Origin of the sequence: Caballeronia sp. dw_19 (assembly GCF_018449515.1) — a bacterium.
Classification (GTDB): Bacteria; Pseudomonadota; Gammaproteobacteria; order Burkholderiales; family Burkholderiaceae; genus Caballeronia.
Genome location: NZ_JAAVUQ010000006.1, coordinates 1 through 113,296, shown reverse-complemented (window position 1 = coordinate 113,296; position 113,296 = coordinate 1). Strand labels below are relative to the sequence as shown.

The 113,296-nt window shown below is 60.4% G+C and carries 106 protein-coding genes and 5 pseudogenes (1 of these 111 cut by a window edge); 56 read left to right on the top strand and 55 right to left on the bottom strand.

The window, feature by feature from the left end; translation table 11 throughout:
* A protein-coding gene (locus HB376_RS10740) for a DUF2970 domain-containing protein (RefSeq protein WP_213763638.1) crosses the window boundary here: on the top strand, position 1 shows a 1-nt sliver of it. The gene continues 188 nt to the left of window position 1, outside the view; a 1-nt sliver of its 189-nt coding sequence is all that appears in the window; its start codon lies off the left edge, out of view; its stop codon straddles the left edge of the window (only 1 of its three bases is visible, at position 1).
* A 50-nt stretch (positions 2-51) separates the two neighbouring features.
* On the opposite strand, the gene HB376_RS10735 is transcribed toward HB376_RS10740, so the two are convergent.
* The gene (locus HB376_RS10735) at positions 52-1,479 is read right to left on the bottom strand and encodes a PLP-dependent aminotransferase family protein (protein WP_213763637.1); all 1,428 of its coding nucleotides are present in this window, start codon (positions 1,477-1,479) and stop codon (positions 52-54) included.
* 208 nt (positions 1,480-1,687) lie between these two features.
* Here HB376_RS10735 and HB376_RS10730 point away from each other — a divergent pair, with 208 nt between their 5' ends.
* The 10 genes from HB376_RS10730 to HB376_RS10685 all read left to right on the top strand — a co-directional run bounded on the left by HB376_RS10730 (position 1,688) and on the right by HB376_RS10685 (position 10,795).
* Positions 1,688-2,929, top strand: coding sequence for a PLP-dependent aminotransferase family protein (locus HB376_RS10730; protein WP_218627225.1), 1,242 nt, complete (start codon positions 1,688-1,690; stop codon positions 2,927-2,929).
* A complete protein-coding gene (locus HB376_RS10725; protein WP_213763636.1) occupies positions 2,926-3,258 on the top strand; it encodes a dihydrodipicolinate synthase family protein in 333 nt (110 codons plus the stop codon). The genes HB376_RS10730 and HB376_RS10725 overlap by 4 nt, the downstream gene beginning before the upstream one ends.
* Before the next feature lie 92 nt (positions 3,259-3,350).
* A complete protein-coding gene (gene ctaD / locus HB376_RS10720; RefSeq protein WP_213763635.1) occupies positions 3,351-4,946 on the top strand; it encodes a cytochrome c oxidase subunit I in 1,596 nt (531 codons plus the stop codon).
* Positions 4,947-5,209: 263 nt separating this feature from the next.
* On the top strand, positions 5,210-6,085 hold the full coding sequence (gene yghU / locus HB376_RS10715) for a glutathione-dependent disulfide-bond oxidoreductase (RefSeq protein WP_213763634.1): 876 nt from the start codon (positions 5,210-5,212) through the stop codon (positions 6,083-6,085).
* 197 nt (positions 6,086-6,282) lie between these two features.
* Entirely contained in the window at positions 6,283-7,173 is an 891-nt protein-coding gene (locus tag HB376_RS10710) for an NADPH-dependent oxidoreductase (RefSeq protein ID WP_213763633.1), read from the top strand.
* A 389-nt stretch (positions 7,174-7,562) separates the two neighbouring features.
* Positions 7,563-7,850: a DUF1330 domain-containing protein gene (locus tag HB376_RS10705; protein WP_213763632.1), complete on the top strand. Its 288-nt coding sequence runs from the start codon at positions 7,563-7,565 to the stop codon at positions 7,848-7,850.
* A 375-nt stretch (positions 7,851-8,225) separates the two neighbouring features.
* Positions 8,226-8,645: a hypothetical protein gene (locus tag HB376_RS10700; protein WP_218627224.1), complete on the top strand. Its 420-nt coding sequence runs from the start codon at positions 8,226-8,228 to the stop codon at positions 8,643-8,645.
* A gap of 147 nt (positions 8,646-8,792) precedes the next feature.
* Positions 8,793-9,620 (top strand): AraC family transcriptional regulator, encoded by an 828-nt coding sequence (locus HB376_RS10695; protein ID WP_213763630.1) that lies wholly within the window; start codon positions 8,793-8,795, stop codon positions 9,618-9,620.
* A 98-nt stretch (positions 9,621-9,718) separates the two neighbouring features.
* The gene (locus HB376_RS10690) at positions 9,719-10,144 is read left to right on the top strand and encodes a cupin domain-containing protein (RefSeq protein WP_213763629.1); all 426 of its coding nucleotides are present in this window, start codon (positions 9,719-9,721) and stop codon (positions 10,142-10,144) included.
* A gap of 378 nt (positions 10,145-10,522) precedes the next feature.
* Complete coding sequence (locus tag HB376_RS10685; protein WP_213763628.1) at positions 10,523-10,795, top strand: transposase domain-containing protein; 273 nt, start codon at positions 10,523-10,525, stop codon at positions 10,793-10,795.
* Between the two features lie 203 nt (positions 10,796-10,998).
* Here the strand turns inward: HB376_RS10685 and HB376_RS10680 are convergent, their stop codons facing one another.
* Positions 10,999-11,898 carry a cupin domain-containing protein gene (locus HB376_RS10680; RefSeq protein WP_213763627.1) on the bottom strand — a complete coding sequence of 300 codons (900 nt, stop codon included), beginning with the start codon at positions 11,896-11,898 and terminating at the stop codon, positions 10,999-11,001.
* A 122-nt stretch (positions 11,899-12,020) separates the two neighbouring features.
* Positions 12,021-13,310: an MFS transporter gene (locus HB376_RS10675; protein ID WP_255631272.1), complete on the bottom strand. Its 1,290-nt coding sequence runs from the start codon at positions 13,308-13,310 to the stop codon at positions 12,021-12,023.
* Positions 13,311-14,180: 870 nt separating this feature from the next.
* On the opposite strand from HB376_RS10675, the gene HB376_RS10670 reads away from it, so the two are divergent.
* On the top strand, positions 14,181-14,726 hold the full coding sequence (locus tag HB376_RS10670; RefSeq protein ID WP_213763626.1) for an aldehyde dehydrogenase family protein: 546 nt from the start codon (positions 14,181-14,183) through the stop codon (positions 14,724-14,726).
* Between the two features lie 523 nt (positions 14,727-15,249).
* On the opposite strand, the gene HB376_RS10665 is transcribed toward HB376_RS10670, so the two are convergent.
* Positions 15,250-16,452: a porin gene (locus tag HB376_RS10665; protein ID WP_213763625.1), complete on the bottom strand. Its 1,203-nt coding sequence runs from the start codon at positions 16,450-16,452 to the stop codon at positions 15,250-15,252.
* A gap of 211 nt (positions 16,453-16,663) precedes the next feature.
* On the opposite strand from HB376_RS10665, the gene HB376_RS10660 reads away from it, so the two are divergent.
* Positions 16,664-17,617 (top strand): LysR substrate-binding domain-containing protein, encoded by a 954-nt coding sequence (locus HB376_RS10660; RefSeq protein ID WP_213763624.1) that lies wholly within the window; start codon positions 16,664-16,666, stop codon positions 17,615-17,617.
* Between the two features lie 39 nt (positions 17,618-17,656).
* On the opposite strand, the gene HB376_RS10655 is transcribed toward HB376_RS10660, so the two are convergent.
* From HB376_RS10655 to HB376_RS10640, 4 genes are all read right to left on the bottom strand, one after another.
* Positions 17,657-18,562 carry a GntR family transcriptional regulator gene (locus HB376_RS10655; RefSeq protein ID WP_213763623.1) on the bottom strand — a complete coding sequence of 302 codons (906 nt, stop codon included), beginning with the start codon at positions 18,560-18,562 and terminating at the stop codon, positions 17,657-17,659.
* Positions 18,563-18,651: 89 nt separating this feature from the next.
* Positions 18,652-20,121, bottom strand: a complete 1,470-nt coding sequence (locus HB376_RS10650; protein WP_213763622.1) for a serine hydrolase — start codon at positions 20,119-20,121, stop codon at positions 18,652-18,654.
* Between the two features lie 53 nt (positions 20,122-20,174).
* Positions 20,175-21,431 carry an aminotransferase class III-fold pyridoxal phosphate-dependent enzyme gene (locus HB376_RS10645; RefSeq protein ID WP_213763621.1) on the bottom strand — a complete coding sequence of 419 codons (1,257 nt, stop codon included), beginning with the start codon at positions 21,429-21,431 and terminating at the stop codon, positions 20,175-20,177.
* A gap of 28 nt (positions 21,432-21,459) precedes the next feature.
* On the bottom strand, positions 21,460-22,500 hold the full coding sequence (locus HB376_RS10640; protein ID WP_213763620.1) for a phosphotransferase: 1,041 nt from the start codon (positions 22,498-22,500) through the stop codon (positions 21,460-21,462).
* A 399-nt stretch (positions 22,501-22,899) separates the two neighbouring features.
* Between HB376_RS10640 and HB376_RS10635 the strand changes: the two genes are divergently transcribed.
* From HB376_RS10635 to HB376_RS10605, 7 genes are all read left to right on the top strand, one after another.
* Positions 22,900-24,024: a C45 family peptidase gene (locus HB376_RS10635; RefSeq protein WP_213763619.1), complete on the top strand. Its 1,125-nt coding sequence runs from the start codon at positions 22,900-22,902 to the stop codon at positions 24,022-24,024.
* Between the two features lie 120 nt (positions 24,025-24,144).
* The gene (locus tag HB376_RS10630) at positions 24,145-25,086 is read left to right on the top strand and encodes an ABC transporter permease (RefSeq protein WP_213763618.1); all 942 of its coding nucleotides are present in this window, start codon (positions 24,145-24,147) and stop codon (positions 25,084-25,086) included.
* Entirely contained in the window at positions 25,083-25,916 is an 834-nt protein-coding gene (locus HB376_RS10625) for an ABC transporter permease (RefSeq protein WP_213763617.1), read from the top strand. Before HB376_RS10630 ends, HB376_RS10625 begins: the two co-directional genes overlap by 4 nt.
* Positions 25,913-27,544 (top strand): ABC transporter ATP-binding protein, encoded by a 1,632-nt coding sequence (locus HB376_RS10620; RefSeq protein WP_346730471.1) that lies wholly within the window; start codon positions 25,913-25,915, stop codon positions 27,542-27,544. Before HB376_RS10625 ends, HB376_RS10620 begins: the two co-directional genes overlap by 4 nt.
* Before the next feature lie 27 nt (positions 27,545-27,571).
* Positions 27,572-29,167, top strand: coding sequence for an ABC transporter substrate-binding protein (locus tag HB376_RS10615; RefSeq protein WP_213763616.1), 1,596 nt, complete (start codon positions 27,572-27,574; stop codon positions 29,165-29,167).
* A 26-nt stretch (positions 29,168-29,193) separates the two neighbouring features.
* The gene (locus HB376_RS10610; RefSeq protein ID WP_213763615.1) at positions 29,194-30,516 is read left to right on the top strand and encodes an aspartate aminotransferase family protein; all 1,323 of its coding nucleotides are present in this window, start codon (positions 29,194-29,196) and stop codon (positions 30,514-30,516) included.
* Complete coding sequence (locus tag HB376_RS10605; protein ID WP_213763614.1) at positions 30,516-31,958, top strand: NAD-dependent succinate-semialdehyde dehydrogenase; 1,443 nt, start codon at positions 30,516-30,518, stop codon at positions 31,956-31,958. The genes HB376_RS10610 and HB376_RS10605 overlap by 1 nt, the downstream gene beginning before the upstream one ends.
* Before the next feature lie 313 nt (positions 31,959-32,271).
* Here HB376_RS10605 and HB376_RS10600 read toward each other — a convergent pair whose 3' ends face one another.
* The 4 genes from HB376_RS10600 to HB376_RS10585 form a co-directional block, all read right to left on the bottom strand.
* Positions 32,272-32,730 carry a LysR substrate-binding domain-containing protein gene (locus tag HB376_RS10600; RefSeq protein ID WP_255631271.1) on the bottom strand — a complete coding sequence of 153 codons (459 nt, stop codon included), beginning with the start codon at positions 32,728-32,730 and terminating at the stop codon, positions 32,272-32,274.
* A gap of 139 nt (positions 32,731-32,869) precedes the next feature.
* On the bottom strand, positions 32,870-33,631 hold the full coding sequence (locus HB376_RS10595) for a DNA-binding transcriptional regulator (RefSeq protein ID WP_213763613.1): 762 nt from the start codon (positions 33,629-33,631) through the stop codon (positions 32,870-32,872).
* Positions 33,632-33,744: 113 nt separating this feature from the next.
* Positions 33,745-34,476: an aldolase/citrate lyase family protein gene (locus tag HB376_RS10590; protein ID WP_213763612.1), complete on the bottom strand. Its 732-nt coding sequence runs from the start codon at positions 34,474-34,476 to the stop codon at positions 33,745-33,747.
* A 27-nt stretch (positions 34,477-34,503) separates the two neighbouring features.
* Positions 34,504-35,970, bottom strand: coding sequence for an MFS transporter (locus HB376_RS10585; RefSeq protein ID WP_255631270.1), 1,467 nt, complete (start codon positions 35,968-35,970; stop codon positions 34,504-34,506).
* 227 nt (positions 35,971-36,197) lie between these two features.
* Here HB376_RS10585 and HB376_RS10580 point away from each other — a divergent pair, with 227 nt between their 5' ends.
* The 4 genes from HB376_RS10580 (at position 36,198) to HB376_RS10565 (ending at position 39,930) form a co-directional block, all read left to right on the top strand.
* On the top strand, positions 36,198-37,370 hold the full coding sequence (locus tag HB376_RS10580) for a porin (protein ID WP_213763611.1): 1,173 nt from the start codon (positions 36,198-36,200) through the stop codon (positions 37,368-37,370).
* Between the two features lie 90 nt (positions 37,371-37,460).
* Complete coding sequence (locus HB376_RS10575; RefSeq protein ID WP_213763610.1) at positions 37,461-38,423, top strand: amidohydrolase family protein; 963 nt, start codon at positions 37,461-37,463, stop codon at positions 38,421-38,423.
* Positions 38,424-38,452: 29 nt separating this feature from the next.
* Positions 38,453-39,079: a flavin reductase family protein gene (locus HB376_RS10570; protein ID WP_213763609.1), complete on the top strand. Its 627-nt coding sequence runs from the start codon at positions 38,453-38,455 to the stop codon at positions 39,077-39,079.
* 26 nt (positions 39,080-39,105) lie between these two features.
* A complete protein-coding gene (locus HB376_RS10565) occupies positions 39,106-39,930 on the top strand; it encodes a hypothetical protein (protein WP_213763608.1) in 825 nt (274 codons plus the stop codon).
* 21 nt (positions 39,931-39,951) lie between these two features.
* Here HB376_RS10565 and HB376_RS10560 read toward each other — a convergent pair whose 3' ends face one another.
* Positions 39,952-40,986 (bottom strand): 2-dehydropantoate 2-reductase, encoded by a 1,035-nt coding sequence (locus tag HB376_RS10560; RefSeq protein WP_213763607.1) that lies wholly within the window; start codon positions 40,984-40,986, stop codon positions 39,952-39,954.
* Between the two features lie 157 nt (positions 40,987-41,143).
* Here HB376_RS10560 and HB376_RS10555 point away from each other — a divergent pair, with 157 nt between their 5' ends.
* Positions 41,144-42,016 carry a fumarate hydratase gene (locus tag HB376_RS10555; RefSeq protein ID WP_213763606.1) on the top strand — a complete coding sequence of 291 codons (873 nt, stop codon included), beginning with the start codon at positions 41,144-41,146 and terminating at the stop codon, positions 42,014-42,016.
* A gap of 2 nt (positions 42,017-42,018) precedes the next feature.
* The gene (locus HB376_RS10550; RefSeq protein ID WP_213763605.1) at positions 42,019-42,627 is read left to right on the top strand and encodes a fumarate hydratase C-terminal domain-containing protein; all 609 of its coding nucleotides are present in this window, start codon (positions 42,019-42,021) and stop codon (positions 42,625-42,627) included.
* Positions 42,628-42,706: 79 nt separating this feature from the next.
* Here the strand turns inward: HB376_RS10550 and HB376_RS10545 are convergent, their stop codons facing one another.
* The 9 genes from HB376_RS10545 to HB376_RS10505 form a co-directional block, all read right to left on the bottom strand.
* On the bottom strand, positions 42,707-44,056 hold the full coding sequence (locus tag HB376_RS10545) for an MFS transporter (RefSeq protein WP_255631269.1): 1,350 nt from the start codon (positions 44,054-44,056) through the stop codon (positions 42,707-42,709).
* 248 nt (positions 44,057-44,304) lie between these two features.
* Positions 44,305-45,354 (bottom strand): hypothetical protein, encoded by a 1,050-nt coding sequence (locus HB376_RS10540; RefSeq protein WP_213763604.1) that lies wholly within the window; start codon positions 45,352-45,354, stop codon positions 44,305-44,307.
* A complete protein-coding gene (locus tag HB376_RS10535) occupies positions 45,351-46,265 on the bottom strand; it encodes an IclR family transcriptional regulator (protein ID WP_213763603.1) in 915 nt (304 codons plus the stop codon). Before HB376_RS10535 ends, HB376_RS10540 begins: the two co-directional genes overlap by 4 nt.
* Positions 46,266-46,308: 43 nt before the next feature.
* A complete protein-coding gene (locus HB376_RS10530) occupies positions 46,309-47,256 on the bottom strand; it encodes a DUF6282 family protein (RefSeq protein WP_213763602.1) in 948 nt (315 codons plus the stop codon).
* Positions 47,257-47,291: 35 nt separating this feature from the next.
* A complete protein-coding gene (locus HB376_RS10525; protein ID WP_213763601.1) occupies positions 47,292-48,065 on the bottom strand; it encodes an aldolase/citrate lyase family protein in 774 nt (257 codons plus the stop codon).
* On the bottom strand, positions 48,066-48,461 hold the full coding sequence (locus tag HB376_RS10520) for a cupin domain-containing protein (RefSeq protein WP_213763600.1): 396 nt from the start codon (positions 48,459-48,461) through the stop codon (positions 48,066-48,068).
* A gap of 174 nt (positions 48,462-48,635) precedes the next feature.
* Positions 48,636-49,820 (bottom strand): porin, encoded by a 1,185-nt coding sequence (locus tag HB376_RS10515; protein WP_213763599.1) that lies wholly within the window; start codon positions 49,818-49,820, stop codon positions 48,636-48,638.
* A gap of 156 nt (positions 49,821-49,976) precedes the next feature.
* A complete protein-coding gene (locus HB376_RS10510) occupies positions 49,977-51,266 on the bottom strand; it encodes an MFS transporter (protein WP_213763598.1) in 1,290 nt (429 codons plus the stop codon).
* A gap of 272 nt (positions 51,267-51,538) precedes the next feature.
* Entirely contained in the window at positions 51,539-52,444 is a 906-nt protein-coding gene (locus HB376_RS10505) for a LysR substrate-binding domain-containing protein (protein ID WP_213763597.1), read from the bottom strand.
* Positions 52,445-52,571: 127 nt separating this feature from the next.
* Between HB376_RS10505 and HB376_RS10500 the strand changes: the two genes are divergently transcribed.
* The 7 genes and pseudogenes from HB376_RS10500 (at position 52,572) to HB376_RS10475 (ending at position 57,049) form a co-directional block, all read left to right on the top strand.
* Positions 52,572-53,708: an FAD-dependent oxidoreductase gene (locus tag HB376_RS10500; protein ID WP_213763596.1), complete on the top strand. Its 1,137-nt coding sequence runs from the start codon at positions 52,572-52,574 to the stop codon at positions 53,706-53,708.
* The gene (locus tag HB376_RS10495; protein WP_213763595.1) at positions 53,701-53,994 is read left to right on the top strand and encodes a (2Fe-2S)-binding protein; all 294 of its coding nucleotides are present in this window, start codon (positions 53,701-53,703) and stop codon (positions 53,992-53,994) included. The genes HB376_RS10500 and HB376_RS10495 overlap by 8 nt, the downstream gene beginning before the upstream one ends.
* 34 nt (positions 53,995-54,028) lie before the next feature.
* Positions 54,029-54,106: pseudogene (locus HB376_RS40905) on the top strand (hypothetical protein); the annotation flags it as partial.
* A complete protein-coding gene (locus HB376_RS10490) occupies positions 54,078-55,442 on the top strand; it encodes an NAD(P)/FAD-dependent oxidoreductase (protein WP_346730477.1) in 1,365 nt (454 codons plus the stop codon). The pseudogene HB376_RS40905 and the gene HB376_RS10490, both read left to right, overlap by 29 nt.
* Before the next feature lie 88 nt (positions 55,443-55,530).
* Positions 55,531-56,313, top strand: a complete 783-nt coding sequence (locus HB376_RS10485) for an ABC transporter substrate-binding protein (protein ID WP_213763593.1) — start codon at positions 55,531-55,533, stop codon at positions 56,311-56,313.
* A gap of 393 nt (positions 56,314-56,706) precedes the next feature.
* Entirely contained in the window at positions 56,707-56,898 is a 192-nt protein-coding gene (locus HB376_RS10480; RefSeq protein ID WP_276572810.1) for a hypothetical protein, read from the top strand.
* On the top strand, positions 56,882-57,049 hold the full coding sequence (locus tag HB376_RS10475) for a hypothetical protein (RefSeq protein ID WP_255631268.1): 168 nt from the start codon (positions 56,882-56,884) through the stop codon (positions 57,047-57,049). Before HB376_RS10480 ends, HB376_RS10475 begins: the two co-directional genes overlap by 17 nt.
* A gap of 667 nt (positions 57,050-57,716) precedes the next feature.
* Here the strand turns inward: HB376_RS10475 and HB376_RS10470 are convergent.
* The 5 genes from HB376_RS10470 to HB376_RS10450 all read right to left on the bottom strand — a co-directional run bounded on the left by HB376_RS10470 (position 57,717) and on the right by HB376_RS10450 (position 61,231).
* Positions 57,717-58,358: a DUF1109 domain-containing protein gene (locus tag HB376_RS10470; protein WP_213763592.1), complete on the bottom strand. Its 642-nt coding sequence runs from the start codon at positions 58,356-58,358 to the stop codon at positions 57,717-57,719.
* Between the two features lie 328 nt (positions 58,359-58,686).
* On the bottom strand, positions 58,687-59,190 hold the full coding sequence (locus HB376_RS10465) for a DoxX family protein (protein ID WP_213763591.1): 504 nt from the start codon (positions 59,188-59,190) through the stop codon (positions 58,687-58,689).
* Between the two features lie 5 nt (positions 59,191-59,195).
* The gene (locus tag HB376_RS10460) at positions 59,196-59,975 is read right to left on the bottom strand and encodes a DNA-binding domain-containing protein (protein WP_213763590.1); all 780 of its coding nucleotides are present in this window, start codon (positions 59,973-59,975) and stop codon (positions 59,196-59,198) included.
* Positions 59,965-60,873, bottom strand: a complete 909-nt coding sequence (locus HB376_RS10455) for a DUF692 domain-containing protein (RefSeq protein WP_255631267.1) — start codon at positions 60,871-60,873, stop codon at positions 59,965-59,967. Before HB376_RS10455 ends, HB376_RS10460 begins: the two co-directional genes overlap by 11 nt.
* A gap of 46 nt (positions 60,874-60,919) precedes the next feature.
* Positions 60,920-61,231 (bottom strand): DUF2282 domain-containing protein, encoded by a 312-nt coding sequence (locus HB376_RS10450; RefSeq protein WP_213763588.1) that lies wholly within the window; start codon positions 61,229-61,231, stop codon positions 60,920-60,922.
* 248 nt (positions 61,232-61,479) lie between these two features.
* Here HB376_RS10450 and HB376_RS10445 point away from each other — a divergent pair, with 248 nt between their 5' ends.
* The 3 genes from HB376_RS10445 to HB376_RS10435 all read left to right on the top strand — a co-directional run bounded on the left by HB376_RS10445 (position 61,480) and on the right by HB376_RS10435 (position 64,772).
* Entirely contained in the window at positions 61,480-61,866 is a 387-nt protein-coding gene (locus HB376_RS10445; RefSeq protein WP_213763587.1) for a thioredoxin family protein, read from the top strand.
* Positions 61,866-62,594, top strand: a complete 729-nt coding sequence (locus HB376_RS10440) for a cytochrome c biogenesis CcdA family protein (RefSeq protein WP_213763586.1) — start codon at positions 61,866-61,868, stop codon at positions 62,592-62,594. The genes HB376_RS10445 and HB376_RS10440 overlap by 1 nt, the downstream gene beginning before the upstream one ends.
* A 99-nt stretch (positions 62,595-62,693) precedes the next feature.
* On the top strand, positions 62,694-64,772 hold the full coding sequence (locus HB376_RS10435; protein WP_213763585.1) for an FAD-dependent oxidoreductase: 2,079 nt from the start codon (positions 62,694-62,696) through the stop codon (positions 64,770-64,772).
* Between the two features lie 212 nt (positions 64,773-64,984).
* Here the strand turns inward: HB376_RS10435 and HB376_RS10430 are convergent, their stop codons facing one another.
* The 6 genes from HB376_RS10430 to HB376_RS10405 all read right to left on the bottom strand — a co-directional run bounded on the left by HB376_RS10430 (position 64,985) and on the right by HB376_RS10405 (position 70,547).
* Positions 64,985-65,674 carry a haloacid dehalogenase type II gene (locus tag HB376_RS10430; RefSeq protein ID WP_213763842.1) on the bottom strand — a complete coding sequence of 230 codons (690 nt, stop codon included), beginning with the start codon at positions 65,672-65,674 and terminating at the stop codon, positions 64,985-64,987.
* Positions 65,675-65,820: 146 nt separating this feature from the next.
* The gene (locus HB376_RS10425) at positions 65,821-66,915 is read right to left on the bottom strand and encodes an enolase C-terminal domain-like protein (protein ID WP_213763584.1); all 1,095 of its coding nucleotides are present in this window, start codon (positions 66,913-66,915) and stop codon (positions 65,821-65,823) included.
* A gap of 140 nt (positions 66,916-67,055) precedes the next feature.
* Positions 67,056-67,973: a 2-dehydropantoate 2-reductase gene (locus HB376_RS10420; protein WP_213763583.1), complete on the bottom strand. Its 918-nt coding sequence runs from the start codon at positions 67,971-67,973 to the stop codon at positions 67,056-67,058.
* Positions 67,974-68,080: 107 nt separating this feature from the next.
* Positions 68,081-68,917: an alpha/beta fold hydrolase gene (locus tag HB376_RS10415; RefSeq protein WP_213763582.1), complete on the bottom strand. Its 837-nt coding sequence runs from the start codon at positions 68,915-68,917 to the stop codon at positions 68,081-68,083.
* A 61-nt stretch (positions 68,918-68,978) separates the two neighbouring features.
* Positions 68,979-69,542 (bottom strand): TetR/AcrR family transcriptional regulator, encoded by a 564-nt coding sequence (locus HB376_RS10410; protein WP_213763581.1) that lies wholly within the window; start codon positions 69,540-69,542, stop codon positions 68,979-68,981.
* 156 nt (positions 69,543-69,698) lie between these two features.
* Positions 69,699-70,547 (bottom strand): SDR family oxidoreductase, encoded by an 849-nt coding sequence (locus tag HB376_RS10405; protein WP_213763580.1) that lies wholly within the window; start codon positions 70,545-70,547, stop codon positions 69,699-69,701.
* A gap of 83 nt (positions 70,548-70,630) precedes the next feature.
* Between HB376_RS10405 and HB376_RS10400 the strand changes: the two genes are divergently transcribed.
* The gene (locus HB376_RS10400) at positions 70,631-71,269 is read left to right on the top strand and encodes a TetR/AcrR family transcriptional regulator (protein ID WP_213763579.1); all 639 of its coding nucleotides are present in this window, start codon (positions 70,631-70,633) and stop codon (positions 71,267-71,269) included.
* 162 nt (positions 71,270-71,431) lie between these two features.
* On the opposite strand, the gene HB376_RS10395 is transcribed toward HB376_RS10400, so the two are convergent.
* The 3 genes from HB376_RS10395 to HB376_RS10385 form a co-directional block, all read right to left on the bottom strand.
* Positions 71,432-71,665, bottom strand: a complete 234-nt coding sequence (locus HB376_RS10395; RefSeq protein WP_213763578.1) for a hypothetical protein — start codon at positions 71,663-71,665, stop codon at positions 71,432-71,434.
* A gap of 251 nt (positions 71,666-71,916) precedes the next feature.
* A complete protein-coding gene (locus tag HB376_RS10390) occupies positions 71,917-72,114 on the bottom strand; it encodes a hypothetical protein (protein WP_213763577.1) in 198 nt (65 codons plus the stop codon).
* A 353-nt stretch (positions 72,115-72,467) separates the two neighbouring features.
* Positions 72,468-72,788, bottom strand: a complete 321-nt coding sequence (locus tag HB376_RS10385) for a hypothetical protein (RefSeq protein WP_213763576.1) — start codon at positions 72,786-72,788, stop codon at positions 72,468-72,470.
* A gap of 251 nt (positions 72,789-73,039) precedes the next feature.
* On the opposite strand from HB376_RS10385, the gene HB376_RS10380 reads away from it, so the two are divergent.
* From HB376_RS10380 to HB376_RS10370, 3 genes are all read left to right on the top strand, one after another.
* Complete coding sequence (locus tag HB376_RS10380) at positions 73,040-73,462, top strand: MarR family winged helix-turn-helix transcriptional regulator (RefSeq protein WP_213763575.1); 423 nt, start codon at positions 73,040-73,042, stop codon at positions 73,460-73,462.
* A 106-nt stretch (positions 73,463-73,568) separates the two neighbouring features.
* Positions 73,569-74,918: a chloride channel protein gene (locus HB376_RS10375; protein ID WP_213763574.1), complete on the top strand. Its 1,350-nt coding sequence runs from the start codon at positions 73,569-73,571 to the stop codon at positions 74,916-74,918.
* A gap of 73 nt (positions 74,919-74,991) precedes the next feature.
* Positions 74,992-75,924: a LysR family transcriptional regulator gene (locus HB376_RS10370; RefSeq protein WP_213763573.1), complete on the top strand. Its 933-nt coding sequence runs from the start codon at positions 74,992-74,994 to the stop codon at positions 75,922-75,924.
* Between the two features lie 49 nt (positions 75,925-75,973).
* On the opposite strand, the gene HB376_RS10365 is transcribed toward HB376_RS10370, so the two are convergent.
* Entirely contained in the window at positions 75,974-76,645 is a 672-nt protein-coding gene (locus HB376_RS10365) for a peroxiredoxin-like family protein (RefSeq protein ID WP_213763572.1), read from the bottom strand.
* Positions 76,646-77,043: 398 nt separating this feature from the next.
* Between HB376_RS10365 and HB376_RS10360 the strand changes: the two genes are divergently transcribed.
* From HB376_RS10360 to HB376_RS10345, 4 genes and pseudogenes are all read left to right on the top strand, one after another.
* Positions 77,044-77,811: a 3-oxoacyl-ACP reductase family protein gene (locus HB376_RS10360; RefSeq protein WP_213763571.1), complete on the top strand. Its 768-nt coding sequence runs from the start codon at positions 77,044-77,046 to the stop codon at positions 77,809-77,811.
* A gap of 244 nt (positions 77,812-78,055) precedes the next feature.
* Entirely contained in the window at positions 78,056-78,364 is a 309-nt protein-coding gene (locus HB376_RS10355) for a metalloregulator ArsR/SmtB family transcription factor (protein WP_213763570.1), read from the top strand.
* A gap of 79 nt (positions 78,365-78,443) precedes the next feature.
* Positions 78,444-78,863, top strand: a pseudogene (locus HB376_RS41705) (3-hydroxyacyl-CoA dehydrogenase family protein); the annotation flags it as partial.
* Between the two features lie 265 nt (positions 78,864-79,128).
* The gene (locus tag HB376_RS10345; protein ID WP_213763569.1) at positions 79,129-80,268 is read left to right on the top strand and encodes an iron-containing alcohol dehydrogenase; all 1,140 of its coding nucleotides are present in this window, start codon (positions 79,129-79,131) and stop codon (positions 80,266-80,268) included.
* Positions 80,269-80,494: 226 nt separating this feature from the next.
* Here the strand turns inward: HB376_RS10345 and HB376_RS10340 are convergent, their stop codons facing one another.
* Positions 80,495-81,808 (bottom strand): MFS transporter, encoded by a 1,314-nt coding sequence (locus HB376_RS10340; protein WP_213763568.1) that lies wholly within the window; start codon positions 81,806-81,808, stop codon positions 80,495-80,497.
* An 88-nt stretch (positions 81,809-81,896) separates the two neighbouring features.
* Entirely contained in the window at positions 81,897-82,937 is a 1,041-nt protein-coding gene (uxuA, locus tag HB376_RS10335) for a mannonate dehydratase (RefSeq protein ID WP_213763567.1), read from the bottom strand.
* Between the two features lie 289 nt (positions 82,938-83,226).
* On the opposite strand from uxuA, the gene HB376_RS10330 reads away from it, so the two are divergent.
* Complete coding sequence (locus HB376_RS10330; protein WP_213763566.1) at positions 83,227-83,955, top strand: FadR/GntR family transcriptional regulator; 729 nt, start codon at positions 83,227-83,229, stop codon at positions 83,953-83,955.
* A gap of 591 nt (positions 83,956-84,546) precedes the next feature.
* The gene (locus HB376_RS10325) at positions 84,547-85,452 is read left to right on the top strand and encodes a LysR substrate-binding domain-containing protein (RefSeq protein WP_213763565.1); all 906 of its coding nucleotides are present in this window, start codon (positions 84,547-84,549) and stop codon (positions 85,450-85,452) included.
* Positions 85,453-85,476: 24 nt separating this feature from the next.
* On the opposite strand, the pseudogene HB376_RS10320 reads toward HB376_RS10325, so the two are convergent.
* The 4 genes and pseudogenes from HB376_RS10320 to HB376_RS10305 form a co-directional block, all read right to left on the bottom strand.
* Positions 85,477-85,644 (bottom strand): annotated as a pseudogene (locus HB376_RS10320) (rubredoxin).
* Positions 85,645-85,686: 42 nt separating this feature from the next.
* Positions 85,687-86,043, bottom strand: coding sequence for an amidase family protein (locus HB376_RS10315; protein ID WP_213763564.1), 357 nt, complete (start codon positions 86,041-86,043; stop codon positions 85,687-85,689).
* Positions 86,040-87,254 carry a DUF1116 domain-containing protein gene (locus tag HB376_RS10310; RefSeq protein ID WP_213763563.1) on the bottom strand — a complete coding sequence of 405 codons (1,215 nt, stop codon included), beginning with the start codon at positions 87,252-87,254 and terminating at the stop codon, positions 86,040-86,042. The genes HB376_RS10315 and HB376_RS10310 overlap by 4 nt, the downstream gene beginning before the upstream one ends.
* Before the next feature lie 134 nt (positions 87,255-87,388).
* Complete coding sequence (locus HB376_RS10305; protein WP_213763562.1) at positions 87,389-88,426, bottom strand: LysR family transcriptional regulator; 1,038 nt, start codon at positions 88,424-88,426, stop codon at positions 87,389-87,391.
* Positions 88,427-88,679: 253 nt separating this feature from the next.
* Between HB376_RS10305 and HB376_RS10300 the strand changes: the two genes are divergently transcribed.
* The gene (locus HB376_RS10300; protein WP_213763561.1) at positions 88,680-89,201 is read left to right on the top strand and encodes a thiamine pyrophosphate-binding protein; all 522 of its coding nucleotides are present in this window, start codon (positions 88,680-88,682) and stop codon (positions 89,199-89,201) included.
* 3 nt (positions 89,202-89,204) lie between these two features.
* A complete protein-coding gene (locus tag HB376_RS10295; RefSeq protein ID WP_213763560.1) occupies positions 89,205-89,774 on the top strand; it encodes a thiamine pyrophosphate-dependent enzyme in 570 nt (189 codons plus the stop codon).
* Positions 89,775-89,785: 11 nt separating this feature from the next.
* On the opposite strand, the gene HB376_RS10290 is transcribed toward HB376_RS10295, so the two are convergent.
* The 3 genes from HB376_RS10290 to HB376_RS10280 form a co-directional block, all read right to left on the bottom strand.
* Positions 89,786-90,409 carry a hypothetical protein gene (locus HB376_RS10290; protein WP_213763559.1) on the bottom strand — a complete coding sequence of 208 codons (624 nt, stop codon included), beginning with the start codon at positions 90,407-90,409 and terminating at the stop codon, positions 89,786-89,788.
* Between the two features lie 48 nt (positions 90,410-90,457).
* Complete coding sequence (locus HB376_RS10285; RefSeq protein ID WP_218627223.1) at positions 90,458-92,017, bottom strand: aldehyde dehydrogenase; 1,560 nt, start codon at positions 92,015-92,017, stop codon at positions 90,458-90,460.
* A gap of 95 nt (positions 92,018-92,112) precedes the next feature.
* The gene (locus tag HB376_RS10280) at positions 92,113-93,201 is read right to left on the bottom strand and encodes a histidinol-phosphate transaminase (RefSeq protein ID WP_213763558.1); all 1,089 of its coding nucleotides are present in this window, start codon (positions 93,199-93,201) and stop codon (positions 92,113-92,115) included.
* A 403-nt stretch (positions 93,202-93,604) separates the two neighbouring features.
* Between HB376_RS10280 and HB376_RS10275 the strand changes: the two genes are divergently transcribed.
* The 5 genes from HB376_RS10275 (at position 93,605) to HB376_RS10255 (ending at position 98,627) form a co-directional block, all read left to right on the top strand.
* The gene (locus HB376_RS10275; RefSeq protein ID WP_213763557.1) at positions 93,605-95,059 is read left to right on the top strand and encodes an aromatic ring-hydroxylating dioxygenase subunit alpha; all 1,455 of its coding nucleotides are present in this window, start codon (positions 93,605-93,607) and stop codon (positions 95,057-95,059) included.
* An 83-nt stretch (positions 95,060-95,142) separates the two neighbouring features.
* Positions 95,143-95,901, top strand: a complete 759-nt coding sequence (locus HB376_RS10270; protein WP_276572809.1) for an amino acid ABC transporter ATP-binding protein — start codon at positions 95,143-95,145, stop codon at positions 95,899-95,901.
* Positions 95,902-95,961: 60 nt separating this feature from the next.
* Entirely contained in the window at positions 95,962-96,798 is an 837-nt protein-coding gene (locus HB376_RS10265; RefSeq protein WP_213763556.1) for a transporter substrate-binding domain-containing protein, read from the top strand.
* Between the two features lie 58 nt (positions 96,799-96,856).
* On the top strand, positions 96,857-97,672 hold the full coding sequence (locus HB376_RS10260) for an amino acid ABC transporter permease (protein WP_213763555.1): 816 nt from the start codon (positions 96,857-96,859) through the stop codon (positions 97,670-97,672).
* A complete protein-coding gene (locus HB376_RS10255) occupies positions 97,662-98,627 on the top strand; it encodes an amino acid ABC transporter permease (RefSeq protein ID WP_213763554.1) in 966 nt (321 codons plus the stop codon). Before HB376_RS10260 ends, HB376_RS10255 begins: the two co-directional genes overlap by 11 nt.
* Positions 98,628-98,820: 193 nt before the next feature.
* On the opposite strand, the pseudogene HB376_RS10250 reads toward HB376_RS10255, so the two are convergent.
* From HB376_RS10250 to HB376_RS10225, 6 genes and pseudogenes are all read right to left on the bottom strand, one after another.
* Positions 98,821-99,452: pseudogene (locus tag HB376_RS10250) on the bottom strand (transposase).
* Between the two features lie 536 nt (positions 99,453-99,988).
* Positions 99,989-100,934 (bottom strand): annotated as a pseudogene (locus HB376_RS10245) (tyrosine-type recombinase/integrase); the annotation flags it as partial.
* A 101-nt stretch (positions 100,935-101,035) separates the two neighbouring features.
* Complete coding sequence (locus HB376_RS10240) at positions 101,036-102,280, bottom strand: citrate/2-methylcitrate synthase (RefSeq protein WP_213763552.1); 1,245 nt, start codon at positions 102,278-102,280, stop codon at positions 101,036-101,038.
* 107 nt (positions 102,281-102,387) lie between these two features.
* Positions 102,388-102,777, bottom strand: coding sequence for a VOC family protein (locus HB376_RS10235; RefSeq protein WP_213763551.1), 390 nt, complete (start codon positions 102,775-102,777; stop codon positions 102,388-102,390).
* Positions 102,778-102,803: 26 nt separating this feature from the next.
* Positions 102,804-104,120: an MFS transporter gene (locus tag HB376_RS10230; RefSeq protein WP_213763550.1), complete on the bottom strand. Its 1,317-nt coding sequence runs from the start codon at positions 104,118-104,120 to the stop codon at positions 102,804-102,806.
* Between the two features lie 67 nt (positions 104,121-104,187).
* Positions 104,188-104,946: an SDR family oxidoreductase gene (locus HB376_RS10225; RefSeq protein WP_213763549.1), complete on the bottom strand. Its 759-nt coding sequence runs from the start codon at positions 104,944-104,946 to the stop codon at positions 104,188-104,190.
* 311 nt (positions 104,947-105,257) lie between these two features.
* Between HB376_RS10225 and HB376_RS10220 the strand changes: the two genes are divergently transcribed.
* Entirely contained in the window at positions 105,258-106,220 is a 963-nt protein-coding gene (locus HB376_RS10220; RefSeq protein ID WP_213763548.1) for a D-glycerate dehydrogenase, read from the top strand.
* A gap of 155 nt (positions 106,221-106,375) precedes the next feature.
* On the opposite strand, the gene HB376_RS10215 is transcribed toward HB376_RS10220, so the two are convergent.
* Entirely contained in the window at positions 106,376-107,737 is a 1,362-nt protein-coding gene (locus tag HB376_RS10215) for an MFS transporter (RefSeq protein WP_213763547.1), read from the bottom strand.
* 140 nt (positions 107,738-107,877) lie between these two features.
* Positions 107,878-108,795 (bottom strand): 5-dehydro-4-deoxyglucarate dehydratase, encoded by a 918-nt coding sequence (gene kdgD, locus HB376_RS10210; RefSeq protein ID WP_213763546.1) that lies wholly within the window; start codon positions 108,793-108,795, stop codon positions 107,878-107,880.
* 201 nt (positions 108,796-108,996) lie between these two features.
* Here kdgD and garD point away from each other — a divergent pair, with 201 nt between their 5' ends.
* Positions 108,997-110,580 carry a galactarate dehydratase gene (gene garD / locus HB376_RS10205; RefSeq protein WP_213763545.1) on the top strand — a complete coding sequence of 528 codons (1,584 nt, stop codon included), beginning with the start codon at positions 108,997-108,999 and terminating at the stop codon, positions 110,578-110,580.
* A gap of 89 nt (positions 110,581-110,669) precedes the next feature.
* Positions 110,670-111,302 (top strand): transposase, encoded by a 633-nt coding sequence (locus tag HB376_RS10200; protein WP_213763544.1) that lies wholly within the window; start codon positions 110,670-110,672, stop codon positions 111,300-111,302.
* 204 nt (positions 111,303-111,506) lie between these two features.
* Here HB376_RS10200 and HB376_RS10195 read toward each other — a convergent pair whose 3' ends face one another.
* Positions 111,507-112,826, bottom strand: coding sequence for an IS5 family transposase (locus HB376_RS10195; protein WP_213763543.1), 1,320 nt, complete (start codon positions 112,824-112,826; stop codon positions 111,507-111,509).
* Positions 112,827-113,296: the final 470 nt, after the last annotated feature.

Sequence of the window (113,296 nt, the reverse complement as noted above, 5' to 3'; positions counted from 1 at the left end):
AGTTTTTTGACTGCAACAGACCACTTCTGGTTTCCGCCGGCTAGAGCAGCCTCACAATTTGGCACGCACCGACGGCCGCGCAAGTAACTCGCCCAGTACGCGAATAGCGTCGTCGATCCTGGGACTCCACGGATGACCAAAGTTAAGCCGCACATAATGCTCGAATGCGTGCGTGGCAGAAAAGATCGGGCCCGGGGCAAGACTGATGCCTTGTTCGATTGCAAGGCGGTGCAGTTCCATTGCGTCGATCGCTTCGGGAAGTTCGAGCCAGAGAAAATACCCGCCGCTCGGATGCGTGCGACGCACCCCGAGGGGTAGCCAGCGCCGGATAGCGTTATCCATTTCCCCGAGTTGCTGGCTCAATGCGGCGCGCAATTTTCGAAGGTGCTTGTCGTAGCCCCCATGCTGAAGATAGTCGGCCATACCGGCCTGTACCGGAATGCTGGCCGACAGCGTCGTCATCAATTTCAGCCGCTGGACTTTGTCGGTGAACCGTCCTGCCGATGTCCACCCGATTCTGTACCCCGGCGCGAGCGTCTTCGAAAACGAACTGCAGTGCATCACGAGTCCGTGTTTATCGAACGCCAATGCCGGCAACGGATACTCGGGCTGAAAGTGCAACTCGCCGTAGACGTCGTCTTCGATCAACGGTACTTCGTGCTGCGCGAGCAATTCGACGAGGGCCTTTTTCTTCTCAAGCGAGAGCGTCACCCCGGTCGGGTTTTGAAAGTTCGTCATGAACCAGCACGCGCGGATTGGATGCTTCTTCAAGGCGTCGGCGAGTGCGTCGAGATCGAGGCCGGTCACCGGATCGACCGGAATTTCGACGGCCCGCAAGTCCAGCCGTTCAATGGCCTGAAGCGCGGCGTAGAAACCGGGAGACTCGACGGCGACCACGTCGCCAGGCCGGGTGACCGCCATCAGGCACAGGTTCAATGCCTCCAGCGCGCCGTTGGTAATGACGATCTCCTCGATGGGCTGCGATATACCCATGCCCATGTAACGCATGGCGATCTGGCGGCGCAGGTGTTCATTGCCCGGTGGCAAATCGACCACGGTGCTCCACGGGCTGAGCAGCCGCGAGGCTTGTGCGAGCGACTTCGCAAGACGCGGTAGCGGGAAAAGAAGAGGGGAAGGGAAGGCGGAACCCAGCGGCACGATGCCCGGCGTTTTTGCCGCGTCCAGCACGGAAAACACCAGGTCACTGATGTCGACCTTGCGCGATTCGGCAAGGGCCGCCGTACGAGGCGTTCGTGCGGCGGTGACACTCGCGCCGGGCGCCACGTAATAACCGGAGCGTTCCTGCGCGCGCACCAGGCCCCATTCCTCAAGCAGGTAGTACGCACGAAACACCGTGGATTGACTCACGCCGTGTTGCGCGATGATCTGGCGCAGCGAGGGCATGCGCGAGCCGACCGCGATGCTGCCCGAGCGAATTTCAGCCGCCATTGCGTTGGCCAGTATTTCGTATCTGTTCATCGGCTCTCAATGTCCCTGCGTTTGTTCCTGCGCTTGTTCCTACACCACCCAACTGCTTCGTTAAAAAATCGTCATCTGCTGCTATGGCAATGCCTGCCATTTTCTTATGCTTCGTATCAGAAGGAAAGCGTCGTCGCGTGACGCCATTGTGGCTGATTGTCCGCCGTCCCCAATCATTTTGTACGCGGTTATTGGAAGCTAGCTCGAATTGACTATCGAAACTTCATCGTATGCGAGTGCGACCCGTCGCGTTCAACCATCGGCTATTCGCGAGTTGTTTTCGTTGTTGTCCAGACCCGATGTCATTTCGCTCGCCGGCGGTTTCCCAAGCCCCGCCGCACTCGATCTGAACGGGCTGCGCGGCGCCACCGAGCGTGCACTTATCTCGTCGCTTGCGACTGCGTTTCAGTATGGCAATAGCGAAGGGTATGAGCCGCTCAGGGAATTGATTGCCCAGCGTGCGAAGACGAAGGGCATGAAGCTCGACGCATCGGATCTTCTCATTACCACGGGGTCTCAACAGGCGATCGATCTGATCACACGCGTGCTGATAGATCCCGGTGACCGGGTAGTGGTTGAGGCACCGACCTATCTGGGCGCGCTGCAAGCCTTCCAGTTTCAAGGCGCTGACGTGCTGCCCGTGCTGACCGATCACGAAGGGGTGAGGGTGGACGAATTGGAAGCGATGCTCGTGCGGCATCGGCCAAAGTTGCTGTATCTGATTCCGAACTTTGCCAATCCGACGGGCTATGTGATGTCTTTACGGCGCCGCAAGCAGGTGCTGGCGCTGGCGAAGACTCACCGTTTTTTCATTGTCGAAGACGATGCCTACGGGGAGCTTTATTTCCATGAACCCCCTCCGCCGTCGCTATTTGCGCTGGCCAATGACGAAGAGCGTCAATGGGTAGTTCATCTGGCGAGCTTTTCGAAAATACTTGCGCCCGGGCTTCGGCTCGCATGGCTCTCAGCGCCATCGGAACTCTTGCGCCATGTGGTCGTCGCGAAGCAACTGGGCGACACCCACGCCTCGACTCTGTCGCAACTTGTTGCCTTCCACTACCTGAATGCGGGGTCGCTCGAGCCTTCGCTCAGCCGCATGCGGCGCTTCTATGAAAATCAGGCCCGCGCAATGCAGCGCGCGATCAAGGCGGAACTGAGCGGTACGCCATTCAATGCGATGCATCCCGAGGGCGGCATGTTCTATTGGGCCGATCTTCCGTTTGTGGACACAACGGCCATGCTGCGCAACGCGATAGATGAGCACGGCGTGGCTTACGTGCCCGGCGCACCGTTTTACGCCGGGCATCCAGAGCGCACGCGTTTGCGGTTGTCGTTTGCCAGTGCATCGGTCGAGCAGATTGGCGAGGGCATCCGGCGTCTCGCACGCTGTATCCGGTGGGAGCGCGTTGAGGCATCGAATCAGATTACGCGGGCGGAGCAATTGCCATGACAGACGCGTCATTGTTGCAGGGATCAATCGTGGCGTTGCTCACGCCGATGACCGCCGATGAGAAGATCGATTTCCCCGCACTCGAACGGCTCATCGATCGCCATGTGGACGCGGGTACGAGCGCGATCGTGGTTGCGTCGACAACAGGGGAAGGGCCAACGCTCACGTTCAAAGCCGACACGAATCCTCTCCCGGCGAAGTGGCTCGCGCACCGGATCGGATGGGTGAATGCGACGCTGCGCTTGCCGCTTGTCATTCCCCCGGAACTCTCTCGCCGTCTTTCCGGCAGCGATGCGCTCGTCGCTTGTGCAGCGTTGCTTGGTCGCTAGCGCCAACATTCAAATCAACACGAATAGTCGGGTTCAGCGTCTATTTGCAAAGCACTCCCGATTGTTTAGCCAACTCTGGATCATGAATAAAAATGAGTGATATGACCTCCGATACCGTTGTTGAACACCACGATTCTCACGATATTCCCGTCGGTTGGCGTCGATGGTTATTCGCGACCAATCACAAGGACATTGGCACGCTATATCTCCTGCTCTCGATCACCAACCTGATGATCGGTGGTGTGATGGCGCTGATGATTCGCGCGGAATTATTCGAGCCCGGTCTCCAGATCATGCGGCCGGAGTTCTTCAACCAGTTGTCGACCGAGCATGGGCTCATCATGATCTTCGGGGCGGTCATGCCCGCTTTCGTCGGCCTCGCCAACTGGATGATTCCGCTGCAGATCGGGGCATCCGACATGGCGTTCGCCCGGATGAACAATTTGAGCTTCTGGCTCCTGCCTGTGTCCAGCGTGTTGTTGATCGGCTCGTTCTGGGTACCCGGCGGCGCGCCGGCCGCAGGGTGGACCATGTATGCGCCGCTTTCCACGCAGATGGGACCCGGGATGGACCTGTCGATCTTCGCCATTCATCTGGCCGGCGCGTCCTCGATCATGGGCGCAATCAATATCATCGTAACGATCCTCAACATGCGTGCGCCCGGCATGACCTTGATGAAGATGCCGATGTTCGCGTGGACATGGCTCATTACCGCGTTTTTGCTGATCGCAATCATGCCCGTGCTGGCTGGCGCGGTGACCATGCTGCTGTTTGACCGGCACTTCGGCACGTCGTTTTTCAACGCGGCGGGCGGCGGCGATCCGGTCCTGTACCAGCACATTTTCTGGTTCTTCGGTCACCCCGAGGTCTACGTCATGATCCTGCCGGGCTTCGGGATGGTGTCTCAAGTGATTCCGGCGTTCTCCCGCAAGCCGTTGTTCGGCTATGCCTCGATGGTGTATGCCACATCATCCATCGGCATTCTCTCCTTCATGGTCTGGGCGCATCATATGTTCGTGACGGGCATGCCCGTGACCGGCCAACTGTTCTTCATGTACGCAACCATGACGATCGCTGTCCCGACTGGCGTGAAGGTGTTCAACTGGATCGCAACGATGTGGCGCGGTTCGCTCACCTTCGAAACGCCCATGCTCTTTGCGATGGGGTTTATCTTTGTGTTTGTCGTAGGGGGACTGACCGGCGTGACGCTCGCCATGGCGCCGTTGAATGTGGCCTTGCATGGCACCTACTACATCATTGCGCACTTTCACTATGTGATGGTGGCGGGTTCGCTCTTTAGTATCTTTGCCGGCTGGTACTACTGGGTGCCGAAATGGACCGGCTACATGTATAACGAACTGCGCGGGAAGATTCATTTCTGGGGATCGATGATCTTCTTCAACGTCACGTTCTTTCCGATGCATTTCCTGGGACTGGCCGGCATGCCGCGACGCTATGCCGACTACCCCGCGCAGTTCACGGACTTCAACCAGATCGCGACGATCGGTGCATTCGGTTTCGGTCTTTTGCAGGTCTACTTCCTGTTCTGGGTAGCGTTGCCTACCTACCGAGGGACCGGGCAGGTACGGGCCGACGCGAAGCCGTGGGACGGTGCCGAAGGTCTGGAGTGGACATTGCCTAGCCCCGTGCCGTTTCATTCTTTTGAAACACCTCCTCATGTTGAATAACGCTGGTAAAAGGCGCATGGGCGGAAAGGAGGTTTTGTCGCAGTAAGGACCCAAGCGCCAACGAGATCGATATGCCTGGCACTGGTTATGCTGCCGATGAGCAAAATCGGCCAGCGATTGGCCGATGGGTTCCGGGAGCGCAATTCGTCGGTCCTTTGGCGATCGTACGCACCCTGGCGGCAGGGCGTGGCGGGCACATCTCTCGTCAATTTGTTAATCTCGCATCGAGATACCTATCATCCATGACGCTAGGAGCATTGAGCATGAGCAATTCGTCCGATTACGAGCCGCCGAAAGTTTGGACCTGGAACAAGGATAGCGGCGGCCGCTTCGCGAACATCAACCGCCCGATCGCGGGGCCGACGCACGACAAAGACCTGCCCGTTGGCCGCCATCCTCTCCAGCTCTACTCGTTGGCAACACCGAACGGCGTGAAGGTCACGGTGATGCTTGAGGAACTGTTGGCGCTCGGGCACAGCGGCGCGGAGTACGACGCCTGGTTGATCAAGATCGGCGAGGGTGAACAGTTCGGTAGCGGCTTCGTGGCGGTGAATCCGAATTCCAAGATTCCCGCGCTGCTGGATCGCAGCGGCCCGAAGCCGATCCGGGTCTTCGAGTCCGGCGCGATTCTGCTATACCTTGCCGAAAAATTCGGGGCTTTTCTGCCGACCGAGGCCGGCGCGCGCGCCGAGTGCCTGTCATGGCTGTTCTGGCAGATGGGAAGCGCACCCTATCTGGGCGGAGGCTTCGGCCATTTCTATGCCTACGCCCCGACGAAGATCGAATATGCGATCGACCGGTTCGCGATGGAAACGAAGCGTCAGCTCGACGTGCTCGACAAGCAACTCGCGGTCAACGAATACCTGGCGGGCAGTGAGTACACCATCGCCGACATGGCCGTCTGGCCCTGGTATGGTGGCTTGGCAAAGGGCTGGCTTTACGGGGCGGCCGAGTTTCTGGCGGTGCAGGACTACAAGCATGTTCAACGCTGGGCGGATGCGATCGGGGAACGCCCGGCCGCGCGGCGTGGACGCATGGTTAACCGCGTATTTGGGGAGCTTTCAAGTCAATTGCATGAGCGCCATGACGCCGCCGACTTCGAAACCAACACGCAGGACAAGCTGACCGCGCAGAAATAGCCGCCCCTTGTGGTGGCATTGGGTTGTCCCGTCGGGCTGACGAGCGCCGAGGGCTGTTAGCAGCGGTTCCCGCAAGCGCGAGCCTGATTCATAAGAGGGCAGACCTGCGCGCTGCGTCTGCTGCGGTGGCGCGATGGTGATATCGTCGCCTGCTGTGATTGTTCCCACCACCGAACTTTTGACGAGAAAGGCTGAACATGAGTGAGCCGATTACTGAGTCTATTACTGAGCCCATTACGACGAGCGATGACGTACCGGACGCCGGAACTCTGCATGCGCTGCTACGCGACCGCTACGGCGCTTCGTGGTTGCCGACGCCCAATGCGACGGATACGCCCGTTAGCGATGTGATCGAAACCTTGCTGAGCCACCGGTCGGTGCGTGCCTATTCGGACCAGCCGCTGCCGGCCGATGTTCTTCAGACGGTCCTGGCTGCGGCACAGTCCGCGGCCAGTTCGTCGAACCTGCAGGCGTGGAGCGTGGTGGCCGTACGCGATGCCGCCCGCAAGCAGCGCCTTTCCGTTTGCGCGGGCAATCAGAAGCACGTGGCGGCGGCGCCCCTGCTGCTGGTGTTTATCGCGGACCTGTCGCGTCTGCGCCGTATCTCCGATGCTGGCGGGACGAATGCTGGTGGTCTCGACTATCTCGAAGCTTTCCTTGTCGCGGTGGCCGATGCGGCTTTCGCGGCGCAAAATGCGGTCGTGGCGCTCGAATCGCTGGGCCTGGGCTGCTGCTATATCGGGGGCATGCGCAACAAGCCGGAGGACGTTGCAGCGGAATTGGGGTTGCCGCCCGAAGCGTTTGCGGTGTTCGGGCTGACCATCGGCTATCCGGACCCCGCGGTCAAGACGGACATCAAGCCGCGCTTGCCTCAGCGCGTGATCATGCATCTGGAGCGCTATCAGCAGGAATCCGTTGAAGCGCTGGCGGACTATGATGCATCGATGAACGCGTTCCAGCGCCTGCAGCAGTTGCCTGAACTGGACTGGACCGCGCAGGCCTCAAGCCGCATGCGGGGTCCCGAGGCGCTATCCGGGCGTGATCGGCTCGTGAGCGCCTTGCGGACGCTCGGGTTCGGACTGAAATAGATCGGAAAGACCCAGGAGAACGACAGTACGAGTCAGCAGCGTGAGCAGTTCGGAATTCTGTGACCGGTGCCATTGCTGATACCGGTAGAGCGGTTCGATCGCTCCAGCCGCTGACTCATAATCGCGGCGCCTTCGCAGCGGCGAGGTTATGGCTGGCCTTCGCATTTCGCTTCGATACCGGGATGGTTCGGACACTTTCCCGGGCGGTACATCGCCCTGCAAAAACCTGATTTTACGGGTACCATCGCCTCGCGAATGCCCGCGTACGAGGATCGGGTGGTTCTCCGTTCACGTGATGACCCGACACCTGCGCGGACAGCGTACCGGATGCGCCTGCGGTTTCGTGGCATCATCGTGTGCACCTTCTTACCGCTGCAGGAGCGCACGCCATGGCGACTTATATTGTCTTCACACGAGAAAGCACGCAGGATCAGGGCGAACTCGACATCTATCAAAGCAAGGTCGGGGAGACCTTCAAAGGTCATCCGGTCAAGATTCTTGCCGCCTACGGACCTCAGCAGGTGCTCGAGGGTGACGCGCCGGAGGGCGTCGTGATCGTGGAATTTCCGTCCACGGCCGCCGCCCGGGCGTGGTATGACAGTCCGGCCTATCAGGACGTCGCGCAGCACCGCTTCAAGGGGGCGCGCTATCGCGCTGTTCTCGTCGAAGGCGTATGACGAAAGCCGGCGACGATTGAGCCCGTCTTTGCGCCGCATGCTCCAGACGAGTGTGCAGTGAAGATTTGTGATGAACGATCGAAGGGCAAGCACGCAAAAAGACAGCTTTGCGAACGGTCAGGCCGTGCCGTATTTCCCCTACGGCCGACAATGCCTCCTCACGGAACTCGACCGCGACGCACGAGGCGGTCGCGCGTACGCAAAACGCGACGATTGGCGGCATCGGCCAGGTGTGGACATGCCTGCGCCTTGGCCTTGGATTACTTCGGGCGAGCGCGTGGACTCGCGTGAACTTGAAGAAAAGATAGCTCTCGTCAACCTACAGGTAGGGTAGTTGTGGATATTTTTTACTATTGGAAGAACTACGCGTCGGATATGAAAGAAGGGCGCGTAGGAACGCTGGGTTCAGAGGGTGACAAGCTGGAAGAATTGAAGCAGCGGCTCCCTCGAAAAGTTTGGACTTTCGTGACCCCCAAAGGCATGAAGGGCAAGCTTCAGGTGGTGGGTTCATTTCTTATCACCGAGACGAAACCTGATACGTTTGTCCCGAAGTGGAAGCACAACCTGTTCTACGATGCTGCGTCGCCAAAGTCTGTTCTCTACACCAATGCGGCAACATCTGAGCGCATCAAGGAGGTGAGCGACTACTTCAACAACCGGTTCAATTCGGCCGTTCGCTCAAATTTTCAGGGTGACAGGGGAGTGATAGAGATGGAAGCAGATGTCGTGCGCGGCTTCGAAAAGCTCGTGCAGGGCTATGAGACCGTCCAGTTCATGGAAGGTCTGAGCAAGTAGGGCATCGCTCAGACACTTGCCGCGTATGGGCTGTGCGTTTCCGACCTTAAACCAGTTCGGGTAGCGGCTGCGCACCGTACCGCGCCTGAGCGCCCGTGCCGCAGCGCGACACCTCAGGCAGCCTCAGGCCATCCAGGGCCTTACATCATGAACCGACAAGCACACGTCTCATGTCCCGACTGGGTGCGGCGCGCCGAGCCCATAGAAGGTGTCGAGCGCATCGAAGCGTGGTTTCACGGCAAGGCGTATGCCATGCATCGCCACGATACCTATGCGATTGGCCGCACGCTCGCCGGCGTCCAGAGTTTCAGCTATCGGCGCAGCCAGCGAAACAGCCTGCCCGGCAACACGATCGTGCTGCACCCCGATGAGGCTCACGACGGTCAGGCGGGCACCGACGAAGGGTTCCAGTACCGGATGATCTACATTGAACCGGCGCTCTTTCAGGAAGTCCTCGGCGGACGCGCGCTGCCGTTCCTGGAGGGTGGCGTGACGACCGATCCGCGCCTTGCGGCGGCCACTGCGAGATTGCTGCAACACGTGGGTTATACGCTCGAACCGCTCGAACAGGGCGACGCGCTCGCCGAACTGGCGCACGCGCTTGCCGCCGTTGCCGGCACACCCGTACGACGCTCGAAAGGCGACTTCCTCGCGGCGCGGCGCGCACGCGACTATCTGCACGCGAACTGCGCGCGCGTCGTTACGCTTGACGAACTCGAAGCGGCGACGGGCCGCGATCGCTGGAGCCTCTCGCACGACTTTCGCACGTTCTATGGCACGAGCCCATACCGTTATCTGACAATGCGGCGCCTAGATGCAGTGCGCCGCATGCTGCTCGCTGGCACCTCGCTCGCTCAGGCCGCGGCGGCTGCGGGTTTTGCTGACCAGAGCCACATGACGCGACACTTCTCGACCACATTCGGACTGACGCCGGGGCGCTGGCTCCGTGTCGCCGGCGGTGTCCAGCGCGGCTAAAACACCCACGATCGTTCAATACGGCCGCAAGGAGCATGCGTATCCTCGACGCATTGGCCCTTTATTGGCCCTTTATTGCCCCTTCAACGGAGAGAACGATGTCCCAATCCTCGAACCCCACCACTACGCCCGCCGAGCGCGGCCAGTGTCAGACCATCGACCTGGCGGGCAAGATCGCGCAGATCAATAAGCACTGGCAACCGCGCGTCGTCGCTGAAATGAACGACTATCAGTTCAAGGTCGTGAAGGTCGAAGGCGAGTTCCCGTGGCACCGGCATGCCGATACCGACGAAACGTTTGTTGTGCTCGAAGGCGAGTTGCGTATCGACGTTCGCGGGGGGCCTTCGGGCGACGATACGATCGTCCTGCGCGCCGGTCAGATGGCCGTGGTGCCGAAGGGCATCGAGCATAGGCCCCGTGCCAACGCAGAAGTGAAGATGCTGCTGATTGAGCCGAGAGGCGTGGTGAACACGGGCGATGGCGCGAAGGGCGAGCGTACTGTCGAGAACGACCAGTGGATTTAAAGGCGGCCCCTGGCGTATGCCGGTTGAGATGTTGTTAGAGCGGGCGAGTCTGCGGAGGTGCGATTGTCGTCGATTTGAGCGCGTCAGTTCCACGCCTCCTTCAGGCCGGCTTTTGCCTGTCACTCACCTGCGCCGTTCCCGAACATCTGACCGTCTGCCTAGTCCGTGACGGCGGCCTTTCTCTGGATGATAGCCTCCTTAGTAAAATATAAAATACCCGTCATACTCGGCTTAAACGCATCGGAGCCTGCATTCAGTGGAAGCTTCGATGTTGCAATACGGCGGGATGTACCGAACGGCGGCCAATTTCAGTCGTGACCGTTGTTTCGAGAATCAAATATCGTGATTGCGAGTCCGTCCCTACTCCGCCGTTCGGGCATGAGGACCACTGAGCAGTTTGTTACTGAGACCTGGCTAACGAGCGAAAACCGTCCACGCGACTGGGAAGCCTGGCTTGAAGCGGCGGGTCAACCCACGCTTCGGGCGAGTCGAACCTCACGGTTCGTTTCGCCGCAGGATTACGGGTTTCGGAACTTGTCGGAATGCGGCGTTGCGTGGATCGAGCCCTACGCGTGGCTCAAGCGAACGCTTGAGCAATTGCCGTCTTATTCCGTCAATCGCGTGCATGAGCTCTTGCCGCTCGCCCGTTAAAACACCTCTAAGCATGGACATTCTCGACTCGCTTCGGCAGGCACCCAGTGCCGAGCTATATTGCCTCTATCTCGCTGTCGGAAAAATGCTTGATGATCCCCGACGTATTCTCGAAATACGTCAACGCCTGCATGTGGAGATGGTCGTCAACTAGGGAATTGGCCCATACACATTTCCGTTCGGGTTCCAAGGACGCCGACAACTCATGAAGGCGTTGGTGTGTCGACTATGGCGAATCCCATCGTACGGCAATGGTAATAAAACCCCCCGTCCTGCACGATAAGCAGTAAAGCATTCCCGGGAGATTCGTTGTGGTGAGAGTGCGATGCACCGCCTGGCGTGACGAAGGTGGCAAACCTGGACCAATGCACCGTATTACCGTTGACAATCGAATAACAGGACTCTCCTTCCAATACGAGCGAGATCGCAACTGAGTTGTGTCTATGTGGAATCTGGGAGGTCCCGGCAGCGACCGAATTCAACGCCAACGTCAAACTTGGCGTGATAGTTCCATACTTCGACGACTCCGACGCAAGCATGATCGCCATCGATTTCATGCCATTTTTCATTTCAAGCTTTTTTGCGTCGGCCAACGCCCGATGCATGGCCGCTTTGGGGTAATGCGTAGGCTGGATACGGGATTTGTCGATCGGCGGCGGAAGGGCGCCTTCGTAGGCGAGTTGCGGTTCGTTAGTGCATTGCCATAAGACGGCATTCGCTTTGCCCTCCGCCCAATGCGTCTCCTCGCCCCCGCCAGGCAGTAGAAAAACGTCGCCGCTTTGCCAGCGTATCTGCTCATCACCCCAGGTCGTTACGCCTGCGCCCTGGATGACGTAAAAGATCTCGGATGTCGCGCCGCTCTTCAGCACGAGCGGTGTTCCCGGTTTCAACCTGACGTAGGAAGCAAGCAAAAGCGGGGCCGTTGCTTCGACGTCACCGCCGATGACCGACTTCATATCGCAAGGAATACGTACCGAATCGTCATGCTCGAGGAGTGCCTCGTCGCGCTCCCGGCTGAAGATATGAGCAGGCACCTGCGGGCGCCCCAGGTTGAATCCTTCATCAAGGGTAAGGTATCGGCTTCTATCGACGTATGTTGTCATGGGTTCTCACGGCATTTTGGCGAGATGCAATGTTATGGGTCGACTCTCGAAGCCCGTTCACTCTACGGGAGCGTCATTATTGGTGCTCGTCTTGCGTTGAACGAACGGGCTGCTCGCGAAAATCAAGCAACATGTGGCGTACAAACCCGTCCTGCACTCGCCGTCATTGGCTGACGGGTCATGGTCAATGTAACGACCGCGCCAACCAGGAGGAGAAATCCGGCTATCCCGAACGCCCAGTCATAGCTGCCCGTCATTGCAATGACATAGCCTGTGGCAATGGGTGCGACCAGACCGAAGACATTGCCTCCCAGTACTATGAATGCCGTGGCTTTCCCAACATCGCCCGGGTTGGGAAGAAGGTCGTTCAACAACGCGTAGTTCAGGGCGGAAGTAGACGCGTTGCCGGTCAGCGTAACGCAGAAGATCAGCAGCAGTGCGCTGATGCTCGATGTGAATGGCACAGCAAAAATCGCCATGCCGGCGATTAACGCCAGGGCGACAGCATTTCTGCGGCGACCTGAATTTACCCCGCTTTTCTTGAGATAACGATCGCTCAGGGTGCCGATCAGGATGCAGCCAACCACCGCCGTACCGTAGGGCACGGCCGAGAACGCACCTGTCTTCAGGATACTCATGTGACGGGTTGCCTGAAGATAGCTCGGCAGCCAGGTCAAGAGCAGATATTGCGTGTACGCATTGCATCCTTGCGCAATCGCCAGTCCCCAGAGCGTTCGGGTACGCAGTAGCGACCGGAATCCCGCCATTTCAGTTTCGCTGGCTACGACAGTTCTCGGGCCTTGCTCATCCAGTATCTTTGCACGTTCGTCCGCCTTGAGCCATCGTACCTTTTCGGGCAAATCGAAGAACACGAGCCATGCCGCAAGCCATACGAAACCGATGCCGCTGGCGACGATGAACGAGGCCCGCCATCCATACAGAGCGATCAATGAGCCGAGCATGATCGAGCAGAAGGCCGGCCCGGAATACGAGCCGCCGGTGAAGAGCGATGTCATGATGCCGCGCTCCTTCACCGGGATCCACTGACGTATCACCTTCGCCCCGATCGGGTTGCTCGTCGATTCTCCCGCTCCCATGATCAGCCGTGAAGCGAAGAGGGTGACAATGCTGGTGGACAGGCCTGTCAACGCAGTCGCGAGAGACCAGACAAATACCCCCCAAGCCGCCATCCGCTTCGCACCGAAACGGTCGATCATGATTCCCATCGGCAGGAGCAACAGGGCGTAGCTCCAGATGAAGGAAGAAAAGAGGTACCCCATGGCAATTGAAGACAGATGGAATTCCTTGGCCAACGGAGTGGCGGCCATCGACAGAGCAACGCGATCCATGTAGTTGATCATCGCGAGCGTAAACAAGAATACAGCGATCCAACCCCGGCGAAACGACATCATGATTTCCAGTTGGTTGACGGCGAAATTGTTGCCGCCGGAAGGGGCAAGTGACGAAGCGTCCGAGCGTTAACGCTTTGGCGAGGATGGCCTTGTCGAAGCCCGTAGGCGATATGGACATTGTATGGGGACCGTGTAATTCGTGATCCATGCCGCATCGTCATTGTCCGGTCAGGCAAGGTCGTGGCCCGCTGCATGAGCGAGGCATTCGCGTCGGAATGCGTAGGCCAGAGAAAGCATGAATTTTCCAATTAGATATCCTTTGTATTGATGTGGCCGCACTCATCGGCCACATTCATCGGCCACATTCATCGGCCACATTCATCGGCCGCACTCGGTGTGCGCATTTGACCCGCGTCATAACGCTGTGGAAGCTGCGGCGATCGCTTCGCTAGCCGCAGCAATGCACAGCTTTTTTTGCTGGTGGAATTGCAGCCGACTTTACGTGTGGGTTCAAGGCATGTCAATTTGTGAAAACAGCAGGTACGGCACTTTTGCCGGTGCCAATAAGTCCGCCTTTCAGCGGGATTTCCGGCCGCTGCGGTCGCGGCGATTTTTTGCAAAGGCATGCCGGCTAAGGAGATGCCAGCCGTCCGGGCCAAGGGAGCGAACCCGTGGCCTTCGTCATTGCTGACTCGCAGGCATGACTGTTCGGATTTCGGAAGGGTAATACGTGGAGGCATTCCGATCGGACAGGCCTCTTGATGTCGGAATGCAGGTGAAGAGAGGATCTCAAGATATTAATGAACAGGTGTCATCTCTGTTCGGATTTCACCCGGCGCAATCGCTGCGCGACTGCAAGCTATAGTTGGCGCAGTCAGTTATCTCTCGTCTTATTCAACGATCGCACCGCTCACTTCCAGGATGATGAACATGTTCACCTTGCAACTCTTGATCAATGGCAAATGGCGAAACTCGAGCAATGGGGAGACGGCCAGGATCGTCAACCCGGCAACCGAACAGGTTGAAGGCGAGTTCCACGTCGCTCAGGATCAGGACCTCGATGAAGCGGCCGAGGTAGCGGTAGCGGGATTTGAAAAATGGCGCCGGGTTTCGGCACTCGCTCGCGGCGCAGTGTTGCGCAAGTCTGCGCAACTCATGCGTGAGCGCGCCGCGAGCATCGCGGAATCGATCACGCGGGAAAACGGCAAAACCTTGCAGGAGGCCACGATGGAGGTGACTTCCGCGGCGGACTATCTCGACTGGTTCGCGGAGGAGTCCCGCCGTGCGTTCGGCCGGATCATTCCGGCACGCGCCCCCGGTGTGCGGCAGATGGTAACGAAAGAGCCGATTGGGCCCGTGCTCGCGTTGGACTCAGTACGAAAGGCCGGACGATACAAACCGCATCTTGTTGTCCTGGTTCGACGATCAGAATCGTCGGCCACTGAATGGGGATTCGTCGACCGAAGAATTCATTAGGACTTCTCCAAATTCCTCACGAACGTCGGCTTCAGAGACCTAGTTGAAGCTTGGCCTTGGAACAGAGCCGGTACAGCGATGAGCGAGATCACCGAAGGGATCGAGCGAATAAGCGGTTTAGTCGGAAAGATGGCACTCGTGTCTACAGTTCAGGCAGCGAGTTCGAACATGGCAACTAGCCGGACAGGCAACTGGGCGATATACCGCAGCAAGACGCGGTGCTCGTCATGACGTTGGTTATCGAAACGGTTCATTGCAAGGCGGTTGCCGGAATTGGAGTGTCAGCATTCCTAATGCGCGAAGCTGCTTGCAACCGGGGAATGCTTCGAGGGCCTAGCGAAAACGCTGATTTCAATTTGCATTTATTTTAAATAAAGTACAATTTATCCGTGCGCCAGCTCAATCGATCTGCAGGTAACGCTTCAGTGAGGTGCCGAACTCTTATCGAGCAGTCCGTGTTCGGCTCCGGTGGGACGTAGAAGATACCGGAGGAATCTTCTACGCGCGTATCCGTCAAATCGGGTCAGAAACGGTGACGCACGCCGAACACGATGGCGGTTTGGACGTCGCTCGACGAGTTGGACAGGTTCGGAATGGCCGCAACTGCCGCCTTGCCGGTGGAGTCCACGCCGCTCGCGTGCTGGTGGATGCCGACAAGGTACAGGTCGGTTCGCTTCGACAGCAGGTAGTTCGCTGCGAGGTTGAACTGGCTATACGACGCGCCCGAAATCGTCCCGATCGAGCTGCCGCGCGTATAGCTGTACGCGGCGCCAAGTTGCAGGAACGGGGTCACCAGGTAGGCGAGATTGATTTCGCCGATATTGAACGTCGCCGTGCCGGAGAGGTGACCTGGATTCAGGCCGGCCCCGGAGACGGATCCGACGTTCTGGAACTGTACATTGCTATATACGCCGCCGATCGTTGCATTGCCAATCCGGTATGCGCCGCCTGCGGTGATCAGTTGCCACGCGCCGGCTGACAGATAGCCGCTGTATACCGGCGTCGATGCGTTGATTGCACTCGTCGAAGTCGCTGTGTTGGCGCTCGGGTTTGTACCGAAGAGCGAATAGTTCGGATCTTTGGCCTTCTCGAACGCTGCGCCGAGTGCAAGCGGGCCATTCGCGTAGCCGGCGGCGAACCCGTACAACTGGTTGCGCGTGAAATCGCCAGCCTGGCCGCCAAAGCTGTACAGCCCCTCGGCCGACAGGCCACGATAACTGGGGCTCGTGTACTTGACTGTGTTGTTGATGCGGAACGAGTTGTCGAGGTTGTCCATATCACCCGGGTGTGCGCCATAGATGCTCCCCCATTCGGTAGCGGTGACTTCACCATAGGCATTGCCAGATTCAAAGCCGCTCACGTAGTCTCCGGCGGGATCGTATTGGCGACCAGCTGTCAGCGTACCGTAGGCCGCGCTCGACAAGCCAACGTAGGCCTTCCGCCCGAAGAGCGCGCCGCCCTGGCCGAGCGTGCCGTTCGCGGGGCTAAAGCCTCCCTCGAGGCGAAAGATCGCATTGAGTCCGCCACCGAGATCTTCGATGCCCCGCATGCCCCAGCGCGAGCCCTCGAGGTTACCGGCGGTCATTGAATACTGTGAACTGCCCTTCGCATTGGAGCTGTACGTGAGACCGTCGTCGATCAAGCCGTAAAGCGTCACGCTGCTTTGCGCATGCGCCACTCCGACGAGCGAGGCGAGCGCGGCGATCATGGGGAGCGTTTTTTTCATCTTTGATTCCTCTGTGGTAGTAATTGTCGCCAACCGATTCACGTATATATATGAAGGATTGCAAATTATTCTAGTTAGCCGTTTTTTGATCAGGAAGACCGCTTCGTGGCATCGCGATCTAAAACAGGGATCATGAAGACGCATTTGATTAACGCGTGACGGTTCGTCGAACCGTTGATGTGACGGAATAACCTGAAGAGCAGGTATCGAGATGACGTTGAGCCAGTTGAGGGCGTTTTGTGCAGTGGTAGATCAGGGGAGCTTCAGGGCGGCAGCTCGGGCGCTCGATGTCGCGCAGAGTGCGCTGACCCGTGCTATTCAGACTCTGGAAGCAGAGTTTGCGGTGCCGCTGGTGAACCGCACGCCTCGCGGCATTAGCTTGACGCCGTTCGGCGAACAGTTGCGGGGGCGCGCGCGATCGATCCTTGCCGATTGCGACCGTGTCGGCCACGACATGCGCCTGTTGCAGGGCGAGCCGAGCGGCAACATCGCGGTGGGCCTGACAACCGAACCTCTTTCGGAGCTCCTGTCCCCCGTATTGACCCGGTTCGCTGCCCGGTTTCCTCGGGTGTCGGTCCACGTGTCGAGCGGCTCGACACAAACGCTGATACACAAGGTGCGCGACGGTCAGCTCGACTTCGCATTGTGCCCAATCGCACCCCATGTCACGGACATCGACCTGTCTATCGAGCGGCTGTATCAGTCGGTGCCGGCGATCATCGCGCGCCGTGCCCATCCGAAAGCGCGTGCAACGTCGATTCGCGAACTTGCCGATTGCAAATGGGTCGGTTTCAGGACCGACGGCATCACCGGCGGCTCGGCGAACCGTTTGTTCAGCGTGTTCGCGACGCTCGACCTGACGCCGCCGAAGATCACCATCACGGCTGACTCGCTGCTGGAGTCGCTGCATCTGGTATTGTCAACCGACTACCTGATGCTCGGGCCGAAGGTGCTGACCGAACAGGATCTGTTCGCAGGCTCGGTGACCGCGGTGCCGGTGCGCGAACGTTTCAGCCAGCGCGACGTGTGCTTCGTCCGCCGCCACGCGTCATCGCCCACGCTTGTCGCGCAGGAACTGGCCGGCATGCTGGTCTCATATTCGCGCATGCAGAGGCGACCGGTCGCTGCCGGTCTTACGGACGGCGAGGTCACCGCCCGGCGTTAGAAGACGGGCCCTGCCGTCGCGAGAACCAGCCCATGCGTCTCACATCTGGCTGGACGTTGACAGGTGGTGCTTCATCAGCGCGATTGCCCATTCGCGGTCGCTTCGCTCTAGCGCATCGAGGATTTCCAGATGCTGTTGGCACGAGTCAACGAGATTGATGTTGCGCGTCACGAAGTTCGAATATTCCTCGAAGCGCCGCAACTGGTTCTGCTGACGTACCGCCTGCTCGACGAATCGGTTACCGGAAAAGCGCGCGAGCATCTCGTGGAAGCTCGCATTCATCGCGAAGAAGTCTGCCGGCGATTTCGCCCGGCGCCGCGTATTGATGTAATGCAGATGTGCGCTTCGCGATTCCTGCAATTCTTTCTCGTCAACGTGGAATCCCGGCTCGGCGAGCCCGCCGCACTCGATCATCATGCGAAACCGGTAACTCTCATTGATTGCCTCGGTTGATTCGAGCATGGGCGAAAAGGTCCAGCCATGACCGCGGCGCCGCTCGATCAGGCCCTCGCGCGTGAGTCGCAGCAGCGCGCGCGTGACGAGCCGCTTTGGCGCGTCGTAACGCCCAAGAATCTCCGATTCCGAGAACGGCGACGACAGCTGGTTGGTCGCGCGATCCGCGATGATCGCGCGGTAGATCTCTTCTTCGCTCGCCTGCTCGGAGGTAAGCGGATCGAGGGCAAGTTCGGGCGCGACTTCGGCGACGAACACGCCGCTGTTCGCGCGCGATTCGACGAAGCCTTGTTCCTCGAGCAGTCTGAGCGCCTGTCGCACGGGCGTGCGCGAGACGTCGTATTGCTGCGCGAGCGCAGTCTCGGTCAGATGCTCGCCACGCGCGAATTTACCGTCCTTGATCTGCTGCGCGATGCGTTGGGCCAGATCAGTCTGGAGCGAGCTCGGCTGCTGGCTCGGATCGTGGCGTACGGATTTCAGTCGTTTGTTCATCCCTCATTGTCTTTCTTTTAAAGAATATGCACAACCTGCCGCGCGTACAGTATCACGCGAATGCCAGTTGCTCGCCCATGGGGATGCGACTAGGTATCAGAGGTGACGACACGGCCGCGGATCGGCGGCCGTTCGAGCGCACCGGAGTTCACGTTGACGCTACGTTCGAGCGTGAGGTTGTCGCCGTCGAAACGGCAGACGACCGTGTCGCGGAATGCTGATTCGACAAAAATCCAGGTCATCACGAACGTACGGTCGTCTTGCCACACGCCGCTTGCGACGACACGCATCATGTCGGGCTGATATTCGTGATGCAGCTTGTGCCCGGTCATCGACGTATTGCCCTCGACCGGTTCGGCCAGCCCAACGTCGATTTCGTGCGTACCACGCGCGTCTTCGACAATGAACCGGCATTGATCGTCGCGGAATGCAAAGCGGAGTGCGCGAACGCCGTCCTCGTTATCGTCGGCGACGTAGGTTTTGCCGGAAACGCGGACTGCGCATTCCGCCCAGGCGGGACCGGTTGGTAACGTCAGACACAGCGCGTTCGTGCGTGCCTGAAGAGCGGCGAACGCGTCGTCGTTGTCCGGCAGGGGCTGCGTTTCGAACAGCGCCGGGAAGTACCGGAACGCGAACCTGCCAGTGAAGTTGCTGCCGGCCGGCATCGCGGCGGTTACCGCGAGCACCGCATCATGGTTCGGAAACACGAACACGAACTGGCCGAACAGCCCGCGTGCCGAATAATTGTCGGGTCCGAGCCACCACTGGTAACCGTATTTGCCGGGCACATGCGCGGCCTGCACTGCGGCGACCCAGTCCGCCGGCAGGATCTGCCGCCCGTTCCACAGGCCGTTGCGCGCATGCAGCACGCCGAGCTTCAGCGCGTCGGCGGTGCGGCAGCTCAACCCGTTCGCCCCCGGGCTGATGCCATGGGGGCCGGTCGGCCACTCGTAACCGGTGATGCCGAGCGGCTCGAACAAGCGCGGCCGCAGATATTCGCTCAACGGCTCGCCAGTGGTTCGCGTGATGATCGCCGACAGCATGTAGCTCGCCGCGCTTGTGTAGAGGTGTGCCGTGCCAGGGACATCGGGGACCGGGATCTTGAAGAACTCGGCGATCCAGCTCGTGCGTATCGGGCGCCATGCGGAACCCGATACGTTGATGCGGTGTCCGGTGCGCATCGTCAGCAGGTCTTCGATTGTCATCGCGGCGAGGTTCGCATCGGGCACGCCAGGCAGCAGGTCGTCGAAGAACGAAGCCACTTTGTCGTGCAACCCGAAGCGGCCTTCGGCAAGCGCGAGGCCGACGCCACATGCGGTAACGCTCTTGGTCAGCGAATGCATCATGTGCAGCCGGCCCGCATGATAGGGCGACCACCAGCCTTCGGCGATCACCGCGCCGCCGCGATACAGCATGAAACTGTGTAACTCGAGATTGGCGGCGGCGACTTCGTCCAGAAATGCAACGATGCCTCGTGATGACACGCCGTGGGTCTCCGGGCGGCCGCGGGCCAGACCATCGAAAAAAAGATCCGCAGGCGCGGCGTGATTGGAATTCATCGGGAAGTTTCCTCGTAGCCGGAGACTACGCGTAGGTTGACGATGCCGCGCTGTTACGCAGCGACGATCCTTTCGAGCGCGAGCAGCAAGAAATCGGCGTTCTCACGGTTGAATGGCAGCGGCGGGCGGATTTTCAGCGTGTTGCCATTCTTTCCTGTCGTGCCCGTCAGCACGCCTGCGCGACGCAGTTCGTTGACGATCCGTGTCGCTGCCTGCCGGGGTGTTTCGTTCGCGTCGCGGCCCTGTGCAATGTCGACACCGACAAAAAGGCCGCTGCCACGGACCTCGCCAATTGTCGGGTATTTCTGCGCGAGCCACGCAAAGCCGCCCTTCAGATATTCGCCGGTGAGGCGAGCGTTGTCGATCAGCCGTTCGTCTTTGATCACGTCGAGTACCGCGAGTGCGACAGCGCACGATACCGTGTTGCCGCCGAAGGTATTGAAGTACCGCGTGTGCTTCGAGAACGCCGCCATCAGTTCGGGACGCGCCGCCATCGCAGCGATGGGATGACCGTTGCCCATCGGCTTGCCCATTGTGACGATGTCGGGCACGACGCCATGCCGCATGAAACCCCACATGTATTCGCCGGTGCGTCCGAAACCGGGCTGCACTTCATCGGCGATGAACAGGCCGCCCGCATCGTGGATCGCGCGCGCGGCTTCGGCGAGAAAACCGGGCGGATCGCAGACCACGCCGTCGCTCGAAAAAATTGTGTCGACGAGCAGGGCCGCTGGCTTGACGCCGTCAGCCCGCATGCGTCCGATGCACTCGCGCACGCGCTCGGCGAACTGCGCGGGACCGTCTTCGCCCAGCGGCGCGGCGATCGCGTAAACGTCGCGGCCGAGTGGAACGCGCGATGATGGCGACATGCCGGAAGTCGTTTCGCTGGTGCCGTGGTACGCGCGCTCGGTGATGATGAAGCCGGTCCCCCCGGTGACGAACTTGCTGACGCGGATCGCGAGATCGTTCGCTTCGCTGCCCGTGCAGACGAACACCATGTTGCCGATCTCGGCCGGCATGGTCGACAGCAGCCGGTCCGCAAGTTCCACCGGTGCGTCGGCGAGATATCGCGTATGCGTGTTGAGCCTGGCTGCCTGCGTCGCGAGTGTCGCGACGACATGCGGATGGCAATGGCCGACGACCGGCACGTTGTTGTACGCGTCGAGATACGCGCGACCGTCGGCGTCGTACATCCAGACCCCCTGTGCACGGACCATGTGCAGCGGTTCGTCATAGAACAGGCCGTAGGTTGGGCCGAGCAGATCCCGCCGGCGCGACAGCAGGTTCGGATTGGTCGAATGGTTCGTCATGTCTTTCCTTGTCATGGGGGCCGGCGCGCTAGGTGAAGCGGATCGACATGACCTTGCGGACCATGTCAATGCGCCGCGCGAGGTCGGCTTCGGTTTTCGGTATGAAATGTCCGCTAGACGGGTTGCGCAAGTGATGCCACGCCGGAATCAGCATGCCCATCACCAGACGCGCCGCGATATACCAGTTCAGCACCGCGAGCTCCGCGGGCAGCAGCGGCTCGACAGAGCGATAGGCGTCCACTGTCTCGGCAAGATCACGCTCCAGCGACTCAAGCGCAGTGATCTGCGAACTCGCGACGATCGCGACATCGGCGACGAGTGCCGTCTCGACGATGTCGCCGAAATCGATGAGTCCAACGATACGCGTGTTGTCGTGCGGGTCGACGAGCAGGTTGCGCACGTTCATGTCGTTGTGCACGACCTGACGCCGCAGCAGCGCCGAGACCGGGCGCGTTGCCGCCTCGAACTGCGTCACGAAGCCGCCGATGAACGTGGATGCGCTAAAACCGGGCACCTGGTCGAGGATGTCAAGTAGCGCCGACACGCGGGACACATCCCACAGCAGGGGCCGGCGCGCCGCCGGATGGTCGAAGGTGCGCAGAATACTGCCGAGCCGTGCCGCGAGCCGGCCGCAGGCCACGCGCTGCGCGGCTGAGCGTTCTGATGTCAATAGCGGCTGGCCCGGCAGCCACGTCAGCATTCTGGCGATTCGCGGATGCCCCGCGGCGTCGACGATTGGGGTAGCCGTGCGTGCGCGCCGATCGATGCAGACGCGTGGGCAAGGGAACTCATTGTCGGAAGCTGCGACGTGCAACAGCGCGGCCGTCGCCAGGTCGATCACGCTTGGTGCTTCGGCAGGACTGGCGACCTTGAGTACGTAGCGCGTTGCACCGGCAGTCTCCAGGCGGAAATTCTCATCCTGTTCGCCGGTCAACCGGCTGGCGAGCGCGTCGATGCCGTAGTGCTCCAAAGCGATTGCACGCGCTTCATCGCAGGAAATCGTAGCGGTATCGCAACCCGCTGCCGCCTCTGACATGTCAGGTCGATCGTCGTATTCGTCGGTATTCATGCGCTTTTCAGGCGGGTTCCCGCAGTTAAGGCCGCCGGCGGACCGCTTTGGCGGCGGCGCACGGAGCTGGATGGCATGGCATGGCAGTGCCGCAATCATAGTGCATTTTAATAAATAAAAAAACAATTCGCCTCACCGTGGTCCATGATGATACCAGTGCGCTTTACGCCTCGGGTAATGGTGCAGTACAGGTGGCCGTGGCGCTTGATTCAGCGGAGATGTCCGTAATTTTGCGATCTCGATCTGCTGACGAAACGGACCGACCGGGCGGTGAGCCAGGTCGGCCAAGAGAGTCAGTGCCGCACCAGGTCAATCATTGGCCTCGATTTATTTTGACAATATTGTATTTTTTATCGAAATAGACCATTATCGGCGCATTGCTTCCCAACCTGAAATCTCATGTCCCTGCCAGCGCCTTTCCCGTTCGTAGAAACTTCCGGTTCGCCTTATCAGCGCGGTTTGCAGCATGGCCAGGCCGTGCCGCAGCGCGTCGCCGCGAGCATTGCCCTGTATCGCGAGCAACTGCTTCGCCGCGACGTCGGCGAGCCGCAGATCCGCGTGCTCGCCCAGACGATGGCGTCATGCATCGAGCGTTTCGATGCCGACTATCTTGCCGAAATGCGCGGTATCGCCGACGGAGCGGGCGTGTCGCTTGAGGACGTGATCGTGATCAACTGCCGGACCGAGATGATGTTCGGCCACGACGCGCTTGTCAGCAACGCGAGGCTCGCGGACGAACCGGGTGATGGCTGTACCGGACTCATCGTGTTGCCAGACGCATCGGAAACGGGGCGGCTGATCCATGCGCACAATTGGGACTGGCGTGAGGAGTGCACCGAGACCGGTATCGTGCTGCGGATGCAGCGTGGCGACGGCCCGGACCTGCTGATGTTCACCGAAGCGGGTTCGCTTGCGCGCCACGGTTTCAACAGCGCCGGCGTATCGCTGACCGGCAACTTCTTGTGGTCGGACCGTGACTACACCAAGCGCGCGGATGTCCCTCTCGTGCTGATCCGCCGCAAGATGCTGGAAGCTGAGAACCTTTGTCAGGCGATGAAGCTGTTGTGGAGCGTCGATCGATTTTGTTCGAACAACCTGATGCTGGCGCAGGCGGGGGGTGAAGCGGTTGACCTCGAATGCGCGCCGGACGAGATCTTCTGGCTCACCCCGGAAAATGGCTTCATCGTGCACGCGAACCACTGGATCTGCCCGGTCGCGCGGACCAAGCTGCGCGATCTCGGCCCGCGCGCCAACCCCGATTCGATCTACCGGCAACGGCGGGTGAGCGCTCGACTATCGGCTGCGCGCCTTGAGGCGCCGCATCGGATCGGCTGGGACACTGTCAAGGCTGCGCTAGCTGACGATTTTCCGGCGCCCGACGGCGTGTTGCGCCGTCCGAAACCCGCAAGCCACGCGAGTATCTCTGCGACGGTTGCGACCACGCTGATGGATCCTGCGGACCGCCGGATGTGGGTTGCGCGTAAGCCATATGAGGGCATCCAGTTTGCCGAGTACCGGCTGTAGCGCATGTAAATGGCAGGCCCGGCGCGAATGCGGCAAGCCGCCGGAGGTCTGCATCGGACCGATGCCATTCCCGGCGTCCGGCGCATGCCGGAACGTTTTATTCAGTTCGAGGAGTGCACTATGTTTCGCTTTGCGGTAAGCCGGCTTGGCTCGATCGTGCCGACGTTGCTGGTGGTGACGCTCATTGTCTTCGCGATGCTGCGGCTGTTGCCGGGCGACCCCGCGCAGCAGATGCTCGGCGACGCGGCGACGCCTCAAGCGCTGGCGGCGCTGCGGGCGAGCTACGGTCTGACCGATCCGCTACCGATGCAGTACGTACACTGGCTCGGCCACGCGTTGCGTGGCGATCTCGGCCGTTCGCTAATCAATCAGGAAAGCGTAACAGTGCTGATCTGGTCGCGCTTCAAGTTGTCGCTGTCCATCGTTCTCGCTGCGGTACTGCTTGCAACGGCAATCGCGGTACCGGCTGGGATTGTCGCCGCCCGCTTCAGGAAACAGTGGCCGGATGTGGCGATTGTCGCCGCCTCCGCGCTCTTGCTGTCGATTCCGTCGTTCTGGCTCGGCATTTTGCTGCTGATGCTGTTCGGCCTGCGGCTCGGCTGGGTGCCGGTGGTCGGCTACGTGCCTGTCAGCGAACATCCTCTGCAAAGCCTCAGTTATCTCGCGTTGCCGGTCCTGGCGCTGACGATGATCCAGGTCGGCGCGCTAACGCGGATGATGCGTGCAAGCGCAATGGACGTGCTGCAACTCGAGTACATCTCCCACGCGCGCGCAACCGGTCTGTCCGAAGCCCGGGTGATGCTGCGCCATTGCCTGCCCAACGCGTTCGCCCCGACATGGACCTTGATCGGTTTGTCTCTCGGGCATCTGCTGGGCGGCATCGCAGTGATCGAAACAGTGTTCACGTTGCCGGGCCTCGGCCGGCTGCTCGTCGATTCAATCTTCGCTCGCGATTATCCGGTGGTACAGGGTTGTCTGCTCTTTACCGCAGTTTTTTACGTCCTCGTCAACCTCGTGGTGGATCTGTGCTACTTCTTGTTCGACCCGCGAGTCGCCGCATGATGCGCCGGCTCAAACTGCGCAGGCCGTTTGCGGCCGCACTCGGCGGCATACTACTGGCGGTTCCGCTTGGCTTCGCAGTACTTGCCATCTGGTGGACGCCCTACGGCATCACCCAGATGGACTTCGTGAACCTGCTCGCACCGCCGTCTGCGCAGCACTGGCTAGGCACTGACGAATTCGGCCGGGACGTGTTGTCCCGCTTGATGGCAGGCGCCTCGCTCAGCATGATGATCGCCTTCGAGACGATGCTCGCGACCGCCGCGGTCGGCGCGCTGCTAGGCGGCATTGCCGGCTATTTCCGCGGTATGTTAGAGCGCGCGCTGAACCTTGTCGCGAACGCGCTGCTGTCGTTTCCGGGGATCATGCTGGCGCTCGGGGTGACGATGATAGCCGGCCAGTCGCCCGGTGGCATCGTGCTGGCACTGTCGTTCGCGTACGCGCCATCGGTATATCGGATCGTGCGCGCGTCGGCGCTCTCGGTGCGCAGCCGTGAGTATGTCGAAGCATCCTGTCTGATGGGCAACTCGTCGCTGTACACGCTGTTCCGGCATGTGCTGCCGAACTGCCTTTCGCCGCTGATCGTGATCGCGACCAGTATTTTCGGCTGGTCGATCCTCGCCGAGTCGGCGCTGTCGTTCCTCGGCATGGGCGTGCCGCCTCCGGCACCGAGCTGGGGCAACATGCTGGCCGATGCAAGGCAATACATGGACAGCGACGCATTGCTATCCATTGTGCCGGGCCTGTGCATCGCCGGTGTGCTACTTGGCGTGAATCTGCTCGGCGATGCGCTGCGCGACCGCTTCGACCCGCGCATGGAGGGGCATTCGTGAACCCGCCTTTCTCCACGCTGCTGAGCGTCGATCACCTCGTCCTCGGCGTGCCAGGCCGGGAACGGATCGTCGACGATGTGTCGTTGAGCGTCGGGATGGGCGAATTCGTAGCGGTGGTCGGTGAATCCGGCAGCGGCAAAACGATGATCGCGCGCTCGATTCTCGGCTTGCTGCCGGCACCGGTGTGTCATCTGTCTGGCACGATCACCCTGCAAGGCACCGAGCTGACGAACCTGAATCCGCATGCGCTGCGCAAGTTGCGCGGCGCGCGTATCGGCATGGTGTTCCAGGAGCCCATGGCCTCGCTCAATCCGGCAATGCGCATCGGTGCATCAATGGCGCAAGGCCTGAAGCAGCATACGCGCATGAGCGCCGCCGAGATCCGCGATGCGTCCCTGGCTATGCTGCGGCGCATCGGTATCGACGATCCTGCCCGCTGCCTCGCCGCGTATCCGCACGAGTTCTCCGGCGGCATGCGCCAGCGCATCATGCTGGCCTCCGTCATGCTGCTCAAGCCCGCGCTGCTGATCGCGGACGAGCCTACTACCGCGCTCGACACGGTTACGCAACGCGAAGTGATGGAGGTCATGGTCGAACTGACCCGCGAAGCCGGCACGGCGGTGCTGCTCATTACGCACAACCTCGGTCTCGTGGCCCGCTATTCGAATCGCGCGATCGTGCTGTGCCGCGGCCGCGAGATCGAAAAGGGCGCGGCGCGTACGTTGCTGCAGGCGCCGCGCGATCCCTACACGCGCCAGCTGATCGCCGCGCTGCCGCGTCGCGAGGTTCGAGTGCCGGTCGCACGCGAAGGCATGCCGCTGTTGTCGGTGATCGACCTCGAAGTCGTGCATCCGGGCCGGCGCGGCCTGTTCGGCGCCCGCAGTGCACCGCTGAAGGCCGTCGACCGCGTCAGCTTTGACATCTTTGCTGGCGAGACCGTGGCGATTGTCGGCGGCAGCGGGTCGGGCAAGACGACGCTCGGTCGCGCCATCGTGCAACTCGTGCGCATGAGCGGCGGCCAACTGCTGTTTCGTGGCCGCGACGTGCTGCGCGCCGACGGCGCACAATTGAAGGCGTTCCGCAGACAGTGCCAGATGGTGTTTCAGGATCCGTATTCGTCGCTCGATCCGCGCATGCGGATCAGCGCAATCGTCGCCGAACCGTTGCGGCATTTGCCCGAATTCGCCACCCGGACGCAGCGCGAGCGGCGCGTGGAAGACGTGCTGACCGAGGTCGGCCTCGCGGGCTTCGGGCGGCGCTTTGCGCATCAGCTGTCGGGCGGCCAGCGGCAGCGGGCAGCGATCGCGCGGGCGATCGTCACGCGTCCGGCGCTGATCGTTGCAGACGAACCGATCTCGGCGCTCGACATGACGCTGCAGAAACAGGTTCTGGCGCTATTTCAGCAACTGCAGTCAGAGCATGGCTTCGCGTGCATCTTCATCTCGCACGATCTCGCCGCGGTCGAGCAGATCAGCGATCGGGTGCTCGTGATGCACAAGGGGCGAGCAGTCGAGACCGGCGAACGCGATGCCGTATTCGACGCGCCGCAGCACCCCTATACGCGCACCCTGCTCGACGCATCGCCGCACGTTGACTTGCCGGCCCAGCCATTCGCCACCAGCGCCTGAAGTGTCTATTTACGTCCCGGTCATTCCATGATCCATTTATTCAGACCGGCGGCGCGTGTTGCTGCCGCCTTCGCCCACCTGGCCGCCTGCGTCCTGATCGCGGTCGCGGTCGCGCCACTCGCAGCCCATGCCGCCGATCCGCACACGCTGACGCTCGCGCTGAACGCCGATATCCGTACGACTGAGCCCGGCAAGACGTCCGACGATCCGACCGGAATTGTCCTGTCGCAGATCGTCGAGGGGCTGGTCGCGCCGACGCTCGACGGCACGCCGATGCCGATGCTTGCCGAGCGCATCGACGTCTCCGCGGACCATCGCGTCTATACGTTCGCATTGCGGCAGGGCGTCCGGTTCCACAACGGGCAGCCGCTCGATGCGGACGCGGTAGTGTGGACGTGGCATCGCTATCTCGATCCGAAGACCAACTGGTCGTGCCGTGCCTATTTCGACGGCACGCGCGGGCTCAAGATCCAGTCGGTCAGTGCGCTCGACGCTCTGCACGTGCAATTTGTTCTCGCCCAGCCGAGCCCGGTGCTGCTCAACATGATGGCGCGGCTCGACTGTGACCAGACGGCGATTCTGAGTCCTGCGTCGGTAGACGCCGCGGGCCACTGGCGTGCGCCGGTCGGCACAGGCCCATACGTGTTCGGGCAGTGGCTCAAGGGCCAGTCGATCGCGCTGACGCGCTATCGGGACTATCGGCCGGCGACGGGCATTGAGGATGGCTACGCGGGCGACAAGACGCCGTTCATCGACAACGTGCGCTTCGTGGTGATCCCGGATGAGGCGTCGATCAAGGCGGCGCTCGAAGTGAGCGACATCGATATCTGGTACGGCATCAATCCGCAGTTCCAGCGCGAGTTCGAGCGAATGGCGTCGCTGCGGGTAACGCACGCGCCGAGCGTCGGCCCGTCGATCCTCGTGCTGCAGACCGCCGATCCCCTGCTCGCCGACGTCCGTGTGCGGCGCGCGATTGCGATGTCGATCGACGCCGCGGCAATCAGCAAGGTCACCGCGCTCGGACTCGCGCCGGTGGATGGTTCGCTGGTGTCGCCAGCGAACCGCTTTTACGACGCCGTGATGCAAAAGCGCATTGGCTACGACGTCGCCGGCGCGCGGCACCTGCTCGCCTCGGCCGGATACCACGGACAGCCGATTGCGATCTCGACCACGCCGCGCTTCAAATCGATGTATGACACCGCATTGATGGTGCAGGCAATGGGGCAGCAGGCGGGCCTCAACATGGTCGTCAAGCCGCTCGAATTCGCAAGCATGGTGAGCGATTTCTTCGCCGGCCACTATCAGGTCATGGTGTTCCACCTCGCGCCGTCGCTCGACCCGGCGTTTCACTACGACCGTTTCATTGGCAGCAAGGCGACGGATGTCAGCAAGGTGTGGGACGACCCCGACGCACAGGCCGCGCGCGATCGCCTGATGCAGGCGTCAGACGATCCGCAGAAACAAGCCGCGTTCGACCAGTTGCATGAGTTGATGCTGCGGGACGTGCCGATGATCGGCCTCGATGCGGGTGCAGTAACCGCGGCGGCAAACCGGCGCGTGATCGGCTTCGCCGCGTGGCCAGGGCGCCGGCCGCGGCTGTGGGGTATCAAGCTCGCGCAATGAGCGATCAATAAACAGGAAACCTATCGATGAGCTTCACAACGACAGCGTCCAAACTGGACGCATTCTGGATGCCGTTCACGTCGAACCGGAGATTCAAGGCGGATCCGACCTTGTTCAGCGGCGCGCAGGGCATGTACTACCATCGCGCGGACGGCTCGCGCGTGCTCGACGGCGTCGCGGGGCTATGGTGCGTCAACGCGGGCCACGGCAGGCCGGAAATTGTCGACGCGATTCAACGCAGCGCAGCGCAGCTCGACTACGCTCCGTCGTTCCAGTTAGGCCATGCAACGGCGTTCGAATTCGCCGATGAGCTCGTTGCCGAAGCGCCCGCTGGCTTCGGGCACGCATTCTTCTCGAATTCGGGCTCGGAGGCGGTCGACACCGCGCTGAAGATCGCACTCGCCTATCACCGGGCGCGCGGCGACGCGCAACGTGTCCGGTTAATCGGCCGGGAGCGCGCCTATCATGGCGTCGGCTTCGGCGGCTTGTCGGTTTCCGGTATTGCGAGTCAGCGAAAAGCGTTCGGCAACCTGCTGCCGAGCATCGATCATTTGCCGCATACGTACGACCGCGCGCAGATGGCCTTTTCGCGCGGCCAGCCGAACTGGGGCGAACATCTCGCGGACGACCTGACGCGTCTCGTGGCGCTGCATGATGCATCGACGATCGCTGCGGTGATCGTCGAGCCAGTGTCGGGTTCGACTGGCGTGCTGGTGCCCCCGCCCGGCTATTTGAAGAGGCTGCGCGAGATCTGCGACGCGCACGGCATTCTACTGATCTTCGACGAGGTGATCACCGGGTTCGGTCGTATCGGCGCGCCGTTCGCGGCAAGCCGGTTCGACGTCACCCCGGACCTCATCACGTGCGCCAAGGGACTCACGAATGGCGCGGTGCCGATGGGCGCAACGCTGACAACACGAGCGGTCTACGACGCGCTGATGGCCGGACCGGAAGACGCGATCGAATTGCCACACGGCTATACGTATTCCGCGCATCCGCTCGCCTGCGCAGCAGGTCTTGCCGCATTGCGGGTGTACCGCCGCGAAGGACTGCTGGTCCGCGCAAGGGAGCTCGAGCAAACCTGGGAGGATGCCGCGCATGCGTTGCGCAGTCTGCCCGGCATACTGGACATTCGCAATATCGGGTTGCTCGCGGCGATCGACCTTGCTGCGTCCGGGGAGGGACCAGGCCGGCGCGGCTATGCGGTGCATCGCGATTGCCTCGCGCACGATGTACTGGTGCGCGCATCCGGCGACACAATCCTGCTGTCGCCGCCGCTTGTGATCAGCCGCGACGAAATCGAACGGCTGTTTTCGACGCTCGCCGATTCGATCCGGAGGATCGGTTGATGGGCCAGGAGAGCGGGGAACTGACGGCCGCGAATGTCATGATCGGCGGCGCCTGCGTGCGCGGTGCCGGGCCGGAGATCCGGATCGTCGATCCGTCGACGGGCCGCACGCTGGTCAACGCGATCGGCGCCGATCATGCGCAGGTTGAGGCGGCACTCGCGGCCGCGCACAGCGCCTTTCGCGGCTGGAGCGGCACGAGCGCACACGAACGGGCGCAGGTGCTGCTCGGCGCGGCCGAGCGTTTGCGCGCGGATCGCGAACGGCTCGCCGCGCAGCTTACCCGCGAGCAGGGCAAGCCGATAGCCGAGGCAGCCGCCGAATGGAACGCGGCGCTCGAAACGCTCGAATGGTACGCGCACGAGGGCATGCGGGCTTACGGGCGCGTAGTGCCGGCGCGACGCGCGGCGCTGAGACAACTGGTTGAACGTGTGCCGGTCGGACCGGTTGCGGCGTTCGCGCCATGGAATTTTCCGGCATTGACGCCGATGCGCAAGATAGCGGGTAGTCTCGCTGCGGGTTGTACTTGCGTCTTGAAGGCGCCTGAGGAAACGCCGCTGTCCGCGCTCGCAATTGCGCATGCGTTCGTCGAAGCGGGGCTGCCCGAGGGCGTGTTGAGCGTCATATTCGGCGATGCGCCCGCGATCGCCGGGCAACTGATCGATTCTCCGGTGATCCGCAAGGTCAGCTTCACTGGCTCTACGGCGATCGGCGAACAGCTCGCGGCACGCGCGGCGAAACGGGCCGTGCGCTGTACGCTGGAGCTCGGTGGTCACGCCCCGGTGATTGTGTTTGCCGACGCGGACCTCGAGCGCGTGATCGCGCAAGCGGGGGCTGCGAAGTTCCGTAACGCGGGGCAGATCTGCATCGCGCCGACGCGCTTCATCGTCGATGCGTCGATCCACGATGAGTTTGTCGAGCGTCTTACGGACTACGCAATATCATTGCGCGTTGGTGCGGGGCTAGACCCGGCGACGCAGCTTGGGCCAGTCGCGACAGAACGGCGACAGAACGCGCTCGACGCGATGCTGGCATCGGCTTGCGCGGACGGGGCCGAAGCCGCGCGGGGAGCGGTGCCGGCGCAGGGGTTCTTCTGGCCGGCAACGGTCGTGAGCGGTCTGCGCCGCGAGTCGCCTCTGCTGCACGAGGAGCCGTTTGGTCCAATTGCGCCATGTATCGCATTCGACAGCTTCGATGAAGCGATCGACATCGCGAACAGCACGCGCTTCGGTCTCGCAGCGTATTTGTACAGTCGTTCGCTCATGACGACACACCGGGCCGCCGAACTGATCGATGCGGGGATGGTCGGTGTGAATACGACGCGGGTGTCGCTGCCGGAGCTGCCGTTCGGCGGCGTGAAGGAAAGTGGCTATGGCTCGGAAGGGGGCATTGAGGGGCTCGACGCGTATCTGATAACGAAGTCGATCAGCGTCGATTACAGCTGAGGGACATCTGCAACCAGTGGGCGACAGCTCAGGATGACCACGTCGCGTATTCGACCGCGCCAGTCGATCCTGCTCTACCGAGTTGTTCAGGTACTCGACCTGACTAGCGACCGGACAGCCCTCGGGTCAGTAGTGCGGCCAAACGGTCAAACCAGGTTTGGTTGGCGCATGCGCTTTCTATTGAAAAACCGGATGATATCCGCGATGAGACCTTGTGGAGAGTCTTGTTCAGGCTTCCTTCATACTGGGAATCAGCTGTATGGAGATCGGAACCTCCGTGGACGGCGATGAAGAACCGGGCAGGCAGTCGCGTTTATCCGGCAACCGTTCGAACCATATCGATGAACGCTCGCAAACTCGTCGGCATATGACGAGTGCGAGGAAAGTAAAGGAAGAGGCCAGGAATCGGCGGGCACCAATCCTCCAACACGGCAACGAGTCGCCCATCGTTCAATGCCGCGCGAGCATAGGGTTCGGGAACATAAGCGATGCCCAGGCCGTCTATCGCTGCCTCTACGATCAACTGGTTGTTGTCGAGCGTCAGGGCTCCGGGTACGTCGATCGCCACTTCCTGCCTTCGCTTGAGAAACTCCCATCGATAGCGTTTGCCGCTGGGGAGACGTTGCCGGATGCATTGGTGCTGCAGCAGCGCATCGGGCGTTTTCGGCGCTGGATGAATCGCCAGATATTCCGGAGCGGTAACCGCCAGAAAGCGCATGTCAAGGCCAAGACGAACCGCCACCATGTCCGGACTCTGCCACCGACTCTGCATTAATCAACGGCGGCCGTTCCGAAATCAAGACGCCACGTAACACGCGCCGCGACCGACAGATTGCAGCAGAACCCCTTGCCGTCGCGGACTTTTTCACCTCGCCGGACTTATCGCTACAAGACGGTTACAACTGGACAGGTCACAGCTGTTCAGAAATCTGCCGCGCCACATCAAGCATCCGATCGAGATATCTATCGACCGCTTTCTCGCTCGTTAGCGCCGAAGAAAACCACGTCAGCCCAATCGATGCGGCGACGAATTCCTTCGCCATCACCGGCACGGCGATCGTGCCGGACACCGGCCGAACGGTGGAATCCCGCAACGCGTACCCCCGTCCACGAGTTTGATCGAGCATCGCTTGCATCGCTTCGCGATCCTGGGCGAGCCGGTCTTCGGGATGATGGCTTTGCCGCACGACTTCGAGCAGCATCTCCTGTTCTTCGGACGAGCAGAACGCGAGATACGCGCGTCCCAACGCACGCGAGACGAGGCTCAGGCGCATGTTGATCGACGAATGCAGCAGAGACAGCGGCGAATAGGGAATCGTGCTGTAGCGCACGACCAGCGCGTCGACGTCGAGCATGCCGACAGCGATCGGCCACTTGATTTCTTCAGTGAGTTTTCGCACGAGCGGCGCGGCGATTTCGACCACATGCGGCACATGGTGATAGCCCGAATTCAGTGCATTGACGCCGTCGAGCAGACGGTATTCGCCAGGGCGCGCGCCGCGTGCGGCGAGGCCCAGTTCTTCGAACGTCCGCAACAGCCGGATCAAGGTGGGTTTCGGCAGCGACGTCGACTGATGCAGGCTGTCGAGCGTCGAAACGGGCATCCGGTTCAGCGCGCGCAGCAACGTGATGGCTCGCTCCACTGCCCGGATCGAGGATTCGCGTTCCGCCATCTTTTCGCCTTGCATGGTCTCAGTGGTCGGCCGCGCCGGGTGAGTCAGGCGCAGGCTCCTCGAAAAACGCGAATTATCGCAGTTTTTCGGCGGCCCCGAGGCAAGGCGAATACCTAGGCCATCAACGTCAGCGCGCCCTTGCGAAGCAGCGATTGATCCGATCCGATCACGAACCACGAGGCGCCCATCTGCTCGAATTCGGCGCATTCGCTGACTTCGCCGAGCGCGACGCCGGGCGTTTTGCCGGCCCGCCGCGCGATGTCGAGTACTTCAACGGTGGCTCGCATCACGTCGGGCGCGCGGGCGCTGGTAAGCCCGAACGACAAAGCCAGATCGGCGCGGCCGACGAACAGACCGGACACGCCGTCCACCTCCGCGATTTCACGCGCGGCTTCACAACCCGCACGGCTCTCGATCTGACACATGACGACCGTGCCGTTGCCGGCCGCGATGGCCGCCTGCATCCCGAGCGCGCCGTAGCCGGCAAAGCGCGGCGAACTCGAAAAGCCGCGTTCGCCGTCGATGAACCGGGTGCGCGCGACCAGCGTGCGCGCCTGGTCGGCGGAGTCGACGTGCGGCACCAGCAGCCCCGACGCGCCGAGATCGAGCGCGGACTGGATCGTCGCGGCGTTCATGTCGGGAATCCGCACGAACAGCGGCAGCTGCACGGAGCGCGCGGCGATCACCATGACGTCGAGCGTCGCTCGATCGAACGGTGCGTGTTCTGCGTCGATCACCGCGAAATGAAGACCCGCGGCGCCGAGGATCTCGATGATCTGCGGCGCGCCCGTTTTAACGAAAGTGCCGATCTGGCGTGCGGTGTGGTGTTGCGTAGAAGTGGACATGGACGAAAGCAGAAGGGAAGCGCCGTATCAGAACGCGGCAGGATTGAGCGGCTCGCGAGCGCTGTTGAACTGCATCGCGAGTGCGGTGCAGCCGAGCAGCAGCAGGCACAGCGCCGGCAGCAGCATCGCGTAACCGGGGTGGCCGAGCGTCTTGCCGATCCACGGCATCGCGTTCTGGGCGAGAAAGCCGCCGAAGTTGCCGATGCTGCTGATGATGGCGAGGCTCGCGGCGGAGCGCTTGCCGCTGAAATACTTCGATGGCAGCGACCAGAAGCACGGCAGCAGCAACGACGTGCAAGGCGTGCCAACCACGAGCGCGAGATAGCGCAAGGTTGGATCGCTCACCAGCAGGCTGACCACGAACGCCACGCAGCCGATCATGCCGATGGCCGCGGCGGCCACCCGCACGTGACGCTCTTTCGTCAGCAGTCGCGGCACGATCAGCAGCAACGCGGCGGTCAGCGCCCACGGAATCAACGTGAGCAGGCCGTTCATCGAACTCGAGACGCCGAACCCCTTGATCACCGTCGGCAGCCAGTAGATCAGCCCGTAGAGCGACGTGAGCAGCAACGTATAGCCGAGCGAGAACGCCAGCACCCTGCGGTCCCACAGCACGGTCCACAGGCTGCCTTCGTGATGTGCGGCCGGCGCTTCGTCGGCGACCATCCGCGCAAGGCGGCTGCGCTCCTGCGGAGTCAGGAACGACGCGGTTTCCACGCTGCGCGGCAGATAGAACAGCACGATCGGTGCGAGCACCAGCGCCAGCACGCCGGTGACGATGAACACCCACTGCCAGCCCGCGTGATGCCAGACGCCGTCGAGCGACAGCAGCAAGCCGCCGAACCCCGAGCCCAGCATGTTGCCGAGCGCGCTGCCCAGGGTCAGCAGTGCGAGCGCGCGCACCTGATAGCGGCGCGGAAACCACACGGTCAGGTAATAGACGATACCCGGATAGAGCCCGGCCTCAGCCGCGCCGACCAGGAAGCGCAGCGCCGCGAACATCGAACCCGACGAGGTGTACGCGATCAGCAAGGTCGCGATACCCCAGCTAAATACGATGCGGAAGATCCATTTCGGCGCCCCGAAGCGGTGGACGCCGAGCGCGCTCGGCAGCTCGAAGATCAGGTAGCCGATGAAAAACAGCGACGACGCCAGGCCATAAGCCGTTTCAGTCAGGCCGATCTGATGCACCATTTGCAGCTTGGCGAAGCTGACGTTCATCTTGTCGATGACCGACACAAGGTAGATCACCAGGATCAGCGGCATGATGCGCCACCAGACGCGCCGGATCAGGCTTTCATCCTGCGCCACTTCAGGGTGGGCCGCCTGGGCAACTGAAATCTGCATGTCTCCTCCAACGTAGCGGACCGGCTGAACGGCGCGCAAGACACGCGGCGCGGCACCGGTTTTATAGGGTGACCCCGGTCGGAACGGCGCGAGGTCAATGGCGAGCAATACTACGTCGCGGCCAGCGGTCGTCCAAGTGCGAATCATGAAGATTTCGCGTGGCGGAATCGATCTCGGGAGGATGGAATTGAGGGCCACACGGCGACGCGTGCTTTTCGCGGTGCGGAAAGTTGCGGAAGCGCGCTTGGCGCAGCCGGGTTCGCATGAAACCATATGAGGCATCGAAGGTTGCGCTGCCAACGTAATGGCGGCCGGCTTTCGGAAGATCCGTCATGCAAGCGCGAACGGGCCAACATATTGTGAGGAGACCCCACATGAAAAAATCGCTACTTCTGATTGCCGCCTGCGGCACCGCTGTCACCGCACATGCGCAAAGCAGCGTGACGCTATACGGCATCGTCGATGCCGGATTTCGCTACAACACCAATGCGGGCGGCAAATCACAATTCGCTATTGCCGGCGGCAACGAGAGCGCGTCGCGCTTCGGCCTGAGCGGTGTTGAAGATCTGGGCGGCGGCTATAAAGCGGTCTTCACGCTGGAAAACGGTTTCACCACGACCACCGGCGCACTGCAAGGCGGACTGATGTTCGGCCGCCAGGCTTTCGTCGGACTTGGCACGCCTTACGGCACGGTGACGCTCGGCCGCCAGTACCTGACACTGTCGAGCTATCTGGGCCCGTTCGCGTCCGGCACCGACTGGGCAGCGCGTGGCGCGGGCTGGGGCTATCACCCGGCCGGCCTCGACGACGTCGACGGTACAGAGCGTGCGAACAATGCGGTCAAGTATGTCAGTCCGCGTTATCACGGAGTGCAGGTCGGCGCGACGTACAGCCTCGGCGGCGTAGCGGGCAACGCCACGCAGAACGAGATGATTTCCGCCGGCGTGGATTACGACGGCGGACCGTTCAAGTTCGCTGCGGCCTACCTGTACCTGAAGAATCCCAACTACTCGCTGTTCGGCAACAACGCTACCAGCAGCGCGACCGGCAACAACTTTGCAAGCCCGATCTTCAGCGGCTATGCGACCGCCGCTTCGCAACAGGTGGCGGGCGCCGGTGCGTCGTATGCGTTCGGATCGTTCACGGTCGGCGGCATCTACACGAACACGAAATTCTTTAATATCGGCAGCGTTGCTGTCGCGGGCGCGAAGCCGCCGGCAGGCGAAGTCGGCCAGACCGCGACGTTCAATACGGCCGAAGCGAATTTGAAATATCGTCTGACACCGTCGTTGCTGCTCGGCGTTGCTTACGCGTACACGCGCGCGAGTTCGTACAACGGCGAGAGCGGCGCGAGCTATCAGCAATGGAATCTCGGCGCGGACTACGCGCTGTCGAAGCGGACCGATCTGTATTTCGTCGTGCTGCGTGAGACCGCCGGCGGTTTCGACTCGACCGGCCATCGCGCGGTCGCCGCGCTGACGTTCGCGACGCCGTCGACGAGTGACGCGCAAACTGGCGTCACCGTGGGCATCCGCCATATGTTCTAGACGCGACGCGCGCAAGGCCGGTGATCCAGCGCGACCGCCGGCCTTGGTGCCTGATCCGCTTTTGCCCCCCCGTACTTCATTGGAGACATCATGCCTTCCCCGCAAGACAACACGAATGCCGCTGCTGGCCAGACCGTCAAACTGTTCGACTCGCACGCGCATCTCGTGGCCGACGACCAGGTGCGCTATCCGCGCAATCCGATGAAGCGCTCGCCGAATGCGCCGCCGCGCCTGCCCGGCGTGATCGGGCTGCCCGGCGGCAAACACGGCGAGCATCCGGTCAACGAAGTGCCGGACGTGGCGCGCATGCTGCCCTGGATGGCGGATGAGCGTGTCGAGGGCGCGGTGGCGGTGCAAAAGCGCATGGTCTATCGCTTCGACAACAGCTACATCCTCGATTCGTCGGATGAGCATCCGGAGATCTTTTCCGCCGTCGTCATTCTCGATGCGGAAGACGAAGGCACGCCGTCGCTGGTGCGCTCGTACATCGAGAAACACGGCCTCGCGGGCGTGCGCCTGTTCGGCGGCCGCGAAGCCGACGGCACGATGCCGTGGCTGAATTCGCCACGCGCGCTGCAGACGTGGGCCGTGGCCGACGAATACGGCATCGTGATGGATCTGGAAGTGCTGGCGATTGGGGGCGGCGGACCGTCGGTGCCGGCCATTATCGAATTGGCGCGACGCTTCCCGAACCTGCGGGTGGTGCTCGATCACATGCTCGAACCGGAGGTCGAAGACGACAACTATGGTTTCGACGAGCGCTTCGTGCCGCTTGCGGCCGAGCCGAACATCTTCTTCAAGTTCACGTCGATCAACCTCGACATCTATCGCGAGACCGATACGCCAGCGGATCAGGTGCTGCGCCGTGCAGTCGATATGTTCGGCGCTGACCGGATCATGTGGGGTTCCGATATCGGCACGTCGTCGGGCACGTACCAGGACATGGTGCAACGCATCCTTGACGCGACTGTTCTGCTGACCGATGCGGAGCGCCACGCCGTGCTGTACGAAACGGGCAAGAAGGTGTTCGTGAAAGGCGGCGTGCGCGCCTGAGGGCGCCAGGTCCCCACAAGGAGATAACAATGTTTCTAGACCCGGCGGCTACGCCCGGCTTCAAGCGCACGCTGTTCAACGCGATCGTCGCACCGCGCCCGATTGGCTGGATCAGCACGATCAACGGCAAAGGCCAGGTGAATCTCGCGCCGTTCTCGCATTTCAATCTCGTCTCGACGTCACCGCCGGTGGTGATCTTTTCGTGCAACGCGCCGGCTGACCGGCACGAGAAGGACACCATCGCCAACGTGCGCGAAACCGGTGAATTCGTCACGAACCTCGCCACCTGGGATTTGCGCGAGCCCATGAATCTCAGTTCGATGAACGCGCCGTACGGCACCGACGAGTTCGAACTGGCCGGCCTCGAAAAAGCGCCGAGCGTGATGGTCAAACCGCCGCGGGTCGCAGCGTCGCCGGCGAGCATGGAGTGCCGGTTGCTGAGGATCGTCGATATCGAGCCGACAGGGCCCGGCGAAACGTTCAGCAACGTGGTGTTCGGGCGCATCGTCGGCGTGCATCTGGACGAGCGTTTCGTCGATGCGAACGGGAATTTCGACACCGCTCGCGCCGAGCCACTGACACGCATGGACGGCAACCGCTATTCGACCGTCGGCCGCATGGACATCCTGGGCCGGCCGAGCCCGCGGCGCGACTAACTCCACATAATATCGAAGGAACCAACATGACGACTACAACCGAAACCGGCGTGCGGGAAACCGCTGTCTACGATCTCGCACCCGGCGCCGTGGCGCGCGGCCAGAACTTCTTCGTGCAATGGCTGGAAGGCGACGGCAAGGTGTTCGAAGCGCACAGCGCGCATGAAATGCTGCTGCTGCTTCCCGGAGACGGCGCTGAAGTGCGCATCGGACGCAGCGGACAGAACGCCGCGCAAACCGTGGCGGGCCGCAGCGTGTGCGTGCTGCCGGCCGGCGAGATCGCCGTGCAGCCGCACCACGGCGCCCGCGCGGTGCTGATCGCGTCGTCGCGTGAGGATCTCGCGCCCGGCACCGCGCGCAACGACCACGACTATGCGTCGCCCGACGCCCGGATTATCGGCAGCGACGCCGGTTACCGGCGCACGCGCGGCAACGGTGAACTACAGGTGATCGCGATCGACGGCATTCAGCCGCCGGCTGACAAGCCGCGTCTGAAAATGCTGCAAACGGACACGCTCAGCATCAACTGGGTCGAGTATCAGGACGCGCGCGACCGCTCGAAATTGAGCCCGCACAGCCACGGCGAGTTCGAACAGGGCTCGCTCGCCATCGACGGGCATTTCGTTCATCACCTGCGCGTGCAATGGGGCGCCGATGCGAACCAGTGGCGCGACGACCAGCATCTCGAAGCCGGCCCGGCTTCGATGATCACGGTGCCGGTTCAACTGATCCATACGACCGAAGGCGTCGGCGCGGGCCGTCATCTGCTGATCGACGTGTTCTCGCCGCCGCGCAAGGACTTTATCGACAAAGGCTGGGTCGCCAATTCAGCCGACTACACGCGCGGCTGAGGGCTCGTGTCCGAATCAGCATCAGAGAGAGCGTGCGCCATACAGGCCGGCTTGCGCCGCGCGCAGGCGGCTCAGCGCAAATACGGTCTGCATCAATGGCGCCTCGAAATCGAGCCTTGCAGCACATTCCAGCGGCGCGCCGAGAATCGCGTCGAGCTCGACGCGGCGTCCGGCCTCGAGGTCCTGCAGCATCGAGGACCTGACCGCGCCGAGCTGGCGCGTCTGGGCAATGCGTTGCTCGATGTCGATGTCGAGCGTGAGACCGGCGCGCCGGCCGAGCGCGAGGCATTCCGCCATCAGGCTTGCGAACAGCGCGTGCGTGCCGGGATCGTCGAGCAGGCGGTCGGTGCTTGCCTGCGTGATCAGGCTGAGCGGATTCGAGCACACGTTACCGAGCAATTTGATCCACAGATCGCGGCGAATGTCGTCGCTGGCGTGGGCGGGCAGGCCCGCGGCCGTCAGCACTTGCGCCCAGTCGCTTGCGCGCGTGCTAATGCCGCCGCACGGCTCACCGATCACGATCTTGCCGCCGCTGTGGTGATGTACCACGCCGGGCGCCGGCGAACTGCACGACGCCATCACGCTGCCGCCGAGCACCTGTTCGAATGCCAGTGCCCGCTCGATACCGCCATCCGGGTCGACGCTGGCGAGGCGCAAGCCTTCGAGCGGGGCGCTGGATTGGGTGGATTGGCCTGGCGTGAGGAAGTACCACCACGGCAAGCCGTTTCCGACCGGCAGTATGACGGTTTCAGGCCCAAGCAGCGGCGCGAGCGATGCGGCGATGCCGGGCAACGCATGCGACTTCAGCGCGATGATCACCAAGTCCTGCGGCCCCATGTCCGCGCAGTGCGCGTGGGCGTCGACCGGCACGGCGCGTTCGGCTTCGCCGGGGCACGTATAACGCAGTCCGGAAGTTGCCAGCGCCTCCAGCGTCGCGCCGCGTGCGAGTATCGACACGCGATGGCCGGCGAGTGCGAGACGCGCGGCGAAATGGCCGCCGATCGCGCCCGCGCCGACGATGCCAATGTGTTTCGCAGTATTAAGGAGTGGATTCATGGGGGCCTCATTTTTATCGATGGAATTCACTTATTGTCGCTGCGCCGCCCGTTCGGTCTCCGCGTTTTTACGGGCTTTTCTCCTGGCGAAATCCGGCGCGCTCGCATGACATGCGCCAGCCGTGGCCGGCCCGGTTATATCTGAAGGAAGCACGACAATGTCTATTGACAGCTCGATTCTCAAGCGCGTCACTGCGCAACTTTACGAACGCTCACTCAAGGCGATACCCAACGATACGCGCGCGTTTCTGCAGCGTGCATCGGGCACCGAGACCCATCCGACCGGGAGGGCCACGCTGACCATCATGCTGGAAAGTGCCGACGGCGCGAAGCGCGACGGCACGCTGGTGTGCAGCGACGTCGGCATCCCGACCTACAGCATCAAGATCGGCACCCGGGTTCAATTCGACGGGCCGGTGCGGGCCGCGATTCGCGAAGGCTTTGCCGAGCTCGCGGCGAACATCTCGCCGCCGATCCTCAAGATGGTCACGAACCCGCTGACGCACGAACGCAGCTATGCAGGCAAGGACATGCCGATCGTCGCCTTCGACGTGATCGACGACGCCGACTACGTGGATATCGTCTGCGCGCCGAAGGCGATGGGCACGGGTCGCTGGGAAGCGATCGAAGCGTTCGTGTATCCGACGCTCGACCAGATCGAGCGCTTCGTGCTCGACACAATGCTGCGCGCCGGCTCGCAGCCCTGCTTGCCGCTCGTGATCGGTGTCGGCATAGGCGGCACCTTCGACTACGCGGCGCGGCTCGCGAAAGAGCAGATGCTGCGGCCGTTCGGCCAGACCAATCCCGAGCCCATTCTTGCACGCATGGAGCAGCGCCTGCTCGACGCCGTCAACGCGATGGGTTTCGGACCGATGGGAACCGGCGGGGATACCACGGCGATGGCCGTGCACATCGACTATGCCGCGAGCCATGGCTTCGTGCCGATCGCGGTGTGTTTCAACTGCTGGATCAACCGGCGCACGGCGGCCCGTATTCACGGTGATGGCCGCGTCGAATTCATGGAAAGCTGACGATGAGCAAATTACACGATCTACGTTTGCCGCTCACGCGTGACAGCGTGCTCGATCTCAAGCTCGGCGACATGGTGCGGCTGTCCGGTGAGATCACCGTCAGCATCGGCTTGCCGACTCACCGCCGGCTCGCGGAGGCCGTGACGCAAGGCGCGCCGTTGCCGATCGACCTGCGCGGCGGCGCGTTCTTTCATCTGAGCACTTATGTTGACGAGACGGCGGACGGACCGGTGCCGCTTTATCTGAACCCGAGCACCAGCACGCGCTATAACCCGTGGATGCCGACACTGATCCGCGGGCTCGGCGTGCGGCTGGTGGGTGGCAAGGGCGGCCTCGACGAAGCCAGCACGACGGCGTTGCGCGAAAGCGGCTGCGTCTATCTGTCGTTTCTCGGCGGCGGCGCGAATCTGCTGTCGCGTGCGCTGCGCCGGGTCGTGGCGATGAACTGGACCGAGTACATCTCGCAGTTCCGGCTGCTCACGCTCGAAGTCGAGCAGCTCGGACCGGCGACAGTCGCGATCGATGCGCATGGCAACAGTCTCTATACGCAGCTTCACGAGCAAGCCACGGCGCGGATGCCGGGCATTGTCGATACGCTCGGGCATCGCTGATCGTTGCTCGCTGACCGGTCAAATGGTCAGCGAGAGTGAATTTACAACGGACTCCGAAAGAGCGAAGAGCGGACTCAGTTCAGGGGCGGGACGAGAGCAACGCCGGCTGGCTGTCGGGGCTGGCGACGACCATGACGCGAGCCAGGCCCCACGCGCATACCGACAACGCGCAGGTGATAGCGGCCAACGCCAGCAGGCCGTCTTCGACATGTCCGGTACGCTGACTGATCCATCCGATCAGCACGGGACTTGCGTAGCCGCTGAGGTTGCCTACGGTCGCCATCAGCGCGATCGCCGCGCCGGCGGCGGTACCGCTCAGCAACGTGCCGGGGATCGCCCAGAGCACGGCGAGACCGCCCAGCGCGCCGGACAGCGCAAGCGCGAGACCGGTCAGTGAAAGCACCGGCATGCCCGCCGAGACGGCAGCGAGTGCAAGGCCGGCCGCCGATGCGAAAGAACTCGCAATCAAATGAAAGCGCCGTTCACCGTGACGGTCCGAGCTGCGGCTGATGACGAGCATGGCGATCGAAGCGACGACAAACGGCAGCATGGTCACGAGTCCGTTGGCCATCGGGTTGCGCACGCCGAGACCGCGAGCGATCTGCGGCAGCCAGAACGACACGCCATAAGTATTACCCAGCAGCGCAAAGTTCACGGCGGTCATCAGCCACACGTTGCGATTGCGAAAGGCATCGGCGAAACGGTGTTGGGATTCGCCGGCGCGGCTCGCATTCTCCTGTTCCAGCGTGGCGGCAATCCGCTCCCGGTCCGCGGCCGGCAGCCACTTCGCCTTGGCGGGGCCGTCGTCGAGCCAGAACAGCGTGACGACGCCGAGGAGTACGGCGGGCAGGCCTTCGAGGAGAAATAACCAACGCCAGCCGTGCAGTCCGTGCACGCCTTCGAAGATCGTCAGAATCCCGCCCGACAAGGGTCCGCCCACGACACCCGAGAGCGATATGCCGAGGAAGAATAATGCGCAAACCTGCGAACGCAGCCGAGCCGGAAACCAGAAGGTCAGATAGAAGACGACCCCCGGATAGAAGCCCGCTTCAGCGACGCCGAGCACGAAACGCGCAATGAAAAACTCGCGCTCGGTCGTGACGAACATCATGGCGACCGAAATGGCGCCCCACACGATCATGATGCGGGCGATCCACACGCGCGCGCCGAAGCGTTGCAACGCCAGGTTGCTCGGGATTTCGCAGATGCAGTAGCCAATAAAGAATATGCCGGCGCCTATGCCAAACGCGGTGTTGCTGAGCCCCAGTTCCGCCGACATGCCCGCCTTCGCAAACCCGACATTGATCTTGTCGAGAAACGAAACGATATAGAGCAGCATCAGGAACGGCAGCAAACGCGTGGCGACGCGATTGTAGATTCGATCGTCGACTGGATCGTCGAACGAAGCGGCGGTGAGAAATCTCATCATGTCTCCTTGCGCACGCAGGATCTGCGGTGCGAGTGGCCGGTCGAGCCGGCTCGTATCGTGAGTTCGGTCTGTCCACGCCATGAATGACGGGCAGGGGTGTCCCGCCGCGTTCGACAGATCGGACGCGGGCTTGGGCGTATTCAATAGATGCAGCGGGGTTGCAACGACTTAAGGCCAGGTAAAGCAACCTGATGCGTTTGAATCAGCTACGGCCGCAAACGACAGCAGGCTTCCTGCGCCCGGGCAGGCTATCCAGCGGGTGGCGCGAATTCCTGCCAATACTGCGGCCGGTCATTCTGCTCCTGATAGGTTTCGACGCGGTCGGCGGCCGAACCCAGCAGTTCTTCCACCGATTTTCCGCGTTGTTTTACGTATCCATCCAGTTCTTCGATCGCCTCCGTGAGCACGCGATAACCACGCGTGAAAACGGCCGAGGTCATTTCAGTCGCAGCCGCGCCCGACAGCAGAAAGCGCGCGACATCGAGGCCATTGCGGGCGCCGTTCGTGGCGAGCAAGGGAAACGACGTGCCCAGCTTCTTGCGTGTGAGCATCAGCCAACGCGCTGTCAGCGGCAATGCCCAGCCGCCGCCGAAAGCCGCCGATGTGCCCAGCACAGGCGCGCCGGTATCGAGGTCGGGCAGGAAGCCCATGAAGCGCCCCATCATCACGACCGCGTCCGCGCCGCCCCGTCTCGCGGCATCCGCGAGTGCAACGACGTTCTCGCTTTGACCCGTCAGTTTGATCCACAGCGGCAGGCGGATCGCGGCACGCACGCGGGCCACGATTATTTCGATACGTTCGACGTCGCGTTCGAGAACGATGGCGCCCTTTGCGGCCTCTTCGCCATGCGGCGCGCCGATGTTCAGCTCGAGGACACGCAGCCCACGCGCTTCGATCCGCTGCGCCTGTTCAAAGCAACGATCCAGGTCGGCGAGAATCAGGCTGGGGATCACGTAGGCGTTGCGCTCGGCAGCTTCTTTATCCAATGCCGCGAGCTGGTCGAGCCACGGCTCGAATTCGCTCTGCACGAGACCCGAGCGGCAGAAGAGCGAGGCGTCCGCGGGCGGCTGGAAATTCCAGGGCAAGCGCGTCCAGTTGCTGTCGAAGAGCGCGTAATCGGTCTTGTCGAGCTGAGCTTTGGCGGCGTTCGATTCATTGGTCGATTTCGCCACCACGGCGGCCGCGCCGGCCTCGAGTGCGGCGCGGATGCCGGCGGCCGTCATGGTGTGCTCGCCCGATCCGCAGATCACCGGGTTTTTCAGCGCGATCGACCCGATCCGGGTGGTCAGGGAGGTCATCGGTGATTTCCTGCTAATGCTTTTGTCTGGCCACCCTCGGTCGACGGCAGACCGGCGCGGCGATATTTGTCGCAGTTAAGCCGCTCACTCAATTCGGCGGCGGCCTGCTGTACGTGTTCAAGCAAGGCCGGCGGCGGCGGCGACGGCACGTCGTGCGTGGGACCGATAATGCCAATTGCGCCGACCATCACGTCGTTGTCGCGAAAGATCGGCGCGCTCAGCACGTTGATGCCGTCGATCACTTCGCCGTTCGCATCTTCGTACAGTTGCGCACGCACGGCTTCGAGGCGCCTCGCCAGCACCACCGGGTCCGTGATCGAGCGGGCCGTGAACCTTTGCAGCTTGCGGCGCAAGATACGCTGCTGGTCCTCTGGCGGCAGGAATGCCAGCACGAGCCGTCCCTGGGCCGAGCAGTGCGCCGGCACCCGGTTGCCCGGCTTGACCGTGATGCACACGCCGTTGTTCGAGTCGACCGCCGCGACAACCAGTGCCGAATCGTGCGTGACGACCGACAGCACCGCGCTTTGACCGAGTGTGTCGCGCAGCTTCGTCAGATACGGATCGGCGATGGCGCGCAAGTCGAACTGCTCGCTGGCGGCCGTGCCGTAAATAACGAGCTTCGCCCCCAGACGGTATTTTTCGGTCGAAGGGTCCTGTTCGACGGCGCCCATTTGCCGCATCGACGCCAGATGCCGGTACACACGCGGCTTCGGCTCATCGACGATATCCGCAAGCTCGGTGACGCCGAGTGGCCGGCGTGCCGCCGACAGCTCGTCGAGCAGCCGGAACACGATGGCCACCGATTCGAGCAGCGCGGGGCCGCTCTTGTCGATCGGCGTGGTATTGCTGGCCTCGATAACCGGATCTGAAGGCAATACGGCGTTCTTGGGCCGGGGCAGACTCTTGGGCAACTCGATCTCCTGTGCCGTTTTCGTGATGGTTGGCGGGGGATGCTCAGCGGGACGCGGGCAATTCAATGTTCATCAATCGCGCCGCATTCGTGGAGGTCATCTTCCGGATGTCCGCTTCACTATACCCAATGTCGAGCGCGGTTTCGATCACGCTGCGAAAGCCCTCGACGATTGTCGGGTTGCCCTTCTGACCGAGGTCGGAGCCGAGAATGGTGAGATCGACTGTGCCCGCTTCGATGACGTCTCGCAGGAACTCCGGATCATAGAAGCGGAACTTCGAGCCCGGCACCCACATGCACATGGAATGCTCCATGTACACGCCTTCTTTTGCGAGCTGGCGCATGTCGTCGAGTGTCGCGTCCACCACATAGGTCGGATGATTCACGAGCAGCCGCTTGACGCCGCGTTTGCGCGCTTCTTCGAAGAGCGGCCAGATTTCAGTTATGTTCAGGTGCCCGGCTGAGAGAACAATGTCCGCATCCGCGATGAGATCGAGGATCGCCTTGACTTCCTCCTTGAGCTTGCCGTCGCTGTCGAGCACCGAGAGCGGAATGGGAGCAAGCATCTTCTGCGTGGTCTGCGGGAATTTCTGGTCGAAATGCGCATCTTGCTTGTGATGGTTGATGTGGTTCGCCGACGAAAACGTGGGCATCCACACAAGCCGCGCGCCCAGCTTGATGCCGTGCTCGACCGCGTGAACATTGATGCCGCCGACCGTGTTGTTCAGAGGAACGCCCGAGAGCATCAGCACGCCGAGATCCGCGAAGTGCTTGTTCAGCAGCGCCGTAACGGGCGTTGCCGAGTAGTAGTGATCCTTGAGCAGCACCGCGCGCAGGCCCGCCGATGACGCTTCGCGCATTGCTTCGATGTGGTCCAGGTAACGCGGCATCACTGAGGGGCCGCTATGACAATGCAGGTCGATCGTGCCGCGCAGCAGGCTGCCGATATAGGCCGGATCGCGCGAGGTGCGGGTGTCGTCTAGTGTGGACATGAGATTTTCCGTCTGGTTGAGCGCGTCGTAACGCGCTATTGAATTTGACTACGCAGTTCGGCAACGCTCTGGCTGAGTTTGCTGAAGCCGCTGCGCAAGAGGCTCTGGTCTGATCCGATCACGAACAGCGTGACGCCGAGGGCGGCATAACGGGCCATCGCCGCGGTATCTCCGACGAACATGCCAACCGGCACGCATGCCGAGCGCCCAGCCGACGCCACGCGCTGAATTGCACGTTCGACCTCGGGATGATCGACGTCGAACAATCGATAGGACACCGATAGATCCGCGCGGCCGATGAAGAGGCAGTCGATGCCCGCTACACCCGCGATCTCGTCGATTGCCTCGACGGCTTCGCGGTCTTCGATCTGGCAGAGCACAGCGGTTTCACTATCGCTGCGCTCGATGTGTTCGAGCATCGAATGGCCGCCGTAGGCACCGGCGCGCGGCGAGTTGCTGAAGCCGCGCAACCCGTCCCGGTAACGCGCGCTCGCGACAATCTCACGCGCCTGCCGAGCGGAAGTGACGTGCGGCACCAGTACGCCGGTAGCGCCCATGTCGAGTGCCTGCAACACGTCAGAAGGGCTTGATTGACGGAGGCGCACCAGCGATGCAATGCCCGCGGCGCGTGCGCCGAGCAGGCAATGATCGAGTTGGGCGGCGGAAAAGGGCGCGTGTTCGCTGTCGAACACCACGAAATCAAGCCCCGCGAGACCGGCGATCTCCGCGTGATGCGACTGCGGCGTCTTGATGAACGTGCCGCCTAACAATTGCCGGTCCCGCAGGCGGGCCGCGAAATGCTGGCTCATTCAGACACCTGTGCTTGCGGGTTGTGGTTCGAATTCCGCGGCTTGATATTCCACCAGATGCCGGTAGTCCTCACGCAGCGGTGCAAATACGTCCAGGTTGAGCACGACCTCGTCGCCAACCGGTTCTGCGTAGTGCATGACATGCGGCGGGATGCGAATCATGGTGCCGGGGCCGCCTTCCACCACCTCGTCGCCGAGGTGAAACCGCACCCGGCCCTGCACGATGATGACGAGCTGTTCGAAAGTATGGCTATGCGGAAAAACCGTCATGCCGGGCGTCAGCCAGTTCATCACGCACATGGCGTTGTCGCCGCGGAAGCCAACCCGCTCGACTCCCTTCCGAACGACTTCACGGGGCAGGTCATTCCAGTTATGCAGCAAGTCTTGAGTTGTCATTCTGGCTGTCTCTCCATTCTGGTGGGGGCGGTCGGAAGCGACCCGTCTCGTCGCTTTCCGATGATCTTTTGGGTTCTTTTCAAAAGAATCGTATTTCGTTTGTAGAAACAATACTAGACATCGACCGATGCGGTGTCAAGGCGCTTTAGTGCTTCGGCAACCTTCTTTTTCCCGTTAGAACGTATGGCGCATGCCGAACGTCAGCACGGTTTGCTCGTTGCTCGTAGAGGGGGTCGCGAACGTCATGGCGGCGACGGCGGGTTTGCCGGTCGAATCAATGCCTGCGGCCTTTTCGTGGAGCCCGACGAGATACAGGTCGGTCCGCTTCGACAAGAAGTAATCAGCGCCGAGACTGAGCTGCTGGTAGCTCGCGCCGCTCTCCCCGGCATACGAGCTCGCCCGGGTGTACGCGTACATCACGCCAAGCAGAAAGGACGGGGTGAGCTGGTACTTAAGGTTGATTTCGGCGGTATTGAAGGTGGGCGATGAACCGGCGATGGCCGTAGCCGGCTTCGCACCGTTGATGACCGTGCCGCCGATGTCCTTGAATTGCGTGCTGGTAAATATTCCGCCGACCGTTGCCCGGCCGATGGTGTACGACGCACCCGCGCCAAATTCCTGCTGGGAGGCCGCCGATGCATAGCCTCTGAACACGGGACTGGTGATGTTGATGGCACTTGCGCTCGTAGGTGCATTGCTGGTGCCGTTATTGCCGAACAACGAAAAGTTCGGGGCCTTGACGAACAGGTAGGCCGCGGCAAAAGCGAACGGGCCATTGTTGTACGCCAAACCTGCGGAGAGCAACTCGTTCTGCGTCACCGCGCCGGCTACGCCGCCGAAGCTGTAGGTGGCGCCCACGCGCAAGCCGCGATAGGAATTGCTGGTGAATTTGATTGCGTTGTTGGCGCGCTCGGAGCCGTCCACATCGTCCAGGCCGCCAGGGTGATAGCCGTAGCCCGATCCGCGCGCCGCCCAGTCCGCGCCCGCTTCGAACGGCGTGAGGAACGCGGTCAGCGTCAGATACTGGCGTCCCAGACTGATCGTGCCGAATGGCCCGCTCAGTCCGACAAAGGCCTGACGGGCAAATTCGAGCCCGCTCGACATTGTGCCGTTGGCGAGATTAAACCCGTTCTCCAGTGTGAAGATGGCCTTCAGCCCGCCGCCAAGGTCTTCCGTGCCCGAAAAACCAAAGCGATTCGCGCTCTGGTTACCGCCTGTAAGCGCCGTTAGCGGCTTGCCTCCCGCGTTCGTGTTGATGAGAATGCCCGCATCGACAATCCCGTACAACGTGACGCTGCTTTGAGCGAATGCGCCACTTGCAAAGGCAGAGGCGAGCGTAGCAACAAGTATTTTCTTCATCAAGGGTCTCCTGTTTTTCTATATTTATTAGAATGACTAAATAAATTAAAAAAGATGCATTGAAGTAAAGCCGATGTCACTATCCACGCGCCGCGAAATTCGCGGCGCCTTGATCGAAAAACGAATGGTCAGGCCGGACGGGTGAACCGGGCGGCGTCAGGCTTTAGCGGGGAGCGCCGTCCGCCGAGTGCGAAAACGGATCGCGCCGATCGCCAGCACAACGAGGCATGCGGCCGGGACGTACATCGCGGCGCCGGGAGTGCCGGCCTGTTTAGCGACCCAGGGCATGATGTTTTGGGCGAGAAAACCGCCAATGTTGCCGAAGCTGCTGATTGCCGCAACGCTTGCCGCCGCTTGCGCACCATTGAAATATCGCGGCGGAATCGACCAGAAACAGGGCAGGACAAGCGAGATGCAGGGTGTGCCGATGGCCAGCGCAATGAAGCGCACCATGACGGAATCCGCGCTGATGCTGACAAGGAAACACACCACGCCGAGCGCGGCGATTGCTGCCATGGTCAGCAGTACCTCCTGTTCGTCGCGCAAGCGCCGCGGCAGGATCAACAGCATGACGGTGGCGATGCCCCAGGGAATCGGATTGAGCAAACCATTGAGCGAACCCGTCGCGCCGAAACCTTTGATGACCGTCGGCAGCCAATAGATCACGCCGTACAGGGAGGTCAGGATGAGCACGTAGGCGAAGGAAAACAGCAACGTGCGCGGGTCGACAAGGGCGGACCAGATACTTGCATGCCCGGTAACAGGGATGCGTTCACGTTCGATCGCGGCGAGGAGGCGGGTTTTCTCCGGGCTCGTCAAGAAGCCGGCGCGCTCTGGTGTGTCCGGCAGATAAATCCATATCAACGCGGTGACGATCAGGGCGGGAATGCCGGTGGCGATAAACACCCACTGCCAGCCTGCGAAACCAAGCCAGCCATTGATGTCGAGAAACAGGCCGCCCATGATGGAGCCGGCCATGTTGCCGATCGCGCTTCCGAGCGTCAGCACGCCTAGCGCGCGGACCTGATAGCTCCGCGGAAACCACAGCGTCAGGTAATAGATGAGACCCGGATACAGTCCGGCCTCGGCGGACCCCAGGAGAAAGCGCATGGCGGTAAACATCGAGCCCGATACGCAGAAGCCGAGCAGGATCGTGAGTAATCCCCACGTGAGCACGATGCGCGCAAACCATACTCTCGCGCCAAAGCGGTGGACCGCAAGCGCGCTCGGCACCTCGAAGACGAGATAGCCGATAAAGAATAGCGACGAGGCGAGGCCATACGCCATTTCACTCATGCCGAGCACATGCACCATTTGCAGCTTGGCGAAGCCGACGTTCTGCCGGTCGATGACCGCGACCATGTACATCAGCATGACGATGGGCATTACCCGCCAGAACACGCGGTTTAGCAACGCGTGGTCTGCCGGCGAATCGGAACTTTGCATTTTGAGGCGTCTCCTGCGAGCCGTTTTGTGTGACACGGAGCGGTATTACTCGCGCACTTCATTTTTTTGTAGAGAATTACGTTCTCTTGGGCGAAACAATATGTTGATCATTTGTTTTTGTCAAGGACGAGCTTTGCGACGAGCGGCGGGAGCCGGCAGGGCGGCCCCGAACAGCGCGGGTAGATTGGGTATTGCTGAGGGAATACGAGCATGCGCCTCGCGGGCATGATCGGATATGCACATCAAACCAGTCCGTTCCGTTTAATTTCGCCTTACGTCGTCTTGATTTTCTCAAGCGCCAACTTCATATCCGCCGCGAACGCAGTCACGAGACTCGACGCAGGCGATCCCACTGCACTAACAAGATAAAGCTCATCAGCGATAGCCGGTTCGAACCGGCGAACTGCTACGCGCTCACCTGCAAAGCTCGCCGTGACCGGATCGATAAGAGCGACTCCGGCGCCCTGTGCCACGAATGCAACAATGGTCTGCGAGAGTTGCGCTTCGACTGTCATCTGCCGCGCCACACCATGCTCAACGAACACCCGGTCGATCGTGCGGCGGGCGTCGAAGGAAAGCGGAAATGACACGAAAGGTTCGTCGCGTAGATCTTCCGGTTTCAATACGCGCTTGCGCGCCAACCGATGGCCTGCCGGCAGAATGCAGCGCATGGGTTCGTGCGTGAGCCGGTCGAGCCGGACGGCAGGATGAGGCATGGCTTCGGCAATGAAGCCGATGTCAATTCGTTGCGACGCCACGAGCTGGACAACCGTCGAGGAACTGTGGGTCAGGAGCGTGATATCCACACCCGGATGCTCGCGCGCGAACGACGTCAACAAGCGCGGCAGCCATTCCAGCGCCACCGCGGGAGAACCTGCTATGCGCAAGGAACCGCGTCGCATCGCGCGTATCTGCTGCGCTGCCTGGGTGATCGAATCGAGTCCGACAAAAGCCCGCTCGACCTCCGTATAAAGCACATTCGCCTCGACAGTCGGCAACAGCCGTCCTTGCTGCCGCGTGAACAATGCAAAGCCGACGCGCTCCTCGAAATCGGCGATAAGACGGCTCATCGCCGGCTGTGAAATATGCAGCATCTGTGCGGCGCGGGTGACGGTGTGCCGCTGCATCAGCGCCCGGAACGCTTCTACCTGGCGAATCTTGAGGTCGGGAGAGGCCATAACATTAGTGAATGGTTGACGAAAAAAACGGTATTTGACCACGCATTTTGTATCACCGAAGCTCCGGATAAGCTTGTTTTAGCGCATAAAAGGCTTCCATGGTTGTTCATAATAGAAATCTTAGGCGATGCACTCGTTGAGCGCCGCCGGCAACTTCGACGTCGTGGTCGTCGGCGGCGGGCTCGTGGGCATGGCTATCGCATATGGCTTGGTGCGCGAGAAGCTGCGCGTAGCGGTCTGCGACGGCGAGGACACGTCGTATCGCGCGGCACGCGGCAATTTCGGACTGGTATGGGTTCAGGGCAAAGGCGGGCGCTGCCTGCCATACGCGCAGTGGTCGCTCGAATCGTCACAACGCTGGTCGGCGTTTTCCGCGCAATTGATTCGCGAAACGGGTGTCGATCCCGCGTTCGAACGTCCGGGTGGTTTCGAACTGTGCGAGACGCAAAACCAATTTGCCGATGCCCAGGCTTTGCTCGCGTCGCTGCATGGTCGCGATGCCGGGCTCACCTACGAGGTTTTCAGCACCCCCGAGTTGCGTCGCAGGATTCCGGCGGCATCGCCCGAGTTGACGGGGGCGCTCTATTCCCCGAACGATGGCCACGCCAACCCCCTCACTACGTTGCGCGCCATGCACGCGGCGTTTCAACTGCGCGGCGGCGCCTATTTGCCGGGGCGCAAGGTATCGGAGGTTCGGGCGCGGGTGGGTCACTTCGAGATTGTCTCGGCAGAGGGTGTTTTAGAAGCGGGGCGGGTGGTTCTCGCCGCCGGCCTGGGCAACGCCGAGCTCGGCCAGATGCTCGGTTTCGATGCGCCGATCAAGCCGCTGCGCGGCCAGATCATGGTGACCGAGAAGCTCGCGCCATTCCTCGCGTATCCGACGCTCGTCGTGCGTCAGACACGCGAAGGCTCGGTGATGATCGGCGATTCAGCCGAGGACGTCGGTCTGCACGACGGAGTGAGTACCACCGTCATGGCCGATATTGCCCGTCGCGCGCAGAACGCGTTTCCCATGCTCGCCCACGCGCGCATTGTCCGCAGTTGGGGCGCGCTGCGCATCATGACGCCGGACGGATTGCCGGTCTATGAAGAATCACCGACGCATCCCGGCGCATTCATCGCGATCTGCCATAGCGGCGTGACGCTCGCCGCGACCCATGCGGATCGCATCGCGCCGTGGATTGCGGGCGGCGCGCGACCCGCCGCGCTGGACACGTTCAGTAGCCGTCGTTTTCACATTCAACCCGGACCGATCCATGTTTGAACTGCTGCCGCTTTCAGAAGGGGCGAAGGTTTGCGTCGATATAAACGGAGAGGCGCATGTCGTTTCCGGGCATTTGAACGTTGCGGCCGCGATGCTCGAGGCGGGACTGCAGGCGTGCCGTGCGACCCCCATCAGCGGCTTGCCACGTGGCCCGTTTTGCATGATGGGGGTGTGCTTCGATTGCCTTGTGGAAATCGATGGCGTGCCCAATCAACAGGGCTGCATGGTGCAAGTCCGCAATGGCATGCGAATCCATCCGATGCACGGCAAAGCGAGGATCGCATGACCGGTGACGCTAGCACAGGGACCGGCGCGGCCCGCTGCGACCTCCTGATCGTGGGCGCCGGCCCGGCCGGGATGGCAGCGGCCATTGCCGCACGCCGGTACGGCTTGTCGGTCGTCGTCGCCGAGGAGGGCATGGCACCGGGGGGGCAAGTCTATCGGCAGGCCAGTGACTCGCCCCTGGCCGATGCCAGCCTGCTCGGGCGCGACTACGCGCATGGCAGACCGCTGATCGAGCGTTTCAGGCAGAGCGGCGCGTCGTTTCTTCCGCAGACGCTGGTCTGGCAGATCGGTAAGGATGGCGAAGCGATGCTGACACGCCGTGGCGATTCTCCTGGCACGCTGCGAGTTCAGGCAACCGCAATCCTCCTCGCCACCGGCGCGCAGGAGCGGCCATGGCCTGTGCCCGGCTGGACGCTTCCCGGCGTCATGAACGTGGGCGCGGCGCAAACCCTACTCAAGTCGGCCGCCCTGGTTCCCGGCGCGGATACGGTGATTGCCGGAAGCGGGCCGTTGCTGTGGCTCTACGCATCTCAACTGATCCGCGCGGGCCGTTCGTTTCGCGCAATCGTCGATACAACGCCGGAAGGCGCGTACTGGCGTGCGATGCCGCAATTACCGCGTGCGCTGCGTGCAACGAGTTATCTGGCGAAAGGTTTGCGCATGATGCGGGACGTCCGCCGCGCCGGCGTAAGTATCTATCGCTCGGCGCAGGCAGTGGAAGTGCTCGGAGAGCAGCGCGCCGAAGGCTTGCGCTTTCGCGTGGGCGCCAAGACGCATGAAGTCGCGGCTGGCCTGGTACTGCTGCATCAGGGCGTGATCCCCGGGACGAACGTGAGTCGATCCGTCGGCTGCCGGCATCGATGGAGCGAGGCGCAAGCGTGCTGGCATGCCGAAGTCGACGCTTTCGGCCGTACGAGCGTACCGCTTATATGGATTGCCGGTGACGGCGCTGCGATTGGCGGCGCGCAGCTTGCCGAATGCGATGGCGAAATGGCCGCGCTTGATATAGCGCGGGTGCAGGAACGGATCGATATGGCCGCGTTCGAGCACGCCATCAAGCCAATCCGCGCCCGGCGTGCGCAGCACGCTGCAATCCGGCCACTGCTCGACGTTTTGTACACGCCGCCGCGCGCGCAGCGCCTCCCCGCCGACGATGTCATCGTCTGCCGATGTGAGGAAGTGACAGCGGGGGACATCCGCAAGATCGCTGGACTGGGCTGCACCGGCCCGAACCAGATGAAAGCGTTTTCTCGCTGCGGCATGGGGCCGTGCCAAGGCCGCTGGTGCGGCAACACAGTCACAGAACTGATCGCCGATGCACAAGGGCGCACTCCTGGCGACGTCGGTTATTTCCGAATCCGTCCGCCGGTGAAGCCCGTGACGATCGCCGAAATCGCGGCAGCCGTTCCCGCTGATGCTGTCCTGCATCGAGGCGAGTTCCCAAGTTGACGACATCGGATCATTAACTGAATGGCCAGAGACAGAGTTATCAACAGCGACTGCAGTTTCTTTATCCTTTCCCTGCCGGAGTAATGCAATGAAAACAAGCCTCAAATTGAGTGTTTCCGCCGCGCTGCTTGCGTTGTCTTGCGTTGCATCGGCGAAGGACTGGACGACGATCCGCATTGGTGTGGACCCGACCTATGCGCCATTCGAATCGGTGGCGCCGGATGGTCGTGTCGTGGGATTCGACGTGGATCTGGGCAATGCACTTTGCGCCAGGCTCAAGGCGAAATGCGTCTGGGTACAAAGTAGTTTCGATGGTCTCATTCCTGGCTTGCAGGCGCGCAAGTTCGACGTGATCCTCTCGTCGATGGCCGCCACGGCAAAGCGACGCGAGCAGATCGATTTCACGAACCGGCTGTATCGCAATCAGACGAAACTGGTGGCGCGCAGGGATTCCGGCGTGAAGCCGGAGGCGTCGTCATTGCAGGGCAAGCATATCGGCGTCGAGCAAGGTACTGTGCAGGAAACCTACGGACGCGAGAAATGGGCGCCATCGGGCGCGCAGATCGTTTCCTATCAGAACTACGATCAGGCATACGACGATCTGACCACGGGCCGGCTTGACGGGGTGCTGATGGACGCGGTCCAGGGCAAGCTCGGCTTTCTGGATACGCCGCGTGGTAAGGACTACGCTTTTGCTGGCGATACGGTCTACGACGCGACGATCATGGGCGACGGCGATGCTGCAGGTATTCGCAAAGGTGATTCCGATCTCCGCGACGCGCTGAACACAGCCTTTGCCGGTTTGCTCGCCGACGGCAGCTACAAGAAGATCGAAGCGCGTTACTTCGACTTCGACATGTATGGCAAATAAAATGCGCAGACGGGCGGTGCCTTCGACCGCGGAGGCGCTCGACTTTCGTGGAAAGCATTGTCTCTTTCATTATTGAGAGTTTGCTCTGGCTCGACACGAGCTACGTCTTGGCATGCCAAGAGTTCCGTCCCGCTGATTCCGATGCAAAGCCGATGTATCTTGGCCAGGATGGAGTCGGTGGGAGCGGTCCAGACAAACGTGTTGCAGTTGTCGCCTACGGAGAGACGAATTGGCCGATTCGCTTGATCGGTCGCCTCGTCGTTTGGCGTGCATGTCCCGAAAGCAACCAAGCTCTATCGAGCGCTTGCTGACCAATTTCTCGCACCCGGTTGTAGTGCCCGGAAATCTTCAAAACTCGGATACGAGAGGAAGAACTAACTCGAAAGCGCGCAGGTGGCGAAGCTGAAGGCTGCATTAACCGATAAGCTCGGCCGGCCGATCGACGTGAACGTGAATGTCGGCCCGGCGCGTCGCACGGCCGCCGCGGTCGATGCCGCCACTCGCGCGCAGCGCCAGCAGGAGGCGGAGCAGGAGTGCAAAGGTCGTGCGAGCCTTCGCCGCAAAAATTTTGCGAAAGCGATTTGACGAATCGACTGCTGCATTGCGGGCAGCGACATTCGTTCAGTTGGTGCTAGGCGACGCATATCTGGAACTGTCAATTGGCTACACGGTGCCCGATGTTGACGCGCGTTTTGCGCTGCTGATCGACGAGGCGATGGCGGCTGCACTTCGCTAAGGAGCGCCGCATAAGAGTCGGGCCACTGCAGGCGGAGGGCATCGTGTTCATTGGACCGCTGGGGTGAATGAGGAAAGTGAGGAATTGTTTGATCAAGGCAAACCCACTGTTGTTGCAAAGATGCCCAGGGCACAGACCAGCGACATATCAATTGCAGTCATACCCCCGACGACTATCACCGGTCGCCCCGAATCGCCAGCGCAGTGACCGCGGAGAGTTTCGGCGCTGGAGCCATGCGTCAGCATAGCAAGCACACGAACCGTCTCCGGAGTGAATCATGGATTCCCGATGCGAGCGAGGACCCAGGCAATGGCATCTGGCCAGCCAATTCTGGCGATCAAGAGGGCCGTTAATCTTTCAAGGTTCCCAAAGATGGGGTTAGCCCGACTCATCGGCACGCGAACATTGCGAAGAGGGTGCCCCTGTGGTTGCTCTATCGGGTGTTTTGGCTCGGGTGGTCGTGGTCGGCCTGATCGCGGTGGGCCAGGTATCCACACTCGTCTTCGTTGCGGCCAAATGCTCGATCAGCATGTACAACCCATATGCGTAGGTCAGGAAGGCTGATTTTCTACGGCATGATGCGGCCTCCTGTCTCCTGTCTCCTGTCTCCTGTCTCCTGTCTCCTGTCTCCTGTCTCCTGTCTCCTGTCTCCTGTCTCTAGGCTGGGTTACCACCGCAGATAGACCGGAGCAACCGCAGCACCTATACCGGTGGTTATGACAATCGCCAGTACATACCAGATACCCCAGAACGGCACAGACATCTCTGAACAATAAAGGGAATACACAAGCAGGCCCTGCGCACCAGCGAGCAGTCCAGCGCCCGCGCCAGCCAGCATAAGGCGAGTAGGGGCGAGGCCCTTCATGGCCTGCATCACAGCGGCAAGTGATGGCAGAGACAGCAGAACGACATTCGCTGTGGTGACACGCCATGTTGTCCCCAGCATCAGTTGCAGACGATAGCCTGGTGGTGTCGCGAGCAGAATAAGAGTGGCCACGAGCAACATGGTCATGAAGGGCAGTGCGACCGCGAACCATGCAAGCTTGAGCGGCGCGCCGGGACGGCCAAGACGTGCAGCGAGTTTCATTGCAGTTGCAAGGGTCGCCATTGGGAACGCAAGTCGTATCCAGAACGTCGTCGTCAGTATCAGTTCCGGCATGTCGCTGCGAATACCGTAGAGCACGACCAGCAACGCCATGCTGGCGGTCAGGCCGACTATCAGCGCCCGGTTGAGCCTCTTCGAAACAGCATTGGACTCGATGGGAATCAGTTCATTAGCTAGCCGAAATATCAGCTCTCCGGTTTTCATTTCGCCTCTTCGTGTCGAATCTGGGCCCGTGTTCGTTTGACAGGACGGTGGCTACCGGGGGCTTACCACACGTGCCCGTTTCTTTCTCAAACATCAATTTTTTGGCGTTCCGCCAGGTACTCCGGCAGAGGAGAAGTCCAGACATCATCGTCGGTAATTGCACGAAGGACGGGTTGGAAGCTCGCGGTTGGCTCAGCCAGCAACACTCGGGTCGCGTTCTGCGACGGCGGCTGTTCCCCAGCAGTTTGCCGTTCCAAGTTGACAACGTTTCGAACCTGACATCCCCGGATAACCACATCGCTTGCCCGGGTCAGATGTATTCGCCGGGTCACGACCTGAACGACTTGTCACCAAGCAGATAGTCAATCGATATCAGGCCCGGGCCCCAGGCTGCAATTCCGAGCGCCATCGCCACCCAGGTCAAGTGGATCGGCCAGCCGTCGGGTACAGTCAGTTCGATGATGCACGTCATCAGTATCAAGCCGACTGCGGCGAACCGGGTTCCGAAGCCAAGTACGAGCAATACGGGGAATGTCACCTCACCGCAGCCCGACAGAAATGCAAAAACCGCTGGGTGGGGAAAGGGATAGGGACCACCAGGGAGATGTAACTTGAACTCTTCCGTGAACAGGTAGACAGCCGTATCGTTCAGTTGAAGGAATCCGCGCCATTTGAGAATGCCCGATTTCCAGAACGGCACGGCCAAAGCAAGCCGCAGCATCAGTTGAACGAGCCACGGTTGCGCGAGCCGCTGGATCAACCGCTTCGCAGTGCCAACCGCGGATATGACAACGCCTGGAAAGGGAAGTCTTACTTCTTGTTGGTTCGACATCTTGATCAATCTCCATGTTGAACGGCGGTAAACACGCCGGCTGAGATCATCCCTGCCAGGTTGGCCTGGAGATCGAAGGAAGGGGTTTCCTGAAATGCGGCTGCGATCGCTTCACCCAGTGACGCGCCCTCGAGAAGACTGATGAGGAATGCCGCGCCACCGGCCGGCAGGCGCGATACCACCACGTCCTGCTCCGGTCGCGTCACGAGTGCATCCTCCGCTTCGCTTGAGCGGAGTGGAGCAACAGGGCCATCAGTCCGGTTCATCGCAAAGATTGCGACGGCCGGATAGGGTGATCTCACAATCCGCGCGGCGGGGTGCGGCTTGAAACGCACCGCCGCCAGCGACGTTGGCTCAATATTTCCCAACGCCTCGGCATCAAGCACGGGCAGGTCAGCAGCGTGATAGGCATCCAGCCACGCCCGCTCGATGCGCGCCGCATCCGCCAACCACGGCATGTCGCGGGCATATTCGTAGGACTCGATGAACGCGGGAAAATCCCGCCCGTACTCAAACAGCAACGGAGAAGCAGGAGGCGTCGCGCGAACGTGGAAACGGGCCATCGCCCTGAAGAAGTCGACGCCGGTGATGCGCTGGATAGCAGGATAGATAGCCGCGAGTGCGTCGATCAGGCTGACCGTGACGTTATTGCGGTAGACGTTATAGCGATTGATTACGCCTTTTCCCGACGTGGCGACCACACCTTCTGATGCCACGACTGCTGGGTCCGTCAAACCGGGTGCAAACGCTGCGGCGTACTCGCACGGGCAACTTTCAGACGTCATGGCTGACCTCCTCGACGAGTGACAATCCGTGTTCTGCCATGATCCGCCGGGCCGTCAGCGCCTGAGCCCGCAACACGGGCCAGTCCGGAAGGTTGCTATCCCATTCGATCAGCGTTGGCCTCGGTCCGATACGCGATACGACATCCCTGTAAAGCTCCCAGACGGAATCGGAGATGGCACGATCGTGGCTGTCTATGAGCAGCAGCTCGTTCTCGTCGTCGTGTTGCTCGCTATGTCCGGCCAGATGGATCTCCCCCACCTGTTCAAGTGGGAATTCGGCAAGGTACGCTGAGGCCGAAAAGCCGTGATTGTTTGCCGAAACGAAAACGTTATTGACGTCCAGCAACAGACTGCAGCCGGTACGTTGCGAGACCGCCCGGATGAAGTCGGTTTCGCTCATTGTCGAGGAAGCGAAAGCGACATACGTCGACGGATTCTCCAGGAGGATGGGGCGTTTGATCGCCTCCTGGACCTGGTTGATATGTTCGCATACCTTATCGAATGTGTTTTTCGTGTACGGCAAAGGCAGCAGGTCGTTGAAGAATTTCCCGCCGTGTGAGGACCACGCGAGGTGCTCGGATACCAGCGTCGGCTCGTATCGCGCCACCAGATCGCGAAAGCGCGCGAGATGAGCCACATCCAGTGCTTCCGGCCCGCCAATCGACATGCACACGCCGTGAATGGAGAGCGGATAGTCCTCGCGGATGGTTGCAAGCGCCCGATGTGGTGGGCCGCCGGCGCCCATATAATTTTCCGCATGAACCTCGAAGAATCCGTCGTTCAGTCCGTCCGCAAGAATCGCAGACAGGTGCTCATGCTTGAGACTGGTACCGGCGAGCCCGTGGGCGCCAGGCGGCGCGTGAAGGGGGCGGTCTGGTTCGCCAACTGCCGTTGTCATCGTGGAATTGTCCATGGCCGCCCCATCTCTCTTGTCGTTCGCCGGATCAGGACTTCATCGGGGTGAGCGAGCCGTGGCCGCCACCCGGCACTTCGATACTCGCGCACGTGCCGCCCTGAACGAACTTCCACGAGTTACCCTGGAAATCCATCGCGGACGTACCCTGACACGTCGTGCCGGGACCGGCGGCGCAGTCGTTTTGCCCCTTCAGCGCGACTCCATAGCACTTCTCCTTGTGAGCGGCAACGGCAGCGCTTGCTTCGGCTTGTGTGAGCGGTGCTGCGTGGGCAACTGATGCAAGCAAGCTCGCGACAACGCCGGCGAGCAGGGTGGCACTAACAGTGGTTTTTGCAGACATTGAATCTCTCCGATAGTTGGGATGGAAGGTACCCGTGCTGGGTACATCATCTATTTCGCGGGCCACAAATGTTTGGTTACAGGGGAATCGTTTTTTTTTGCTTTCGACCGATCGAGCCGAGGCCGGATTGCGCTCGCCTTCAAATTGCGCACAGTTTATTTTTTCGATGCGCTGTAACCCGCCTCGTCTCATCGACGAATTTCCGTTTGGAGGCTTTACTTACGGACTGAACACAGACGGACGACATAATGAAACCGATCATTGGACGAGCAGCGCTGGCATACCTGTTCTTGGCGCTCGCGAACATCGCGTACGCCGGCGAGGTGCCCTACAACAAGACCCAATTCGACGAGCAGATTGCAGCCGGCAAGCCGACAGTCGTATATCTGCATGCGGCGTGGTGCCCGACCTGCAAGATCCAGCAGCCGATAGTCGACCGGTTGTCATCCGATGCTGAATTTAAATCGCTGACTGTCTACGAGGCGGATTACGACACGGAAACCGCATTGAAGAAGAGCCTGCGGATCACCCAGCAGTCGACCTTCGTCGTCTTCAAGGGGGGGCACGAGGTCGCGCGGTCTACCGGCGAGACCACTGAACGAGCTATCCGCAAGACGTTCGAAGCGGCCCTGTGATGGACTTCGGGCCAGGCACCTACGCGTTGGGTTTCGTAGCTGGGGTCGTATCGGTGCTGTCACCGTGCGTGCTACCGCTCGTCCCGATTCTCATCGCGTCCGCGTTGTCGAAACATCGCTTCGGCACGCTTGCGTTAGCAGGCGGCCTTGGCTTGTCGTTCGCAGCCGTCGGCACGGTGTTCGCCAACCTTGGCGTGAATGTGGGACTCGACCCGGAGTTCCTTCGCCGTGTCGCGGCCGCGGTGATGACCGTGTTCGGGATTGTCATGTCGTCCACGCGTCTTTCCGCCGGGTTTGCGGTGCTGGGGTCACGGGTGGGCAACATCGGGCAGGGCGCGCTGAGTTCCTTGAGCGGGGACAGTCTTGCATCGCAGTTTGGCATCGGGCTTGTGCTCGGTTTGGTCTGGAGCCCGTGCGTCGAACCGACGCTAGGTGCCGCCACGACGCTCGCCGCGCAAGGCCGCCACCTGGGACAAATAGCGTTGCTGATGATGGTGTTCGGCTTGGGCGCGGGTGCGCCACTGGTGCTGCTCGGTGGTGCCTCTCGCGTGTCGCTGCTTCGGTCCCGCAGGCCGCTCGCATCACTGGGTAGTGTATCGAAGACCGCGCTCGGTTTGGTCTTTGTCGTGCTGGGAGTCTTTGTTCTTCTGGGGTATGACCGCCATGTAGAGTCCGCGCTGCTGTCCGTTTCGCCGATGTGGCTGACCCGGATGACTACATCGATATAACCCCGCTGCGAGATGTATTCGGTTTAAGCGAGTGCGTCCGATTTATTCATAATAATTCGATATCCTTATCATTAAATTACTACCCGGAGTCATATCATCATGATCCGAGAGACTTTCAATCGCGTGTCGGGACTTACCGCGTCGACACGCGCGATCTGCATGCCATGGTTGCTTTTGATTGCGAGGGTCTGGTTCGGACAGGTCGTGTTCGTCCATCGGATCATGACGATGGCAGAAGGGGCTCACTCAGGCGGCGTTTCGAGTGTTCTCCATGCGCCATCTGGTATCGCGGCCTTGCTGCACGTTATTGCGCCCTTATTGCTCAGCGTGGGCTTCCTGACGCGACCAATAGCACTGGTGTTTTTCGCTCAGACAGTGTTGGGCGGCTCCGCCATGAGTTCGGGTGCGATCGGTGTCAAGGTCGCCTTGCTAGGGTGGTTGGTCGTCAGCGGGCCGGGCGTGCTTTCGGTCGACCATCTTTTAAAGCGTGGCATGGCATCCTTCCCCTCCCGGCTATTGCAGCTTGGCGACCGGCTTTACGACGCGATCGAACGAAGCGGAACGCCGGTTGCCTTGCTCGCCGTTCGCATCGCTCTCGCGGTGTCGATTGCCGACTATGTTTCGCCGGTCTTTTCACACGCCGGTCTCTTGATGTTCGGTGTACCTGCTTTAGTGTTGATTCGGCCAGCTTGGTTAGCGATCACGATAGCAGCTGCGCTCGCGCTGGGAGTGGGTACACGCTTCGCCGCGCTGATCTTCGCGCTGACGATTTCCGTTGCGGCAATCGGGATGTCGACGGACGACAGGCTCGCGATCCTCTTGCTGGTGCTCGTGGTCGCGATAGCCGGAGGGGGTCTTCTCTCACTCGACCGTTTGCTGAGTCGTTGGTTACGGGCCCTCACCAGGCCAGCACGGAAGCTCGCCGGCGCATTGCCGCATGTCGTCGTCGTGGGCGGTGGCTTTGGCGGGGTCGAGACGGTGCGGGGCCTCAGTCGTCTGCCATGCCGCGTCACACTGATCGATCAGCGCAACCATCATCTTTTCCAGCCCTTGCTCTATCAGGTGGCCACCGCTGCATTGTCGCCCGCCGACATTGCGACACCGATCCGGGAACTCTTCCGGAACCAGCGCAACGTGCGCGTCCAACTCGCCGAAGTAATTGGTGTCGATACCGCCGCGCGGGAGGTGTCGACCGGAAGCGCACGAGTGCCGTTCGACTATCTCGTGTTGGCCACCGGTGCGCGGCACGGTTATTTCGGCAAGGATGCGTGGGCGCAGTTCGCGCCGGGTCTCAAGAACATCGAAGACGCAACGTCGATTCGCAGCCGCCTGTTACGGGCTTTTGAAGAGGCAGAAAACGCCGCCGATGAAGACCAGCGTAACGCCTGGATGACGTTCGTCATTGTTGGCGGAGGGCCAACCGGCATCGAACTCGCCGGTGCGATCTGCGAGTTGGCGCGTCATGGCATGAGCGATGAATATCGTGTCATCGATCCGGCCAACGCCCACGTCATCCTGTTGCAGTCGGCGGACCGCGTATTGCCCACGTTCTCTGCCGCCTCGTCGGCTGCGGCAGAACGCTCGATGAAATCGCTCGGCGTCGACGTCAGGCTGCGCTCCAGAGTGCTGTCGGTCGACCGTGCCGGTGTGGACATACACGGACAGCGCATCCCCGCGCGCACTGTGCTCTGGGCGGCCGGTGTGGCGGCGTCGGCGGCGGCTCAATGGCTTGGGCAGGATACCGACTCATCGGGGCGGCTGGCTGTATCGGCGGATCTGTCGGTACCAGGTCTGGACGGAATATTCGCGCTTGGAGATACCGCGTTGTCGATGGGATGGAACGGGGCGGCCGTGCCTGGACTGGCGCCCGCGGCCAGGCAGCAGGGCCGCTATGTGGCGCAAGTGATCAGCGCGCGATTGTGCAGCGCGCCTACGCCGGCCCCGTTCCAATATCGACACGTGGGCAGTCTCGCGACCATAGGGCGCCAGGAAGCGGTCGCCGAATTCGGCCGCTTACGTCTATGGGGTGCACCCGCCTGGTGGTTCTGGGGCGTGGCACATATTTCGTTTCTGGCCGGCGGCCGCAATCGCTCTACCGTGCTGCTTAACTGGATCTGGGCTTATCTAACCTATCGACGTAGCACGCGCCTGATCATGGATGAGCGTATCGGCCGTTAGCCTCCGCAAAAATGCAAAAATTGCTTCGAATAGCTCTGGTTAGAGATATGTGTTCGCTGCTGTAACCCGCTGGTCCAGAAGTCGAAATACTCGGTGACGCCCAACTCCGTCAAGGTTTGACTGCCCAGGAGGAATTGGGAATCGACTACGCGTCGCACCTTTCGATCCGAGCCATGGATGTTGTCTGAACTGGCTTCGGGCGTCAGGCACCACTATGTGGCTGCGGGCGTCAATGCCGCAAGATCAGGCAGCGCATCGAGGCTCTGTACGATGTATTGTGGGACCTGGCCAAGGCGGTCAAACGTGTTGCCGGCGCGATTTACCCAGCAAACGGAATAGCCAAAGTGACGAGCTCCGGATGCATCCCATGCATTCGACGACACGAACAGGAGTTCGGAGCGATGTAGTTTCAGCTTCTTTTCACCTAGCTCATAAGCGTGCGCATGCGGCTTGAAAACCTTGACTTCCTCAACACTGATCAGATGATCGAATAGAGGCATCAAGCCGGAATTATCAACGACACTTTGAATCGAGTTCACCGATCCGTTGGAGAGAATGGCAAGTTGCAACCCCTGCGCTCGTAGAGTTTGCAACGTTGACCGTACCTCGGGATAGGGTTTGATTCTCAGGTACTCATCGCACAGGGCTTCGTGCTGATCCGCCGGCAAGCCCAGCTTCATGTTCTCGCCTACAAAAAGCAGCGCGTCGGAGGTGGCCTGTTCGAATGGAATGTACTGCCCCATCAAGCTGCGCAACCATGTGTACTCCAACTGCTTTTGACGCCAGAGCACGCTGATCTCCCGTCCACGTCCGGGAAAGTACTGGTCACAAAGCCCGGCGACCGAGTGAACATCGTACAACGTCCCATATAGGTCGAAAACTACACCTCTAATCTGTTTCATGGATGCACCTGTCATCGTCGAGAGAAGTACGTTCAGGAAGATGCGACTTTTTGCCGGCAGTGCCGGCGCGAAACATTCATCGCGGGATGCCCCAGGCGTGAGGGCGTGAAGCACGGTCATAACCTGAGAGGTTCGTGTCGCAATGCCTAGTCAAGGCGGTATCGCGCAACAGCATCGTCGTTCCAACTCAGTCCGTTGCCGGGGCGGTCGGGAATGACGGCGCTTCCGTCAACGAGCTGTAAAGGTTCCTGGAGGATGGGATTTGCCCAATCAACGTATTCCAGCCAGTGTCGCGTGGGGGTCGCAGATAGAAGATGGGCGCTAACCTCAGGGAACAGGTGCGAGGAAACTTCCTTGCCGCTGGCAGATGCCAGACCACTGGCCAGTTGCCATCCGCTGACTCCGCCAATGCGATCGAGGTCGAACATCAGGAAATCAGTCGCCTCCGATTTCAGCGCATCGAAAAGTGGGGGCAGTCCGACAAGGTTTTCACCCAGCTGAATCGGTGTCTTCGTAGCGTCGGCGATCATCGCGGCGTGAGAGAAATCATCGTGCCGGATGGGCTCCTCGATCCAGTACACCCCTTCACCATCGAGCGCAGGGCAGTACTGCATAGCCCGCGCGGGCGTGAGTGCCTGATTGAAGTCGGTCATCAGGCTGATTTCATCAGGGATGCGTTTTCGTACCTCACGGATGGCCGCCAGGTCGTCCGAGAAACTGGCACGACCGAGGCGCATCTTGATTGCGCGGAAGCCGCCAGACAAAAGTGCCTCGGCCTCGTCGGCAACTTCACCTGGCGCCATCAATCCGAGTCCGTTGCTGTTGTATGCAGGGACCGGGTCGCATTTCCCGCCAAGCAGTGCTCCGAGTGGCATTCCCGCCGAAATTGAAAGCGCGTCCCACGCGGCGACATCAACGGCGGACGCGATCATGCACAGGGGTCCGTACAGACCCGTCAGCTTGAAATATTTCGACATCAGGCGCGCCAGTTCGAGCGGCACCACCTTTTGGCCCGCGAGAGAATCGCTGAGCGATTTGACAATCACCGGCAACGACTGCGCTACCGACTCGAGATAGCAGAACGCATAAGCGTGTCCGGTAATGCCTTGCTCAGTTTCCAGCGATACCAGAAGCAGGGGCGCATTCCGGATAGTTTGCGCGCTCGTACCAAGAGGTCTTGCCATCGGCACGGAAACCGCCGTCGACGTAATCGCACGTAGCGTCAACTGTTCAACATTCATCTTTTCGTCTCCTGAAGGTCGTCACCGCATCGAACTGCCCATCGCTGGCTCGATGCCTTTCGCCAAGGTTCTTGTATCTCGTCGCCGTGTGCAAGGCAGGCCGCCAACGCGAAGGCAAGCAACTCGCCTCGAGTGGGTGTCTACTTTCCGGCTGCGTGGAGTGTCAGGATATCGGTGATCGCATCGTTCTTGGGCGTCGGAATGTTGAGTTGCGCGCCCAGTTCGGATACGCCACCGCTGAGCCATGGCAGTTCCATGCGATTGCCGCGCTCAAGATCCCCGTGCATCGATGAAGTCATGGTAGGCGGTAAGGTGTCACAAAACGCCAGGCGGTCTTCAGCGAAGTCGGGTGGAAGATCGATGTTTCGGGCGTGCGCGACGGCGACGGCTTCCCGCATGACTTCCAGCAGGAATGCCCGCGTTCGGGGGTTGTCGCGGATGGGACCGATGGGCTTTCGGACTGAAGATGTCGTGCCTGATAGTCCAACGAGGAAAACGTATTTTTCCCAGATTAGCTGACGGATGTTGTCGCTGATCTCTGCCGTGATTCCCGCCTTCACGCACGCTGCAAGAAACTCTTCAACGCGTTGCAAACGGCGTCCGTCGTATTCACCAAATACAAGCTTCTGTAGCGTGCCACTATGAGTAACGACTCCTGGCTCCGAAATGACAGACGCGATGTAGCTGACGCCACCCAGCAGTGCATCCGCCGGCAGATGCGCTGCAAGAGCCTCGTCCTTGTGCACGCCGTTCTGAAATGAAACGACCGCTGCACCGCGGTCCGTCAGGGTCTTCAGCGATTTCGCGGCTGCCTCGGTATCCCAGAGTTTCACGGCAACCACGACGAGGTCGGCTTCTTCGACCTGGTCCACGCTGTCGACAACCTTCGGATCCCGTATTGTGACGTCGCCCAGAGGGCTGATGACACGCAGGCCGTCCTTGCGCATCGCTTCGAGATGCTTGCCGCGCGCGATAAACGTGATGTCACTGCCGGAAGCGGCAAGGCGCGCGCCAAAATAACCGCCGACGCCGCCAGCGCCTAACACTGCAATTTTCATATCTCGTACCTCCAGGAATAATCACCGGGAATGGTGATGGGAAAAGACTGGTTACGAAGAGTAGATGCGTCGTGACAGGGTAAGTGCCATGTCGCGTTCCTTCTCTCTCACAACCGCGTTTTCACGAAACGGATGATCAACTGTGCAAGGCGATCCGGCGTGTCTTCAGGTAGAAAGTGACCTGCCTCCTCGATCACTTCCAGTTCCGCATTCGGCATTGCTTTGGCGAGTCTCTGGCCATACGGCAACGGCTGGAACGTGTCGTGGGCGCCCCAAACCAGAAGCGTTGGCATTTGCAGCCGTTCGATTTCCCAGGCGCGGGTCGATAGTTCCTCCGTGCGGAGCGCCCTGGCAGCTCTCAGGTACGCTTGCCGACCAGTCACACCTTGGAACGGGCGTTCATACTCAGCGACCAGCTCGGGAGTCACTTTCTCCTGCTGAGCCATGCCGCTTCGAAGGCCTTTTGCGAGCCCCTTTCGCAGATCGAACCCTTCTGCACCGAGTATTTCGTCCCATACGGGATCTTTCAGGCGCGCAATACCGGGTTCAGGGAAGGAGTCGTACGCGATGCTGTCCACCAGCACGAGACCACGCACATACTGCGGACAATTCAGCGCAAGTAATTGCGCCACACCTCCACCGATATCGTGCCCGACGACTACGCCACCGTTCCAGCTCAACTGTTGAAGTAGCCCCTCGATGATTCGTGCCTGCGACGCAATTCCCAGATCGGCGCTTTCAGGCTTCGATGAATCGCCGTAGCCAAGCAGATCAGGCGCAACGCAATTCAGACCGGCCTCACTCAGGGGCCCGAGGACATCGCGCCACAGATGCCTGCTTGTGGGGATCCCGTGGAGCAACACGATTGATGGATCAGGGCCAGTGGCGACGTAAGCGATCTGGCGGCCGTCCAAGTCGAGGAACTTCTCCTGAAGCTGCGTCATGATCTGGCGTCTCCAATCTGTTTATGATCGTACCTATGAGTATGTACAATTTGGCCGAAAATTATTTCTCAACCATCGCGATACGCAAAAATGCCTGGAGTGCACTCCGCATCTTGCCAGCGCGTGCATGCTTCATGGCACGGCTCACCGCAAAGTTCCCCTGCACAATGGAGACGATTAGAAGAGCGATCTGGTCGGCGGGCATGCTGAGTTTCGCGTTGCCCGTCTTTTGTTCATCTTCGAGTATTCCGGTGATGCGCGTTTCTAGATGTCGAAAGTATTGCGCCAACGGCAACCTCAACTCCTCTTCCTGTACCGCCGAGTCCCAGACCAGCCGGCCGACACGGCACCCCAGAAGCGGTTGCTGATTCTGGGCGACATACTTCAGGAATCGGTCGATGAAGCTACCAGGTAAGGCCATCGCGTCTTCGAAATCCTGGATTCGCTCGTCGACCACTTCCTGAATAGCGACGGCCGCCAGTGCCTGTTTGCTGGCGAAGTGATGGTAAAAGCTCCCTTGTCCGGCGTTGCTGCGCTCCTGGATATCGCGCGGACTGGTTGCCTCATACCCTTTCTCCCAAAGCAGCGCTTTGGTCGCCTCAACGATGTCGTCTCTCTTTCCCACAATGCTGGCTCGCTACGGTGAACTGTTATCGACAGAGTAGTAGGTACAGTAATGAGAGTCAAGGACTGCTGTTTCTGGGTGGCCGGATCGGCTCCGAGTTGCGAGAACAAATGGTGCCATGACCCCAGACTGACTCTCGCGTGAGGAGCGGGCGCCTCATGAGATACGGTCGCTATCCATTCCAGCCGTCCCGTCCGTGATCTGACGTATACGACCGGCGAGCATCTGACGGAAGCCGGTCTCCGGCATTGTATGGCGCGCACCAATGACTTCCTTTGCCATGTCGCCGATTACGACGCGTAACGGCGGCGTATCGCTTTCGATCACGCTTGCGACTTCTTGAGCCAGAGCGCTGGGTTCGATTCCATGTTCGCGGGTATTGATCTCAAGTTGCCGCAGAAGCCGCAGGCGCTTCGCGGTGAGGATCGCGTGTTCGGCACGAGGATGATGAAATCCGATGGAGGTCTGCATGCCGTCCGGTTCCATCAGCGTGACGCGGATGCGGGTATCGCCTAGTTCATACTCAAGCGATTCGGAAATCGCCTCCAGCGCGTGCTTGCTCGCGCCATAGACTCCAAGAAACGGAAAGGGAACGACGCCCGCAAGCGAGCTGATGTTGACTATATGACCCGCGCCTTGCGCACGCATGAACGGTAAGACCCCGAGCATCATGCGCAGCGCTCCAAAGAAGTTCGTCTCGAACTGGGCCTTCGCCTCGTCGATATCCGTTTCTTCGATCGCGCCTACGAAGGCGTGACCAGCATTGTTGACGAGAACGTCGATTCGGCCCTCGCGCTCAAGGATTTCAGCGAGACAGGCCCGTACTGATAAGTCGGAACAGACGTCCAGTGCAAGCATCGGCCACGCTGCATCGGTTACTGCATCAGATTTGCGGCTCGTGCCATACACCCGATGTCCCAGCGTTGTCAGCAACTGCGCTGTCGCGTGGCCCAATCCTGAGGATGCCCCAGTGACCAGAACAACCTTGCCTTTCATTTCTTCCATTTTGCTCTCCGGAACCGTCTATTTAGGTACAATGTACGTCAATAGAATTTGAATACGTACGATGTACTTTGTCAAGAGGAAACATGCCTGCAAAACCGAAATTCACCCGCGAGCAGCTTCAGACCGCCGCATTGAAGATTGTCGATGAGGAGGGGCTGTCTGCCCTGTCCATGCGCGCGCTTGCTGCGGTACTTGGAACGGGTCCGATGACGATTTATAACTACTTTCACGATCGCGACGAACTGGACACGCTGCTAGTGGAAGCCGTTTTTTCTGAGGTGTGTCTTCCAGAGGAGCAAGACGACTGGCGGGAGGATGTAAGGGCAATACTGCTGGAAATGTGGCAGGCGATCCGCTCTCATCCCAATGTCATCCCGCTTGTGCTGACGCGCCGTACTAGTCACGAAGCGACGCTGGAAGTCGCGGAGGCACTGCTGGGAGCACTCGCGCGAAGCGGCTGCTCCGCAGAAGTTCTGCTCGCGGCATTCCGGACGTTCAACGGGTTTATTATCGGCCTCGCGCAGGCCCAGCTCGGCAGTGCCACCGAGGGATTTGATGGCGATTCAGATGCCCATGTTGCCGAAGCCGAATCCCTGCCGAATGACAGGTTCCCGAAGCTGCGCGAAATAGCCAGGGTCGCGGCGGGAACAAACTCGGACAATGAATTTCGCGTAGGAGTCGAGTTCATTCTCGCGGGCATGGCGAAGCAGTTCGCGACATAGCCCGAAGAAAAATCATCCGGGGGCAGGGCGGCAGGGAACTGACGAGTGCTGTTTGAGTGGTGAGCGTGCTGCCTGAACTGCTTTGCTGGGGCAAGCAAGAAGGTGAGGGACTGCGTTACTGCAACTGCTCACGTTGGCTCATGTCGGGCTGAAGGCCGGGACCTACTTTCCTGCTCTGGCGAGCGTTGCGCGGATACGTTCGCGCAGCAGTTTCCAGCGCCCGAGTTGGTTTTCCATGACGACCAGACGTTGATACTGCGTCGAAGCGGCATTTCCCAGCCGGGTATGGCGTCTGATATCTGCCCATAGCGCGCGGACCTTCGTCTCACATCTCGCGATTTCCATGTCTACCGCTGTAGCCTGTTTCACCAGATCGTCGAAGTCCTGTTCAGTCATTTATTGCTCTGGCCCAATCGCTAGACTCCAGATGCGGTGCCCCCGCTGCCTCGTACAACTTCGGCTAAATAGCTGGACATCTGGCTGGATATCAAGGCAGTGACGATCGCTGAGATAACGCGCGTCACTGGGTCAGGTTCCGATCCTCGAACGTGATCAACGGGGCGGTTCTCGTTGCGACCGGACGGGCGATCAGCAGTACAAGGATAGGTGTTTCGCCGGTGTCTGGATGACATGAAGGGGCGCAGAACCTAACCGACTTCGATTCTCCTCATCTGTTCACGAGCCAGAGTCGCTATTTCACGAAGCGTCAGATTGTCAACGTTGGTGCCTGGATCGAAGCGAATCTGAACGCTGACCGATTCTCCGGCTTCATTCTGCAGCACAGCAAACACGATATTCGGATGAGCATTGCGATTGACGTTCACACTAACTAGCAACAGGTGCATGGTCTTCATCCTTGAGTATCGGTTACGCGAGAATTGATTTTGTTCGGTCTTGCGCTGCAGTCCTGACCATCAGTTGCGGATGGATCAACGAGAAAGTCGAAAATTCGGCTCTCAGTGATACTTTTGGCAAGACAGCATATTCATCCGGCCACCGGCCGAGAGAGTTCCACCCCGGAGCGTGCGCCGTCCTTATGCTCATGCACGCTGTTGATGAAGTGATCGGGTTGAATTCCGACCGTGCCACCATCGTTGAAGACCCCTCGTCGCGCACCGCCGGGGCCAGCAATTACCAAAAATTCAACAGCGCATCCTTTAAACGTCGCCTTGCGCCGTGGCGTGCAGGTCGCTGCGGGCTACCGCGACCGGCTGCCCCAATGAATGCCGAAACCACTACCCTGTAGCCGGTGGTGCTCCCGCAAGTTCTGATGGTCGTAGCGCAGTAGCGCGGAGAAATATGAAGGACCGTGAATTATCGGGACCAGGCGATACTCACCGGAATTCGGACCCTCATCTTCGACGTGACGCACGTTGAGCGTTGAATACTCAAGGTTGAGTTCATGGGCACCGATCTCCAACATCGCAATATGTAGGACCCGTGGAGTGCTCGCGACGGCTGGAATCGACACCAGCGCCGCCGACACGACGAGTAGGAAGCCGGCGCAGCAGAAATTCATTTACCGCTCCCTAACGCGGATACGTCATAGCAACCGGCACCTGAAAACAAAGCGATACGTCGACATTGGTCTCCTCCGCGTCGAACGTCTTAGAATCCTCTGCAAAGGCGGCGAACACGGCTACATCACGTGGCCGGAGAATTCGCTGCCTGTTCCACGCACGAACCGAAACCCGGACGCGCAACTTAGGAGCAGTTTAGGCACAAGATGACATATTTTCAATCCGCATTTCCCCAATCTCTGGAGACTGAATGAGCTCCCGCAAAGGCACATCCGCCACGGCGCCAGGCAAGCAGGATCTAGAGGCGATGTCCGAGTTCCGCTATCAGCTGCGACAGTTTCTGCGGTTCTCGGAGGAGATCACCCACGCAGAAGGTGTAACTCCGTTGCAATATCAGTTGCTCCTGCATGTCAGAGGGTTTCCCGGCCGGCAATGGGCCAGTGTCGGTGAACTCGCGGAACGGCTGCAGGCTGCGCCGAATGGTACAGCCGCACTCGTCTCACGTTGTGAAGCCGCAGGTCTGGTGGTGCGCGTACCGGACGGCCTGGACCGCCGGCAGGTCCAGGTGCATCTCACGACGAAGGGCGAGCGCTGTCTGTTGAAACTGGCGGCGCTACACAAGTCGGAGATCGAGTCTTTCGGCTGGGTATTTGGACCCGCGCGCAGGAAGTGATGGTCCTCCCGCTTTTATTACACTTCGCCATGAAGACTGAGCCGTCTATCGCGAGATATGGCACAGTGTGCCTTATCGTTTATACTCGTGCCTTTGCGGCGGCGTCATGCGCATACCGGGATTTATCGATAAACGTGCGGTGCAGCGTGGCAGACGGTTGTGGCTGCATTACGGCGTGTTCTGGCTGGGCGCCATCGCGACCGGGCTCGTCGCCGTTCTGTACGCTAAGCTGATCGACGTCGGATACGACACTTTTCTGCGATATGCAACGCGGTACTGGTGGTTGCCGCTTCCCGTCAGCCCGGCGATCGGCGCACTCGGCGTCTGGTTGACCCGACGCTTTTTCCCTGGATCAGAAGGCAGCGGAATCCCTCAGGTCATCGCGACGCTTCATGACAGCGGCGCTCTTGCGCCACGCCTTCTGAGCATAAGAATCCTGGTCGGCAAGATCGTGGTGTCGTTCCTTTCGATATTGGGGGGATTTACGATCGGCCGGGAGGGTCCGACGATCCACGTGGGTGCGGCACTCATGTTCAACCTGCGGCGCTTCTATCCTCAGCGGTTCCGGGCCCTCCGGGGTACGGCGCTTGAGCACCGGCTGGCGCTCGCTGGTGCCGCAGCGGGCCTGTCGGCAGCGTTTAACGCACCGCTCGCCGGTGTCGTCTTTGCGATCGAGGAGTTGACCCGAAGCTTCGAGCAGCGCACAAGTGGCGTGCTGATTACCGCCATCATCTTCGCCGGTATTGTTTCACTGGGATTGCAGGGCAACTACACGTATTTCGGAACGATCGATATAGGGAACCACTTCCCAGACCTGCTCGCAGTAGCCGTCGTACTGATCGGTGCTGTGTCCGGCGTCGCGGGCGGCGTATTCTGCTGGCTACTACTGAATACCGGGCGCTGGATCCCGTCGCGGGTCAACACCTGGCGCGACCGTCATCCGGTGGCGTTTGGTGCCGTGTGCGGCCTGATCATCGCCGTGATCGGCGTGGCCTCCGGCGGACATACGTTCGGCAGTGGCTATGCCGAAGCGCGGGCAATGCTGGAAGGACGAGCTCAACTAAGCGCTGCCTACCCGGTGCTCAAGATGGCCTCGATGGTCGGGTCGTATCTGCCGGGCGCACCTGGTGGACTCTTTGCGCCCTCGTTGGCGATCGGTGCCGGTATTGGAAATGCGCTGCACCTGGTGTTCGGCCAGATGCAACTGCCGATGCTGATCGCGCTCGGAATGGTCGGTTATCTGGCTGCAGTGACGCAAAGCCCGATCACCGCGTTCGTGATCGTGATCGAGATGATCAACGGCCATGCACTCGTCATATCACTCATGGCTACAGCGCTGATATCCAGTCAGGTATCGAAACTCTTTGCCCCAGCACTTTACGAGACGTTGGCGAAGCGATATGTCAGCGTGAATCCCGCCGTGCTCGTCGAAGGGTCGGCAGGAGATAAGACATAGAGTGATCGGGCGCATGGGAGACGGTTCGTATACTGTGCTATTCGATTATGAACAGTTTGCAGGAGAGCAACGTATGGACCGCATGACCGCAATGGAGACGTTCGTAACCGTGGTGGACGCAGGTTCATTTTCTGCGGCCGCTCGCCGGTTAAAGTTGGGCCAGCCGGCGGTCTCGAAGTCGATTGCGCAACTGGAAGAGCATCTCGGCGCGCGGCTTTTGCTTCGCTCAACGAGAGGCCTGGCGCCGACGGATGCGGGCCAGCGATTCTACGAGCACGCCCGCCGTGCAATCGATGAGGCGGATCAGGCCGAACAGGCAGCACGCGAATCGTCGGACGGGCTCTCGGGCCGCTTGCGCATCGGTGCTGCGGTCACCTTCGCGCGGCTGCACATTTTGCCAGCCCTTAAGTCCTTTCTCGACCAGCATCCGAAACTGAGTATCGACATCGTTCTGGACGACCGTTCCATCGATCTGCTTGAACAGGGCGTCGACGTGGCGCTCCGCATGGGTACGCTCGACGACTCGACGATGACCGCACGACGCATCCTGCGGGGACGGCGACTGGTGGTCGGGACCCCGCGCTATTTCGCGGACGCCGGCGTTCCGAAGACACCGGCAGACCTGAGCCGGCACCAGGCGATCGTGTACTCCCTGCGAGGTGGTGGCGAGTCGTGGTCGTTTAGCTGCAACGATGGCACCGAGGTCGCCGTGGCCGTGTCGGGCCGGGTAAGCGTGAGCGCCGCCGAGGGCATGCGCACGGCGGTGCTGGGGCACATGGGCCTCGCTGTCGCGTCAGAATGGATGTTCTCCCCCGAACTCGCCGACGGCACTGTGCAAGCCGTTCTCACCGAATGGACGCTGCCAGCCATCGATGTCTGGGCAGTCTTTCCGTCCGGTCGCATGGCTACGACGAAAGCGCGCGCCTTCGTCGCTTTCGTCGAGCACCTGTTTGATGGGCACGGTGGCAGTACTGAAGCCGACCCGAAATCCACTCTTATCGATTGACGCGCCGGCTTCAGAAAACAGCAAAATCGGGGTCGGTAAGTTTCTCCGTTTACACCTTCGCAGTCGCCTTCTCGAGCACGGCGAACATGTCGCTTGGATCGGCGCGGCGCGTGTAGTCTGGATGAACCTCCGAGTACAGCACGATACCGTCGCGGCCAATGACGTAGCGCGCTGGCATAGGCAAAGTCCAGCTGGGATCGTCGTTGAACACCGGGAGGTCGTTTCTCAGGCGCCTGTACAAATCGACGAGGTAGCCAGGCAGCGAGAAGCGCACGCCGAACGCTGCGCTCGTCTCGCCGTTGACATCGCTCAGCACCGGGAAGCTCAACCCGTTCTCGCGCACTGACTTGCGGCTATTGACCGGCGTCTGCGGCGAGATGGCGACCACGTTCGCACCATGGGCGCGAATTTGCGACAGCACTTCGTTGATCGCCTGAAGTTCGATGTTGCAGTACGGACACCATACGCCACGATAGAAGGTCACGACGAGCGGCCCCTGCGCAAGCAGATCGGTCGACGAGACGTCGTTGTCGTTCTGGTCTTTCAATTTGAACAGCGGGGCGCGGTCGCCAGCTTTGATGGCGCGTGCCGCCTGACCGCTCGCGATCAGTTCAGCGGTCGCACGCTCCATGATCGGGTGGATTTCCGCCGGTGCGTAATAGGGCGGTTTGCCGGCCTTGAAGTCGGCTTTGAAAGCGTCGAGTTTGTCTTGCAGTGTCATCGCGAATCTCCTTGAGTGATTGAGGCCGATAGGGCGTTTAATCCGCATTGAGCGTGAGCGTAGCTGCTCACGATCCCCGCAGGTTGAAACTCCCAGAGCATCAGCAGAAGGCATCCCCCGTCGATAACAGTTATTCCGTGCAGGCATGTTCCGCATAAGCGCATTTGTGCCCTCGTGCCCTTGCGAAGCGATGACTCGCGTCTGGGCATCCCGGTTCAGTAAAGTGGACTCCACCAGGAATAGGACCTATTCCTGGCCGACTACTACCGTGCATTCCGACACGAGCGGACGATACGCATCAACCAATGCATGAACACATTGGCGCACATGCAACAGTCGGCTTGTCCCCGCACTTGGGCATGTGAGCAGACCCTTCAAATTTCACTATCGAGGTAATCATGACTCAAGCTCTGAAAGGCAAACTTGCACTTGTGACCGGCTCTTCTCGTGGAATCGGCGCGGCCATCGCAACCCGTCTCGCGCGGGAGGGCGCATCCGTTATCGTCCATTACGCGTCGAGTCCGGAGCGTGCAGAGAACGTAGTTAATGCGATCCGCGATGCAGGCGGCGAGGCCGAAGCGGTCGGCGCCAATCTGGCAAAGCCCGAGGGTGTCGCGGCGCTGACCGATTCGTTGAACGGCGTCTTTGGCGGAAAATTTGAAGGCCGGCTCGACATCCTCGTCAACAACGCGGGCACCGTCGAATACGGACCGTTCCTTGAGTCGTCTGAGACATCGTATGACACGCACTTCAATCTGAACGTGCGGGCGCCGATTGAACTGGCGAAGGACGCGGCAAAGCGCATGATCAAGACGGGTTGGGGACGCATCATCAATGTGGGCTCTGCTTTCGGCGAAGCAGCGCCGCTGCCTGGCGTAACGCTTTACATCGCGTCGAAGTTTGCCATTCGGGGCTTCACACGTGGACTTTCGCGCGAGCTTGGCCAGTATGGCGTGACCGTCAATGCAGTTCAGCCCGGCCCGATCGACACTGAACTCGCTCCCCAGCCTGGGACGGAGGCTCACGCAACGATGACGAAACTCGCCAGTGTGGGTCGCTTCGGTAAGCCCGAAGAAATCGCGGCGGCGGTAGCGTACCTGGCGAGCCCCGAAGCAAGCTACACCACCGGTGAAAGTCTGACGGTCGACGGTGGGTGGATTGCCTGAGGAAGCCGAAGAGGGTTTCGCTCGCACGCTGCCAGGCGCTGATTCAGGACCGTACTGGTCGAGGGAGTGTAGGACCGCCGACGTGCGAAATGCTCGGGCGATCGAGGTCCACTGATGTACATCTCCGGGGCATTTCGCGTGTTATCCCACAGCCGATTCCCCGTCAGTCTGTAGCGGGGATGACTTTGCCGCCGTGCGTGTCAAACCAGAGCAAACGACTTTCGACGATTGATGAACCATGGAAATGGATGAAGACACCAGAATGCTTGCTTTGAGCGCTATAGCGCACCGGTCGCGATTGGCTGTCTTCCGGATACTCGTTACGGCGGGGCCGCGCGGGTTGCCCGCTGGCGAGATTTCTGCGCGGTTAGGAATCGTTTCATCCAGCCTGTCTTTCCACCTCAAGGACATGTTGCGAGCGAACCTTGTATCCGGGCGCCGGGAGGGGACCTTCATCTATTATTCGGCGGCCCTCGATACCATTCATGGGGTCATCGACTTTTTGACCGAAACTTGCCTCGCGGGCCCCGCAAGGGTTCCTCCCGCTCAGTAAAGAAGATGCCTATAGCGCTCAGCTGCTCCGGCGCCGTCAGGAACCTGACTCGCTCGGCGCGCTCGCCACGTCGCGTAGCATGGGACAGCTAAAGACCCCGGATATGGACGTTCTGTTTATGAACCTCTCGCATCATGTTAAGGATTGGGACTGCCCGTTACGAAAGCGCGCGACGGATGATGTGTGGTGTGTCGAGGCTAGAGCTAGAGCGGGACTCGGTAGCTGTGGCGGTGTATGCGAAACGGCACGGCCTGGCGCTGCTGTGACCGACGCCCACACCGTCGATAAGTTCGTGCGCGAACAGATGGACTTTCGCATGGGACCGTTCGAACTGCTCGACCTCACGGGGCTTGACGTGTCGCACCCGGTCATGGAATCTATCTATCGGCAGTTCTATGACGAACCTCGTTTCCGCCCGTCACCGATCACTGCTGTACGGCTTGCCGGGGGGATGTTAGGACGCAAAAGCGGATCTGGTTTCTACGAGTACGGAGACGGGACAAAGCTTGCAACAAAAGACGTGTCCGAGCCGCCAGTCGGATTGACCGAGGAGCCGGCCGTTTGGGTCAGCAGGCAATATCCCGACGAAGCGCAGCGCGTGCTTGCGCTGTTTGATCAGTTAAACGTTTGGGTTGAGGATGGTCCATTCCCCACCAACGATGCATTGATCATTGTCACTACTGCGGAAATCCCATTGTTTATCGGGTCCGGCAAGCGAATGCCGAGCAACAGCATAGCTCCCCTATAACTCTTCCTCAACTGTCATGTCCCTTATCAACTATATAACCCAGATTCAGTTTGAATATGGCGCGGTTCGGCTGCTGGCCGGTGAGTGCGAGCGCATCGGCATACGCCGGCCCTTGATCGTGACGGATGCAGGCATCCGGGAAGCGGGCATTGTGGACACCGTGCTGGCGGCGCTCGCCAGTACAATAGATTTGCCGGTGTTCGATCGCACTCCGCCGAACCCTAACGAGGGCGTCGTGCGGGACGCCGTTGCGATGTACCGGGCGCATGGATGCGACGGTGTGATCGCGGTGGGCGGCGGCTCGTCGATCGATCTGGCGAAGGGTGTGGCCGTTTGCGCCACGCATGACGGTCCGCTGCAAAGCTTCGCGGTGATAGAAGGAGGCGCTGCGCGCATCACGGAGGCGACGGCGCCTGTTATTGCTATCCCGACCACTGCGGGAACCGGCAGCGAAGTAGGTCGCGGGGCGATCCTGATTCTCGACGACGGCCGCAAGGTCGGGGTGATTTCGCCTTACGTCGTGCCAAGGGTCGCGATCTGCGATCCAGAGCTCACGCTCGGCCTGCCGCCGATGCTCACGGCCGCCACCGGCATGGACGCCATCGCGCATTGTCTCGAAACATTCATGGCGCCCGCGTTTAATCCGCCCGCCGACGGCATCGCGCTGGACGGTCTGTGGCGTGCGTGGCGCCACATCGAACGCGCGACTCGCCATCCCACCGACCGCGCCGCGCGTCTGAACATGATGAGCGCGTCGATGCAGGGCGCGCTCGCCTTCCAGAAAGGTCTCGGCTGCGTACACAGCCTGAGCCATTCTCTCGGAGGCATCAATCCGCGCCTTCACCACGGCACGCTCAACGCGATCTTCTTGCCAGCCGTCATTGCCTTTAATCGCGCGGCGCCTTCGATGCAGGACGAAACCAAGCTCGAACGCATTGCACAGGCGATGGGCCTTGCATCGGCTGACGAGGTCGGTCCGGCGATCCGTGCGATGACGGCAACGCTCGGACTTCCGCTCGGTCTCGCGGAACTCGGCGTGACGCGCGAGATGTTCGCACGCATTGTCGCGGGTGCCCTGAAGGACCATAGCCATAAGACCAATCCACGCGAAGCGTCAAGTGACGACTACCCCACGATGCTCGAAGCATCGATGTAACACCGCTATTGCAGGCTTCGTTCGCGCGCACTCTTATCTTGCGAAATAAGCATTCCTCTCTGTTCCGTCCCACTCTTACCGATTCCCTTACTGCGGCAAAACCCCGTACAACGCCTCCACTCGATCAATTTCGCCCACCAGGCTGCGCGCGGTATCACTGCCGTCGGGTCCGCTCGCGACCATGGCCATATACATAGTTCGAAAAACCGTTGGTCGAACTGCTCAGTCAAACCGCCTCTCGTTCGGCCATTTTCTTCGCATGACCACGCGGCAGCAACGGCAGCGGTTCGACTTTCCCCACAACGAATAGATACGACAACGCGCCGACCACGCATAGCGAACCCGCGACCACGAGCGGGATCGCGAACGAACCTTTGGTGATCGTCAGCATGACGCCTGTGAACGTCGTGATAAAGATCCCTGCGAGGTTACCGGCAAAGTTCTGGATACCGCCAAGCGAGGCGACATGAGCCGGCGTAGGTGCAACTTCGCCAACCAGGGTCCAGACGTTCGCGCCGGCGAACGACAAACTCGCGTAGGCCAACGAAAACAGCGCCAGGCACGCCCAGATGCTCTCGACGTACGCGGACAGCGCGATCGACGATGACAGCAACATGCCAAGCACAAGGCATGTCTTGCGCGCGGCCGTCGCACTCCATCCGCGTTTGAACAAACCGTCCGACACCAGGCCGCCAAGCCAGCCGCCGGGAATCGCCAGCAGCGCCGGCATCATGCCCCAAGTCCCTAACGACGCCAGCGAGAAACCACGCGACTGCAGCAGATAGCTCGGAAACCACGTGATAAAAAAGTAGATCGCGAAATTCAGGCAGAACAAGCCGATCATCATGCCCCACACCGTCCGGTAGCGAAACAGGTCGAGCCATGAGATTGATTCGGCGGAATTGGCCTCGGCGATTGTGGCAGGCGAACCGCGCTGCGAGAGCAAGGCATCGACCGCTTCAGGCGCAATAGCGCGGTAGCGCTCCGGGTCGCGATAAATGAACCACCAGGCGGCGGCCCACACAATCCCGAGGCCGCCCGTCATCACGAACGATCCACGCCATCCGACCACGGAGATCAACCATGCAACCAGCGGCAGGGACAGGGCGGATCCGACGCGCGAACCGCTGTCGAAAATACTGCTCGCCAGGCCCCGTTCGCCTCGTGGAAACCAGTTGAAGGCAACCTTCGCAAACGACGGAATCGCCGCTGCTTCCCCGACGCCGAGCATCAGCCGAACGCCCACGAGCTGGGCAAGACCACGCGCCGCTCCCGTCGCGATCGTGAAGATCGACCACCAGCCCACCGCCAAAGCGAGACTCACGCGCACGCCGACCTTGTCGATGAACCATCCGGCGGGCAGTTGCAGAAAAGCATATGTCCAGAAGAACGCGCTCAGCACGAGGCCCATGCCGACCGCGTCCAGACCTAACTCCGCCCGAATGCTGGGCGCCGCGATCGCCAGGTTGGCCCGATCAACGAAGTTGATGACGTTGGCGAGGAAGCACATGAAAATCATGGCCCATCGGATGCGTGGCATGGAAGTCTCCGTCCTGGATATTGTTTTGCTACGCCAGCCGAACCTTCCGCCGGCGTCCTCGTTGAATGTTTTTATTCCGGCTTGCGCTTCAGGACAGCTTGTCGATTGCTTCCCACAAGCCATTGATATAAACGGCGCCCAAAGCCCGGTCGTACAAACCGTAGCCAGGCTTGCCGGTCTCGCCCCAGATCATGCGGCCATGATCTGGCCGGAAATAACCGGTGAATCCCGTGTCGTGGTAAGCCTTCACGATCGCGGCGATATCCAGCGAACCGCAACTGGACAAATGGGCAGACTCTTCGAAATCGCCCTCGGGCGTGATCTTCACGTTGCGGATGTGTGCGAAGTGGATGCGCCCCATGCCGCCGAACTCGCGCACCAGCGCTTCTACGTTGTTCTGCGGTCCGGCGCCAAGCGAGCCGGAACACAGAGTCAAGCCATTCGCCGGCGAATCCACGATCCCGACGATCCGCGCGAGGTCATCGCGATTCTTGACGATGCGTGGCAAACCGAAGATGGGACGTGGCGGATCGTCGGGATGAATCGCCATCTTCACGCCGCTCTCCTCGGCGACAGGAATGATCGCCTTCAGGAAATATTCCAGATGCTCCCAGAGCCTGGCTTCATCGACTTCGCGATAGTCGGCGAGCAAGGCCTTCAATTGTTCGGGCCTGTAGCTCGAATCCCAACCAGGCAGTGCAATGCCGTTGCTCGGGTCGATCTCTTCGATTTCCTTCGTGCTGAACGCGAGGCAAGTCGAGCCGTCTTCCAGCGTTTTTGACAGGTCCGTGCGAGTCCAGTCGAATACCGGCATGAAGTTGTAGCAGATGACCTTGATGCCGGCTGCCCCGAGGTTCCGGATGGTCTGCTGATAGTTCGCGATGAGCCGGTCACGGCTCGGTTTGCCGAGCTTGATGTCCTCGTGCACGGGTACGGACTCGATCACTTCGAAGCGCAGACCGGCCTGCTCGATCATCGATTTCAGGGCCGCTATCTTCTGCGCGGGCCACACTTCGCCAACCGGTTCGTCGTAAATGGCGGACACGATATCCGTCATGCCGGGAATCTGGCGAATGTATTGCAGCGTGACGGGATCGGACTCGCCGTACCACCGGAAAGACATCTTCACGACTTCACTCCTTTCATTGATTGCACAGCCCTGATGCATCGAGGCGCGCATGCGGCGAGCCCCTGAAGCTGCCGAATTATGATTGGTTGACCAATTCGACGCGATAGTGGTTTACCAGTGAATCACAACGTCAGCCCAGCCGCGTCCTGATTTTCACTGACATATCGTGCCGCTCGCAGCAGTCGCTCACAGCAGTCGAAATGAGAGGTCTCGCCGAATTGGTGTACCATTTCTGGCATGAGCCGGAAGCTGTTTTTCGCTCCTCGATACGCCAATATACGAGCACTCAATGACTGACCTCTCCCTCCAACCGTTCACCCAGAGACAGGATGCAGAAGGCGCGGATCGTTCTTACATCGGCCTCGCGAAGCAGATTCACGCGTTGATCGCGGCGGGCGACTTCGAAACGGGATCGAGACTGCCTTCGGAGCGCACCTTGGCGGACAAATTCAACGTCAGCCGCACGCAGGTGCGCGAAGCGATCATCGCGCTGGAAGTCCAGGGTGTCGTGGAAGTACGCGGTGGCTCAGGGATCTATGTGGCGGCTGACCTGGGCGCGCGACCGGTGAGCTTCGAGTTGCCACGCGGCCCGGGGCCGATCGAAACGCTGCGAGCGCGTGCCCTGATCGAATCCGAAGTAGCGGCGCTCGCGGCCGTGGAGCGCAAAGACAGCGATCTCGATCGTATCTTTTTCGCGCTCACCACGATGCGCGAGAACATGCACGACAAGCAGGCCAACGACGCCGCAGACCGGCAATTTCACCTGTGCATCGCACAAGCCACGGGCAATACCGTGTTGTTGCACATGGTCACCGCAATGTGGGACTGCGCGCGCAGCGATCCTCTGTGGGACAAGATCGAGGAACACTTTCATACGACGGCATTACGGGTGGCGTCGCAGGAAGATCATCAGCGGATCTTCGCTGCCATCATGGCCCGTGATCCAGCCGAGGCCCGCCAGGCGATGCAAGCCCATCTGGCGCGCGTGGTCAGCGATTTCACGCAAGCCTGGCGCTGAAAATCATTCTCTGGACTGGCCACGATGGTCTTGTCGGATAGCTGGGTGCAGACTAACGAGGCGACTTGGGGCAACTTTCTCCCCAGAAATTTTCTGCCGGCTCCAGCCGGATTGCGGGTTCGCCCACCGAGCGGTGCAGAGCGAGACGGCTGAAATTTTTCCTACCCAAAGGGGGATGAGTCGTGCCTGCGGGCGACATCTAGCACGCAGACCCGCTCGATCGATAAAGCTCAAGCTCATGGTCCTGCGGCTTCAGACCGCGTGTCCATCTAGTCGCTATTGCGCTGTCTGATCGTTACTTCCAATCGCCTGGACTTCCATCGGTTGGATTCATATAGCCGGGCAACCGATCCGAACCGCCGTGTACGGACCCGTATGCACGGTGGTGTGGGAGGGGGCGGGCAGCGAGGCCTGCCCCTATCCCAATGACGAAGACTGAAACGGCGGCCGCAAACTGCACGGGCATTGCCGCGCGGTTGATGACGGTTCTTTTGATCAAGTAAAATGCGGCCGCATCGCGCGAAAGCTCATCCGCTCTCGCGCCGTTGCGGTATTTCATCCCGAAAATACATCATCAGGTGACGGCATACGATGGCCATGACGTTCCGTCAGATCGAAGCATTTCGCGCCATCATGGCGACCGGCACGGTTACCCAGGCCGCCGAGATGCTGCATGTATCGCAACCGGTCGTGAGCCGGATGCTCTCCGATCTGGAGTCGGAGATCGGTTTCATGCTGTTCGATCGGACTGGCCGGCAGCTCGTTCCGACCGACGAAGCGCGCGCGTTGCTGCACGAGGTGCACCGCGCGTTCGTCGGGCTGCGCGACGTCAGTGAGGCGGCCAAGGCGATCCACGAATTTCGTGCCGGCCATTTGCGCTTGATCACACTGCCGAGCATCGCGTCGAGCATCATGCCGGCGCTGTTGTTACGCTTTACCGCTGCGTATCCGGATGTGGCGGTGTCGCTCGAGGTTCAGTCATCGCAGCGCGTATTTGAATGGCTCGTTTCGCTGCAATGCGATCTGGGCATTGCGTCGCTGCCGGTCGAAAGCGCGCATATCGAAACAACGCCGTTGCTCAGGGCCGACTCGGTTTGCCTGCTGCCGATCGGCCATCGGTTGGCCGCCAACGCATGCATTGCGCCGCGTGATCTGGCCGGCGAGGACTTTATTTCATTCAAGTCCGATTCCACTTACCGCTTTAGAGTTGACCAGATATTCGACGCCGCGTTGATTCGCCGCAAGCTGAAGATCGATGCGCGGACCGCGGAGACGATCTTCAGCTTGGTCGGGGCGGGTCTCGGCGTGTCGATCGTTCCGCCATTTTTCTCAAAAGCGATGGCGGACGGTGTGATGGTTCGGCGCTTCGAGCCGGCGTTGCCGGAGGAGGTCGGCATTCTACGGCCGACCCATAAGCCGCTTTCGCGGATCGCTCAGCAATTTATCGCGTTGACAGCCGAGTTCATGCCGTCGTATCAACGCGCCGGGAACAGCTGACAACCAAGTCTACGGCTACGCTTACTAGTCGAGCAGTACCATCTCAAAATCAGTCTTGGGCTACGCCGCATTCCGGACAGACCCAATCCGCTGGAACGTCGCCCCACGATGTGCCGGCCGGAATGCCGTCATCGGGTGCCCAAGCGCTTCGTCGTAGATGAATCCGCATACCAGACACTGCCAGGATCTCATGTCGTCGCGCTATTTGCGAATAATGGTACGTGTCGTAAAACGCTAGCGCGATTCCAGGCATGCCTCTGCCCAACCGGCGAGGTTCACGCACGAGGCGTCCCACGACGGCTGGGCGGCATGGTAGATCGTCGAGCCATAACCGGTCGGCAGCTCGGCCGTATCGATAATGTCTTTGACCGCTATCGGCAGACCGTGCAACAACCCTTTGCCCGGTGCCGCATCACGCGCACGTGCTTCCTGCAACGCTTTTTCGCGATCCAGATGCTGCCATGCGCCCACGACGTTTTCGCGCGCATCGACGCGATTGAGACAGGCCTGAACCAATTGTTCCGATGTCAGTTGACCCGCACGGATCGCGGCCGCGGCCTGTACCGCATCAAGTTCATTGGGAGACGTCATTGGCTGTTCCGTAATGCTTCGCAGGCCGTCATGAATACGGCGACGGGCGGCTGATACAAACCGGGCCCCAGCCGCCCGTCGATGCCACGGTTGTCGAGCACGCCGAGGCTGATGATCGGCGCGGCCTGTTGTTCGCAGACCGTCGCGGCGGCCAGACCGACACGCGCGCCGCTAAGCGGAAAACCGGGATGGGCGGCCAGGAATGCCTGCGGTGACAACGTCGCGCCGCCGGCAATCGACGACAGTGCCTGCGCGCTGCGCTGCGCATGGCCCGGCGCCATCGCCCCAAACCCGAACGCGTCGACGATCGCGCTGTCACCGATCGCGCCCAGCGCTCGCGTCGCATCGAACGGTGCGCCCACCGCGAGGGGCGGCGACGCCGGCACGGTGATCCAGTGGCGCGGCCGGCCAGCGAGTTGAATGCCGAATTCGAAGCCGTTGCCGCCCATGCCGGTGATCACGCTTGAATCCGCAATGCCCTGTGCGGCGCGCATGATGCATTTGGTGGCGGCCATCCAGAGATTCAAAAAAAAGCCCGGCGAGCGCTGCAGGAAGGTTCGACAACGCACGTCGGCCGCAGCACTGCCGAGCCGTTGTGACAATAGCTGCGTCAGCGCGTCGGTTGCGTGCGCCGTCTGACCATGACAGTCGTCGCCGAGCGACAGGCCGGTGTCAGCTAATTCGATCAGTGCGAGCGGATCGCCGAACACCTCGCGCAACGTCGCCGCCAACTCGCCGTTGACCCAGCGCAACTGCTCCAGCACTGCGGGATTGCACAAACCCACCCGTATGACCTCCGTGCCGCCGCCGTTCAACGGGCTGTACGCACGGCAATCCTGATTGTCGCGCGCAGCCACCACCTGAACGAACATCGAGGGCGACAGCACGTCGGCCAGCGGGACGGCCACGTGGCGATCCTGGGCCGGCTCGAGCCTGATTTTTCCGGATCGCAGCAATGCTTGCGCGCTTGCCTGATCTTGCGCCCAGCCCTCGAACAGGACTGCCATCACGGCTGAGTTCAGCAACGGCGTTGTCAGCTCGCGCGGATCGCGCACCGGCGGCCCTGCGTGCAGCAGCATCTGGCCGTCGAGTTCGAGAACCGCCTGCGCTTGAACCACGCCTTGCCACTGCGGCTGCGCCGCGAGCATTCGCTCGATGGCGCTCTGATCAGCGCGGGAGCGGTCGGGATCGATCTGATTTTTGAAAGACATGGATGCCGTGCAAGCCTTAAGGGTATTCAGGATAGGCTCACGCAACGCCGGCACCCTAGTGGAAAGTGCGGGCCATAAGGCAAAGCGTCAACGCACGATAAAGAATTTTAATTCGCGGCGACGATCGCGTCGCCCTACGATCGTTCGAGCGGTGCCGTCACGGTAGCGGCAGACGCGCTGTCTGGCCGGGTGATACATGCGTCTCGCACGGGGGCCGATTCCGCATATTTGATCGAGACCTTGTCCGCGACCCAGGGAATCAACAGTTTCATTTGATCGAACACGCGGGTAGCCAGAAGCGTCCCGGCGAGCGCTGCGAGCCGTTCGGTCAGGTCGCCGTATTCGCCGCTGCGCGAAGCGAGCACCAGGCGCCGGAAAAACAGCGGCTCGCCAAGCGGCAGAATATCGACATTCGCCAGATGCGTGCGCGCCTGCAATAAGCACAATGGTGTCGTGATCGACCAGCCGATGCCGCCGGCGACCATAGCGACCAGCGTATCGGTCTGATCGACCGAGAGCTGTCGCGTTGCATGCACATTTTGCGAGCGCAGAAGGCGTTCGATTTGCATGCCGAGAATCGAATGCGGGTTATAGCGGATCATCGGATAGTTGCGCGCGAGCTCGGGCAGGCTCAGCGCACCGCCCGCGCTGGCGATTTTCTTCGGCGCCAGCATGACAAAGGGTTCCCGCAGCAATTCGAATCGATCCAGGCCTTCGACGTCGTCGAGCGAATCGTTGGTGATGATCATGTCGACTTTGTGCTGCATCAGCGCGTCGCCGAGCCGCGCCGTCATGCCGGTCCAGACCGAAAGATTGGTCGCGTAGCCAAGCAGGAATTCGATGAGTTCGACGCTGGCTGCCGCCGCAAACGAATCGACCACCCCAACGCGTATTTCCTGAATTTTGTTGTTACCCTGCTCCCGAATCGCGCCGACCAGCGCGTCCGCATCCTCGAGCAGCTGATAGGCTCGATCGCGCAAGGTCAAGCCCGAAGCCGTCAGCGCCATCGGCCGGCTGTCGCGGTCGATCAGCACGACGCCGAGTTCTTCTTCGAGCTGGCGAACCGCCTGCGACACCGCCGACTGGGTCTTCTCCAGATGCTTGGCCGCGAGCGTAAAGCTGCGGCTCTCGGCCACGGCGAGAAAAATCCTCAGGACTCTCAGCTCGATCATGGTTGGCTACCCTTTTGGATCGCATCTTACCAGCGGCAATAATCCGGCGGCTGGATGCATAACATACGCACAATCGAGCAGTAAAAAATAGAATTTGATATGTAACGGACTGCGGACGATCATGATGGCGGATCAGCATTTGCAGAAGCCGTGGGCTTTTTTTGCGATCAGGCCGCATGCTGCTGTGACGTTGTCCGCCGGGCAAACCGGCGCTTGGGGCATTCGGCTTGACACACAAGCGGGGGGAACTCGAATGACGGAAGAGTCAAACGGTGGCGGGGTTCGCGGCAGCGACATCATCGCGGCCATCAAGCAGTGCGGCATCGAGACAGTCGTATCGGTGCCGGACATCGTTACCAGCGACAACCTATTGTGGCCAATCTCGCGCGATGCGTCGTTGCGTCTGGTGCGCGTCTGCAAGGAAGACGAGGGCGTATCGATTTGTGCGGGGCTCGCATTTGCCGGAAAACGCGCGGTGTTGCTGATGCAGCATACCGGTCTGCTCGATTCGATCAACGCGATCCGGGCGATCGCCGTCGAGTACGAACTGCCGATCTGCATGATCGTCGGGTTGCAGGGGATGGAGCCGAACCGCGCGCCGCCGGACTCCGGCAAGGTCGGCATCCGGATCGTCGAACCGATTCTCGACGTAATGAAAGTCCGCCATGCGCGTCTCGGCGCGAGACAGGATGCCGGGCAGATCAAGGCGGCGTTCGAGCACGCCTACGAGAGCTCGCAGCCGTTCGTGTTCGTGGTTACCCAAAGTCCGGAGTAAGTGATGATGAAACGCGATGAGTGTCTGAAGGTGCTGGCGCAACACCATACCGATGAAATCGTCGTCCCGGTGTTTCAGGCTGCATTCGAATGGATTGCGATCAAACCCGGTGCGCTGACCTATCTCGGTGTCGGGGCGATGGGGCAAGCGTCGTCACACGCGCTCGGCCTGGCGCTCGGGCGACCCGACAAACGCATTCTGGTACTGGATGGCGACGGCAGTTTGCTGATGAATCTCGGCACGCTGGTCACGATCGCCGACGTCGCGCCATCGAACCTGATTCATTTTGTTTGCAATAACGGGACGTATGAGGCCAACGGCAGCCATCCGATACCCGGCGCACGCTGCGTGGATTTCGCCGCGCTCGCGCAGGCAGCGGGCTACAAACACACCTATACGTTTGCCGGCCTTGCTCAGTTTTCCGCCGAAATCGGCGATGTGCTCAAGCAGCAAGGCCCGATCTTCGTGGTGCTGCAGGTCGTGCCGGGCGAGCATTACCCGCAAGATTTCGACATATTGCATAGCGCCGCGCGCCGGCGTGAATTCGGCGAGGCATTCCGGGCACTCGCCTAAGAGGCGTTCGCCTAACCGGCTTCGCGGGTCCAGGTTTCCGAGAACGCGAGGAACGCGGAACTGCTGGGCCGCCCCATGAAGTCCCGGATGATCGGCTTGCCTGCCAGGCGCCGGCCATTCACGGTGATCGACGCCTGCCGGGCTTCGATAAAGCAGCTATACATTTCGTGATGGCCGGTCGCCGATTGCGCGGGCGACACCGCGGCGGCAAACGGCTCGGCGAGATCGTCCCAGTGCAGAGCGAACACGTCGCTGCCGCTGCGCAACGTTACCGTGAATGCCGAGCGTGCGTCGCCGCTCTCGCTCACGCTGTCAAGCGGCATGAGCGTCGGCGTGGCCATCGCGGGCAGGTTGCGGAACACGCCGAAATGCCGGCAAAACTCATCGAACAAATAATGCGTCAACGCGGGATTGTCGCCGAGCAGCACATTTTTGATACCTGCCGCCGGTGCACTCTCGTGCGGTGCTTCGAGCAGCAACATCGCGGTGCCTGGCCCATGCGGTGACAGGACGATGCGGAAATACACCATCAATGTGACGTAGGGGCCGTCTTCCCGTTCTTTCAGGTAGATGCCCGGATTGTCGCCCGACCAGGAAACCTTGCCTGGGTGAAACGGTGATTTTGCAGTCGTCATGGTTTCAATGCCCGATGCTTGATGAGATAGAGGTGGCTACGCCTCGCGTCAAACAGCGGGGGCGGGAAATGCGTTCGGCACGGGTTGAAGCCCTATCCAGACGCTTTTGACCTGCTGGAATTCCTTGATTGCCTCGATGCCGTTCTCGCGTCCATAGCCACTGTGCTTGAAGCCGCCCACCGGCGACATCATGCTGACGTGGCGATAACTGTTGATATAGATCGTACCCGCCTGGATCTGTTCGGACAGCCTGAACGCGCGTGACATGTCCTGTGTCCAGATGCCGGCCGCCAAGCCGTACCTGGTGTCGTTTGCGAGCAGCGTCGCTTGCGCGTCGTCGTCAAAGCGCGAGACGGCCAGCACCGGGCCGAAGACTTCTTCGCGAAATAGCGTCATCTGCGGCTTCACGTCGGTGAAAATTGTCGGTTCGACGAACCAGCCGCCCTGGCAGCGCGGCTCGGTCGCCGGGCCGCCGCCCAGCACGCATCGCGCGCCCTCGCTTTTCGCATCATCGATAAATTGCAGGACTTTTTGATACTGCGCTTGCGTGGCGACCGGGCCGATCTGCGTTGCCGGGTCGCAGGGGTCACCGATCCGCACATTACGCATCAGCGCGACGAGGCGCTCGACAAATTCGTCGTGAATGCTCGCGTGGACCAGCAAGCGCGACCCGGCGATACACGATTGACCGAGCGCGGAGAACATGCCGCTTGCGACACCGTTCACCGCATCATCGAGGTTCGCATCGGCAAACACCAGTTGCGGTGATTTTCCGCCGAGTTCGAGCGTCACCCGTTTAACGTCCACCGCAGCTGCGGCGGCGATCGTTTGTCCGCCGATCTCCGAGCCGGTGAAACTGATTGCCGCAACATCCGGATGGCGCACCAGCGCGTCACCCACGTCAAACCCCCAGCCGGTGACGACATTGACGACGCCAGGCGGCATGCCGGCATCCTCGAATACGCGTGCCAATTCCAGCGATGAGATCGACGCGTGTTCGGACGGCTTGAGCACCACGGTGTTGCCCGCGGCAAGCGCGGGCGCAAGCTTCCAGATCGCCAGCATCAGCGGCGAATTCCACGGCGTTATCGCCACCACCACGCCGAGCGGCTCGTGCCGCGTGAAATTGAAGACGCCGGCCACATCGACCGGGATGACCGCCCCTTCTATCTTGTCGGCCAAGCCGGCAAAGTAGCGAAGATAGGTGGGCAGATAGCGCAGTTGCGGAATGACTTCCGCGAGACGCTTGCCGTTGTCGCGTGTTTCGATGTGCGCCAGTTCCTCGATGCGGCTCTCGAACACCGCGGCGACACGGTACAACAGTTCACCCCGCGCGGTTGCCGTCAGTGCGCGCCAGGCCGGCGACGCGAACGCGCTGCGTGCCGCTTGCACCGCGCGCGCCGCATCTTTTGCGCCGCCCTTGGGTACGTGTGCCCATACCTTGCCGTCTGCAGGATTGACCGAGCCAAACCAGTCGTCCGATAAGGGATCGCACCATTGACCCGCAATGTAATTGCGATATTTTCGAATCGATGGCGCGCTGGCGGACCCCGGCGTACGCAGATCAGCGGCATCCACGTCGATATAGTGCGCATTATTCTGAGACATGAAGCGGTTCCCTACTGAGGGCCAAGCATTGCCGGCGTCGCGCATTGCGCGACACGGGTGGATTCGTCCGATCGACGGCGGACGAGGCCGCACCTTTACGCGCGCACAAAATCGGTCAGCGCGGCGATCACCGCGTCGATCTCCGCTTTAAGCCCGATCGTGACGCGCACGGTGTTCTCATAAGCCGGTGAATTGAACCGGCGCGCGACAATGCCGCGCGCAAACAGATAGTCGTAGGCCGCCTGCGCGGTCTTTAGCGGATTATCGAAGCGAATCAGCGCGAAGTTCGTGTTGCTAGGGTACACGTAGAGCCCCAGCGCGGTTAATTGCTCGGTCAGCGACTGCAGCACCTCACGGTTGGCCGCAAACGTCCTGGCAACATGCTGTTTATCGGCCAACGCAGCGATGCCGGCGGCCACCGCAGGGGCGCTAACCGGAAACGTCATGCTCAGACGCTTGAGCACGTCGATCACGGCACCCGGGCCATACGCCCAGCCCAGGCGCATCCCGGCGAGACCGAAGATTTTCGAGAAGGTGCGCGTCATCACCACGTTTTGCGATTCGTTGATCAGCTTCGTCGGGATCTCATAATCGGCCGCGGTAACGTATTCGGCATAGGCCGAATCCAGTACCAGCAGAGTGTCTTCAGGCAAACCCGCGTGAAGCCGGCGAATTTCGCTGCCCGACAGACACGTACCGGTCGGGTTGTCCGGATTTGCCAGCAGCACCATCCGCGTGCGCGCGGTGACGCACGACAGAATCGCATCGACGGATGCGCAAAAGTCGTTGTCGGGCGCAGCCACTGGGCGCGCGCCCATCGCATGCGCATAATTCGGGAATTTGAGGTAGCCGTGAACGCTGTGGATCAGTTCGTCGCCCGGATTCAAATAGGCGCGCGAAAGGCGCTGCAACAGTTCGTCCGAGCCATGACCACAGACGATTTTTTGCGGGTCCAGATCAAATGCCTCGCCGATCGCTTTGACGAGCCGCATGGCGCCGTCTTCGGGATAGCGCTCGATGGTATCCAATGCGGCATGGGCAGCGGCGCTTGCATGTTCGCTGGGTCCCAGGGCGTTTTCGTTGGACGAGACGTTGATGCTTTGCGTGAGCGCGTGGCCTTCCGGCGTGGCGATCATATGGGGCTTTATGTTGAGGATCCCTGATCTGGGTGTCAGCGTGGGCATACTGTTTCCTCTATTGTTTTGATTGCGCGCAACAGCCGTGCGCCGCGAGTTCAGTGCGGACCGATTTTCGGTGAATCATCATCGTCCTGGCTGCCCGCAGAATCAAATTCTATTTTTTTCTACTCGTTTGCGTATTTGGTATGCTTCACCGGTCGGTCGCCGGCCTGCCACTTCACACGCCATAAATGATCAGGCAAAGCACGCAGACCTATAACGAAAACAAAAATCTGCTTGTCGACGATTAGCGCGCCTTATGAGGTGAGCCGCATTTGCCTAATGGGCAGCCGATGGCGTTGTGTAAGTGGAAATTGAAAGGCTAAGCTGTACGGGTTCTGAATTGGCGGCCGCCAGCTGTGCTTGGTCGATGCGGCCACAATTTGTATCCGCCAGGAGAAAAGCCCGCATGCACGACGAACTCAGTAACGCCGGCCCCGCGGCCGTGTCCGGCACACCCAGCGCCGGCGGAGCGGGGCCAACGGTCTCGCCGCTGCGCTTTGCCGGATATCATCAGCCGATCGATCGTCCGGCCGAGACGGAAATTTCCGAAGTCGGCCGCGGTACGCCGGGCGGCGAGTATCTGCGTCGCTTTTGGCATCCGATCATCATGAGTTCGCAAATCGGCGAGCGCCCGCAGGCGATCCGCATATTGGGCGAAGACCTGGTCATCTATCGCGATCTATCGGGTGACATCGGCTTGCTGCACAAGCACTGCGCGCATCGCGGCGCGTCGCTCGAGTTCGGCATTATTGCCGAGCATGGCATCCGCTGCTGTTACCACGGCTGGATGTTCGGCAATGACGGCACGATCCTCGAGACCCCCGGCGAGCCGGCCAGCAGCCCGCACAAAGACAAGTTTTGCCAGGGCGCGTATCCGACCGTCGAATACAAGGGTTTGGTTTTCGCCTATTTTGGTCCGCAAGCGCTCACACCGGCATTCCCGATACTCGACACGATGGACATGTCCGATAACGACATGGTGCCGTACCTGATTCACTCGCCGTGTAATTGGGTGCAGGTGAGCGAAAATTCGATGGACCCGTTCCATGTGTCGTTCCTGCACACCCGCGTTGCGGGCGCGCAATTCAGCGAGGTCTTCGCCGAACTACCATTGATCGCCTACCACCCGAGCAAGCACGGTTTCTTTTACACCAACGCCCGGCGCGTCGGCGAATTCATCTGGGTGCGCGTGCACGATCATTTCCCGCCGAATTTCTCGCAAAACGGCGCGATCTTCGAGAGTGTCGAAAAGGTGCGTTATTTCGGCCGTCCAGGCCTCACGCGCTGGATCGTCCCGGTCGACGACACGAATACGCTGGTGATCGCGTGGCGGCATTTTAATGATCGGGACGACCCGCATCATCAAGGCAAGCCGGAAAATGTCGGCCTGGAAAAGACCGATTTTTACGGACAAAGCCGGCACCGCTCGCTAGAGGAACGTCAGCGCAGCCCGGGCGATTACGATGCGTGGACCAGCCAGGGGCCGATCACGAGTCACGCGCGCGAACATCTGGCGACCACGGACAAAGGCGTCGCGATGCTGCGCACGCGCTTGCGCGAAGAGATCCGGAATCTGGCGAACGGCATCGAGCCGCCGCAGTGGCAGCCGAGTGCGGCTGGCCATGTGCCGACCTATGCGGGAGATACGATTCTGCGCATTCCGCACACGAGCGGAGACGACACCCAGCTGATTCGAGATGTATCGCAAAAAATTGCCGACGCGTATATCCAGACCGAGCATTTACCCGATGAAGCGCGCCGCGCGGAGATCGCGCAGCGTCTGGCATCGTTGAACGTCGGCGATGTCGGTGTGCTGAATCCGGCGCACGGCAAGGTCTTCGAGTTCCGCCCAATCGAATGAGCGGAAAATGAGCGGCCCTGGAGTTCAGCAACCGATAACCGACGCGCGCGGGAGAAATCCCGAAGGCCCGAGAAGGAAACCGCATGGAAGTTAGCGCCATCCGCGACGAGTCGATGATTTCGATACGCTCGGTGCATAAATGGTATGGCCGATATCACGCGTTGCGCGATATCAATCTTGATATTCGCGCGGGTGAGCGGATTGTCGTCTGCGGGCCGTCCGGCTCCGGAAAATCGACGATGATTCGTTGCATCAATCAGCTTGAGCACTATGACGATGGCGGAATCTATGTCAAAGGGGTGCTGCTGACGGAGAACAGCAAGCGCAACGTCGCGATCAAGCGAGAAATCGGCATGGTCTTCCAACAATTCAATCTATTCCCACATTTGACGGTGCTGCAGAATCTGACACTGGCGCCGCTGAAGGTGCGCGGGATGGCCGTGAACGAAGCCGAAAGTCTGGCGCGCTCGCTGCTCGAGCGCGTGCGGATTCCGGATCAGGCGAACAAATATCCGAGTCAGCTTTCGGGAGGACAGCAGCAACGCGTGGCGATTGCCCGAAGCCTGTGCATGCAGCCGAAGATTTTGCTGTTCGACGAGCCGACTTCCGCACTCGATCCCGAAATGATCTCGGAGGTGCTCGATGTCATGACCGAGCTGGCTCGCGAAGGCATGACAATGATCTGCGTAACCCACGAAATGGGCTTTGCGAAGACCGTCGCCGATCGTGTCGTGTTTATGGATCAGGGCGAGATTATCGAGATAGGGGCGCCGGCTGAGTTATTCAGCGCACCGAAAAGCGAGCGAACCAAAGCATTTTTGGGAAAGATTCTTTCTCACTGAGCGGCTGACGACCGGCATATTCCACCGGCCAAGATGTTTCCGTAGTACGGGAGGAGCGCGATGAAAAGATGTGCATACATGTGTTTGGCGCTATTGAGCGTGGTCCTCAGCTGGGGCGTGGCGAGCACCGCTCATGCGCAGGCCGCGAACGGCCCCGCGACAATCGATGCGATCAAGGCGCGCGGCGTCATGCGCGTCGGGCTGGCGACCTTCGTCCCATGGGTCATGCGCAACAAGCAGGGTGAATTGGTCGGCTACGAAATCGACGTCGCGAACCAGCTTGCCAAAGATCTGCATGTGAAGACGGAGTTCGTTCCGACGAGTTGGGATGGGATCATCCCCGCGCTGGTCACCGGCAAATTCGACATTATTATCGGCGGCCTGACACCGACCCCCGAGCGTGAGCGGGTGATCGATTTCACGCAACCCGATTCCAACACCGGGATCGATGCGGTCGCGAACAAGAAATTATCGGCCGGGCGCCATACCCTTGCCGATTTCAACAAGGCAAACGTCGTCATCACCATGCGGCGCGGTTCGGCGTGGATTCCGACGATCAAGAGCCAGGTGCCGCTTGCGACGGTGCTGCTGTTCGATGACAACGCCCAGGCTGGGCTCGAGATGCTCAACGGGAAGGCCGATCTGTTCATTGGCTCCGACCCCACCCCGACGTTCCTGCATCTCGATAATCCCGACATCACCTTCAAGCCCTTCGACAAATTTCTGTTCGAATCGACCGAGGCGATTGGTATCCGCAAGAATGACCCGAAGACGCTGAAATATCTGAACGACTGGGTCGCCGCCGAGCATGCCAACGGCTTTTTGCAGCAGCGCAGGCAATATTGGTTTGCGACTCGTGCGTGGCTCGATCAAGTCCCGCCGGCGCCCAAGTCCTGAGGATAGACGTATGCGTGACCATGGCCGGCATGCGGTCGCTGTTTACATGGATTGCCCGATGAGAATGCTTGTGAATAGCCAGCTCAAGCGGCGGATGTTGCACAATTTTGCGACGTTGGCCGTCTACGCGATTCTGGTGGTTGCGGCGGTGGCGCTGGTGATTCACGGCGCTCACCAGATGCAATACGATTGGCAATGGAAGCAGATCGTACCGCTGTTGTTCACGTCGGATGAGCAGGGTGGCTTGCATGCGGGCGTCTTTTTGGCCGGCCTTGGGATAACGCTGGAAATCGTGATCTGGGCGTTCTTCGGCGCGATCTTTCTCGGCTTGTGCTTCGCGCTGTTGCAACGTTCAGAATCGATTGTCGGCCGGGCGCTGGCACGCGGGTATATCGAAGTGGTGCGAAACACGCCAATGCTGGTGCAGATCTTCCTGATCTATTTTGTCTTCGCGCCGATCCTCGGGATGGATCGTTTTTTCTCCGGCGTGGTGGCGCTGGCGGTCTTCGAAGGTGCGTTCGCCTGCGAGATTTTCCGCGCGGGCATTGAAGGGGTGGCGCGCGGTCAATGGGACGCGGCGCGTTCGCTGTCGCTTGGCAAGCGCGATACCTATCTGCATATCGTTCTGCCGCAGGCGGTGCGTCTGGTGTTGCCGCCGCTCACCAATCTGACGATCTCGTTGATCAAGGATTCGACGCTGGTCAGCGTGATCGCCGTCGCGGAGCTGACAACCGCTGCGCGCGACGCGATTTCCAGCACCTTCATGGTTTTCGAGATATGGTTCACGGTAGCGGCGATCTACCTGTTGCTGACCACCGCCATATCGTTCTGTGCGCGCCGGATCGAGATGCGGATGGCTGCATATGAAATCTGATTCGGGCGCCGCGGCCATCGAACCCATGCCAATTCAAACCAGTGGTCAAGCGGCTGCGCCGCGGCGAGCGCGGGCGCCTCTCATCCGCCGGCTGACGTGGCTCGATGGCGCGTTGCTGATACTCGTCGTGCTGGCTTGCGGCTTCCTGTTCTATCGGGTGAGCATCACGCTTCGGTACCACTGGAATTGGCGTGGCTTGCTGCCGTACATATTTTTCTACGACCAGAAAGCGCATCACTGGGTGGCCAATCTGCTGCTCAACGGCTTCATCACGACGATTCGCATGTCGATATGGAGTTCGATACTGGCGGCCGTAGTGGGTGTCGTGATCGCGTATCTGCAAATCTCGCGAATATTGTTATTGCGACTGCTTGGCCGGTCGTACGTCGAGCTGATCCGCAACATTCCCGCGCTGGTGTTTATCTTTATTTTCTACTTTTTCATCAGCAATCAAATCGTCTCCGCACTCGGTGCCGATGGCGCAGCCGCGCCCATTACGGGGTGGGTGGCGATGCCGTTCGCGGTGCTGTTCGGACCACAGCAACTGCTGCCGAATTTCATCTCGGGTGTGTTGTGTCTGGGGTTGCTGGAAGCGGCCTACGTCGCGGAAATTGTTCGAGCGGGAATCGAATCGGTGCCCAAAGGGCAGTGGCAGGCGGGCAAGGCATTGGGGTTGCGGCCGTCTTTGATCATGCGCCACCTGGTGTTGCCCCAGGCGATCCGCAAGGTGCTGCCGCCGTTGGCGAGTCAGTTCATCACGCTGATCAAGAGCTCGTCGATTGTCTCGCTGATCTCGATTCAAGAGCTCACATTCAACGGGTCCGAGCTTGCGTCATCGAGCGGGCTGGTATTCGAGAGCTGGATTACGGTCGCCTGCCTGTACTTTATTCTTTGCTTCAGTCTGTCGTTACTGTTCCGCCATTTCGAGGCTCGGCACCGCGCAGCCAATTCGTAACTGGCGCCGCGGTGCCGCTATTCGAACTCTCTGAGCGGATGCCTCTTAGCAGGCTGCGGAAATACAGGCCGACTTTACTGAGCCATGAGCGTGATCAGAGTTTTCAGCGGGGGATGTCTCGTAGTTTGGAATATGGACCGGTTAATTTCGGTTTTCGGACCTGTTTATGACGTTCTCTTGCCGCATTTTTGGTTCACTGCGGCTGCAACGGACAGAGTTGTCCCAAGGTGCGCATGCGCACGAGGTTGTACGCGGCCATCGTCAGCACGAACATCTGATCGACCTTCTTCAAGCCGCGCACCATCAGCTGGCGCATACCGCCGATGCTCTTGGCCCAGCCAAAACCCTGTTCGATCAGCTTGCGCTTTTGCTGCGACACCGCATAGCCCGCACTCCCGGCGATTGACTCGGGCACTGCCGACTGGCGGCCTGACTTGTTTTGCGCCACGTGAGGCGTGATGTTCATTTCCTGGCAAGCCTTGATGAACTCTGTGAAGACGGTGGGCACCCACACGGCATCGTCCATCGACAGCCCGATGAACCAACGAAACAGCAGGTTATATTGAACCTGCTCCATCAACTGGCGCTCCGAGCGAACGCTATAGAGCACTTGCAACAGCATCGCACGCAGCAGCTTCTCCGGAGCAATGCTGGGCCGCCACCTTTGATATCAGCCTCGTACATGCCGGCAAACAAGCGATCCATCTTGGCCAACGCGGCGTTGGCCATCTTGCGAATCGAGCGCAGCGGATGATCTGCTGGAACAAAGTCCTCCAGCTTGCGTAACGTGAATAGGTTCTCGGTGAAGGTCTCGGCGCCGCGCATCGCTTCTCTCAGTTGTGGCGTCTTTACTAACAACGTTTGAACTGACCTTTTGGGTGACTTCGGAGTGAGGTATTTCCGCAGTCTGTTAGGTGCTTATCCGTGAAACCGACTGTGTCGCCGATGAAGAACTCATCACGCTGCGTTCTCGGTGGTGATGCCGGTTCGACACGATCCGGGCCACTCGCGGTGTCCGGAATGATTGCCGCGTAAAGCACGCTCCAACGGCGTCGAGTTACGCTGTCTTGAATTACTGCCTGTGTCTGGCGGAGTTCAACGATGGTGCCTTGTGCCGGCGGCCCAAGCGGGTTGTCGCCAATGTAGTTGACGGACATCCCCAGATGCAGGCGTTGACGTATTTCGAGAATACGTCGCGGGTCATCAAGCATTTTGCCGATTGTAAGATAGAGACGATATAGCTCGGTGCTAGGCGCCTGCCGAAGCGAATCTAGAATGTCCATGGCGTAGAGGTGTTTTAACGGGCCAGCGGCAGGAGTTCGTGCACGCGATTGACGGGATACGACAGGATAGTCATCTTGCTACCAATTGAGCGTCAGTCCGGCCTCGGTTGCACGATGCCGATCATCATCGTCCGCATGTAAATATTGGCTGGTGGTCGAGATCGATTCGTGCCCCAGGTTGTCCCGGACGTATCGCAGATCGACTTGTCCGTTCATCATGCGAGAGCCTGTCGTATGCCGCAGCCAATGGGCAGAAGCCTGGCGCAGCCGTTCTGCGGCGCGCTCGTGCGCTTCGCCGGTCGACTGCAAGTGCCCGATCGCATTGTCGAACACCTGTTTGATGATCAGGTGTACGGCGCCGCGTGTCATCGTCCGGTATGTGCCGCCGATCGGCAACAGCAGCGGTGTCGTTTCGCCGCCATAGGGGAGGGCAGCCAGACCGTAGTGTCGGCGATAGCGTGTCAGCTCAGCCATCAGTTCGGTCGTCGCCGGCAGTAAACGTTCTTTGTCGCCTTTGCCGGTAATGGCCAGCCACCAGCGGTCCTGGCCGTCGCGATCGCGTCGCCTAAAAAAGCCGCCCATCGGATTGCTCAAGACTTCCGAAATGCGCAGACCCATCAAATACAAGAACAAGAGCGAGATCAGCCAGCGCACCCGCGCGTAGTGTTCCTGCTCGCGTGCGGTGTTACGGGGCATCGCGTCGATCGAGGTTTTGACGGCCTGCCAGAGATCGTCCTCGAGGAAGCGCGTCACGCGGGGCTTGGCCTTGCGTGCCCGTTGACGAGACAGAGACAGCGGATTGCCGGCCAGGTAGCCCGCGTTGACGAGCCACGCGAAGAGCGTATTCAGAATCACGAACGCCTGACGCTCGCTAGCTGGCGAGAGCGGGCCCGCGAACGGCCGCCAGTGGGCGTCTGCACGGGCCACTTTACGACCGGTCATGACCCCAGCGATGTGCGGGGTGCGGGTCGGCCAGAAAGCGCCCATTGAGGAGCAGTAAGCCTTCGAACCGGCGACTCGCAACGCCTCAGGGAACTCGATTCGTAGCGATGTTGCGTATGACAGGCCGATATTTTCGCCTGCTTCTCTTTGTTTAAGCGGAGATCCGGCTTTACGTTTTTTTTCTCAACGCTCCACCGCCTTGAACAACCGATTCTTATCGAGCGTGGCCGGATCAAGCGTCTTCTCGTCGCCTTCCGCAGGAAGCGTCGGGCCGGCGTCCTCCAATGCGCGGCCGGTATAGCGGCCTCTTGGCCGTATGACCTTGCCCACCCGGAGCTGCTCGATGCAATGCGCGAGCAGACCCACGCTTCGGGCCGTTGCGAACAAGGCGAACGAGGCATCGCGTGGCAACTCCAGCTGCGCCGCCAAAGCAGCAAGTGCAACGTCGATATTAGGCTTGAGCCCAGTCAGCTCAACCGCCTTGTCCATAAACGACATAAGCTCCTGAGGGGGATTCAGCACCTCGAGCAACGCGGCTGCCCGTGGATCGCCATCCGGATACAGATGATGTCCAAACCCCGGGATCGGAATGGCCGACTGCAAGTGATGGGCAACGACGTACTCCGCACCGAGTCTCAAGACGTCGTCGAACACGGCCCGCAAGTGGCCCGACGCGTCTCCATGCAGCGGGCCGGAGAGTGTCGCGAGGCCCGTCAGCAGGCATCCCGGCAACGACGCGCCGGTGGAGGCGGTAATCCTGGCGGCGAACGCCGAACTCGTGATCTCGTGATCGGCCACGAGGACCATGGCGCGCCGGACGAGTTCGGCGCCATCGCCATCCAGACCCCAACCAAGCGCGAACCGTTCATGGGTCGTTTGTGCATTCGCGTCACTTCGCGCGCCGAATGCTTGCGCGATGAGTGCCACGAGACGCCCGGCTTCGACATGGAGTGCGCTGTCGGTGCGTCCAAGAGTCGAATGCCCGCAGGCCGCAAGCGCCGCCAGCGATGTGAACGCGCATTGCCTGCCTCGCTCGTCACCCAGTACCGGCACGTCGCCGACCTCGAAGGAAACAGGTGCGCTCGCATTCCAGAGAAGGGTTGCCACGTCCTCGAGGGTCGCTGTGTCCGAAAGCCGGATGCTGTCGAGTCCCCGGTAGTACGCCCGGCCTTTTGAGAAGGTGGTGATGCTGCTGTAGATGCAGGGCTCCGCACCGAATATCGTTCCGGCGGCAAGGGCTTCGCGCTTGCGTCCCACCTGTTTTTTGCGGCACAGACCGACCACGTCCTCCGCACGATAAAGGCTCTTGCGGGGGGCGTGCGGATCCGGCATGACCGCGATGGTGCCTCGACTGACATACGCATAGACAGTCTGCGCCTGCACTCCGAGTTGCCGAGCCGCTTCAGTCAGAGTGATCCAGTTTCGCATAGGGTGGCCAAGCAAGGTGATGCGGCGGAACAGGGCAGTGAGCCAGTACGATGCGGCTCCGTCCAGCAAGGGAGCGCGACCGATCCAGTGCCAATACTGACGTTTTTTCAGGTAAAAGTCATCTCGGCGGGCCGTCGCTCCAGGATCTCGACCAGAATGTCTCCCGGCGATCGCACGAAGCAGGCTCTGACGCCCGGGCGAACCTGCTTGACCGGCTCGACGATTTCCGCCTCGCAGAGCAGCAGGTGCTCGAAAGCGGCATCGAGATCGTCCACGACCACGCCGAAATGATCGATGCCCTGCTTTTGCCCGCCATGAGGGTGGACAGTTTGGGGGGGCGCCATCGACGTGATGAAAAGGTTAATGCTGCCAATGCGCAAATCCACTCGCCCTGGACGACGCACGATCTCGGCGTTCAGACAGCGCGCAAACCAGGCAGCCGTGGCTTCGGGGTCCGCCGAGCACAGTTGCAGATGATCCCACCTGAATTCAATCATTCGTTTTCACCTGATAGTCGAGAGCGTTACAGTTCGATGCGGGAAAGCTTCCCCAGCAGCACGGAATAAGAGAGCGTCCCGATCAGGCATATCGCGCCCATCAGATTGAGTGCCCAGTAGAAGTGCCCGGTGTGGTGGGTGATGTAGCCGATCATAAGCGGCGTAGTGACGGCGGCGATGTTGGCTGCCAGGCTGGTGATGCTGCTGGTCAGTCCGACATACTGACGAGGCGCGATTTCAGAGACGGCAGCCCACGACATCGACCCGACACCCTGCGCGAAGAACGCGATCGTCAGGATAGCGATCACTCCCTCATTCGAATCGACGAAATTGACGAGCACGATAGACGCACCGAGCAACGTGCCGATGATGAGCGGCGTTTTGCGCGCAGTGGAAATTGACACACCGCGCCGGATGAAGAAGTCCGAGAGGTAGCCTGCCGAGAGAATGCCGAGCGTCGCGCCAATAAACGGAAGTGCCTGGAAAATTCCGACCTTGATGATCGACATGTGACGCGCTTCGATCAGATAGGTCATGAACCACGTGGTGAAGAAGACCAGCAGGGTATTGTTGCAGAACTTGCCCAGGCAGATGGCGAGAATTTGCCGGTAGCCAAGCAACCTGAGGGCGACGCGCCAGTTGAACTTCTCGCGGGGCTTTCGCGCAGCCGTAGCGCCTTCATTGATGTATTGCAACTCGGCAGCATTGACGCCTCCGTGCCGATGCGGATCCCGATAAACCCGGTACCAGATAAGACTGAACAGAATGCCGAAGCCGCCCGTCACGTAAAAGACCGAGCGCCAGCCATAGGTGGCCGAGATCCACAGCAACAGGCCGGTAAACAAGGGCGTTCCAATATATTGCCCCATGACATAGACACTGGTCGCAAAGCCGCGCTCGCCAGCGGGAAACCACAGCGTCACGGCGCGTGCGTTCGAGGGGAAGGCGGGCGCTTCCAGTGCGCCTATAGCGAGCCGCGATCCCAGCAGCATGTGATAGCCGGTCGCGAGCCCCTGGGTCAGCGTGGCGAATGACCATCCGAGCAGAGACAAGCCGTAGGCGAGGCGCGAGCCGAGAATGTCGGTCAGCACGCCCCCGGGCACCAGCGCAATGGAGTAAGCCAGGCCGAATGCCGCAAATAGCTCACCCATCTGCATCTTGTCGAGCGACAAGCTCTTCGAGAGACCGGGCGCAACGATGCCGAGTGCCGAGCGGTCCACGTAATTCAGAATGGTTGCCATGAGCAACATCGAGAGCACGACGTATCGCACTCTGGAGCGCTTCGTGGAATCCGCGTAAGCCGGGTGTCGCGCCGGCAGGGTGTGTTCCTCTACGACTTTCATCGGTGTCTCCTGAACATTAGCCTGTTATTTTTTTATTTGGCGAAAGGGTGATTTATCAGCGGCAGACTTATCCGCGGCCGACAAACGGCATGGTGGTCGCCATGATGGTCATGTTGAGAACATTGACATCGAGCGGAAGACTGGCCATGTGCACAACCGCATTCGCCACGTGCGTCACATCCATTCTTGCTTCGGGCGCCATGCTTCCATTTGCCTGCATGACGCCGCTGTTCATGCGTTCCGTGAGCGATGTCGCCGCGTTGCCAATATCGATCTGGCTACAGGCGATGTTGAATGCGCGTCCGTCCAGCGCAATCGATTTGGTAATGCCGGTGACGGCATGTTTCGTTGCGGAGTACGCGATCGTATGGGGCCTCGGCGAGTGGGCCGAGATCGATCCGTTGTTGATGATCCGGCCGCCTTGAGGCGACTGCGCTTTCATCAAGCGATAAGCCGCTTGAGCGCACAGGAAGACCCCGGTCAGATTGGTGGCTACAACGTCGTTCCAGAAATCGACCTCGTAATCTTCCAGGGGAACGGCTCCCGCGTTGCGGCCCGCATTGTTGAAGAGCACGTCGAGCCGGCCGAATGCCTGGGAAATCTGTGAAAACGCATGCTCGACTGATGCGGCGTCGGCAACGTCGGCCTGGACTACAAGTGCTTCTCCGCCGGCCGTGGTTATTGCCTCCTTTGTTTCCGACAGCGGGCCGCTTCTGCGCCCGATCAGCGTGACGGCGAAGCCCGCGTTGGCGAGCGCCACGGCGGCGGCGCGGCCGATGCCGGAACCGGCGCCCGTCACGGCTGCGAATTTGTTCGATGCAGGCATGTCACTTCCTCTCGACAAGTCAGTTAGGTATGGCAAACAGAGTTGCATTCGTGCATGCATTGAGCAATCTTGATTCAATGAATCAACATCCGAAGCCTTGCTGACACATGCCGTCATAGGGTTTTCCTGATGCGCTGATTGCCACTTACAGGATTGAGGGTGTCCGCAGATTGCGGCGTAGCGGAGGTCCCGTGACGAACCAGGGCAAATAAGGGACGATTCATTTCCGATAAGTTGATTCATTCAATCAACATTGACGGCGCTGTCTGCGGGTCCGTAGTCTCTCGACATCTCTCCATCCAAGGAAAACCATGTCGGAAAATAAACGCACCAGGCTGTTGATTGCGCGAAAGGTTCCCACCGTTGTGGCGAATCGCGCAGAGGCCGAATTCCATGCCTTCGTCACCGAGTCGGACATGGACTCGTGGTCTGTCGTCGACTTCTGCAAGAAGCACGACGTGCCGGCCGTCCTGATCGGGAAGAAGTCCGGTTTGCAGGCGGAGCACATTGCGGCGCTGCCCTCGACGGTCAGGATCGTTGCGAACGCGAGCGCGGGCTTCGATCATATGGACGTGGCTGCAGCGCGGGCGAGGGGAATCGTCGTCACCAACGCACCCGATGCGTTGACCGAATGCACGGCCGATTTCTCCATGCTGCTTGTGCTGGCCGCCTGCCGCCGTGCGTCGGAGTACGAACGAATCATGCGCAAAGGCTGGGGCAAATCGTTCGGCATGACCGAGATGCTGGGTACCCGCGTGAATGGCAAGACGCTCGGCATTGTCGGATTCGGGCGTATCGGCCGGTCCGTCGCGAAGCGTGCGCAAGCCTTCGGCATGCGCGTGATTTACACGGACATCGGCCGTGCGGCTCCGTCGCTGGAGAATGGCGCAACGTTTTACGCCAGCCTCGACGACATGCTGCCGCATTGTCAGGTGCTCACGCTGCACGTGCCGGCGGGAAGCGTCCCGTTGATGACGAAAAACGAGTTTGAACGCTTGCCCGCAGGCGCAGTTTTTATTAACGCGGCGCGTGGTGGCCTGGTGGACGAAGATGCGCTCTACGAAGCCCTGACTTCAGGACATTTGTTCAGCGCGGGTCTGGACGTGTACCGGAACGAGCCGCATGTTGACAAGCGCTTCGCAGAACTCGACAACGTGTTTCTGTCGCCCCATATGGCAAGCGCCACGATGGAGACCCGCGACCAGATGGGGCTTACGGCGCTAGACAATATCGCCGCTGTGCTGGACGGGCGGCCGGCCTTGAATCAGGTCTGAGGCCGGACTTCCCCGACTTAAAGCTCGCAATGCGCGCGCGGCTGAAGATGTTTCAACTGCGCGCCAATCGCAAGTTGCTTGATTCGATGCTCTTCTCGTCTTTCCTACCTGAATCGGACTTTGTGTTCACTCAGGTTTGAGAACGCTCAGTGATTTCATGCGATGGCCGGATCGCGCAAGACCACGCGCTGGATGCGTTTGACAATGACGAGATAGCTAAAAATCGTCAGCACGGCGTTGATGCCGACAAAGACCAGGGCGCCGTTAAAAGAGCCGCCGCTCGTGGCCACCAGGTAACCGATCACGATTGGCGTGACGATGCCTGCCACATTGCCGAACATGTTGAAGATGGATCCGGACAGGCCAATGGCCTCCTTAGGTGACGTATCGGCAACGACGGCCCAGCCCAATGCGCCAATACCCTTTCCAAAAAATGCCAGCGACATCAACGCAACGACGACCCAGTCGGTCGTTACGTAGTTGCAGCCAATGATTGAAACGGATAAGAGCATCCCGCCGACGATCGGGAGTTTCCGTGCGAGGGTGAGCGAGTGACCCCGGCGTATCAATGCATCGGAAAAGACACCGCCGAGAACGCCGCCGGTAAATCCGCAAATGGCAGGCAGGGAAGCAGTCAGTCCGGCCTGCAGGATCGTCATATGGCGCGCCTGCACGAGGTAGATGGGAAACCACGTGAGGAAGAAGTAGGTCAGCACATTGATGCAATACTGGGCGAGATAAACGCCCAGCAACATGCGATTAGTGAGCAACTGGCGAACGTAAAACCAGCTACCGACCTGGCGCGCCACGCCGGCATTTCCCTTCGATGCAGGGGAAACAAGACCACCGCCTTTCTCTATGTGCTCAAGCTCCGCCTTGTTGACACCCGGATGATCACCCGGGTTCTTCATGACTTTAAGCCATGTCAGTGCCAGCAGGATTCCACCTGCACCCATCACCATGTAGACATGTTGCCAACCGTATGTGTGAGTAATCCACGCCATGAGCGGCGTAAAAATGACAGCCGCAAAATATTGAGCAGAATTAAAGATCGCGGATGCAGTTCCACGTTCAGCGGTTGGAAACCAGCTTGCGACCACCTTCGCATTGGCGGGGAAAGCGGGTGCCTCTGCCATGCCCATCGCAAAACGTAAAACGAACAGCGCGATCACCGCGCTGGCAGCCGTGCCGGCAAGCCCGATCGAGCTTTGCAGAAAGGTGAAGACTGACCAAAGGAAGATGCTTGCTGCATAGACGCGGCGGGCTCCGAATCGATCAAGAAGCCAGCCTGCAGGCAACTGCGAGAGCACATACGCCCAGCTGAAGGCCGAGAAGATATAGCCCATCTTGATGGCGTCAAAGCCAAACTCGGTTCGCATGGCCGAGCCGGTAATGGATAGCGTTGCCCGGTCCGCGTAATTGAACGTCGTGATGACGAAAATCATCAGCAAGATGACGTATCTGACTTTAGTGCGCTTGACCACGCCTGCGGAGCTGGCAGTTCGGCTGAGTTCCATTTGGGCTTTTCGCGTTGATATGTGTCGGGTTGTGTGGCGTCACCACGAAAAAATGCCCGCCAGCACAACGTCGGCGAGCACCGGGGCAGCCACTCAATCTGAATAGTGCTGGTTGAGCTCTGGTTGAGCTCGGCTGATGGTCACTGAGCGCCGAGCGACTTGATAAGCCCATCGAGTTGCGCCATTTCGTCTTCAGTCAGGTCCGTCAGCGGTGCGCGAACCGGGCCGCCGCTGTGCCCGACCAGCGTGGCGCCTGCCTTCACAATGCTGACGGCGTAGCCCGCTTTCCGGTTCCGGATGGCCAGATAGGGCAGGAAAAACTGATCGATGAGCCTGTCAGTCGTTACGTGGTCTTCCGCTGCAATGGCGCGATAAAAGTCCATCGCGGTTTTCGGAATGAAGTTGAACACGGCGGACGAATAGACGGGCACCCCCAGCGCCTTATAGGCCGCCGCATAGACTTCCGCTGTCGGCAGGCCGCCCAGATAGGAAAACCGGTCGCCAAGACGGCGACGGATGGTCACCATGTTCTCGATCTCGCCCACGCCATCTTTAAAGCCGATCAGATTGGGGCAGGAATCCGCCAGGCGCTCGAGTGCGTCCGCGTTCAGTTTGGAGTTAGCACGGTTATAGACGATCACGCCTATATTGGGCACTGCCTTGCACACTTCCTCGACGTGCCTGGCAATTCCATCGATGCTGGCTTCGGTCAGGTAGTGCGGCATGAGCAGGATCCCGTTTGCACCCAGGCGTTCGGCTTCCTTCGCATACTGGATTGCGACGCGCGTAGCTCCGCCGGCGCCAGCCAGGATAGGTACTTTGCCTTTGCAGGTTTCTGCCGCAGTCTTGACGACGCTGGAGTATTCCGCTTGGGTCAGCGAGAAAAACTCGCCCGTTCCGCCGGCTACGAAAAGGGCGGTTGCGCCGTAAGGCGCGAGCCACTCGAGTCGCTCCGCGAACGTATCGGCTCGGAAGTCGCCGTTCTTGTCAAAGTCGGTGAGAGGAAAGGAGAGCAGGCCTTCGGAAACAATCGCCTTCAGTTCTTGCGGAGTTGTCATGGTGGACACCAGATGTTTGATTTGGGTTCGCATTTTTCTTATACGTCATCGTACAACATGAAATGAACGTATTCAAGCCAAAATCTAGTACGCATATAACGAAAAGGGTAAACGCTATGTCGCCGAGGTGACGAAGGTGTCATAGGATGTCGTATGATATCTACGTGCCGTACATAGTCGGCGCGTTAAGGACTTGATCACATGGAACAGTCTCCGCATTACATCTTGGTGCATGGCGCCGATAACGTCGCGATCGTTGTCAACGACGGCGGCCTGGGCGAAGGGGCAGTGTTTGCGGATGGGCTCGTCCTGCGCGAGCGCGTACCGCAGGGCCATAAAGTCGCACTGGTGGATTTGGCCGAAGGCGATGAGGTGATTCGCTATAACGTCGTGATTGGCTACGCGAACAGGGCGCTGCCGAAAGGCAGCTGGATTAACGAGCATGTGATCCGGATGCCGGCGCCGCCGGAGCTGAACAATTTGCCGATTGCCACGCGCAAGGCGCCCGACATGCCCTCGCTTGAGGGCTACACGTTCGAGGGTTACCGGAATGCGGACGGTTCAGTCGGTTCGCGCAACATTCTGGCGATAACAACGACCGTGCAATGCGTCGCGGACGTCGTAGCGCACGCGGTGACGCGGATCAAGACAGAACTGCTGCCCCGATTCCCGAACGTTGATGACGTAGTGGGGCTGGGCCACACCTATGGGTGCGGGGTCGCAATCGACGCCCCTGACGCGATGATCCCGATTCGCACCGTCCGCAATATCAGCTTGAACCCCAACTTTGGCGGTGAAGTCATGATGGTGAGCCTGGGCTGCGAGAAACTGCAGCCCGAGCGGCTGATGCCCCCCGGCACGATCCCGATCGCTTCCTTGAGCAATGACGTAGCTGATATCGGTGACAACGAAGGTGCATTGAACGGCGGCACCGTGGTGCTGCAGGACGACGAGCACGTCGGGTTCGAATCCATGATTAGGTCGATCATGACAAGGGCCGAATCGCATCTCGCCCGGCTGAACAATCGTCGTCGCGAGACGTGTCCCGCATCGGATCTGGTTATCGGAGTGCAATGCGGCGGCAGCGATGCTTTTTCGGGGTTGACCGCCAATCCCGCCGTCGGTTTTGCGACTGACCTGCTCGTGCGCGCCGGCGCAACCGTAATGTTCTCGGAGGTGACGGAGGTACGTGATGGCGTCGATCAACTGACGAGCCGGGCGGCCACGCCGGAAGTGGCGCATGCCATCATCCGCGAGATGCAGTGGTACGACGATTACCTGAAGCGCGGTGGCGCCGATCGCAGTGCGAACACGACACCGGGCAACAAGAAAGGCGGATTGTCGAACATCGTCGAAAAGGCGATGGGCTCGATCATCAAGTCCGGAAACTCCGCCATCTCGGGCGTGCTCTCGCCCGGAGAAAAGGTCAGGCAGAAGGGCTTGATTTATGCGGCCACGCCCGCCAGTGATTTCATTTGCGGCACGCTGCAGCTGGCAGCCGGCATCAATCTGCATGTGTTCACCACGGGGCGTGGCACGCCCTACAGCCTGGCCGAAGTCCCGGTCATCAAGATGGCCACGCGCAGTGACCTGGCCCGCCGCTGGCACGATCTGATGGATATCGATGCGGGCCGGATCGCCACGGGCGACGCGACAATCGAAGATGTCGGCTGGGAGCTCTTTCGCTTGATGCTGGACGTCGCGAGCGGTCGCAAACAAACGTGCGCCGAAAAGTTGAAGCTGCATAACGCGCTGGTGCTTTTCAATCCGGCGCCGGTGACCTGAGACAGGCGATTTGCCCGGCAGATAGGGACAACGCACGTGCATGGTCGGTCGACCTCGCCGTTAGTAAAGACCCCCAACTGAGAGAAGCGATGCGCGGCGCCGATACGTTTGCCGAGAACTTGTTCACCTTGCGTAAGCTGGAGGACTTTGTTCCAGCAGATCATCCGCTGCGCTCGATTCGCAAGATGGCCAACGCAGCTTTGGCCAAGATGGATCGCTTGTTTGCCGGCATGTACGAGGCTGATATCAAAGGTGGGCGGCCCAGCATTGCCCCGGAGAAGCTGCTGCGCGCGATGCTGTTGCAAGTGCTCTATAGCGTTCGCTCGGAGCGCCAGTTGATGGAGCAGGTTCAATATAACCTGCTGTTTCGTTGGTTTATCGGGCTGTCGATGGACGATGCCGTGTGGGTGCCCACCGTCTTCACAGAGTTCATCAAGGCTTGCCAGGAAATGAACATCACGCCTCACGTGGCGCAAAACAAGTCAGGCCGCCAGTCGGCAGTGCCCGAGTCAATCGCCGGGAGTGCGGGCTATGCGGTGTCGCAGCAAAAGCGCAAGCTGATCGAACAGGGTTTTGGCTGGGCCAAGAGCATCGGCGGTATGCGCCAGCTGATGGTGCGCGGCTTGAAGAAGGTCGATCAGATGTTCGTGCTGACGATGGCCGCGTACAACCTCGTGCGCATGCGCACCTTGGGACAACTCCGTGCGTTGCAGCCGCAGTGAACCAAAAATGCGCAAGAGAACGTCATAAACAGATCCGAAAACCAAAATTAACCGGCCCATATTCCAAACTATGAGACATCCCCCGCCGAAAATTCTGATCACGCTCGTGGCTCAGTAAAGTCGGCCTGTATTTCCGCAGCCTGCTAGGCGGTCCAGCCTATTTAGTCGGCCCTGAACAATAGATTTTGCTCGCTGCGGGTTGAGTCACGAAAGGGACTTGCAAGCGAGCGTGTTCAACAACAGGGCCAGCATAAAGGCGTAAAAAAACTGCAGCTTCCTGAGGATCATCCGCGGGTTGTGGCCGGCGCCGCACAGCACCGCGTGCATCGCATCGCCTAGTGCGCCTTTGAGCCAGTTCCGATCGAGTTTGCCATCCGTCTTCATGTGACCAATGGCCGGCTCGATCGCGCTTCGCCGTCGAATCATCGCCCTTAGTCCACGCGTGATGCCACGCCTCAAACCGGGGTGGTAGATCTTCACACCGTCGATCGTGACGCCCTTGTAGCCGCGATCAACAATCGCCACTTCCGGGCTCGCATCGCTCAGGATTGCCGCCTGCTCCAACGCCTCAGCCAGCGTGTGCCCGTCGTACGGATTGCCGGGCATCGAGCGCGCGCCGACTACCAGCCCTTCCTTGTGAGTCGTCGTGATCGACACCTTCACACCAAATTCATACGGCATGCGAACCTTTCCTTTGGCCAGACACTCAACTTCCGGTGCATGCAGCGCATAGAGCTTGTTCTTGTCCTTGGGCTTTTGCGACAGAATCCGCCTCGTACGGGCAATCAACTCCAGCAGCGCAGCGCGACCTGAGTCCGATGCTCGACCGATCTGCCGCTCGACATCGCGCATCACCCGGCCCACGCGCGAGCGCAGCGTGCGCAACGTCTTCCTCATGCGCTTGTACTGCTTGGCGTGCGCATAGCGGCCAATCTGCAGTGCCAGGCGCGGCGCCTCGCGGTTGTAGTTCTGTCTGAGCTTGATGCCGTGGCGGGCGGCGCCCTTGACCAGATGTTCACGGCACCGCTCCAGCAAGCGTGAATCGGTTGGATGGGCAATTGCTTTGGGCATTACCGTCGTGTCGACGATCACGCGCTTCACGCTCGACGCCTTGATCACGCCTGCACGTTTGGCCGCCTCAATCGTCGCCGCCAACAGCTCTTCGATACCCGCTTCACCGAGACGCTTGCGCCAGCGTGTCAGACTCGACGGATCGATCGGCGGCTCGGTTTGCAGAAACGTCTCGCCGGTGAAGACCTGCCAGTAAGGGTTCTCGACCCATTGCCATACGACTTCCTCGTCGGACAGGTCGAACGCGTGTTGCAAATAAAGCAGCCCTGCGATCAGGCGGGGTGAAGTCGCCGGTCGTCCGGCACGGGACACGAAGCTCTCGCTCATCGCTGCGCCCAGCCGTGCCCAATCAATCAGACTGGCCAAACGCACTAGAGGATGCTTTAAATTGATCTGTTCAAGCAGCGGCTGGCGGAAGAAATCTTGCTCTGTCACACGCGCTTTCGGACCCATTCGGACCTCGTCAGAATTTGCAGGGTTTCAAGCGTTAATATGCCCGTATCCTGCAATTCCAGCAATCCGGTTTCGCCCTTAAACGCCCGTCAGTAAAGGCTTTGGCGATTGTTCAGGGCCGACTATTTAGTTTTGCATAAGCGGGAATTAATATAAAAAACGCGGCCTAAAGGCCGCGCTAAAAAGATGAAAAAGACACCCTTGTTCAAAGGGCGACTTACTGTCGGAGTTAGCGCCGCGCACGACAATAGCAATCAGAGGAAGAATTAATTGCGTTAAATGATGTGAAACTTTTTCACCGTTTATATCTGCAAAATCCTGTAGAGCCTTACCGGGAAATCCTGTCACGGCGACGTGGCATATACGCAACGGATAGCGCTTGACACAAACTTTATACATCCGATGTGAACGTAGTTTCCCCTTTATCTACCTGCACTTATCTGCTGGTGCTTTCGCTATTCCGGATTCAG

Excerpts from the sequence above, each read along its gene's own strand:
- HB376_RS10735 (WP_213763637.1), bottom strand. The coding sequence starts at position 1,479 with ATGAACAGATACGAAATACTGGCCAACGCAATGGCGGCTGAAATTCGC.
- HB376_RS10725 (WP_213763636.1), top strand. The coding sequence starts at position 2,926 with ATGACAGACGCGTCATTGTTGCAGGGATCAATCGTGGCGTTGCTCACG.
- ctaD (WP_213763635.1), top strand. The coding sequence starts at position 3,351 with ATGAGTGATATGACCTCCGATACCGTTGTTGAACACCACGATTCTCAC.
- yghU (WP_213763634.1), top strand. The coding sequence starts at position 5,210 with ATGAGCAATTCGTCCGATTACGAGCCGCCGAAAGTTTGGACCTGGAAC.
- HB376_RS10710 (WP_213763633.1), top strand. The coding sequence starts at position 6,283 with ATGAGTGAGCCGATTACTGAGTCTATTACTGAGCCCATTACGACGAGC.
- HB376_RS10705 (WP_213763632.1), top strand. The coding sequence starts at position 7,563 with ATGGCGACTTATATTGTCTTCACACGAGAAAGCACGCAGGATCAGGGC.
- HB376_RS10700 (WP_218627224.1), top strand. The coding sequence starts at position 8,226 with ATGAAAGAAGGGCGCGTAGGAACGCTGGGTTCAGAGGGTGACAAGCTG.
- HB376_RS10695 (WP_213763630.1), top strand. The coding sequence starts at position 8,793 with ATGAACCGACAAGCACACGTCTCATGTCCCGACTGGGTGCGGCGCGCC.
- HB376_RS10690 (WP_213763629.1), top strand. The coding sequence starts at position 9,719 with ATGTCCCAATCCTCGAACCCCACCACTACGCCCGCCGAGCGCGGCCAG.
- HB376_RS10685 (WP_213763628.1), top strand. The coding sequence starts at position 10,523 with ATGAGGACCACTGAGCAGTTTGTTACTGAGACCTGGCTAACGAGCGAA.
- HB376_RS10680 (WP_213763627.1), bottom strand. The coding sequence starts at position 11,898 with ATGACAACATACGTCGATAGAAGCCGATACCTTACCCTTGATGAAGGA.
- HB376_RS10675 (WP_255631272.1), bottom strand. The coding sequence starts at position 13,310 with ATGATGTCGTTTCGCCGGGGTTGGATCGCTGTATTCTTGTTTACGCTC.
- HB376_RS10670 (WP_213763626.1), top strand. The coding sequence starts at position 14,181 with ATGTTCACCTTGCAACTCTTGATCAATGGCAAATGGCGAAACTCGAGC.
- HB376_RS10665 (WP_213763625.1), bottom strand. The coding sequence starts at position 16,452 with ATGAAAAAAACGCTCCCCATGATCGCCGCGCTCGCCTCGCTCGTCGGA.
- HB376_RS10660 (WP_213763624.1), top strand. The coding sequence starts at position 16,664 with ATGACGTTGAGCCAGTTGAGGGCGTTTTGTGCAGTGGTAGATCAGGGG.
- HB376_RS10655 (WP_213763623.1), bottom strand. The coding sequence starts at position 18,562 with ATGAACAAACGACTGAAATCCGTACGCCACGATCCGAGCCAGCAGCCG.
- HB376_RS10650 (WP_213763622.1), bottom strand. The coding sequence starts at position 20,121 with ATGAATTCCAATCACGCCGCGCCTGCGGATCTTTTTTTCGATGGTCTG.
- HB376_RS10645 (WP_213763621.1), bottom strand. The coding sequence starts at position 21,431 with ATGACGAACCATTCGACCAATCCGAACCTGCTGTCGCGCCGGCGGGAT.
- HB376_RS10640 (WP_213763620.1), bottom strand. The coding sequence starts at position 22,500 with ATGAATACCGACGAATACGACGATCGACCTGACATGTCAGAGGCGGCA.
- HB376_RS10635 (WP_213763619.1), top strand. The coding sequence starts at position 22,900 with ATGTCCCTGCCAGCGCCTTTCCCGTTCGTAGAAACTTCCGGTTCGCCT.
- HB376_RS10630 (WP_213763618.1), top strand. The coding sequence starts at position 24,145 with ATGTTTCGCTTTGCGGTAAGCCGGCTTGGCTCGATCGTGCCGACGTTG.
- HB376_RS10625 (WP_213763617.1), top strand. The coding sequence starts at position 25,083 with ATGATGCGCCGGCTCAAACTGCGCAGGCCGTTTGCGGCCGCACTCGGC.
- HB376_RS10615 (WP_213763616.1), top strand. The coding sequence starts at position 27,572 with ATGATCCATTTATTCAGACCGGCGGCGCGTGTTGCTGCCGCCTTCGCC.
- HB376_RS10610 (WP_213763615.1), top strand. The coding sequence starts at position 29,194 with ATGAGCTTCACAACGACAGCGTCCAAACTGGACGCATTCTGGATGCCG.
- HB376_RS10605 (WP_213763614.1), top strand. The coding sequence starts at position 30,516 with ATGGGCCAGGAGAGCGGGGAACTGACGGCCGCGAATGTCATGATCGGC.
- HB376_RS10600 (WP_255631271.1), bottom strand. The coding sequence starts at position 32,730 with ATGCAGAGTCGGTGGCAGAGTCCGGACATGGTGGCGGTTCGTCTTGGC.
- HB376_RS10595 (WP_213763613.1), bottom strand. The coding sequence starts at position 33,631 with ATGGCGGAACGCGAATCCTCGATCCGGGCAGTGGAGCGAGCCATCACG.
- HB376_RS10590 (WP_213763612.1), bottom strand. The coding sequence starts at position 34,476 with ATGTCCACTTCTACGCAACACCACACCGCACGCCAGATCGGCACTTTC.
- HB376_RS10585 (WP_255631270.1), bottom strand. The coding sequence starts at position 35,970 with ATGATTCGCACTTGGACGACCGCTGGCCGCGACGTAGTATTGCTCGCC.
- HB376_RS10580 (WP_213763611.1), top strand. The coding sequence starts at position 36,198 with ATGAAAAAATCGCTACTTCTGATTGCCGCCTGCGGCACCGCTGTCACC.
- HB376_RS10575 (WP_213763610.1), top strand. The coding sequence starts at position 37,461 with ATGCCTTCCCCGCAAGACAACACGAATGCCGCTGCTGGCCAGACCGTC.
- HB376_RS10570 (WP_213763609.1), top strand. The coding sequence starts at position 38,453 with ATGTTTCTAGACCCGGCGGCTACGCCCGGCTTCAAGCGCACGCTGTTC.
- HB376_RS10565 (WP_213763608.1), top strand. The coding sequence starts at position 39,106 with ATGACGACTACAACCGAAACCGGCGTGCGGGAAACCGCTGTCTACGAT.
- HB376_RS10560 (WP_213763607.1), bottom strand. The coding sequence starts at position 40,986 with ATGAATCCACTCCTTAATACTGCGAAACACATTGGCATCGTCGGCGCG.
- HB376_RS10555 (WP_213763606.1), top strand. The coding sequence starts at position 41,144 with ATGTCTATTGACAGCTCGATTCTCAAGCGCGTCACTGCGCAACTTTAC.
- HB376_RS10550 (WP_213763605.1), top strand. The coding sequence starts at position 42,019 with ATGAGCAAATTACACGATCTACGTTTGCCGCTCACGCGTGACAGCGTG.
- HB376_RS10545 (WP_255631269.1), bottom strand. The coding sequence starts at position 44,056 with ATGATGAGATTTCTCACCGCCGCTTCGTTCGACGATCCAGTCGACGAT.
- HB376_RS10540 (WP_213763604.1), bottom strand. The coding sequence starts at position 45,354 with ATGACCTCCCTGACCACCCGGATCGGGTCGATCGCGCTGAAAAACCCG.
- HB376_RS10530 (WP_213763602.1), bottom strand. The coding sequence starts at position 47,256 with ATGTCCACACTAGACGACACCCGCACCTCGCGCGATCCGGCCTATATC.
- HB376_RS10525 (WP_213763601.1), bottom strand. The coding sequence starts at position 48,065 with ATGAGCCAGCATTTCGCGGCCCGCCTGCGGGACCGGCAATTGTTAGGC.
- HB376_RS10520 (WP_213763600.1), bottom strand. The coding sequence starts at position 48,461 with ATGACAACTCAAGACTTGCTGCATAACTGGAATGACCTGCCCCGTGAA.
- HB376_RS10515 (WP_213763599.1), bottom strand. The coding sequence starts at position 49,820 with ATGAAGAAAATACTTGTTGCTACGCTCGCCTCTGCCTTTGCAAGTGGC.
- HB376_RS10510 (WP_213763598.1), bottom strand. The coding sequence starts at position 51,266 with ATGCAAAGTTCCGATTCGCCGGCAGACCACGCGTTGCTAAACCGCGTG.
- HB376_RS10505 (WP_213763597.1), bottom strand. The coding sequence starts at position 52,444 with ATGGCCTCTCCCGACCTCAAGATTCGCCAGGTAGAAGCGTTCCGGGCG.
- HB376_RS10500 (WP_213763596.1), top strand. The coding sequence starts at position 52,572 with ATGCACTCGTTGAGCGCCGCCGGCAACTTCGACGTCGTGGTCGTCGGC.
- HB376_RS10495 (WP_213763595.1), top strand. The coding sequence starts at position 53,701 with ATGTTTGAACTGCTGCCGCTTTCAGAAGGGGCGAAGGTTTGCGTCGAT.
- HB376_RS10485 (WP_213763593.1), top strand. The coding sequence starts at position 55,531 with ATGAAAACAAGCCTCAAATTGAGTGTTTCCGCCGCGCTGCTTGCGTTG.
- HB376_RS10470 (WP_213763592.1), bottom strand. The coding sequence starts at position 58,358 with ATGAAAACCGGAGAGCTGATATTTCGGCTAGCTAATGAACTGATTCCC.
- HB376_RS10465 (WP_213763591.1), bottom strand. The coding sequence starts at position 59,190 with ATGTCGAACCAACAAGAAGTAAGACTTCCCTTTCCAGGCGTTGTCATA.
- HB376_RS10460 (WP_213763590.1), bottom strand. The coding sequence starts at position 59,975 with ATGACGTCTGAAAGTTGCCCGTGCGAGTACGCCGCAGCGTTTGCACCC.
- HB376_RS10455 (WP_255631267.1), bottom strand. The coding sequence starts at position 60,873 with ATGACAACGGCAGTTGGCGAACCAGACCGCCCCCTTCACGCGCCGCCT.
- HB376_RS10450 (WP_213763588.1), bottom strand. The coding sequence starts at position 61,231 with ATGTCTGCAAAAACCACTGTTAGTGCCACCCTGCTCGCCGGCGTTGTC.
- HB376_RS10445 (WP_213763587.1), top strand. The coding sequence starts at position 61,480 with ATGAAACCGATCATTGGACGAGCAGCGCTGGCATACCTGTTCTTGGCG.
- HB376_RS10440 (WP_213763586.1), top strand. The coding sequence starts at position 61,866 with ATGGACTTCGGGCCAGGCACCTACGCGTTGGGTTTCGTAGCTGGGGTC.
- HB376_RS10435 (WP_213763585.1), top strand. The coding sequence starts at position 62,694 with ATGATCCGAGAGACTTTCAATCGCGTGTCGGGACTTACCGCGTCGACA.
- HB376_RS10430 (WP_213763842.1), bottom strand. The coding sequence starts at position 65,674 with ATGAAACAGATTAGAGGTGTAGTTTTCGACCTATATGGGACGTTGTAC.
- HB376_RS10425 (WP_213763584.1), bottom strand. The coding sequence starts at position 66,915 with ATGAATGTTGAACAGTTGACGCTACGTGCGATTACGTCGACGGCGGTT.
- HB376_RS10420 (WP_213763583.1), bottom strand. The coding sequence starts at position 67,973 with ATGAAAATTGCAGTGTTAGGCGCTGGCGGCGTCGGCGGTTATTTTGGC.
- HB376_RS10415 (WP_213763582.1), bottom strand. The coding sequence starts at position 68,917 with ATGACGCAGCTTCAGGAGAAGTTCCTCGACTTGGACGGCCGCCAGATC.
- HB376_RS10405 (WP_213763580.1), bottom strand. The coding sequence starts at position 70,547 with ATGGAAGAAATGAAAGGCAAGGTTGTTCTGGTCACTGGGGCATCCTCA.
- HB376_RS10400 (WP_213763579.1), top strand. The coding sequence starts at position 70,631 with ATGCCTGCAAAACCGAAATTCACCCGCGAGCAGCTTCAGACCGCCGCA.
- HB376_RS10395 (WP_213763578.1), bottom strand. The coding sequence starts at position 71,665 with ATGACTGAACAGGACTTCGACGATCTGGTGAAACAGGCTACAGCGGTA.
- HB376_RS10390 (WP_213763577.1), bottom strand. The coding sequence starts at position 72,114 with ATGCACCTGTTGCTAGTTAGTGTGAACGTCAATCGCAATGCTCATCCG.
- HB376_RS10385 (WP_213763576.1), bottom strand. The coding sequence starts at position 72,788 with ATGAATTTCTGCTGCGCCGGCTTCCTACTCGTCGTGTCGGCGGCGCTG.
- HB376_RS10380 (WP_213763575.1), top strand. The coding sequence starts at position 73,040 with ATGAGCTCCCGCAAAGGCACATCCGCCACGGCGCCAGGCAAGCAGGAT.
- HB376_RS10375 (WP_213763574.1), top strand. The coding sequence starts at position 73,569 with ATGCGCATACCGGGATTTATCGATAAACGTGCGGTGCAGCGTGGCAGA.
- HB376_RS10370 (WP_213763573.1), top strand. The coding sequence starts at position 74,992 with ATGGACCGCATGACCGCAATGGAGACGTTCGTAACCGTGGTGGACGCA.
- HB376_RS10365 (WP_213763572.1), bottom strand. The coding sequence starts at position 76,645 with ATGACACTGCAAGACAAACTCGACGCTTTCAAAGCCGACTTCAAGGCC.
- HB376_RS10360 (WP_213763571.1), top strand. The coding sequence starts at position 77,044 with ATGACTCAAGCTCTGAAAGGCAAACTTGCACTTGTGACCGGCTCTTCT.
- HB376_RS10355 (WP_213763570.1), top strand. The coding sequence starts at position 78,056 with ATGGATGAAGACACCAGAATGCTTGCTTTGAGCGCTATAGCGCACCGG.
- HB376_RS10345 (WP_213763569.1), top strand. The coding sequence starts at position 79,129 with ATGTCCCTTATCAACTATATAACCCAGATTCAGTTTGAATATGGCGCG.
- HB376_RS10340 (WP_213763568.1), bottom strand. The coding sequence starts at position 81,808 with ATGCCACGCATCCGATGGGCCATGATTTTCATGTGCTTCCTCGCCAAC.
- HB376_RS10330 (WP_213763566.1), top strand. The coding sequence starts at position 83,227 with ATGACTGACCTCTCCCTCCAACCGTTCACCCAGAGACAGGATGCAGAA.
- HB376_RS10325 (WP_213763565.1), top strand. The coding sequence starts at position 84,547 with ATGGCCATGACGTTCCGTCAGATCGAAGCATTTCGCGCCATCATGGCG.
- HB376_RS10315 (WP_213763564.1), bottom strand. The coding sequence starts at position 86,043 with ATGACGTCTCCCAATGAACTTGATGCGGTACAGGCCGCGGCCGCGATC.
- HB376_RS10310 (WP_213763563.1), bottom strand. The coding sequence starts at position 87,254 with ATGTCTTTCAAAAATCAGATCGATCCCGACCGCTCCCGCGCTGATCAG.
- HB376_RS10305 (WP_213763562.1), bottom strand. The coding sequence starts at position 88,426 with ATGATCGAGCTGAGAGTCCTGAGGATTTTTCTCGCCGTGGCCGAGAGC.
- HB376_RS10300 (WP_213763561.1), top strand. The coding sequence starts at position 88,680 with ATGACGGAAGAGTCAAACGGTGGCGGGGTTCGCGGCAGCGACATCATC.
- HB376_RS10295 (WP_213763560.1), top strand. The coding sequence starts at position 89,205 with ATGATGAAACGCGATGAGTGTCTGAAGGTGCTGGCGCAACACCATACC.
- HB376_RS10290 (WP_213763559.1), bottom strand. The coding sequence starts at position 90,409 with ATGACGACTGCAAAATCACCGTTTCACCCAGGCAAGGTTTCCTGGTCG.
- HB376_RS10285 (WP_218627223.1), bottom strand. The coding sequence starts at position 92,017 with ATGTCTCAGAATAATGCGCACTATATCGACGTGGATGCCGCTGATCTG.
- HB376_RS10280 (WP_213763558.1), bottom strand. The coding sequence starts at position 93,201 with ATGCCCACGCTGACACCCAGATCAGGGATCCTCAACATAAAGCCCCAT.
- HB376_RS10275 (WP_213763557.1), top strand. The coding sequence starts at position 93,605 with ATGCACGACGAACTCAGTAACGCCGGCCCCGCGGCCGTGTCCGGCACA.
- HB376_RS10270 (WP_276572809.1), top strand. The coding sequence starts at position 95,143 with ATGGAAGTTAGCGCCATCCGCGACGAGTCGATGATTTCGATACGCTCG.
- HB376_RS10265 (WP_213763556.1), top strand. The coding sequence starts at position 95,962 with ATGAAAAGATGTGCATACATGTGTTTGGCGCTATTGAGCGTGGTCCTC.
- HB376_RS10260 (WP_213763555.1), top strand. The coding sequence starts at position 96,857 with ATGAGAATGCTTGTGAATAGCCAGCTCAAGCGGCGGATGTTGCACAAT.
- HB376_RS10255 (WP_213763554.1), top strand. The coding sequence starts at position 97,662 with ATGAAATCTGATTCGGGCGCCGCGGCCATCGAACCCATGCCAATTCAA.
- HB376_RS10240 (WP_213763552.1), bottom strand. The coding sequence starts at position 102,280 with ATGCGAAACTGGATCACTCTGACTGAAGCGGCTCGGCAACTCGGAGTG.
- HB376_RS10235 (WP_213763551.1), bottom strand. The coding sequence starts at position 102,777 with ATGATTGAATTCAGGTGGGATCATCTGCAACTGTGCTCGGCGGACCCC.
- HB376_RS10230 (WP_213763550.1), bottom strand. The coding sequence starts at position 104,120 with ATGAAAGTCGTAGAGGAACACACCCTGCCGGCGCGACACCCGGCTTAC.
- HB376_RS10225 (WP_213763549.1), bottom strand. The coding sequence starts at position 104,946 with ATGCCTGCATCGAACAAATTCGCAGCCGTGACGGGCGCCGGTTCCGGC.
- HB376_RS10220 (WP_213763548.1), top strand. The coding sequence starts at position 105,258 with ATGTCGGAAAATAAACGCACCAGGCTGTTGATTGCGCGAAAGGTTCCC.
- HB376_RS10215 (WP_213763547.1), bottom strand. The coding sequence starts at position 107,737 with ATGGAACTCAGCCGAACTGCCAGCTCCGCAGGCGTGGTCAAGCGCACT.
- kdgD (WP_213763546.1), bottom strand. The coding sequence starts at position 108,795 with ATGACAACTCCGCAAGAACTGAAGGCGATTGTTTCCGAAGGCCTGCTC.
- garD (WP_213763545.1), top strand. The coding sequence starts at position 108,997 with ATGGAACAGTCTCCGCATTACATCTTGGTGCATGGCGCCGATAACGTC.
- HB376_RS10200 (WP_213763544.1), top strand. The coding sequence starts at position 110,670 with ATGCGCGGCGCCGATACGTTTGCCGAGAACTTGTTCACCTTGCGTAAG.
- HB376_RS10195 (WP_213763543.1), bottom strand. The coding sequence starts at position 112,826 with ATGGGTCCGAAAGCGCGTGTGACAGAGCAAGATTTCTTCCGCCAGCCG.